The 107,782-nt window shown below is 59.4% G+C and carries 101 protein-coding genes, 2 tRNA genes, 4 pseudogenes and 1 riboswitch (1 of these 108 running past the window's edge); of the genes and pseudogenes, 48 read left to right on the top strand and 59 right to left on the bottom strand.

From position 1 onward, the window contains the following. The 4 genes from JBO08_RS25250 to uvrB form a co-directional block, all read right to left on the bottom strand. Positions 1–58: transfer RNA gene (locus JBO08_RS25250), tRNA-Glu, on the bottom strand. Positions 59–122: 64 nt separating this feature from the next. Next, positions 123–198, bottom strand: a tRNA-Ala gene (locus tag JBO08_RS25245). Between the two features lie 147 nt (positions 199–345). Continuing rightward, positions 346–1,827 carry a glutamate--tRNA ligase gene (gene gltX, locus JBO08_RS25240; RefSeq protein WP_065874127.1) on the bottom strand — a complete coding sequence of 494 codons (1,482 nt, stop codon included), beginning with the start codon at positions 1,825–1,827 and terminating at the stop codon, positions 346–348. Between the two features lie 206 nt (positions 1,828–2,033). After that, positions 2,034–4,049 (bottom strand): excinuclease ABC subunit UvrB, encoded by a 2,016-nt coding sequence (gene uvrB, locus JBO08_RS25235; protein WP_065880879.1) that lies wholly within the window; start codon positions 4,047–4,049, stop codon positions 2,034–2,036. Between the two features lie 342 nt (positions 4,050–4,391). Between uvrB and JBO08_RS25230 the strand changes: the two genes are divergently transcribed. Both JBO08_RS25230 and JBO08_RS25225 read left to right on the top strand, forming a co-directional pair. Next, positions 4,392–5,588 (top strand): amino acid aminotransferase, encoded by a 1,197-nt coding sequence (locus JBO08_RS25230; protein WP_065946357.1) that lies wholly within the window; start codon positions 4,392–4,394, stop codon positions 5,586–5,588. Between the two features lie 110 nt (positions 5,589–5,698). Continuing rightward, complete coding sequence (locus JBO08_RS25225) at positions 5,699–5,908, top strand: hypothetical protein (protein ID WP_038442076.1); 210 nt, start codon at positions 5,699–5,701, stop codon at positions 5,906–5,908. Between the two features lie 272 nt (positions 5,909–6,180). On the opposite strand, the gene JBO08_RS25220 is transcribed toward JBO08_RS25225, so the two are convergent. Continuing rightward, entirely contained in the window at positions 6,181–7,053 is an 873-nt protein-coding gene (locus tag JBO08_RS25220; RefSeq protein WP_065874131.1) for a putrescine utilization regulator PtrR, read from the bottom strand. 103 nt (positions 7,054–7,156) lie between these two features. Between JBO08_RS25220 and JBO08_RS25215 the strand changes: the two genes are divergently transcribed. Beyond that, on the top strand, positions 7,157–8,539 hold the full coding sequence (locus JBO08_RS25215) for an aldehyde dehydrogenase family protein (RefSeq protein WP_065880877.1): 1,383 nt from the start codon (positions 7,157–7,159) through the stop codon (positions 8,537–8,539). A gap of 65 nt (positions 8,540–8,604) precedes the next feature. On the opposite strand, the gene JBO08_RS25210 is transcribed toward JBO08_RS25215, so the two are convergent. Next, positions 8,605–8,910 (bottom strand): protealysin inhibitor emfourin, encoded by a 306-nt coding sequence (locus JBO08_RS25210; protein ID WP_065880876.1) that lies wholly within the window; start codon positions 8,908–8,910, stop codon positions 8,605–8,607. A 14-nt stretch (positions 8,911–8,924) separates the two neighbouring features. After that, positions 8,925–9,989 carry a M4 family metallopeptidase gene (locus JBO08_RS25205; RefSeq protein ID WP_065880875.1) on the bottom strand — a complete coding sequence of 355 codons (1,065 nt, stop codon included), beginning with the start codon at positions 9,987–9,989 and terminating at the stop codon, positions 8,925–8,927. A gap of 127 nt (positions 9,990–10,116) precedes the next feature. Here JBO08_RS25205 and JBO08_RS25200 point away from each other — a divergent pair, with 127 nt between their 5' ends. After that, on the top strand, positions 10,117–11,061 hold the full coding sequence (locus tag JBO08_RS25200) for a DNA/RNA non-specific endonuclease (protein ID WP_220075151.1): 945 nt from the start codon (positions 10,117–10,119) through the stop codon (positions 11,059–11,061). 341 nt (positions 11,062–11,402) lie between these two features. On the opposite strand, the gene JBO08_RS25195 is transcribed toward JBO08_RS25200, so the two are convergent. Then, positions 11,403–11,846 carry a hypothetical protein gene (locus tag JBO08_RS25195; protein WP_065890602.1) on the bottom strand — a complete coding sequence of 148 codons (444 nt, stop codon included), beginning with the start codon at positions 11,844–11,846 and terminating at the stop codon, positions 11,403–11,405. Positions 11,847–11,964: 118 nt separating this feature from the next. Further along, a riboswitch (cobalamin riboswitch) is annotated at positions 11,965–12,160 on the top strand. Positions 12,161–12,275: 115 nt separating this feature from the next. Between JBO08_RS25195 and JBO08_RS25190 the strand changes: the two genes are divergently transcribed. The 3 genes from JBO08_RS25190 to JBO08_RS25180 are packed head-to-tail and all read left to right on the top strand — an operon-like array spanning position 12,276 to position 15,060. Then, positions 12,276–13,286, top strand: a complete 1,011-nt coding sequence (locus tag JBO08_RS25190; RefSeq protein WP_065874138.1) for an ABC transporter substrate-binding protein — start codon at positions 12,276–12,278, stop codon at positions 13,284–13,286. Continuing rightward, a complete protein-coding gene (locus JBO08_RS25185) occupies positions 13,283–14,299 on the top strand; it encodes an iron ABC transporter permease (protein WP_065880872.1) in 1,017 nt (338 codons plus the stop codon). The genes JBO08_RS25190 and JBO08_RS25185 overlap by 4 nt, the downstream gene beginning before the upstream one ends. Continuing rightward, complete coding sequence (locus JBO08_RS25180; protein ID WP_065880871.1) at positions 14,296–15,060, top strand: ABC transporter ATP-binding protein; 765 nt, start codon at positions 14,296–14,298, stop codon at positions 15,058–15,060. Before JBO08_RS25185 ends, JBO08_RS25180 begins: the two co-directional genes overlap by 4 nt. A gap of 68 nt (positions 15,061–15,128) precedes the next feature. Here the strand turns inward: JBO08_RS25180 and JBO08_RS25175 are convergent, their stop codons facing one another. The 5 genes from JBO08_RS25175 to JBO08_RS25155 form a co-directional block, all read right to left on the bottom strand. Then, a complete protein-coding gene (locus JBO08_RS25175) occupies positions 15,129–15,626 on the bottom strand; it encodes a GNAT family N-acetyltransferase (protein WP_065880870.1) in 498 nt (165 codons plus the stop codon). After that, positions 15,623–15,847: a hypothetical protein gene (locus tag JBO08_RS25170; RefSeq protein ID WP_065874145.1), complete on the bottom strand. Its 225-nt coding sequence runs from the start codon at positions 15,845–15,847 to the stop codon at positions 15,623–15,625. Before JBO08_RS25170 ends, JBO08_RS25175 begins: the two co-directional genes overlap by 4 nt. 107 nt (positions 15,848–15,954) lie before the next feature. After that, positions 15,955–16,494, bottom strand: a complete 540-nt coding sequence (locus tag JBO08_RS25165) for a hypothetical protein (RefSeq protein WP_225930640.1) — start codon at positions 16,492–16,494, stop codon at positions 15,955–15,957. Positions 16,495–16,529: 35 nt separating this feature from the next. Beyond that, complete coding sequence (locus JBO08_RS25160; protein ID WP_065880869.1) at positions 16,530–17,474, bottom strand: alpha/beta hydrolase fold domain-containing protein; 945 nt, start codon at positions 17,472–17,474, stop codon at positions 16,530–16,532. Next, complete coding sequence (locus JBO08_RS25155) at positions 17,474–17,914, bottom strand: tryptophan-rich sensory protein TspO (RefSeq protein ID WP_065874148.1); 441 nt, start codon at positions 17,912–17,914, stop codon at positions 17,474–17,476. The genes JBO08_RS25160 and JBO08_RS25155 overlap by 1 nt, the downstream gene beginning before the upstream one ends. A gap of 163 nt (positions 17,915–18,077) precedes the next feature. Between JBO08_RS25155 and chrA the strand changes: the two genes are divergently transcribed. After that, positions 18,078–19,292 (top strand): chromate efflux transporter, encoded by a 1,215-nt coding sequence (chrA, locus tag JBO08_RS25150; protein WP_220075150.1) that lies wholly within the window; start codon positions 18,078–18,080, stop codon positions 19,290–19,292. Here the strand turns inward: chrA and JBO08_RS25145 are convergent. Further along, positions 19,281–19,853 (bottom strand): nucleotidyltransferase family protein, encoded by a 573-nt coding sequence (locus tag JBO08_RS25145; protein ID WP_065890598.1) that lies wholly within the window; start codon positions 19,851–19,853, stop codon positions 19,281–19,283. The two genes, chrA and JBO08_RS25145, sit on opposite strands and share 12 nt — an antisense overlap. Positions 19,854–20,086: 233 nt before the next feature. Between JBO08_RS25145 and JBO08_RS25140 the strand changes: the two genes are divergently transcribed. After that, positions 20,087–20,692: a hypothetical protein gene (locus JBO08_RS25140; RefSeq protein ID WP_065874154.1), complete on the top strand. Its 606-nt coding sequence runs from the start codon at positions 20,087–20,089 to the stop codon at positions 20,690–20,692. A gap of 57 nt (positions 20,693–20,749) precedes the next feature. Further along, a pseudogene (locus tag JBO08_RS25135) lies at positions 20,750–20,875 on the top strand (DUF6124 family protein); the annotation flags it as partial. Positions 20,876–20,878: 3 nt separating this feature from the next. Here JBO08_RS25135 and JBO08_RS25130 read toward each other — a convergent pair. The 6 genes from JBO08_RS25130 to JBO08_RS25105 all read right to left on the bottom strand — a co-directional run bounded on the left by JBO08_RS25130 (position 20,879) and on the right by JBO08_RS25105 (position 26,435). Next, entirely contained in the window at positions 20,879–21,112 is a 234-nt protein-coding gene (locus tag JBO08_RS25130) for a hypothetical protein (RefSeq protein WP_065874155.1), read from the bottom strand. 238 nt (positions 21,113–21,350) lie between these two features. Continuing rightward, a complete protein-coding gene (locus JBO08_RS25125; protein WP_065874158.1) occupies positions 21,351–22,667 on the bottom strand; it encodes an MFS transporter in 1,317 nt (438 codons plus the stop codon). 66 nt (positions 22,668–22,733) lie between these two features. Further along, entirely contained in the window at positions 22,734–23,258 is a 525-nt protein-coding gene (locus JBO08_RS25120) for a gamma carbonic anhydrase family protein (RefSeq protein ID WP_065890597.1), read from the bottom strand. Positions 23,259–23,270: 12 nt separating this feature from the next. Next, positions 23,271–24,461 carry a CaiB/BaiF CoA-transferase family protein gene (locus JBO08_RS25115; RefSeq protein WP_065874160.1) on the bottom strand — a complete coding sequence of 397 codons (1,191 nt, stop codon included), beginning with the start codon at positions 24,459–24,461 and terminating at the stop codon, positions 23,271–23,273. A 25-nt stretch (positions 24,462–24,486) separates the two neighbouring features. Next, the gene (locus JBO08_RS25110; RefSeq protein ID WP_065946354.1) at positions 24,487–25,416 is read right to left on the bottom strand and encodes a hydroxymethylglutaryl-CoA lyase; all 930 of its coding nucleotides are present in this window, start codon (positions 25,414–25,416) and stop codon (positions 24,487–24,489) included. 119 nt (positions 25,417–25,535) lie between these two features. Beyond that, positions 25,536–26,435, bottom strand: coding sequence for a LysR family transcriptional regulator (locus tag JBO08_RS25105; protein ID WP_065874163.1), 900 nt, complete (start codon positions 26,433–26,435; stop codon positions 25,536–25,538). 219 nt (positions 26,436–26,654) lie between these two features. On the opposite strand from JBO08_RS25105, the gene JBO08_RS25100 reads away from it, so the two are divergent. Together JBO08_RS25100 and JBO08_RS25095 are read left to right on the top strand one after the other, a co-directional pair. After that, a complete protein-coding gene (locus JBO08_RS25100) occupies positions 26,655–26,924 on the top strand; it encodes a hypothetical protein (protein WP_065946353.1) in 270 nt (89 codons plus the stop codon). Between the two features lie 218 nt (positions 26,925–27,142). Beyond that, on the top strand, positions 27,143–27,466 hold the full coding sequence (locus JBO08_RS25095) for a low molecular weight protein tyrosine phosphatase family protein (protein ID WP_220075149.1): 324 nt from the start codon (positions 27,143–27,145) through the stop codon (positions 27,464–27,466). Between the two features lie 228 nt (positions 27,467–27,694). On the opposite strand, the gene JBO08_RS25090 is transcribed toward JBO08_RS25095, so the two are convergent. Next, a complete protein-coding gene (locus JBO08_RS25090; RefSeq protein WP_065874166.1) occupies positions 27,695–28,150 on the bottom strand; it encodes a hypothetical protein in 456 nt (151 codons plus the stop codon). A gap of 406 nt (positions 28,151–28,556) precedes the next feature. On the opposite strand from JBO08_RS25090, the gene JBO08_RS28330 reads away from it, so the two are divergent. Next, complete coding sequence (locus tag JBO08_RS28330) at positions 28,557–29,186, top strand: DUF3885 domain-containing protein (protein ID WP_065874167.1); 630 nt, start codon at positions 28,557–28,559, stop codon at positions 29,184–29,186. An 88-nt stretch (positions 29,187–29,274) separates the two neighbouring features. On the opposite strand, the gene JBO08_RS25080 is transcribed toward JBO08_RS28330, so the two are convergent. From JBO08_RS25080 to serC, 6 genes are all read right to left on the bottom strand, one after another. After that, the gene (locus tag JBO08_RS25080; protein ID WP_225930641.1) at positions 29,275–29,736 is read right to left on the bottom strand and encodes a hypothetical protein; all 462 of its coding nucleotides are present in this window, start codon (positions 29,734–29,736) and stop codon (positions 29,275–29,277) included. Between the two features lie 63 nt (positions 29,737–29,799). Then, the gene (gene glyA, locus JBO08_RS25075; RefSeq protein ID WP_065874173.1) at positions 29,800–31,065 is read right to left on the bottom strand and encodes a serine hydroxymethyltransferase; all 1,266 of its coding nucleotides are present in this window, start codon (positions 31,063–31,065) and stop codon (positions 29,800–29,802) included. A 26-nt stretch (positions 31,066–31,091) separates the two neighbouring features. Next, positions 31,092–32,273, bottom strand: a complete 1,182-nt coding sequence (locus JBO08_RS25070; RefSeq protein ID WP_065874176.1) for an aspartate aminotransferase family protein — start codon at positions 32,271–32,273, stop codon at positions 31,092–31,094. A gap of 29 nt (positions 32,274–32,302) precedes the next feature. Further along, positions 32,303–33,142, bottom strand: coding sequence for a YggS family pyridoxal phosphate-dependent enzyme (locus JBO08_RS25065; RefSeq protein WP_065874177.1), 840 nt, complete (start codon positions 33,140–33,142; stop codon positions 32,303–32,305). Further along, entirely contained in the window at positions 33,142–34,374 is a 1,233-nt protein-coding gene (locus JBO08_RS25060; RefSeq protein WP_065874178.1) for a benzoate/H(+) symporter BenE family transporter, read from the bottom strand. The genes JBO08_RS25065 and JBO08_RS25060 overlap by 1 nt, the downstream gene beginning before the upstream one ends. A gap of 126 nt (positions 34,375–34,500) precedes the next feature. After that, positions 34,501–35,583 carry a 3-phosphoserine/phosphohydroxythreonine transaminase gene (serC, locus tag JBO08_RS25055; RefSeq protein WP_065880864.1) on the bottom strand — a complete coding sequence of 361 codons (1,083 nt, stop codon included), beginning with the start codon at positions 35,581–35,583 and terminating at the stop codon, positions 34,501–34,503. Between the two features lie 136 nt (positions 35,584–35,719). On the opposite strand from serC, the gene JBO08_RS25050 reads away from it, so the two are divergent. Continuing rightward, positions 35,720–37,216: a PLP-dependent aminotransferase family protein gene (locus tag JBO08_RS25050; RefSeq protein ID WP_220075148.1), complete on the top strand. Its 1,497-nt coding sequence runs from the start codon at positions 35,720–35,722 to the stop codon at positions 37,214–37,216. Between the two features lie 10 nt (positions 37,217–37,226). Here the strand turns inward: JBO08_RS25050 and JBO08_RS25045 are convergent, their stop codons facing one another. Beyond that, a complete protein-coding gene (locus tag JBO08_RS25045; RefSeq protein WP_065874184.1) occupies positions 37,227–38,525 on the bottom strand; it encodes a serine hydroxymethyltransferase in 1,299 nt (432 codons plus the stop codon). 240 nt (positions 38,526–38,765) lie between these two features. Between JBO08_RS25045 and JBO08_RS25040 the strand changes: the two genes are divergently transcribed. The 5 genes from JBO08_RS25040 to JBO08_RS25020 all read left to right on the top strand — a co-directional run bounded on the left by JBO08_RS25040 (position 38,766) and on the right by JBO08_RS25020 (position 43,315). Next, on the top strand, positions 38,766–39,983 hold the full coding sequence (locus JBO08_RS25040) for an MFS transporter (protein ID WP_065946212.1): 1,218 nt from the start codon (positions 38,766–38,768) through the stop codon (positions 39,981–39,983). Positions 39,984–40,137: 154 nt separating this feature from the next. Further along, the gene (locus tag JBO08_RS25035; protein ID WP_065890590.1) at positions 40,138–41,100 is read left to right on the top strand and encodes a diiron oxygenase; all 963 of its coding nucleotides are present in this window, start codon (positions 40,138–40,140) and stop codon (positions 41,098–41,100) included. Then, the gene (locus tag JBO08_RS25030) at positions 41,097–42,149 is read left to right on the top strand and encodes a 2Fe-2S iron-sulfur cluster-binding protein (protein ID WP_065946210.1); all 1,053 of its coding nucleotides are present in this window, start codon (positions 41,097–41,099) and stop codon (positions 42,147–42,149) included. Before JBO08_RS25035 ends, JBO08_RS25030 begins: the two co-directional genes overlap by 4 nt. 36 nt (positions 42,150–42,185) lie before the next feature. Continuing rightward, positions 42,186–42,887, top strand: coding sequence for a glutamine amidotransferase (locus JBO08_RS25025; RefSeq protein ID WP_220075147.1), 702 nt, complete (start codon positions 42,186–42,188; stop codon positions 42,885–42,887). A gap of 71 nt (positions 42,888–42,958) precedes the next feature. Beyond that, on the top strand, positions 42,959–43,315 hold the full coding sequence (locus tag JBO08_RS25020; protein ID WP_065880860.1) for an antibiotic biosynthesis monooxygenase: 357 nt from the start codon (positions 42,959–42,961) through the stop codon (positions 43,313–43,315). A 166-nt stretch (positions 43,316–43,481) separates the two neighbouring features. Here the strand turns inward: JBO08_RS25020 and JBO08_RS25015 are convergent, their stop codons facing one another. The 4 genes and pseudogenes from JBO08_RS25015 to JBO08_RS25005 form a co-directional block, all read right to left on the bottom strand. Further along, complete coding sequence (locus tag JBO08_RS25015) at positions 43,482–43,724, bottom strand: hypothetical protein (protein WP_065874196.1); 243 nt, start codon at positions 43,722–43,724, stop codon at positions 43,482–43,484. Positions 43,725–43,736: 12 nt separating this feature from the next. Beyond that, positions 43,737–44,216 carry a hypothetical protein gene (locus tag JBO08_RS25010; RefSeq protein WP_065880859.1) on the bottom strand — a complete coding sequence of 160 codons (480 nt, stop codon included), beginning with the start codon at positions 44,214–44,216 and terminating at the stop codon, positions 43,737–43,739. Positions 44,217–44,331: 115 nt separating this feature from the next. Continuing rightward, positions 44,332–44,516, bottom strand: a pseudogene (locus JBO08_RS28225) (GNAT family N-acetyltransferase); the annotation flags it as partial. A gap of 307 nt (positions 44,517–44,823) precedes the next feature. Beyond that, on the bottom strand, positions 44,824–45,603 hold the full coding sequence (locus JBO08_RS25005; RefSeq protein ID WP_225930642.1) for a helix-turn-helix domain-containing protein: 780 nt from the start codon (positions 45,601–45,603) through the stop codon (positions 44,824–44,826). An 87-nt stretch (positions 45,604–45,690) separates the two neighbouring features. On the opposite strand from JBO08_RS25005, the gene JBO08_RS25000 reads away from it, so the two are divergent. Next, complete coding sequence (locus JBO08_RS25000; protein ID WP_256530441.1) at positions 45,691–46,296, top strand: VOC family protein; 606 nt, start codon at positions 45,691–45,693, stop codon at positions 46,294–46,296. A 392-nt stretch (positions 46,297–46,688) separates the two neighbouring features. Here JBO08_RS25000 and JBO08_RS24995 read toward each other — a convergent pair whose 3' ends face one another. After that, positions 46,689–47,147, bottom strand: coding sequence for a GNAT family N-acetyltransferase (locus JBO08_RS24995; RefSeq protein ID WP_024074954.1), 459 nt, complete (start codon positions 47,145–47,147; stop codon positions 46,689–46,691). A 484-nt stretch (positions 47,148–47,631) separates the two neighbouring features. Between JBO08_RS24995 and JBO08_RS24990 the strand changes: the two genes are divergently transcribed. From JBO08_RS24990 to JBO08_RS24975, 4 genes are all read left to right on the top strand, one after another. Next, entirely contained in the window at positions 47,632–49,536 is a 1,905-nt protein-coding gene (locus JBO08_RS24990) for an AAA family ATPase (protein WP_175406745.1), read from the top strand. A 226-nt stretch (positions 49,537–49,762) separates the two neighbouring features. Further along, positions 49,763–50,977: an aldose 1-epimerase family protein gene (locus tag JBO08_RS24985; RefSeq protein ID WP_065874200.1), complete on the top strand. Its 1,215-nt coding sequence runs from the start codon at positions 49,763–49,765 to the stop codon at positions 50,975–50,977. Positions 50,978–51,448: 471 nt separating this feature from the next. Then, a complete protein-coding gene (locus JBO08_RS24980; RefSeq protein WP_220075146.1) occupies positions 51,449–51,703 on the top strand; it encodes a hypothetical protein in 255 nt (84 codons plus the stop codon). Between the two features lie 57 nt (positions 51,704–51,760). After that, positions 51,761–52,282 (top strand): hypothetical protein, encoded by a 522-nt coding sequence (locus tag JBO08_RS24975; protein WP_065874202.1) that lies wholly within the window; start codon positions 51,761–51,763, stop codon positions 52,280–52,282. Between the two features lie 199 nt (positions 52,283–52,481). On the opposite strand, the gene JBO08_RS24970 is transcribed toward JBO08_RS24975, so the two are convergent. Next, a complete protein-coding gene (locus JBO08_RS24970; RefSeq protein ID WP_220075153.1) occupies positions 52,482–53,090 on the bottom strand; it encodes a LysE family translocator in 609 nt (202 codons plus the stop codon). A 112-nt stretch (positions 53,091–53,202) separates the two neighbouring features. Here JBO08_RS24970 and JBO08_RS24965 point away from each other — a divergent pair, with 112 nt between their 5' ends. Then, complete coding sequence (locus tag JBO08_RS24965; RefSeq protein WP_220075145.1) at positions 53,203–54,066, top strand: LysR family transcriptional regulator; 864 nt, start codon at positions 53,203–53,205, stop codon at positions 54,064–54,066. 156 nt (positions 54,067–54,222) lie between these two features. Here JBO08_RS24965 and JBO08_RS24960 read toward each other — a convergent pair whose 3' ends face one another. Both JBO08_RS24960 and JBO08_RS24955 read right to left on the bottom strand, forming a co-directional pair. Beyond that, positions 54,223–54,957, bottom strand: coding sequence for a BPL-N domain-containing protein (locus tag JBO08_RS24960; RefSeq protein ID WP_065874206.1), 735 nt, complete (start codon positions 54,955–54,957; stop codon positions 54,223–54,225). Between the two features lie 315 nt (positions 54,958–55,272). Continuing rightward, positions 55,273–55,899 carry a glutathione S-transferase family protein gene (locus JBO08_RS24955; protein ID WP_065880855.1) on the bottom strand — a complete coding sequence of 209 codons (627 nt, stop codon included), beginning with the start codon at positions 55,897–55,899 and terminating at the stop codon, positions 55,273–55,275. A gap of 163 nt (positions 55,900–56,062) precedes the next feature. Here JBO08_RS24955 and JBO08_RS24950 point away from each other — a divergent pair. Next, a pseudogene (locus tag JBO08_RS24950) lies at positions 56,063–56,197 on the top strand (DUF4442 domain-containing protein); the annotation flags it as partial. Between the two features lie 38 nt (positions 56,198–56,235). Here the strand turns inward: JBO08_RS24950 and JBO08_RS24945 are convergent. The 4 genes from JBO08_RS24945 to JBO08_RS24930 form a co-directional block, all read right to left on the bottom strand. Then, positions 56,236–57,963 carry an OPT family oligopeptide transporter gene (locus JBO08_RS24945; RefSeq protein WP_220075144.1) on the bottom strand — a complete coding sequence of 576 codons (1,728 nt, stop codon included), beginning with the start codon at positions 57,961–57,963 and terminating at the stop codon, positions 56,236–56,238. Positions 57,964–58,199: 236 nt separating this feature from the next. Continuing rightward, positions 58,200–60,257 carry a methyl-accepting chemotaxis protein gene (locus JBO08_RS24940; protein ID WP_220075143.1) on the bottom strand — a complete coding sequence of 686 codons (2,058 nt, stop codon included), beginning with the start codon at positions 60,255–60,257 and terminating at the stop codon, positions 58,200–58,202. Between the two features lie 435 nt (positions 60,258–60,692). Next, a complete protein-coding gene (locus JBO08_RS24935; RefSeq protein WP_220075142.1) occupies positions 60,693–61,388 on the bottom strand; it encodes a tRNA (adenine(22)-N(1))-methyltransferase TrmK in 696 nt (231 codons plus the stop codon). Then, the gene (locus JBO08_RS24930; RefSeq protein ID WP_065880850.1) at positions 61,385–62,104 is read right to left on the bottom strand and encodes a FadR/GntR family transcriptional regulator; all 720 of its coding nucleotides are present in this window, start codon (positions 62,102–62,104) and stop codon (positions 61,385–61,387) included. Before JBO08_RS24930 ends, JBO08_RS24935 begins: the two co-directional genes overlap by 4 nt. 339 nt (positions 62,105–62,443) lie before the next feature. Between JBO08_RS24930 and JBO08_RS24925 the strand changes: the two genes are divergently transcribed. Both JBO08_RS24925 and gudD read left to right on the top strand, forming a co-directional pair. Next, positions 62,444–63,799 carry an MFS transporter gene (locus tag JBO08_RS24925; RefSeq protein ID WP_220075141.1) on the top strand — a complete coding sequence of 452 codons (1,356 nt, stop codon included), beginning with the start codon at positions 62,444–62,446 and terminating at the stop codon, positions 63,797–63,799. 19 nt (positions 63,800–63,818) lie between these two features. After that, positions 63,819–65,144 carry a glucarate dehydratase gene (gene gudD, locus JBO08_RS24920; protein ID WP_065874217.1) on the top strand — a complete coding sequence of 442 codons (1,326 nt, stop codon included), beginning with the start codon at positions 63,819–63,821 and terminating at the stop codon, positions 65,142–65,144. A 145-nt stretch (positions 65,145–65,289) separates the two neighbouring features. Here gudD and JBO08_RS28580 read toward each other — a convergent pair. Then, positions 65,290–65,451: pseudogene (locus JBO08_RS28580) on the bottom strand (DNA-binding protein); the annotation flags it as partial. Positions 65,452–65,511: 60 nt separating this feature from the next. Continuing rightward, positions 65,512–66,435: an ABC transporter substrate-binding protein gene (locus tag JBO08_RS24915; RefSeq protein WP_220075140.1), complete on the bottom strand. Its 924-nt coding sequence runs from the start codon at positions 66,433–66,435 to the stop codon at positions 65,512–65,514. Positions 66,436–66,675: 240 nt separating this feature from the next. On the opposite strand from JBO08_RS24915, the gene JBO08_RS24910 reads away from it, so the two are divergent. Then, positions 66,676–67,917: an acyl-CoA dehydrogenase family protein gene (locus JBO08_RS24910; protein ID WP_220075139.1), complete on the top strand. Its 1,242-nt coding sequence runs from the start codon at positions 66,676–66,678 to the stop codon at positions 67,915–67,917. Between the two features lie 149 nt (positions 67,918–68,066). Beyond that, positions 68,067–68,378: a hypothetical protein gene (locus tag JBO08_RS24905; RefSeq protein WP_065874220.1), complete on the top strand. Its 312-nt coding sequence runs from the start codon at positions 68,067–68,069 to the stop codon at positions 68,376–68,378. 137 nt (positions 68,379–68,515) lie between these two features. Here the strand turns inward: JBO08_RS24905 and msrA are convergent, their stop codons facing one another. Further along, on the bottom strand, positions 68,516–69,022 hold the full coding sequence (msrA, locus tag JBO08_RS24900) for a peptide-methionine (S)-S-oxide reductase MsrA (protein WP_065874221.1): 507 nt from the start codon (positions 69,020–69,022) through the stop codon (positions 68,516–68,518). 270 nt (positions 69,023–69,292) lie between these two features. On the opposite strand from msrA, the gene JBO08_RS28325 reads away from it, so the two are divergent. Continuing rightward, positions 69,293–71,314: a methyl-accepting chemotaxis protein gene (locus JBO08_RS28325; protein WP_220075138.1), complete on the top strand. Its 2,022-nt coding sequence runs from the start codon at positions 69,293–69,295 to the stop codon at positions 71,312–71,314. Between the two features lie 91 nt (positions 71,315–71,405). Here the strand turns inward: JBO08_RS28325 and JBO08_RS24890 are convergent, their stop codons facing one another. Next, positions 71,406–72,761: a hypothetical protein gene (locus JBO08_RS24890; RefSeq protein WP_220075137.1), complete on the bottom strand. Its 1,356-nt coding sequence runs from the start codon at positions 72,759–72,761 to the stop codon at positions 71,406–71,408. A gap of 113 nt (positions 72,762–72,874) precedes the next feature. Further along, entirely contained in the window at positions 72,875–73,381 is a 507-nt protein-coding gene (locus tag JBO08_RS24885) for a hypothetical protein (RefSeq protein WP_220075136.1), read from the bottom strand. A gap of 245 nt (positions 73,382–73,626) precedes the next feature. Between JBO08_RS24885 and JBO08_RS24880 the strand changes: the two genes are divergently transcribed. The 3 genes from JBO08_RS24880 to JBO08_RS24870 are packed head-to-tail and all read left to right on the top strand — an operon-like array spanning position 73,627 to position 76,661. Then, complete coding sequence (locus JBO08_RS24880) at positions 73,627–74,661, top strand: alpha/beta fold hydrolase (protein WP_065880843.1); 1,035 nt, start codon at positions 73,627–73,629, stop codon at positions 74,659–74,661. A gap of 32 nt (positions 74,662–74,693) precedes the next feature. Further along, on the top strand, positions 74,694–75,212 hold the full coding sequence (locus tag JBO08_RS24875; RefSeq protein ID WP_065880842.1) for a DUF2569 domain-containing protein: 519 nt from the start codon (positions 74,694–74,696) through the stop codon (positions 75,210–75,212). Between the two features lie 54 nt (positions 75,213–75,266). Beyond that, the gene (locus tag JBO08_RS24870; protein WP_065874227.1) at positions 75,267–76,661 is read left to right on the top strand and encodes a PLP-dependent aminotransferase family protein; all 1,395 of its coding nucleotides are present in this window, start codon (positions 75,267–75,269) and stop codon (positions 76,659–76,661) included. On the opposite strand, the gene panB is transcribed toward JBO08_RS24870, so the two are convergent. After that, positions 76,649–77,464 carry a 3-methyl-2-oxobutanoate hydroxymethyltransferase gene (gene panB / locus JBO08_RS24865; protein WP_065874228.1) on the bottom strand — a complete coding sequence of 272 codons (816 nt, stop codon included), beginning with the start codon at positions 77,462–77,464 and terminating at the stop codon, positions 76,649–76,651. The two genes, JBO08_RS24870 and panB, sit on opposite strands and share 13 nt — an antisense overlap. 150 nt (positions 77,465–77,614) lie before the next feature. On the opposite strand from panB, the gene JBO08_RS24860 reads away from it, so the two are divergent. Then, positions 77,615–77,776 (top strand): DUF2986 domain-containing protein, encoded by a 162-nt coding sequence (locus tag JBO08_RS24860; RefSeq protein WP_065874229.1) that lies wholly within the window; start codon positions 77,615–77,617, stop codon positions 77,774–77,776. 594 nt (positions 77,777–78,370) lie between these two features. Here the strand turns inward: JBO08_RS24860 and JBO08_RS24855 are convergent. The 5 genes from JBO08_RS24855 to JBO08_RS24835 form a co-directional block, all read right to left on the bottom strand. Further along, complete coding sequence (locus JBO08_RS24855) at positions 78,371–79,168, bottom strand: DNA/RNA non-specific endonuclease (RefSeq protein ID WP_220075135.1); 798 nt, start codon at positions 79,166–79,168, stop codon at positions 78,371–78,373. A gap of 133 nt (positions 79,169–79,301) precedes the next feature. Beyond that, the gene (locus JBO08_RS24850) at positions 79,302–80,321 is read right to left on the bottom strand and encodes a sensor histidine kinase KdpD (RefSeq protein WP_065874231.1); all 1,020 of its coding nucleotides are present in this window, start codon (positions 80,319–80,321) and stop codon (positions 79,302–79,304) included. A gap of 8 nt (positions 80,322–80,329) precedes the next feature. Continuing rightward, complete coding sequence (locus tag JBO08_RS24845) at positions 80,330–81,790, bottom strand: ATPase domain-containing protein (protein ID WP_065874232.1); 1,461 nt, start codon at positions 81,788–81,790, stop codon at positions 80,330–80,332. Continuing rightward, positions 81,787–82,107, bottom strand: coding sequence for a hypothetical protein (locus tag JBO08_RS24840; protein ID WP_220075134.1), 321 nt, complete (start codon positions 82,105–82,107; stop codon positions 81,787–81,789). The genes JBO08_RS24845 and JBO08_RS24840 overlap by 4 nt, the downstream gene beginning before the upstream one ends. A 176-nt stretch (positions 82,108–82,283) precedes the next feature. Beyond that, on the bottom strand, positions 82,284–83,495 hold the full coding sequence (locus JBO08_RS24835) for an MFS transporter (protein WP_065880839.1): 1,212 nt from the start codon (positions 83,493–83,495) through the stop codon (positions 82,284–82,286). Positions 83,496–83,616: 121 nt separating this feature from the next. Here JBO08_RS24835 and JBO08_RS24830 point away from each other — a divergent pair, with 121 nt between their 5' ends. From JBO08_RS24830 to JBO08_RS24815, 4 genes are all read left to right on the top strand, one after another. Then, a complete protein-coding gene (locus tag JBO08_RS24830) occupies positions 83,617–84,321 on the top strand; it encodes a TetR/AcrR family transcriptional regulator (protein ID WP_065874235.1) in 705 nt (234 codons plus the stop codon). A gap of 182 nt (positions 84,322–84,503) precedes the next feature. Beyond that, complete coding sequence (locus JBO08_RS24825; protein ID WP_065874236.1) at positions 84,504–85,025, top strand: sigma-70 family RNA polymerase sigma factor; 522 nt, start codon at positions 84,504–84,506, stop codon at positions 85,023–85,025. Next, positions 85,022–85,972 carry a FecR family protein gene (locus JBO08_RS24820; protein ID WP_220075133.1) on the top strand — a complete coding sequence of 317 codons (951 nt, stop codon included), beginning with the start codon at positions 85,022–85,024 and terminating at the stop codon, positions 85,970–85,972. The genes JBO08_RS24825 and JBO08_RS24820 overlap by 4 nt, the downstream gene beginning before the upstream one ends. A gap of 75 nt (positions 85,973–86,047) precedes the next feature. Continuing rightward, positions 86,048–88,453 carry a TonB-dependent siderophore receptor gene (locus JBO08_RS24815; RefSeq protein WP_065873284.1) on the top strand — a complete coding sequence of 802 codons (2,406 nt, stop codon included), beginning with the start codon at positions 86,048–86,050 and terminating at the stop codon, positions 88,451–88,453. 40 nt (positions 88,454–88,493) lie between these two features. Here the strand turns inward: JBO08_RS24815 and JBO08_RS24810 are convergent, their stop codons facing one another. Beyond that, on the bottom strand, positions 88,494–89,390 hold the full coding sequence (locus JBO08_RS24810) for a LysR family transcriptional regulator (RefSeq protein WP_065873285.1): 897 nt from the start codon (positions 89,388–89,390) through the stop codon (positions 88,494–88,496). A 123-nt stretch (positions 89,391–89,513) separates the two neighbouring features. Here JBO08_RS24810 and JBO08_RS24805 point away from each other — a divergent pair, with 123 nt between their 5' ends. From JBO08_RS24805 to JBO08_RS24795, 3 genes are all read left to right on the top strand, one after another. Further along, entirely contained in the window at positions 89,514–90,176 is a 663-nt protein-coding gene (locus JBO08_RS24805; RefSeq protein ID WP_065873286.1) for an RraA family protein, read from the top strand. 11 nt (positions 90,177–90,187) lie between these two features. Continuing rightward, complete coding sequence (locus tag JBO08_RS24800; RefSeq protein ID WP_220075132.1) at positions 90,188–91,396, top strand: pyridoxal phosphate-dependent aminotransferase; 1,209 nt, start codon at positions 90,188–90,190, stop codon at positions 91,394–91,396. A 94-nt stretch (positions 91,397–91,490) separates the two neighbouring features. After that, the gene (locus tag JBO08_RS24795; RefSeq protein WP_220075131.1) at positions 91,491–92,768 is read left to right on the top strand and encodes a cation:dicarboxylate symporter family transporter; all 1,278 of its coding nucleotides are present in this window, start codon (positions 91,491–91,493) and stop codon (positions 92,766–92,768) included. Positions 92,769–92,819: 51 nt separating this feature from the next. Here JBO08_RS24795 and JBO08_RS24790 read toward each other — a convergent pair whose 3' ends face one another. The 4 genes from JBO08_RS24790 to JBO08_RS24775 form a co-directional block, all read right to left on the bottom strand. Beyond that, on the bottom strand, positions 92,820–93,278 hold the full coding sequence (locus tag JBO08_RS24790) for an Hsp20 family protein (protein ID WP_049712265.1): 459 nt from the start codon (positions 93,276–93,278) through the stop codon (positions 92,820–92,822). A 210-nt stretch (positions 93,279–93,488) separates the two neighbouring features. Next, positions 93,489–94,856 carry a glutamine synthetase family protein gene (locus JBO08_RS24785; protein ID WP_220075130.1) on the bottom strand — a complete coding sequence of 456 codons (1,368 nt, stop codon included), beginning with the start codon at positions 94,854–94,856 and terminating at the stop codon, positions 93,489–93,491. A gap of 69 nt (positions 94,857–94,925) precedes the next feature. Continuing rightward, positions 94,926–96,326: an aspartate aminotransferase family protein gene (locus JBO08_RS24780; protein ID WP_220075129.1), complete on the bottom strand. Its 1,401-nt coding sequence runs from the start codon at positions 96,324–96,326 to the stop codon at positions 94,926–94,928. A gap of 237 nt (positions 96,327–96,563) precedes the next feature. Continuing rightward, positions 96,564–97,349: an SDR family NAD(P)-dependent oxidoreductase gene (locus JBO08_RS24775; protein ID WP_220075128.1), complete on the bottom strand. Its 786-nt coding sequence runs from the start codon at positions 97,347–97,349 to the stop codon at positions 96,564–96,566. Positions 97,350–97,445: 96 nt separating this feature from the next. On the opposite strand from JBO08_RS24775, the gene JBO08_RS24770 reads away from it, so the two are divergent. Further along, entirely contained in the window at positions 97,446–98,351 is a 906-nt protein-coding gene (locus JBO08_RS24770) for a LysR family transcriptional regulator (RefSeq protein WP_065873292.1), read from the top strand. 69 nt (positions 98,352–98,420) lie between these two features. Here the strand turns inward: JBO08_RS24770 and JBO08_RS24765 are convergent, their stop codons facing one another. Beyond that, positions 98,421–99,311: a LysR family transcriptional regulator gene (locus tag JBO08_RS24765; RefSeq protein ID WP_065873293.1), complete on the bottom strand. Its 891-nt coding sequence runs from the start codon at positions 99,309–99,311 to the stop codon at positions 98,421–98,423. A 165-nt stretch (positions 99,312–99,476) separates the two neighbouring features. Here JBO08_RS24765 and JBO08_RS24760 point away from each other — a divergent pair, with 165 nt between their 5' ends. The 4 genes from JBO08_RS24760 (at position 99,477) to JBO08_RS24745 (ending at position 104,689) form a co-directional block, all read left to right on the top strand. Then, positions 99,477–100,559, top strand: a complete 1,083-nt coding sequence (locus tag JBO08_RS24760) for a 4-oxalomesaconate tautomerase (RefSeq protein ID WP_065873294.1) — start codon at positions 99,477–99,479, stop codon at positions 100,557–100,559. A 43-nt stretch (positions 100,560–100,602) separates the two neighbouring features. Beyond that, positions 100,603–101,916, top strand: coding sequence for a dicarboxylate/amino acid:cation symporter (locus tag JBO08_RS24755; RefSeq protein ID WP_065873295.1), 1,314 nt, complete (start codon positions 100,603–100,605; stop codon positions 101,914–101,916). Positions 101,917–102,044: 128 nt separating this feature from the next. Further along, on the top strand, positions 102,045–103,349 hold the full coding sequence (locus JBO08_RS24750; RefSeq protein ID WP_065873296.1) for a CitMHS family transporter: 1,305 nt from the start codon (positions 102,045–102,047) through the stop codon (positions 103,347–103,349). A 95-nt stretch (positions 103,350–103,444) separates the two neighbouring features. After that, positions 103,445–104,689 carry an OprD family porin gene (locus JBO08_RS24745; RefSeq protein ID WP_371913950.1) on the top strand — a complete coding sequence of 415 codons (1,245 nt, stop codon included), beginning with the start codon at positions 103,445–103,447 and terminating at the stop codon, positions 104,687–104,689. A gap of 299 nt (positions 104,690–104,988) precedes the next feature. On the opposite strand, the gene JBO08_RS24740 is transcribed toward JBO08_RS24745, so the two are convergent. Then, positions 104,989–105,951: an alpha/beta fold hydrolase gene (locus JBO08_RS24740; protein ID WP_083207051.1), complete on the bottom strand. Its 963-nt coding sequence runs from the start codon at positions 105,949–105,951 to the stop codon at positions 104,989–104,991. 169 nt (positions 105,952–106,120) lie between these two features. Here JBO08_RS24740 and JBO08_RS24735 point away from each other — a divergent pair, with 169 nt between their 5' ends. Continuing rightward, positions 106,121–107,011, top strand: coding sequence for a LysR family transcriptional regulator (locus JBO08_RS24735; protein WP_065880832.1), 891 nt, complete (start codon positions 106,121–106,123; stop codon positions 107,009–107,011). Positions 107,012–107,598: 587 nt separating this feature from the next. On the opposite strand, the gene JBO08_RS24730 is transcribed toward JBO08_RS24735, so the two are convergent. After that, positions 107,599–107,782, bottom strand: the 3' portion of a protein-coding gene (locus JBO08_RS24730) for a LysR substrate-binding domain-containing protein (protein ID WP_065945322.1). The gene runs 704 nt beyond the window's last position; the window shows 184 of its 888 coding nt (coding positions 705–888); its start codon lies off the right edge, out of view; it ends in the stop codon at positions 107,599–107,601.

Raw genomic sequence — 107,782 nt, 5'->3', positions numbered from 1 at the left:
TAGGGGACTCGAACCCCTGTTACCGCCGTGAAAGGGCGGTGTCCTAGGCCACTAGACGAAGGGGACAAAACCTTCTGTACATCAACTCAAGGACGGTGTGGCCAGACCTTGAACCTGTAAATTGGTGGAGCTAAACGGGATCGAACCGTTGACCTCTTGCATGCCATGCAAGCGCTCTCCCAGCTGAGCTATAGCCCCTCATCGGTGAGGACGGGGCGAATCTTAATGGCGGTTTAGAAGTGTGTCAAATTTATTTTCAACAATTTCCAAAGTTTTTTGCCGGGATAACAATCACTTACCGGTGAAACCCCGGAAAACCGGGGTTTCACCGTTACAGCAGCCTGCTTAGGCGATAGCAGCCAGCAGTTTTTCCCACTCTTTGTTTTCTTTCTTCGACACACCACCAAGCAAATCAAGGGCTTGGCGTAGACGGAAACGCGTCAGGTCCGGGCCGAGAATTTCCATCGCATCGAGTACCGACACCGAACTGGCCTGCCCGGTGATCGCGGCAAACATCAAAGGCATGGCGTCGCGCAGCTTCAATTCCAGGGACTCCACCACCGCCTGGATGGTCGCGGTGATCGCATCCTTCTCCCATTGGCGCAGGCTTTCGAGCTTCCACAGGATTAATTGCATCAACTGGCGAACCTGATCACCGGAGAGTTTCTTGGACTCAAACAGCTTGGCATCCGGGTTCACGCCACCCGCGAAAAAGAAGCTGGCCAACGGTGCGACCTGGCTGAATGTTTCCACCCTGCCCTGCACCAGCGGCGCGATCTTCATCATGTACTCAGGGTTCAACGCCCACTGCTGCACGCGGCTGGCGAACTCTTCCACCGGCAAGTCACGCAGCCATTGGCCATTAAGCCACGACAGCTTCTCGATATCGAAGATCGGCCCGCCCAGAGACACGCGGGAAAGGTCGAAGTTGTCGACCATTTCCTGCAGCGAGAACTTCTCGCGCTCGTCCGGCATCGACCAGCCCATGCGACCCAAGTAGTTGAGCATGGCTTCCGGCATGAAGCCCATGCGCTCGTAGAAGGTCACCGAGGTCGGGTTCTTGCGCTTGGACAGCTTGCTCTTGTCCGGGTTACGCAGCAGCGGCATGTAGCACAGCTGCGGCTGTTCCCAGCCGAAGTACTCGTAGAGCAGGATCAGTTTCGGCGCCGACGGCAGCCATTCTTCACCGCGCAGCACGTGAGTGATGCCCATCAGGTGGTCGTCGACCACGTTTGCGAGGAAGTACGTCGGCAAGCCGTCGGTCTTCATCAGCACTTGCATGTCCATGCGGTCCCACGGGATTTCGACGTCACCGCGCAGCATGTCCGGCACCACGCACACGCCTTCGCTCGGCACTTTCATGCGGATAACGTGCGGTTCGCCAGCGGCCAGGCGGCGGGCGACTTCTTCTTTCGACAGCAGCAGCGCACGGCCGTCGTAGCGCGGGGTTTCGCCGCGGGCCTGTTGCTCGGCGCGCATCTGGTCCAGTTCTTCGGCGGTGCAGAAGCACGGGAACGCATGACCCATGTCGACCAATTGCTGGGTGTACTGCTTGTAGATGTCGCTGCGCTCGCTCTGGCGATACGGGCCATGGGGGCCACCAACGTCCGGGCCTTCCGCCCAGGTAATGCCCAACCAGCGCAGGGCATCGAAAATCTGCTGTTCCGACTCACGGGTAGAGCGCAGTTGATCGGTGTCTTCGATCCGCAGGATGAATTCACCGCCGTGCTGCTTGGCAAAGCAGTAGTTGAACAAGGCGATGTAAGCAGTGCCGACGTGGGGATCCCCAGTAGGCGATGGCGCAATGCGCGTGCGGACGGTGGTCATGGCAGGTCTCGAATGGGCGATAAAGCTGAAAATTGAAACAAGGGGGGAATGGTAACAGCCTGGGGTGGTTGGGCTCCAGCCTGGGTGAATCAGGGAGACCGAGGCGCGGCCATCGCAGGCAAGCCAGCTCCCACATTTGACTGTATTCACAAATCAAAATATGGGAGCTGGCTTGCCTGCGATGAGGCCAGTCCTGTCAGCGCAGATCAAACAGCCAAAAGACGCTCACGCAACTTACCAATCTCATCCCGCATCTGCGCCGCCGCCTCAAACTCCAGGTCCCGCGCCAACTGGTACATCTTCTCTTCCAATTGCCGAATGCGCTTGGTGATCTCACTCGGCGAGCGCAGTTCGTTCTCGTACTTGGCGCTTTCCTCGGCAGCCTTGGCCATGCCCTTGCGCTTCTTGCTGCGCGAGCCCGGTACCACGGCGCCTTCCATGATGTCGGCAACGTCCTTGAACACGCCCTTGGGCGTGATGCCATGCTCCAAGTTAAAAGCAATCTGTTTGTCGCGGCGGCGCTCGGTCTCGCCAATCGCCCGCTCCATGGAACCGGTAATGCGGTCCGCGTAGAGAATCGCCCGCCCATTGAGGTTACGTGCCGCGCGGCCGATGGTCTGGATCAGCGAGCGTTCGGAACGCAGGAAGCCCTCCTTGTCCGCATCGAGGATCGCCACCAGCGACACTTCCGGCATGTCCAGACCTTCACGCAGCAGGTTGATCCCCACCAGCACATCAAAGGTGCCCAGGCGCAGGTCGCGGATGATCTCCACGCGCTCCACCGTATCGATGTCCGAGTGCAGGTAACGCACGCGCACGCCGTGGTCAGCCAGGTAGTCGGTCAAGTCTTCAGACATGCGCTTGGTCAGCGTAGTGACCAGCACCCGCTCTTCCAGGGCCACGCGTTTGCCGATCTCCGAGAGCAAGTCATCGACCTGGGTCAGCGCCGGGCGGATTTCGATTTGCGGGTCGACGAGCCCCGTCGGGCGCACCAACTGCTCAACCACACGGCCCGCATGCTCGGCCTCGTAATTACCCGGCGTGGCCGAGACAAAAATCGTCTGCGGGCTGATGCTCTCAAACTCGTCAAAACGCATTGGCCGGTTATCCAGCGCCGACGGCAGACGGAAACCGTATTCCACCAAGGTTTCTTTACGCGAGCGGTCACCTTTGTACATCGCGCCGACCTGCGGCACGCTGACGTGCGACTCGTCGATCACCAACAGCGCGTCGTCCGGCAAGTAATCAAATAGTGTGGGCGGCGCCTGCCCGGAATCACGACCCGAGAGATAGCGCGAGTAGTTTTCGATACCATTGCAGTAGCCCAGCTCCAGGATCATCTCCAGGTCGAAGCGGGTGCGCTGCTCAAGACGCTGGGCTTCCACCAGCTTGTTATTGGAACGCAGGTACTCCAGGCGCTCGGCCAACTCGGTCTTGATGCCCTCGATGGCGCCCATCAGGGTTTCGCGCGGGGTCACGTAGTGGCTTTTCGGATAGAACGTGAAGCGCGGCAGCTTGCGGATTACCTCGCCGGTCAACGGATCGAAGGCCGACAGGCTCTCGACTTCATCGTCAAACAGTTCGATGCGGATCGCTTCCAGGTCGGATTCCGCCGGGTAAATATCGATCACATCGCCGCGCACGCGGAAGGTGGCACGGGCAAAGTCCATGTCGTTGCGCGTGTATTGCAGGCTCGTCAGGCGACGCAGCAACTCGCGCTGGTCGAGTTTGTCGCCGCGATCAACGTGCAACACCATCTTCAAATAGGTTTCCGGGCTGCCCAGGCCGTAGATGCACGACACCGTGGTGACGATGATCGCGTCTTTGCGCTCCAGCAGCGCCTTGGTCGCCGACAGCCGCATCTGCTCAATGTGGTCGTTGATCGACGCGTCCTTCTCGATAAAGGTATCGGAGGACGGCACATAGGCTTCGGGCTGGTAGTAGTCGTAGTAGGAAACGAAGTATTCCACCGCGTTATTCGGGAAGAACGCCTTGAACTCGCCATACAACTGCGCGGCCAGGGTCTTGTTGGGCGCCAGTACCAGGGTGGGCCGGTTGATCTGCGCGATCACGTTGGCGATGCTGAAGGTCTTGCCCGAACCTGTCACCCCGAGCAGCGTCTGGTGGGCCAGGCCGGCTTCGATGCCCTCGACCATCTGGCGGATGGCTTCCGGCTGATCGCCAGCGGGTTCAAAGCGGGTGACGAGTTGGAAATCCGACATAACATACCTCGTGTAGTCACCCCAGACTGTAAACCCGTCGAGGACGAAATAGACCACCACCCGCGAAGATTCAGAGCGGATAGTAGGAAAAAACCATGATAGCCATAGAAGTGGTGGCGAGTGCGCCGGGTTTCAAGGCAATCGTCCTACGCGACCCTTCCGATCCCTGTTGCAATAAGACTAACGGTCAGCAAATAAACCGAAAAACTTGGCCGAAAAGCCGTTTCGGCTGTCGCCCTCAGCCGTGATGGCCTCTATACTAGCTCCCCGTTTGTGCACCGCTCTAGTGCATTCGGCTGGAGCGCGACACGTCCCTCCCTTCCCCCATAGAGCTGCCGCAAAATGAGCCTGTTCTCCGCTGTCGAAATGGCACCACGCGATCCTATCCTGGGCCTCAACGAAGCATTCAACGCCGATACACGAACCACCAAGGTCAACCTTGGCGTGGGCGTTTACTGCAACGAAGAGGGGAAGATTCCACTCTTGCGTGCCGTTGCCGAAGCGGAAGCCATTCGCGTGGCGCAACACGCCGCCCGTGGCTACTTGCCGATCGACGGCATCGCGGCGTATGACAAGGCCGTGCAAACCCTGCTGTTTGGTGCTGAGTCGCCACTGCTGGCTGCGGGTCGCGTTGTGACCGTCCAGGCCGTTGGCGGCACCGGCGCCCTGAAAATTGGCGCCGACTTCCTCAAGCAACTGCTGCCAGACGCCGTTGTCGCCATCAGCGACCCAAGCTGGGAAAACCACCGCGCCCTGTTCGAAACCGCAGGTTTCCCGGTGCAGAACTACCGCTACTACGACGCCGCCACCCACGACGTAAACCGTGCCGGCCTGCTCGAAGACCTCAACGCCCTGCCGCCACAGTCCATCGTGGTGCTGCACGCCTGCTGCCACAACCCGACCGGCGTCGACCTGAGCCCGGCCGACTGGCAGAACGTGCTGGACGTGGTCAAGGCCAAGAACCTGGTGCCGTTCCTCGACATGGCCTACCAGGGCTTTGGCGACGGCATCCACGAAGACGCCGCTGCCGTACGTCTGTTCGCTGATTCGGGCCTGACCTTCTTTGTGTCCAGCTCGTTCTCCAAGTCGTTCTCGCTGTACGGCGAACGTGTGGGCGCGCTGTCCATCGTTGGCGACTCCAAGGAAGAAAGCGCGCGCATCCTGTCCCAGGTCAAGCGTGTGATCCGCACCAACTACTCCAACCCGCCGACCCACGGCGCGGCGATTGTTGCAGCGGTGCTGAACAACCCTGAGCTGCGCGCCCAGTGGGAAGCCGAACTGGCGGAAATGCGCCTGCGCATCCGTGGCATGCGCGAGCAGATGGTCGCCGAGCTGGCCAAGGCTGCTCCGGGCAAGGACTTCAGCTTTGTCGGCCGCCAGCGCGGGATGTTCTCCTACTCCGGCCTGACCGTTGAGCAAGTCACCCGCTTGCGCACCGAGTTTGGGATCTACGCACTGGATACCGGGCGTATCTGTGTGGCGGCGCTGAACCAGTCGAACATTGATGCGGTCACAACGGCGATTGTTCAGGTTCTATAACCTGGCGGCGCCGCAAGAAGGGAAGCTACGGCTTCCCTTTTTAATGCCTGTCAGAAAATGCCCTGCTCCCCTAGACTGAACCCTGATTGCCCCTTTGCTGTGAGAGCCTTATGAGAAACGATGACCTGGACCTGCGTGCCGACCGCGACGAGCTGGACCACTTCACCCCACGCGCGCCGCAAGCCAAGCGCCAGAAGAGCTTGGTGTTGCAGGTAGCGCTCGGCGTGTTCCTCGGAGGCCTGGCACTGTGGCTGGTGCAATTGGGTGCGACCGCGTTAATGGCAAAACTGGCGATGGGCACCCTGCAATTCGGCGGCTGATAGCGATCAAATGTGGGAGCTGGCTTGCCTGCGATGCCAGCACCTCGGTGTATCAGGCAAAACGAGTTGATGCTATCGCAGCATAAGTATCTACACATCTTGAGCGAGCCCTCTGCGTAGCAGCTGTCGAGCCCTGGCGAGGCTGCGTCAGCGGTGTGTCAGACAGACCGCAAACGCAGCCTCGCCAGGGCTCGACAGCTGCTACGCACTATCACATTGAAAATGTGTAGATATCTGTGGCTATCGCAGGCAAGCCAGCTCCCACATTCGATCTACTGCGTTACCAAAGCGCGTTCCTCCAGCAACTTCACAAAGCTGTTCAAACTCTGCGACACCGTGCCCCGGCGCCAGATCAGCCAGGTGTGCAAGATCCGGAAACTCTCCGTCAGCGGCCACACACTCACCGCCGCAAACCCCGGCATGCTTTCCAGCATGCTGCGCGGCATCAGCGCCACCCCGGCCCCGGCGCTGACGCAGGCAAGCATGCCGTGGTAGGACTCGATCTCAAAGATCTTGCCCGGTACCGCGCCGTCCTGTGAGAACCAGCGCTCAAAGTGGTGTCGGTACGAGCAGTTCGAGCGAAAGGTGTAGATGTTCTCGCCGTTCACCTCTTGCCCCCGGGTAATCGGCGCGTGATGCAGCGGCGCAATCACCACCATCTCTTCTTCAAATACCGCTACGCCCTCAAGGGTGCTGTGCAGCACCGGGCCATCAACAAACGCCGCCGTCAACCGTCCCGACAGCACGCCTTCAATCATCGTGCCCGATGGCCCGGTGCTCAGGTCCAACTCAACCTTGGTGTGCTTCTGGTTATACGCCGCCAGCAACGCCGGGATACGCACCGCCGCGGTGCTCTCCAGCGAGCCGAGGGCAAACGCGCCCTGGGGCTCCTCCCCCGCCACCGTCGCGCGGGCTTCCTGCACCAGGTCGAGGATGCGCCGCGTATAGCCGAGGAAATTCCAGCCGGCCGGCGACAGGCGCAAGCGGCTTTTCTCGCGGATAAACAATTCCACGCCCAGGTCCTGCTCCAGTTGCTTGATGCGCGTGGTCAGGTTCGACGGCACCCGATGAATCAACTGCGCGGCGGCGCTGATGCTGCCTTGCTCGGCAACGGCCTTGAAGATTTCCAGCTGCACCAGATCCACATCATTCTCCAATCGTGAACGTATTGCTTAATATTATTCAGTTTCCAGAAAAGAGATAGCCCCGTAGGCTGAACTCAACGTATTCATTCAGCAGGACGGCGCCATGAACGCAACCACCCATGCCCTCTCGATTAACCCGGCCAACGGCGAAACCGTTGGCAGCTATCCCTACGAAACCCATCAGCAACTGGACGCCGCCCTCGATCGGGCCACCAGCGCGTTCCGCACCTGGCGCCGCCAGCCAGTGAGCCAGCGCGCCGAGTTGCTGCTGAGCCTGGCCAACGCCCTGCGTGACCAAGCCGAAGAAATGGCCCAGACCATCACCCTGGAAATGGGCAAACCCATCGCCCAAGCCCGTGCCGAAATCGAAAAATGCGCGCAACTCAGCGAATGGTACGCCGCCCACGGTCCGGCCATGCTCGCCCCGGAACCGACGTTGGTGGACAACGGCAGCGCCCAGATCGAATACCGCCCGCTCGGCCCTATCCTGGCCGTCATGCCGTGGAACTTCCCCGTATGGCAAGTGCTGCGCGGCGCCGTGCCGACCATGCTTGCCGGCAACACCTACGTGCTCAAACACGCACCGAACGTAATGGGCAGCGCCTATCTGATCCAACAAGCGTTTAAAAAGGCTGGCTTCGCCGAAGGGCTGTTCGAAGTGATCAACGTGGCCAACGAAGGCGTGTCCAAAGCCATCGCCGACCCACGCATCGCAGCCGTTACCCTGACCGGCAGCGTGCGTGCCGGCATCGCCATTGGCTCCCAGGCCGGCGCTGCACTGAAAAAATGCGTGCTGGAACTCGGCGGCTCCGACCCGTTCATCGTACTCAACGACGCCGACCTCGACGCCGCCGTGCAAGCCGCCCTGATCGGCCGCTTCCAGAACAGCGGCCAAGTCTGCGCCGCCGCCAAGCGCCTGATCATCGAGGCCGGCGTGGTGGAAACATTCACCGTCAAATTCCTGGAGGCCAGCCGCGCCTTGGCGATGGGCGACCCCACCTCAGCCGCCACTTATATTGGCCCGATGGCCCGCTTTGACTTGCGCGACGAGCTGCACGGCCAGGTCCAGGCCACCCTGGAAGAAGGCGCAACCCTATTGCTGGGCGGTCACAAAGTACCCGGCGCCGGCAACTTCTACGAACCGACCGTACTGGCTGACGTCACCGACCAGATGACCTCGTTCAAGCAGGAACTGTTCGGCCCCGTGGCCTCGATCATCACCGCCCGCGACGCCGACCACGCCGTGGCCCTGGCCAATGACAGCGAGTTCGGCCTCACCGCCAGCATCTTCACCACCGACCCGGCGAAGGCACGCGATATCGCCAACCAGTTGGAAACCGGCGGGATCTTCGTCAACGCCTTCAGCGTTTCCGACCCTCGGGTGGCGTTCGGCGGCGTGAAAAAAAGTGGGTTCGGCCGCGAATTGTCGCACTTCGGCGTACGCGAATTCTGCAACGCGCAAACCGTGTGGCTGGACCGCAAATAAGCCGAGCACTCCCTGTGGCGAAGGCGCTTGCTCCCGCTGGACTGCGCAGCAGACCTAAAACGGCCTCAACACCGAATATGCCTGCGCACGCACTGCACCAGCCCGTCCAGTGCCTGGGACTTCACCGGCGCCAGCACGCACACCGTGTGCTCGCGCTGGCCCTCTGTCACGGTCAGGGTGTAATGCACCTGGCCTGGCTTCCCGGACTCCGGAACGGTGCTCTGCGGCAACTGAAAAAAGTCTGAAGCCGCGATCAGTTGCCGCAACTCCTGCTGATCCTGCTCAGGCAGAGCGTCCAGCTTTACCGTACGAGGCTGGGCCAAGCCGGGAAAAAACGCCGGTCCGCCGTTTTCCTTGATCGAAATCTGCATGGTTGTTCCTCACGTCAGACCGAAATGCCGACCGCTTTCCAACCTTCCTTGACCGCCTTCTGCTCATCCTTGTTCGCGCCGTAGAGTCGGCCGGCAATATCGTAGGTGATGCGCGCAAAGCGCAGAAACCCCGAGTTGGGCCGCAGCCGCGCATCGCGCAACGCGTCATACCAGATACGCCCGGCGCGCTCCCAGGCGAACCCGCCCAACTTCGTCGCCACTTGGTAGAACGCATGGTTGGGGATGCCGGAATTGATATGCACCCCACCATTGTCCTCGTAGGTCTGCACAAAATCATCCATGTGCCCAGGCTGAGGGTCCTTGCCCAGCAGTTCGTCGTCAAACGCGGTACCGGGGGCTTTCATCGAGCGCAGGGCGGTGCCTTTGATCTTTGGCGTAAACAGCCCCTTGCCGATCAGCCAGTCGGCGTCTTGTGCCGATTGCTGCAGTGCATATTGCTTGATCAGTGAGCCGAACACGTCCGACAGCGACTCGTTCAACGCGCCGGACTGATTGAAGTACATCAGCTTGGCCTCATCCTCGGTGACGCCATGGGCCAACTCATGGCCAATCACGTCGAGCGCCACTGTGAAGCGATTGAACAACTGCTCATCGCCATCACCAAACACCATCTGGGCCGAGTTCCAGAACGCATTGTTGTAGTTCTGGCCAAAATGAACGGTCGCGTCCAATGCCATGCCGGCATCATCGATGGAGTTGCGGTCGAAGACCTGCTCGAAAAAATCAAAGGTGGCGCCCAAGCCATCGTAGGCCTCGTCCACCGCCGCATCACCGCTGGCGGGCTGCCCTTCGCCACGGACCAGCGTTCCCGGCAGGCTGTCGGTGCCCTCGGCGCTGTAGATCGAACGCCGCTTGCCTGCGCCCATGGCCAGGGCCATGTGAGCGGGCCCTTTGGCGGGCACCGCGACCATACGCAGCGAGCGAAACGTGCTGTCTTTGGCGCGGGTGCGCAACGCGATTTCCCGCTGCGCTTTATCACCGTTGCGGGCGATCTGGTCGAGCATGTAGGGCGGGATCAGGCAGAAAATCGGATTGCGATGCTGCTGGCGAACACACATTGGCTGGCTCCATTTGGCATGTGACAACGTCCGGGTATCGACTCAGGATAGCCCCCTGGGATCAACGCGTGTCATCAATTGTCATTAACCTATGTTGCAGTCGTGTTTATCCAAGGAGGACTGACCGATGCCCGCACGCAAAACCAAAATCGACCTTTCGTACCGCCCACGGCTCGCCGACCTGCGCCCGCTGCTCGCGCCGAGCCCCACTCTGCTGGAGGCCAGGGCGGCGACGCCACGCGTCACTGCGGCCAAGGATTTCAAGGACCGGAGCGGCTACGCCGAGGATTTTCTCGGCAGCTTCGTGGTGCCCTGGCCCACCGTTGAGGACGCGATTGCGGATGATGTACAGACGCTGAAAGAGGGCGGCGACCGCCTGGACTACACGCACTTCTCGGTGACGATGTCACGCTCAAGGCGCCTCGCGCTGTACGTGGGCGCCAATATCGACGGGGGGCTGCATGTGGACGTTGCCCGTAGCAACGACATCTGGGCCTACGATGGCCGCCTGCCCATCGACGCGCAGGTGGGCGAAGACCTCTACGCCAGCAATGGCCTTGATCGCGGCCACCTGGTACGCCGACAGGACCCCAATTGGGGCGACGAGGCGAAAATCGCCAACTTCGACACATTCCACTTCACCAACTGCTCGCCGCAGATGAGTGGGTTCAACCAGAAGACCTGGCTGGAGCTCGAAGACTATATTCTCGATAACACCCAACGCTGGAAAGCCCGCGCCACCGTGTTTACCGGGCCGGTGTTTGCCGACGACGACCGAGTGTACCGGGGCGTTAAAATCCCCAAGGCCTTCTGGAAAGTCGTCGCCTACCTCGGTGACGACGGCAAGCCTCGCGCGAGTGCCTACATGATTGACCAGAACCGCGAATTGGGCCAGCTCGAGCTGGTGTTTGGCCAGCTCAGGACCTACCAACGCAGTGTGGTCCAGATAGAACGGCTGACCGGCCTCCGTTTTGCCAACCTCGCCGACTACGACGGCTTCAGCAACGAAGAACGCGCCACCGGCACGCGGATTGAAGCGCTGATACAAGGTCCGGAAGACATTCGTCTCTGACCGAACGGACGACGTACATCAAGTGTGGGAGCTGGCTTGCCTGCGAAGACGGCGGCACAGGTATCTACATATTTTCAATGTGAAAGTGCGTAGCAGCTGTCGAGCCCTGGCGAGGCTGCGTTTGCGGTCTGTCTGACACACCGCTGACGCAGCCTCGCCAGGGCTCGACAGCTGCTACGCAGAGCGCTCGCTCAAGATGTGTAGATACTTCTGGCTATCGCAGCGGTTCGACAAGCCAACACCCACATTTTGATCTGCGGTGATTGGCCGACTCCGTCCAACATCGGCCTAGACGCGGAACAACAGCGCCAGTTTGCCCAGACGGCTCTAAGTGCGAGTAGTCATTGCGCATTGATGTAATGAAATTGCGCCTGGGTCTTTTCAACGGCCGCACGCACTGTGTCTCTTTGTGCATCGGTGCCCGAGTAGTAAATCTGCATCCCGTTCAAATCCTGCCCTTCGACCGCTTTGCTGATCACAGCAACGTCAACTGGGCTGCCGGCGCCGATAATCAAAAAGAACACATCGCCCATGCGTTTTGCATTCAGCAATTCGCCCCTGAGGTGGGCGGCGTTCTGATCACTGGCCATGGCAATCGCCAGCGTATCGCCAAACAAACCGGTTTTGGGGATGCTCATCGTGTGCAAACGGAGCTTGTCCGAGCCGGCGGGCATCGACTTGACGTACGCGGTGGCGGCCTCGTCAAGAATCTGCTTTTCAGATTTGCCCTGCGTGGCGCAACCGGCGAGCGTGGCGATAAGGGCGAGGACGATTAATGATTTCACTGTGCTTTCCTTGTGTGAAGACTATCCATGGGATGCGCATCATAGGATGACGAACTCCGCGAGAGCTACCACCGTGTTCACGCCTCGAGTATTTGGAGCTCCCGCTAAGGTGCCTGATCGACTACCATACCGCGCCGGTTCCCAAACGGGACTAATAGGGAATCCGAAGCGCGCTACACCCGCGCCAATCGGAACTGCCCCCGCAACTGTAGGTGCTGAGCCTGCTCCTTAATGCCACTGGATCACGTCCGGGAAGGCTGGAGCGTGGCGACGACGCATCAGTCAGGAGACCTGCCGGCTTAAGCTCAATCACTAACCGGCGGGGTGTCCGGGAAGGACACGCTTGCCTGTCTCCACCACAGTGCCCAAGGGTGTGTTTCCGAACCGTACCTCCCCAGTTCCACGTACGGTTCACTCGGAGATTGCCCCATGCTGCCACGCGTCACCGCCCTGCTCGCCGGCGTCAGCTTCTGTGCCCTGGCCCAAGCCGCGCCCACCCACTACCCACTGACCGTGGAAAACTGCGGCAGCCGCCTGACCTTCCAGCAGGCTCCCGCGCGCAGCGTGACGATTGGCCAGGCGGCTACCGAGATGCTTTACGCGCTGGGCGTGGGCGATAAGGTGGTGGGCACTTCGTTGTGGTTCAACAGCGTATTGCCGCAGTTCAAGGCGCAGAACGACAGCATCGAGCGCCTGGCCAACAACGAGCCGAGCTTCGAAGCGGTGATCGCCAAGCGCCCGCAACTGGTAGCCGCCGAGCTGGAATGGGTGGTCGGGCCACAAGGCGTGGTCGGCACCCGCGAGCAATTCCATGAGCTGAAGATCCCTACCTACCTGCTGCCCTCCGACTGCGAAGGCAAAGACAACCTGGTGGGCGCAGATGGCACGCGGCTGGAGCCTTTCCGCATCGCGACGATCTATAAAAGCATCAGCCAACTGGCGCAGATTTTCGACGTACAGGACCGCGGCGAACAATTGAACGACGAACTCAAGGCGCGCCTGGCCAAGTCGGTCGCCACTGTGCAAAGCAAAGGCCTCAAGCACGCCAGCGCGTTGGTGTGGTTCTCCAGTTCCGAGATGGCCAGCGACCCGTACGTGGCCGGCCACAAAGGCATTCCCGAGTTCATGCTGCAAACCCTCGGCCTTTCCAACGTGGTGCAGTCCGATGAAGAGTGGCCCGCCGTCGGCTGGGAAACCATCGCCAAGGCCAACCCGACCTTTTTGGTCATCGCACGCATGGACCGGCGCCGTTACCCGGCTGACGACCATGAAAAGAAACTGGCCTTTTTGCGCAGCGACCCGGTCACGCGCAACATGGACGCGGTGAAAAACAACCGCATCATCATCCTCGACGCCATGGCGCTGCAGGCCAGCATTCGTACGTTCGACGGCCTTGAACAACTGGCGGCCGCCATCGACGGCTACGACCTGCACAAATGACTGCCAGCCTGATCCGGACCCTAGTTGCCCTGGCCTTGCTACTGATCGCCCTGCTCGCCGGCGTGGCCATCGGTGAAACCGCCATCTCGCCGCAGGTCGTGCTCCAGGTACTCGCCAACAAACTGTGGGCGGCCGGCTATGTGCTGGACCCGATCGATGAGGGCGTGGTGTGGAACTACCGCCTCACGCGCGCCCTGGTCGCTGCCGCGTGCGGGGCGGGGCTGGCAACGTGCGGGGTGATCCTGCAGTCGTTATTGCGCAACCCGTTGGCCGATCCGTACTTGCTCGGCATCAGCGCCGGCGCCTCGACTGGCGCGGTGCTGGTGGCGTTGATGGGCGTGGGCGGCGGGCTGATTTCGTTGTCGGCGGGTGCGTTTGTCGGCGCGGTGGCGGCGTTTGCCCTGGTGATTCTGCTGGCGCGCGCCAGCGGTTCGTCGAGCGGCACCGGCCAGATCATCCTCGCCGGCATTGCCGGATCGCAGCTGTTCAATGCGCTTACCGCGTTCCTGATCACCAAGTCGGCCAGCTCCGAACAGGCGCGCGGCATCATGTTCTGGCTGTTGGGCAACCTCAGCGGCGTGCGCTGGCCGTCGGTGTGGTTGGCGGTGCCGGTGGCGGTCGTGGGCTTGGCGGTGTGCCTGTGGCATCGTCGGGCGCTGGATGCGTTCACCTTTGGCAGTGACTCGGCGGCGTCACTCGGTATCCCCGTGCGCCGCGTGCAGTTTGTGTTGGTGGGCTGCGCGGCACTGGTGACGGCGGTGATGGTGTCGATTGTCGGCGCCATCGGCTTTGTCGGGCTGGTGATCCCCCACGCCGTGCGTCTGTTGCTCGGCACCGGGCACTCACGCTTGCTGCCGGCCAGCGCGCTCGGCGGCGCGCTGTTTTTGATTGCAGCGGATGTGCTGTCGCGCACGCTGATCAAAGGCCAGGTGATTCCGGTCGGCGTGGTCACGGCGCTGGTCGGTGCGCCGGTGTTTGCGCTGATCCTCATTGGCCGGAGGAACGCGCGATGAGCGTTTTAAGCTGCACGGGGTTGGGCTTCAAGGTACGTGAGGCTGAGTTATTACGCGATATTCACCTGGACGTGCAGCTGGGTGAAACCTTGGGGATTGTCGGGCCAAACGGTTCCGGTAAATCCACCTTGCTCAAACTGCTGGCAGGCTTGCGCGCGCCGGCATCTGGCGAAGTATTGTTGGGCGGCCAGCCTTTGGGCGACCTGTCCCGCCGCGCCATCGCACAGCAACTGGCCGTGGTTGAGCAACAGGCTGACACGGACGATGCCATCCGCGTGTTCGACGCCGTGGCGCTGGGCCGTACGCCTTGGTTGTCGGCGCTGAGCCCGTGGTCCAGCGAAGACGATGCCATCGTGAACCAGGCCTTGCATGACGTCGACGCCACTCACCTGAGCAAACGCGCCTGGCGCAGCCTCTCGGGCGGTGAACGCCAACGCGTGCACATCGCCCGCGCATTGGCGCAACGGCCACAGATATTACTACTGGATGAGCCGACCAATCATTTGGATATCCAGCACCAGTTGGCGATCTTGAAGGGGGTGCAAGGGCTGCCGGTGACCACATTGATTGCGCTGCATGACCTGAATCAAGCGCTGACCTGTGATCGGCTGGCGGTACTGGATCGTGGACAGTTGGTGGCGCTGGGCAAGCCGATGGAAGTGCTGACGCCGCAGCGCTTGCAGGAGACGTTTGGGGTGCAGGCGCACTACCTGACAGACCCGTTTGATGGCGTGCAGATACTGCGGTTGCGCCCGAACTAGAGGCTTCACACAATACACATGTGGGAGCTGGCTTGCCTGCTCCCACATTGATTTGCGGCGTTTCACGTCTACAACAGTCGCTGCATGTGCGTCGTCTGCCACACCGGGTCCGCGTCTACATCCACCACTTCAAACCCCTGCCGCACCCAAAAATCAATCGCCCCCGGCAAAAACGGGTGGGTATGCAGGTAAACCACCTCAACCCCCTCCGCTTTCGCCATTGCCTCCAGCGCCCCATACAACGCCCCCGCCAGACCAAAGCGGCGATAGGCAGGCAGCACAAACAGACGCACCACTTCCACCGTATTGCGGCCCTGGTAATTCAACTGCGCAAAACGCCCGTCGTAAGGCAAGTAACCAATGGCCGCAACAATCCGGCCCGCCTCCCGAGCGATTAGAAACTGCCCATCGCCCTGTAGATAGATCGCCTCGAATTGCGCCAGGTCCGCTGGCATTCCCGCCGCACTGAGCTTCGGGAACAGCTCGGCGCGGGCCTGCAGCACAAACCTCAGTACGTCAGGAATATCCGCAGTCGTGACCGCCTGAATCCGAGGGTTTTCGCTCATACAACCTCAATCTGCGTGATTCCCACCACCTGCGCCTGTTCCAGAATCTCCTCCGGCGTCGCATCCGCAGGCGGCAGGATCAAGCCATTCTCGGCATCGCCGAAATGCAATTGCAGCAAGTGCAACGCCGCCTCATGCACCGGCAATTCGGGCTGCTTGAATTCGAACACATGGGTGCGCAATTCTTCGTTGAATCGGTAGTTGAGTGTGTATTGGCGCATGGTGGAGTCCTCATGATGAGAGAAGAGCAGCTGATTAACCTGACTCATTGATCAAGTTTTTAGTTCAATGAATCAGCCTTTCAACGGCCTCACGTCACAGGTACCACTCACTGGCGCAACTCACAGACTGCACTGCCCTTCATCCCCGACGCATGCACGCTCACGTGGCGTACGGCAAACCCTGGTTTCTCGACAAGCTTCTTCTCTTCCCAGACACCGCCGTTTTCGACTTGATAGCCGATCGTGCCATCTGCTTGCCAAGTCAGCCGTAGGGTGTACACGCCGTTATGGTCGGGAGCTCGATGGAAGAAGGTATCGATGACTGGCTTTGCCTTGTTGAACGTGCGCAGCTCGAATAGCCGCTCGTCGCTGTCGGCGGGCGTATAGCTGGACAGGAACAGCGTATCGTCTTCCGCAGCATCCTCGGCGGCCGCAAGAATGACCGAAGGCACCCACTTTTCGCCACGGTCCTGGGTGTCGGTGGCGACCTTGCAGGTCAACTGGCCTTTGCCCGTGACGTCCTGGCGGAAGGCCGTCTCGTAGTAGCCGTAGGGCACGTCGAAGCGCAGTGTCTTCTCGGTGACTTGCTCACAGCCGGCCAGCAGATACAGCGCCGATAACCCGATGAATCCTTGAAGAACCTTCACGTGCTGTCCTTGGCTTGAATGGGGGGAGCGCAAGGTTACCCGGACGAAGAAAGATTGAGTACTCCCCCGTCCATTCTTTGACTGATCCACTGGCGGCTGTAGGCAAGCACGCCCGCCCCCATCACCACCGGAAAATGGATAAACCCATGGGCCGACTCCGGCAACAGATGCGCCTCAGCCCCCGGCCACTGCTCAGCGATCAACAAGGTGTCATCTTTCAACGGGTCCAACTCGCCCACAAACATCAACGCCGGCGGCAACCCGCCGAAGTCGCCATACAGCGGTGACAACGGCGCCTGCCGACGCTCGTCATCACTCAACCCCGGCGTCAGCATGCGCAGTGCCTCGACCATGCCAGGCCCATCCAGCAACAAGGTTTCGGGCCCCGCCGCGCGCACGCTGGGGGTGCCGGCCAAATCGTAAACGCCGTAGTACAACACCGCCCCGCTTACCCGTTTGAGCAAATCGGGCCACTGCTTCAACGCCAGTAGTGTCGCCGCCGCCAAGTGCCCGCCCGCCGATTCGCCGACGACGAACACCGGCAGGTCGGCAAACTCATCCGTGGCCAGCAACCATCGCGCGGCCGCGAGGCAGTCGTCCATTAGCCCCTCGACCGGTGTGTCGACCGCCAGCCGATAATCCACCGACACCACCGCCACGTCACACGCGTTGACCATACCCAGATTGAGGTCGTCATCCATCTGCGCATTGCCAATCACCCAGCCGCCGCCGTGGATATCCAGCACCACGCCTTTGGGTTTGCCGCTCGGCCGCAGGATGCGCACGGGCACTGAATCGACCACCTTGCACTCAGCATCCGGCCCTTTCCTGACCTTTTGGCTGACGCGCAACAGCACCTGAATCAGACGCGGTGTAACCCGATTGCGGATTTTAAAGCGCGGCATCCACGCGAGCTTTTGATTGAAACGGCGCATCTCGGCCAGTTCAGGCTCACTGGCGGGCCAGAGCGTATGGGCCATCAGCGGTTATTCCGCAGGATCGAGAAATTCAACGCCGCCGCGACACACAGCCACGCCAAGTAGGGGAACAGGATCAAGCCGGTGATCAAGTCCAGGCGCACCGCCAACACCACCATCGCCGCTACGGTGAGCCACAGCACGGTAATAATCACCATCCCGGCCAAGATGCGATGGGCGCCGAAGAACACCGGCGTCCACAACGTGTTCAACGCAATCTGCGCCGCCCACAGGGCCAACACCATTTCGCTGCCTGGGATCAGGCTGAGGCGGTAACCGGCCCAGGCCAGCAGCAGGTATATGATCGTCCACGCCACCGGGAACAACCAATTGGGCGGTGTGAAGCTGGGTTTCACGAGGGATTCGTACCAGGCGCCTGGTTTGAAAATGATGCCGGTGCTGGCAGCCGCCGCGCAGGCCAGCAGGAAAATAAAAAAGGTCATCGTCTGTCCTTGCTGTCGTCAGTATCAGTGATGGGAAGGCTTTCTCCGTGCATCTTTCAATGACTCAAATGCGCGCGCAAAAATTCCATCACGCGTTGCAATTGGCGTAAACAGAGGCCTCTTCTTCACGTCATCAAAATTCGCTAAGGTGGCGCAACCCCTCATGAGACCTAACCCCTTGGCCCATTCCTGTGCTGATCATCCCGGCAGCCCCTGGTCGGTATTCCTGATCTTCCTGCGCCTGGGCCTCACCTCGTTCGGCGGCCCGATTGCGCACCTGGGTTATTTTCGCGAGGAGTTCGTCACACGGCGACGCTGGCTGAGCGAGCGCAGTTACGCGGAATTGGTCGCGTTGTGCCAATTCCTCCCTGGCCCGGCCAGCAGCCAGGTCGGCATCGCGCTGGGCCTGTCCCGCGCCGGTTACCGTGGCGCCGCTGCTGCCTGGGCCGGGTTTACACTGCCGTCAGCCATCGCGCTGATCCTGTTCGCCCTGGGCCTGTCCCACGATGGCAGCGCCCTCCCCGACGGCGCGCTGCATGGCCTCAAAGTGGTCGCCGTGGCGGTGGTCGCCCAAGCCGTCTGGGGCATGGCGCGTTCCCTGTGCCAAGGCCTGGCGCGTGTGATACTGATGCTGATTGCGGCGTGTTTGGCGCTGCTGGAACCGTCCGCCTGGGCCCAGGTCGGGGTGATCTGCGCCGCAGGCGTGGCCGGCCTGCTGCTGTTCAAACGTGAGCCGAGTGCCGAGCCTGACGCGCTGCCGGTCGCCATCAGCCGCCGCGCGGGCGCCCTGTGGCTGGGGCTGTTCCTCGTGTTGCTGGCGGGCCTGCCGATTCTGGCCGGCTGGTTGCCCAATCCCACGCTGGCCTTGGTAGATGCCTTCTACCGCACCGGCTCGCTGGTCTTCGGCGGCGGCCATGTGGTGCTGCCGTTGCTGCAAGCCGAAGTGGTGCCACCGCACTGGGTGAACAATGACGTATTCCTCGCGGGCTACGGCGCCACGCAAGCCGTGCCCGGCCCGCTGTTCACCTTTGCCGCGTTCCTTGGCGCCTCGATGAACCATGCCCCGAACGGCTGGCTGGGTGGCGTGATTGCGCTGCTGGCTATATTTGCCCCGTCCTTTTTGCTGGTGATGGGTGCACTGCCGTTCTGGGCAACCCTGCGCCGCAGCCCACGCACCCAGGCCGCGCTGGCCGGAGTGAACGCGGCAGTGGTGGGGTTATTGCTGGCGGCGCTGTATCAGCCGGTGTGGACCAGCGCGATCTTCACTGCGCTGGACTTCAGCTTGGCACTGGCCGCCTTGGTGGCGCTGATGGTCTGGAAGCTGCCGCCCTGGTTGGTGGTGGCCGCCAGCGCCGTGCTGGGAGGGTTACTGGGGTGAACCCGGCGCCACAATCTTCAGCCACGGCCAACGCGCTTGATAACTCTTGGCCTTGTGCATGAACAACGCCGGCTCCGCATGCAGCGGGTTGATGCGCAGCACGCCGTGCTCCACGTCATCCAACCCATAGGGCGCGTACACCTCACCCGTCGCGATATCCAAGCCGATGCACGTACCTGCCACCAGGTAACGATCCACGCCCTGCTTGGCCGAGTGCAACTGCGGATAGGGCCGACCAAACCGCTCGCCGTACCAAAGGTGCACCCGCGCCTGGTTCTTCACCTCCACATTCACGCCCAGGTCCTGGAACAGCGCCTCGGCCGAACGAATCACCGCATCTTCCGCCTCGTAGGACATGTCTGTGTCGAAGTAAAAGACGTCGTAGTCTTTCACGCCCTGAGCGGCGGGAAGATTCGCTTGATGGTTCCACACTGCCTGGAACAGACAGCCGGCGGTGAGCATGCATTGGTCCACGCCGAGGTCGGGCAGGCGTGCGGTGATTTCGGCGTTGATGGGGTTGGCCATGGCCAGTTGGAGTAGGGTTTCGACAGTCAATGTCATGCTCAATCCTTCGTTGTGAGGCCTGTTCCAGGAGGCAATTCTATAGCGTATTGGAGGGCGGCTCTGGTCCTGAACGCGGGAAAAACGCCTCCCATTGCTCGCGCCTGATTCGTCATCCCCATGCCCAAGGTGGGCAGATGCAGGTCAAGGTAAGGCAAAGGCATCAGCCTGGAAACATCTGCTCGACGTTAATGTCTCAGTGCCACCCCCTCCCAATCGTCAAGGATAAAACGATGCGAATCAACGCCCTGGCCCTCGCCGCCACCAGCGCCCTGCTGCTCACCGCTTGCAGCGACAGCCCTTCGGACACCGACATCCACGCCGCACTGCAACCCCGGCTGGAAGGGGCTTCCTGCGTGACGGCAGCGATGTTCAAAAGCTTCCCGGTCACGCTGAGCTCAACCTTCAGCACCGGCGTCTCCAGCGGCAACGCGCCCGCCTTCGATGCGCTGACAGACGCCGGCCTGCTCGCCAAAAGCGACAAGACCTACAGCCTCACCGACCCTGGCCGCGCCGCCTACGTGGAACAAGCATCTGGCTTTTGTTACTCACAAGGCTATGAAATCGCCAAAATCAAGGACATCGCCCCCAACACCGGCCCAATGGGCGCCGCCGTGGATAAATCCTGGATCGTGACGGTGGACATCCGCCAGAAACCCATCGCCGCCTGGGCCAAAACCCCAGCGATAGAAAAACTGGCGCGCAACCCGGAAAACCTCTCCGACGTGCCGAAGACTTACCACGTGACCGTGGGCCGGGTGAAAGGTGAACAAGGCTTGAAACTGCTCGACCCGCGCTTCTCGATCATGCGCGGCGTGAGCGTGAGCCAAGGCTACTAACGCCCCTAACCCCTGTGGCGAGGGAGCTTGCTCCCGTTGGGCTGCGCAGCAGCCCAAAACACGCTGCTGCTCGACCTGTCCGGCAAACACCGCGACGTCGCCCTGGCGATCCACCAACTGAGCGAACTGGGCGTGTTGCTCACGGCCAAACTCCTTGACCGCGAAGCACCCTGCCCCGGCTGATGGTTAGCCCTTCAACTCACCCGCCCGGTTACTCGCCGCATCGTCGTAGGCCACATACAACGACTCGGCGATTTGGCTCTTGATGGCTTTGGTGGACTCAAGCCCCAACACAAACCCCTCAGCTTTGCCACCGGCGCGATTGAGCTCTTCATGGGTTGAAGCGCCAGTGATGGCTTCGAGGAGCTTGATGGCGTGAGGGCCTACGCCTTTGGGAAGGGAGATTTGGTCGATGGACATTGCGGTACCTTTTAAGAATGAGGTCGGTAGCGCGTGAACCACTGCCGGGGGTGGCATGGTAGACCGGTTGTGAAAGAAAGGGGGCGCTTTCGGCCGAAATAGACTTTGCCCTATGCGTCTGTAACGACGAACGCTCTCGGAATGGAAAGAGGCCCCCACGGGTGAAAGCGGTTCAAGAGCGCTTGCGCGATTCAAGCCCTTCAACAATCAGCAAGTCCGGTCATTCGTGAGAATTTCGTCAGGACCTGGGATTCTTGACGTAGCGCATGACGACGAAACAAGCGACTAGAATCAGCGGTGCAATGGAGAGCATGCCCATGTAGGTAGAGCCGGACAGATCGTTGATTTTGCCCACCATCACAGGTGCAACCATGCCGCTCAATTGGCCGATGGAGTTGATTGCTGCTGTCCCGGTAGCGATAGCCAGGCCGGAGAAGGTCGACTGCGGGATGGTCCAGAAAATCGGGATCGCAATAAAGGTGCCCGCAGTAGCGAGTACGAGTGCTGCCATCATCGCCCATGACGAGTCGGAGAACAGGCAGGCCAACACGTAGCCTACTGCCGCCGCCACCAGGCACCACACAAGGTAAGTCTTGCGTTCACCTGTACGATCAGAACGCCGGGTCAGCCATATCATGCCGATACAGGCCACGATGTAAGGCAACGCCGAAAGCATCCCTATCCAGAATAGACTCTGCACACCGGAGGATTTGATCAGGTGTGGCATCCAGAAGTTGAGGCCATAAGCAGCGGTCTTGATCACAAAGTAGATGAACGCCATGAGCGCCACTTCCCGGGTCAGCAACACACGCCACAACGATCCCAATACCGGCTTCTGGTTGACTTTGTCATGCGCCAGGTTGGCCGCCAGCAGGTCCTTCTCGCTACGGCTTAGCCATTTGGCCGATTCGATGTCTCGGTCCAGTTTCCACAACACCAGCAGGCCGAGTACCACACAGGGGAGTCCGGACATCAGGAACAGCCAGTGCCAACCTGCCAGCCCGAACACCCCGTCCATCGTGCCCAACAGGATCCCCGCCGCCGGCCCACCGACGGCGCCTGCCAGAGGTACCGCCAGGAACCAAAGGCCATTCATCTTTGCCAGGTGCTTCTTGGGAAACCAGCACGCCAGGTAGAACAGGATCGCCGGGCCAAAACCGGCTTCCATCACGCCGATCAGAAAACGCAGGAAGTACAGGGTGTATTGCGTGTAGGCGAACATCAAAGCCGCCGTCGCCAGTCCCCAGGAGATCATGATCCGACAGATCCAGGCCGGCGCCCCGTAGCGTTTGAGACCAAGACTGCTAGGCACTTCGAATAGCACGTAGCCGAAAAAAAACATGCTCGCGGCCAAACCGTATGCCGCGTCGCTCAGACCCAATTCATGCTGCATTTGGGTCTTGGCGAAGCTGATGTTGATCCGATCAAAATAGGAAAACAGAAAGCAGATAATGGCCAGCGGCATGATGCGCCAGGCCACGCGCCGATACAGCAGCAATTCGTTGATCGTTTCTTCGCTGCGCGCAAGGGCGATTTCGCCAGTCATGGCAACCATGATGTTTCTCCATTCTTGTAATTATTGGAGAGAGGCAAGTTCCTTCAGGAACTTTGCTCAACGGGTTTAGCTGATCAGGATCAGTTTTTCCTTGTAAACCTGACCCTTGACGACATAGTCCTCGGCGTTTCGGTGCATGCCGGCAATCGCTTCAGGCGTCAGTTCGCGCACGACTTTGGCAGGTGCGCCCAGGATCAGGGAGTTATCCGGGAACACCTTGCCTTCGGTGACAATCGCACCGGCGCCAACCAGGCAGTTCTTGCCGATGACCGCACCATTGAGGACAACCGCCTGAATCCCGATAAGCGCACCATCGCCAATGGTGCAGCCATGCAACATGGCCTGGTGGCCGATGGTGACGCCCTTGCCTACCGTCAGCGCAAATCCCGGATCGGCATGCAGCACCGCACCTTCCTGCACATTGCTGTGCTGACCGATGAGAATCGGCTCGTTGTCACCGCGCAGAACAGCATGTGGCCAGATACTGACGCCCTGCTGCAGCGTGACATTGCCGATGACGGTAGCGTCCTGCGCGACGAAGGTTTCGGCGTGGATGGCGGGGATAAGCGTGTCATATTGATAGATAGCCACGGCAGCTCCTCCTCAGGCCTGAGCATCAGTTTTCAGCACACCGGCAGCACACAGCTCGGCAATGTGTTCGTCGCTGTAGCCCAGTTCGCACATGACTTTGTGGGTGTGCTCGCCGATGCGTGGAATTGATCGACGGGGTTGAAGACGCTCGCCATCCAGGGACAACGGCAGCAGTGGCATGGCGGTGAACGATCCGTCTTCGAGTTCAAGATTTGCCAGTCCACCGCTTTTCAGCAGGTGAGGATCTTCAAACAACTCTTCCGGACGACGAATCGGCGCGAATGGAATGCCGTGGGCTTCGAGTTGTAGCGCCAGAGCCTGAGCATCCATGGTCGCGAAGACTTCAGCCAGATGGGCTAGCAGCCGTGGTCGTTGTAGAACGCGGTCGTTGTTGGTGGCAAGAGTCTGATCGTCGAGCAACACCGTCTGGCCCAGCAGCTGGCACAAGGCGTTCCACTGGCCTTCACCGGTGGCAGCAACGAACATCTGCTCACCGCCAGCGAACTCGAACACGTCATAGATGGCCCAGGCGCTGATGCGGTTCGGCATTGGCGCGGCTGCCTGCCCGGTCACCGCGTATTGCTGCATATGTTGGGCGGCGAGCAACACGCAGTTTTCGTAAAGCGCGCTTTGCACCTCACGACCGGCCCCAGTGACGTTGCGCTCGTTGAGCGCGGCAAGCACGCCGATGGCACCGAACATCCCGCCCATGATGTCGTTCACGGAACTGCCAGCACGTAGCGGTCTACCGACAGGGCCTGTCATGTAGGCCAGACCGGCCATCATCTGCACCACTTCATCCAGGGCCAGGCGATTGTCGTAAGGACCGTTCAGAAAGCCTTTGTGTGAGGCATAAATAATGCGCGGGTTACGCTCCCGAATCGCAGCGTAGCCAAAGCCGAGCGCTTGCATGCGGCCAGGTTTGAAGTTCTCGATGAATACGTCGGCGGTGTCGATAAGTTCCAGCACAGCGTCGCGCCCCTGAGGGGTGTTGACGTCAATGGCGATGCACTGTTTGTTGCGGTTGAAGGTGCGAAAAAAACCGGCACCCGCGCCCAGCAGGCGGCGCGTGCCGTCGCCCTGGATCGGCTCGATCTTGATCACCTCGGCACCGAGGTCACCCAGGATCATCCCGCAGGTCGGCCCCATCACCATATGAGAAATTTCGACGACACGAATGCCGTCCAATGGAAGTCTGGACATTAGCGTTTTCCTCGATCAAGCAGGCTCAAGCGCGGTTGGCGACTGGCGTGTAATTGAGTGGAAGGCCAGCGCGGGCAATGCAGCCGTAAAGCGTTTCGTCCGGTAAGGCGGCGCGCAGCAGATCCCTTGAAGCGATCAGTGCGGGCAGATCAACGCCGGTGTCATAGCCCATGCTTTGCAGCATGAACACCAGGTCTTCGGTCACGGTGTTGCCGGACGCGCCCGGCGCGAACGGGCAACCACCCAGCCCTGCCAGGGAAGAATCAAGCTCGGTGATGCCTTGCTGCACCGCCACCAGGCTGTTGGCCAGCGCCAGACCTCGGGTGTCATGAAAATGCGCAGCCCGGAGTTTGTCACCGGCAATAGCGCGAACCGCCTGCAACGTGGTCGCCACTTGGCCGGGATTGGCATAGCCGGTGGTGTCGCCAAGCGAAACCAGATCGCAGCCGGCTTCCAGCACCCGACCGGTCAATTCGCAGAGGTCGCTCAATGGCACATCGCCCTGGCGGGTGCAGCCAAATGCAACCGACATCCCGGCGATTATTTGAACGTTGTGCAAACCCATTTGGGTCCGTAGTTCGCACATCCGCGCCAGTTCCTCGACCATTTCCAGCGGCGTACGCCGCACATTGGCCAGGCTATGGGCAGCGCTGACGGAGACAGGCGCAATGATACGGTGAGCGCCGGACTCCAGCGCATCACGACAGCCGCGCAGGTTAGGCGCCAGGACCGTTACGACCAGATCTGGAAAACTCAAGGCGTGGGCGACGACTTCCTTTGCATCGGCCATCTGCGGCAGCAGTTTGGCGGGAACAAAGGACGCGACTTCCATATAACGCATGCCGGCAGCATAGGCGGCATCGATCCATTGTCGTTTGGCAGAGGTAGGCATTACGGTTTGAAGGCTTTGCAAACCATCACGCATGCCGACTTCATTGATTGTTATTGTTGTCATGAAAAAGCTCTCACAGGCTGAAGCGCAACTTCAGATTAAAGAGCCGCTGGCTTAGCAAAAAGACGTCATTTACGCGGTGATCCATCGTCAACCGCGATGGATTCAATCAGCCCCAAGGCTCAACCGGTGTTTGCGCGCAAAAGCAGATGATCCAGCAAGCGCCGTGCGGACAGCGACAGTGCATCCCGATCACGCACACAGATAACAAACTCACCCAGTGCCCAATCGTCGGTCAGCGGAATAATGCGCAAGTCAAACAACTGGGCATACCGCGCCACGGCCTCCAGTGGAAATACAGCAAGTCCCAAGCCGAATTGCACTAGGCGGAATGCGGCGTCGAACGACGAAACATAGGAGCGAAACCGCAACTCATGTCCGTCCTTAGTCGCTTCATTACGCATGAAGTTATTCAACGTGGCGAAAGCGGACAACCCCAAATGATCAAAGGCCAGGGTCTCTGCGAACGCAATACGGGGGCGATTGGCCAAGGAATGGTTCGAGCCTACGACGACGGCCAGATGATCCCGACGATAAGGTAGAAACTCCAGATCGCCCATGGCCATTGATCGTCGACAAATGCCCAAATCGGCATTGCCTTCAGCCACACCTCGTACCACATCGGGACTGAAACGTTCTTCGATGTCGGCCTGGATTCCAGGGTGCTTAAGCATGAAGTCAGACAGCTCTTCGGGTAGAAACTCCATAATTGACGAGATGTTTGCCAACACCCGTACATGCCCTCGGGCGCCTTCAGCGTATTCGCCAAGCTCGCTATCGAGCCGCTCCATCGCCCGTGTCAGAGACCGAGCATGCCGAAGCAGCGCCAACCCCGCCGGGGTCGGTTCAACCCCGCGTTTGCTGCGCTTTAGTAGCGCCGTACCAAATCGCGCCTCAATGTCGGAAATACGTTTGCTGACCGCCGAGGGCGCCATAAATGCTCGCTCACTGGCGCTTGCAATCGTGCCCTCTTCACAGACCAGAATGAACAAGTGCAAGGATAAGTGATCCAGGTGCTGCATTACGTCCGTCCATCAAATAGCAATGTGGCGCGAAGATACATTTCTCCGCGTTCAATCTACTGAGGTTTTCGCAAATATTCTGGATATACGCAATCGCCGCTGGAATGGCTTCGAGTTTTGCAGACGCATCGGAGGGCTGCTTCTGGCCGATTTCGCTATTCATCAATCTCCCGAGCGTGCGAAATTACCAGCTCTGCAATTTCTCTCAAAGGCAGCCTCATGACCTCTACCCTGGCAGTGTCGGATATTTTAGGTCCATGGAGTGGCGATACCCCCACAGGAATCATTCAGCGTTGCAGGGAGGCATGGGACACACCTTTAGAGAGTTTGAATGATCTTATGGTCGCTACTTTTTTGAATCAGAATATCGCGACGGAACACTTGCTGATTGAAGCGAAGCGCCACATGAAAGATCAGGAACGAGATGAAACCGAGTACTTCGACGGCCAGCTTCTCGAAGCTATCGAGCGCTTGCAATCCGGGGAGTAATTCATCCCGACAGTTTGTTGCGCTCGACGTGGACTATCTATATTGGATCGCTTTCTATCTCGCGCGACTGGCAGAGGACGTCGATAGCAGCCCTTGTTGTCAGGCAATAATCGGCCAGAACGGACACATTCCTTTATTCCCAGAAGCTACGCTCTGAGTATGTCAACGTGTCCGAACCTGAGCTTCGAATCTCCGGAACAGTTTGGAGCTAACCCACTTTGAATGCGTTGTTCATCTGCGGCAAAAACCGCCTACGTAGTCCGACCGCCGAGCAAATTTTTGCTGATTGGTCGGGAGTTGATACAGCATCGGCTGGTGTCAATAACGATGCGGATGTGCCTGTAAGCCAGGAGCTTCTAGGGTGGGCCGATCTCATTTTTGTTATGGAGCAAATCCATCGAAAGAAACTGACTGCTCGCTTCACCTCGGCATTGGCCAATAAACGTATCATCTGTCTGAATATTTCGGATGATTACGAATATATGGCACCTGCTTTGATCAAGCTGCTGGAAGCGAGAGTCGAGCGTTATTTATCCTCCTGATGTTATGTCCGCCTGTGGGCCGTCTCCACCTGATCAGTCGACTGACCGCTCTTGGCCGACTCTGCTGAAAAATCGTACTCGCTTAGCCAAGGTAACCGCTTGTGAAAATGGGATCAGACCACGATTAATAATAGTGGTCTGACCCCTGTTCTTCTGTGGTCTGACCCCTGTTCTTCTTCGAGAAAAGCCCCTTTGCGGGCCCTTTCGTACGCGGGGTAAAAGTGCTAATTACTTGTTCCGCAGTAGCACATACGCTTCACCGCCGTTGCGATCATGCTGAAGAATAAAGTTGTTGTTCTGGATGCGCACCTTCGATGGCACGCGATCTGCTACCGACGTTTGCGAGTAAGTCTGCGCGGCGCTCAGCAGTTGGCGGGTCAGACTGTCGTCGGGTTGCTTCGGAGTGGTAACGACGCATTCCTTTTCGGAAAGTTGCACGGAGAGGTTTTTGTCCGCGGTGAAGCCGATGCGCGTGAAACCCATGTCCTGGAGGTCGTTGATGCCGAAGCGCTTGGCCGCTTCAGCAGAACCGGCGAACGAGGGGGCGGTCTTCAGACAGATTTCGACGAAGGCTTCGATCGCCTTGGAGGTGACAGGCGTCGATACGCTTGGTGTTGCAGTGGAGCAGCTGGCGAGGACTAACAGGCTGGATAAGGCGAGTGTACGGAACAAAGTATTGGACATGAAGCGGGATCCTTCCATTGGAAATTCGGAGTGCAGACGTGGGCTGAGCGGCGCCGGAACGGAACGCCTGCGAATGGTAAATTAAAATGGAGTACGGGGTTTACGACTTTGCGAACCTCTACGCTTGCTGGCAGTGCGCTCGCGACGTGAACCTGTGTGTGCTCGGGCTAGCTTGACGACGGTCGGCAAATTCGCTTAGCAGCAGATTGCATAGCAGCGACAGGCAATAGCCGCTCGATTTCAGTAAATGCTAACCGGACGCTATGGGTCGTTTTCAACCAGTAGCCACAGGTAGAAAACGGCCAAAAGCGGACGCTCGCGGCTTAGCTCAGATCTTACGTATACAGTAATATCCGTCTGCACCGCCCAAACTATGGAGCCGGGCTATTAGCCATGAAGGGATCAAGTGAATCTACAACTTGAAATTGAGAGGATCTTTGGGGGTAAAGCATTTGACAGGCCACTTTTCTATTCCTATCCAGGAGGTCTGCGTTTTGAGCTCTCTGAAACTGGTGGAGTGATTGAGCAATTTCTATCAGCACTACGAAAATCAACAAAGATCTGCAGCGATATCTTTCTTGAGGACGCGACGCTTGTTGCTTGTCTGCGCATTCATTCTGGCAGCAACCGATTTGCTCATCGGCCCCTGATTCACGCCCTTCGATCTGCCGGCATTAACATACCCACGGAGTGCTCAGTCTGGAGTGAGGAAATAGATCCGGAGGAATGGTTTTGCGAAAGGGAGCCGGAATATTGGATCAACATCGCATTTGAAGCGCCTGCGACTCTGCTTCAAGCATTTCTTTGGTGTGCTTTGGCTAGGGACTTTGCCGCAATTCAGCCTAAACCCAACTGCGTTTTATACCTCTTCAATTTGAAGAGGCACGTTATGGTTTTTCCCTACGACGACAGAGGTATGGATGTGGTCGGCCCCAACAAAAATCTGCTTTCACAGTTGTATCGTCTGCATCATACATACCTGCTGGAATACGACCGACATACGATGGACACCACATTTGCAGGGGCTGCGCGCTAGCCTCATTGCTTACATTGGGGCTGAAATCGTGCCCACAGCCCACATGGCCACCGTCTCTTTTTGGCCGCTTACTGCCCGTCATTCCTGACTACTTTTTTGGGTGAGTACCACCCCTCCCCCGTAATAACCCATCCGCGAGCGAGACTTGGATATTCCTAATCCCATCTAAAGACAAACGCTCGGTGCACCAGACCTCAGCCTCTCCTTTGAAAAGCCTAAGCCACAGCCCATGTGAAACGAGGGTGCTACGCAGCTCCGGGATGCGGATCAAATTCTCAATATCACCACCGAAGTGCTTTAAGAGCAGTCCGTTACGAACGTGCACGATGTAACCCTGACCACCCGCCATTACGATCACATGAAAAGTTGATTCCACTTCCAACACGCAGTTGAAGCGGCAGGACCCGGTGAGCCAGCAAATCGAGATCATTTTTTGGGGCGTGCCCTGGGCTGTGACTTTCGGGCTCACCGGGATCAGTCTTCGGCAGATCATCACGACGCCCCCACGCCCCCAGATCGAACGCCTGATAACGCTGGAAGCAGGCTGCATGAGCGTCCTTTTCGGGTAAAGGCGTGAATCAGGGGCCGTCCACACGGCCCCCCCCAAACCCATTCAGCGATAAACCGGATAACGCCGGCACAGTGCGACAACCTGTTCGCGCACGTGGTGGCCGACCTTGTCACTGTCGCCATATTCCAGGGCGTCGAGTACGTCGCACAACCACCCTGCCACTTGCTCGCAGGCCTCGACACCGAAGCCCCGCGTCGTCACCGCCGGGCTGCCGATGCGCAGGCCGGAGGTCACGAAGGGTGAGCGTGGGTCATTCGGCACCGAGTTTTTATTCGCGGTGATGTAGGCGCTGCTCAATGCCGCATCGGCGTCCTTGCCGGTGTAGGGCTTGTCGGACAGGTCGATCAGCATCATGTGGTTGTCGGTTCCGCCCGAGACGATCTTGTAGCCGCGCTTTTGCAGCACCGCCGCCATGGCGCGGGCGTTGATCACCACTTGGGCCTGGTAGACGCGGAACTCGGGCGTCAGCGCTTCCTTGAACGCCACGGCCTTGGCTGCAATCTGGTGCATAAGCGGGCCGCCCTGCACGCCGGGAAACACTGCCGAATCGAGTTTTTTGTAGAAGGCTTCGTCCTGGCCCTTCGACAGAATCAAACCGCCCCGTGGGCCGCGCAGGGTTTTGTGCGTGGTGCTGGTGACCACATGCGCATGGGGCAGCGGGTCCGGGTATTCGCCGGCGGCGACCAACCCGGCGACGTGGGCCATGTCGACCCAGAATATGGCGCCGACCTTGTCGGCGATGGTGCGCATGCGTGCCCAGTCCTTGTAGCGCGAGTACGCCGAGAAACCGCCGATCAACATTTTCGGGCGCGTCTGCAGGGCAATTCGTTCCATCTCGTCGTAGTCGAGAAAACCGGTTTTCGGGTCCAGCCCGTAGGGCACGATCTTGTAATGCCGGCCCGAAAAGTTCGCCGGGTTACCGTGGGTCAGGTGGCCGCCCTGGGCCAGGTTCATGCCCATCACCGTGTCACCGGGGTTGATCAACGCGAGGAACACCGCCGCGTTGGCCTGCGCACCCGCGTGAGGCTGCACGTTGGCGTAGTCGCAGTTGAACAGGGTCTTGACCCGCTCAATCGCCAGCCGCTCGGCTACATCGACGTATTCACAACCACTGTAGTAGCGCTTGCCGGGATAGCCCTCGGCGTACTTGTTGGTGAGTACCGTGCTCTGGGTCTGCATGACCAGCGGGCTGGCGTAGTTCTCCGACGCGATCAGCTCAATGTGGTCTTCCTGGCGATGCGCTTCGTTATGAATCGCCTCACGCAGTTCAGGGTCGAAAGCATCCAGGGTGAGCGTTGAGTCATACATGGTGGGGGCGTCCTTGGTTAACAAATTCAAACAGCGGGCGACAGCAGGCGAATGACACGTGCGGCGATCTCGTCGATCTGTGTGTCATCGCAGATCAGTGCGGGCAACAGGCGCATGGTGGTGCCACGGGTGACGGTGATCAGCAGGCGTTGTTCTTCACGGGCGCGGTCGACCAGCTCGCCGCACGGGCGGTTGAGTTCGACGCCGACCATCAAGCCGATACCACGAATGGCCACCACCTCGGGATGGTTGCCCAGCGCCAGCTTGAGCGCGGCCAGCAGGCGTCGGCCGCTGGCGGCGGCGCGTTGTGGCAGGTGCTCACGCTGCATGATGTCCAGCACCGTGCACCCCACGCGGCAGGCCAGCGGGTTACCGCCAAACGTGGACGCATGGTGACCGGGGGAAAACAGCTCGGCGGCCTTGCCCCGCGCCAGGCATGCGCCTATCGGGTAGCCGTTGCCAAGTGCCTTGGCCAGGGTGATGACATCCGGCTCGATGCCCGCGTGTTGAAAGCCAAACCAGGCGCCGGTGCGGCCCATGCCGGTTTGCACTTCATCAATCATCATCAGCCAGTCGTGTTCATCGCACAGGGCGCGCAACCCTTGCAGGTAGCCCGCGAACGCCGCATGCACCCCACCCTCGCCCTGCACCGGTTCGACCAGTACGGCAACGATGTTGGGTGACTGCGCCGCAACCGCCCGAATCGCCTCGATGTCGTTGTACGGCACGCGCACAAAGCCGGGCATCAACGGTTCGAAACCGGCGTGCACCGCCGGGTTGCCGGTGGCCGCCAGCGTGGCGAGAGTGCGCCCGTGGAAGCTGTTGTCCATCACCAGCACCTGCGGCTGGGCCACGCCTCGAGCATGGGCGTGCAACCGCGCCAGTTTCAGCGCGGCTTCATTGGCCTCGGCGCCGGAGTTGCAGAAAAACGCGCGCTCCATGCCGGACAACAGGCACAACCGCTCGCCCAGTTGCTCCTGCCACGGGATGCGAAACATGTTGGTGGTGTGCAGCAACTGCGTGGACTGCTCGGCGATGGCGGCGGCAATTTCCGGGTTGGCGTGCCCCAGGCTCGTCACGGCCACGCCGGCGATGGCATCCAGGTATTCAACGCCGTCGGTGTCCCACAGGCGAGCGCCCAGGCCTCGGCTGAACGAGACCGGCTGACGGGACGAGGTGTGCATCAGGTAAGCGGGTGCTGCGGACATTGCAGGCCTCCTATAGAGATCAATCAACGTTAAGGGGCGAGCGCCGGCAACTCGTCGTCGTTGCGCGGTCTGGCGTCGGCCGTGGGCCAGTAATAGGCATCTGGCATGGCGCGGGCACCGAAGATGGCTTGGCCGACGCGTACCACGGTTGCACCCTCTTCAATGGCAATTTCAAAGTCGCCCGACATACCCATCGACAACTCCTGCAGCGACACGCCCTCGGGCACCTGCGCGAGCAAGCGGTCGCGCAATTCACGCAAGCGCACGAAGCAGGGGCGCACCCGCACCACGTCGGCGCAAAACAGCGCCAGGGTCATCAGCCCGCGAACCCGTAGCGCCGGGAATGCCGGCAGCGCCGCGATGAACGCCGCCACATCCTCGGGAGCCAGGCCGTACTTGCTGGCTTCGCCCGAGGTGTTGACCTGCACGAACACATCCATCTGCCGACCTTCGAGCTGCAGGCGATGGTTCAGCACTTCGGCCACGCGCAGGCTGTCGAGCGCCTGGAATTCGCTGGCAAAACGCGCAACCTGCTTGGCCTTGTTGGTTTGCAGGTGGCCGATGACTGACCATTGCAGGTCGTGCAGGTCGCTCATGGCTTGCGCCTTGCGCTGGGCCTCCTGCACCTTGTTTTCGCCGAGCAGGCGGCAACCGGCGGCATAGGCCAGGCGCAGATGGGCTTCGTCGAAGGTCTTGCTGACCGGCAGCAACCGCACGGTGGCCGGGTCACGCCCGACGCGGTGGCAGGCATCAATGATGCGTTGCTGCACAGCGGCAAGATTGCGACGAAAGTCCTCGACGCTGACCGCCTGCGGATAGCGACCATGGTCGGCGTGGAGCGTGGTGAGGTGTTCGGCTTGCCCAGTCATCAGCGGGTCGCTCCCTTGGTGGTCACCGCAGTGGTTTTTTCACGACGTGGCAGTTGCCCATTGAGTACCGCATACGCCGCGAGGCCGATGAGCAAGCCCCAGAACGCGCCGCCAATGCCAAGCAAGGTGATGTTGGCGGCGCACGCCAGAAAGGTGATCAGCGAGGCTTCACGGGATTTGACGTCCGCCATGGCATTGGCCAGGCTGCCGCCGATGGTGCCGAGCAGCGCCAGCCCGGCCAGGGTGGTAATGAACGTCGCCGGAAAGGCCATGAACACCGCCGCCAGGGTTACGCCAAAAATCCCCACCAGGATGTAGAACACCCCTGCCGCTACCCCGGCGATCCAGCGTTTGGAAGGGTCTTCGGACGCTTCCTTGCCGGTGCAGATCGCCGCCGTGATTGCCGCGATATTGAACGCATGGGAGCCGAACGGCGCCATCAGCAGCGAACCCAGCCCGGTCACGCTGAGAATCGGGTTGGCACTGGTCTTGAAGCCGTCATTGCGCAGCACCAGCATGCCCGGCATGTACTGCCCCGTGAGGGTAATCAAAAAAAGCGGCAACGCCACGCTCAGCAACGCATTGAGCGAGAACTCGGGCCGCGTGAATACCGGTGTGGCGAACGCCAGCGCCAGTCCGGAAAAATCCACTCGCCCCTGCATCAGCAAAAAGCCCAGCCCCAGTACCAGAATGCCGACCACCGCGTAGCGTGCGCTCAAGCGTTTGAACACGATGTAAGCGCCGATGAGCAGCCCCACCAACAGCGGGTCGACCGTCATGCTCGCGAATGCACCGATGCCGAACTGCAAGAGAATGCCGCCCAGCAGGCCCGCCGCAACGCCAGGCGGGATCAGGCGCACAGCCCTTTCAAAATAGCCGGATACCCCCAGCAGCACGAACGCCGCCGCTGAAATCAAATACGCACCAATCGCCTCGGCGTAGGGCGTGGTCGCCAGGGCAACGATCAAGAACGCCGCCGCCGGGGTCGACCAGGCGGTGATGATCGGCTCGCGGCTCACCCAACTGAGGAACAACCCTGTCACACCGACGCCAATCGACACCGACCAGACCCACGACGCCGTCAGCTCAGGGCTGAGGCCGGCAACCTTGGCGGCCTGGAACACTAGAATGAAGGTGCCGCCGTAATTGACGATCACCGAAATCAGCCCGGCAACCACCGGGTGCAGCACATCCCGCAGACGCAGGGACGACTGGGATTGAGTAGAGGGCATAAGTCTTGGCTCCTTGCTGGACAATGGATCAGGCCGTGGCCAGGCGGTCATTTATAGCCGTTGAATGGTGGGGTTTGCCCCTACGCTTGTGCGCAGCAGACCAGACCACTTTTCGCGCAGGAGCGGTTACCCATGTGCGCGTGCGAAGTCAGCCATAAAGTCAGTCAGCGCCTCGACTGCGGTTAACGAGACGGCGTTGTAGAGGCTGGCGCGCAGGCCGCCGACACTGGCGTGGCCTTTCAAGCCGTTAAGGCCGGCGGCTTCGGCGCGGCGCAAGAAGGTCTTCTCCAGCGTCGAATCCGCCAGCACGAACGGCACGTTGTTGATCGAGCGGTACGCCGGCTGCACCCGATTGCGGTAGAACCCGCCGCTCTCGTCGATGGCGCGATAGAGCCGGTGCGCCTTGGCCTGGTTACGCTCATGCAAGGCCGGCAGGCCGCCGTTGTGCTTGATCCACTTGAGCGTCAGGCCGGTGAGGTACCAGGGAAACGTCGCCGGGGTATTGAGCATCGACTGCGCATCGCTGATGTGGGCGTAGTTGAGAATGTCCGGAGTGAAGGCATGGGAGCGTTCCAGTAATGCGGGGTCGACGATGACCACCGTCAACCCGGCCACCCCCATGTTTTTCTGCGCGGCGGCATACACCAGGTCGTGCCGGGCGACGTCCATCGGCTTGGACAAAAGGCTTGAACAGGCATCACACACCAGCGGCGCGGCGCTGTCGGGCGGGGCGATGAATTGCACGCCGTGGACCGTCTCATTCTCGGTGTAATGCAGGTAGGCGGCGTCAGGATTGAGGTGCCAGCTCGCTGCGTCAGGCACGCGGTCGAAGCCGGTTGCGCGGGCACTGGCCGCGATTCGCACATCGCAATAACGCCGCGCCGCTTCAATCGCCTTACCCGACCAGAGGCCGGTGTGCAGGTAGTCCGCCGTGCCTTTGTCGCCCAACAGGTTCATCGGCACCTGGGCGAACTGCAGCGAGGCGCCGCCTTGCAAAAACAACACTTTGTATGCGTCCGGCACGCCGAGAATGTTGCGCAGGTCCTGCTCCGCCTGGCGGGCAACGTCCATGAACACGCGGGAGCGATGGCTGATCTCCATCACCGACATACCGGTGCCGGCAAAATCAAAAAATTCTTCGTGTGCCTGGGTGAGCACTTCCAGCGGCACCGCCGTGGGGCCGGCGCTGAAGTTGTGGGATCTGGCCATCGTCGCGTAACTCCTGTTCAAGAACACTCGCATCGTGCGGGCTTGCCACGCGCCGGGGCCGGGCTGGCGAGGGCTGGATTCTACGGATAGACTGGCCTGCCATTACAGGCCAATTCCAAAGGACGGAGCAGACCGCATGGCAAAAACCTTCGAGCTCGAAACCCTGAAAATGCGCCTCAACGACGTGGAGTTTCAGCTGCTGGACTTGCACCAGCGCATCCAGCGGGCGTTGCGCGCACTGATCCTCGACGGCGCCCTCGGCCCCGGCCTGAAACTGCCTGCCACACGGGTCTTGGCAACGTCACTGGGGTGCGCCCGCGACACCGTCGAGAACGCCTACGTGCAGTTGCATCGGGACGGGTTTATCGTACGCCGCGAGGGTGCTGGCAGTTACGTCTGCGACACGGTCGGCGTCGAATTGCGCGGCGCCACACGCCGGCGCATCAAGGCCCAGGAAGTGCGCAGCAACGCCGCCGCACCCGGCGCCGAGCTGAGCCAGCGAGGGCGGATGATCTTCGAAACGGGCGGCGTCAGCGACCAGCAAGTCATCAAGGCCTTCGCCACCGGTTTGCCGGAAACCCGCAGTTTCCCCACGGATGTCTGGGAACGCCTGCAACGCCAGGTGATGAAGGACTATCGCGCCAACGTGCTCTTGCACGGCGACCCGCAAGGCGCCGAGCCGCTGCGCAAGGCGATTGCCACCTACCTGAACCTAGAGCGCGGGGCCAAGTGTTCGCCCAATCAGGTGCTGGTGCTGAGCAGCACGCGCCAGGCCTTGTACCTCTGCGCGCAGCTGCTGGTGGATGCCGGCAAGCCGATCCTGCTGGAAAACCCTGGCTATTACGGCGCACGCAAAGCCTTCGAGATCGCTGAAGCCAAGGTGCTGCCCATCGATGTCGATGAACGCGGCATCCGCACCGACCTGCTGTACGCCGACCGCAGCGGCGCCAACTGCGTGTACGTCACACCGTCGCACCAATACCCCACCGGCGTGACGCTGCCGCTGGAACGGCGCCTTGAGTTGATCAACTGGGCGGCGGAAAAAGGCAAGTGGCTGATCGAGGACGACTACGACAGCGAGTTCCATTACGACGGACAACCCACCGCCTGCGTGCAGGGTCTGGACAAGTATCAGCGCACGCTCTACATCGGCACGTTCAGCAAGACGCTCTACCCCGGCTTGCGCATGGGCTACATGGTGCTGCCCCACGAACTGGTCAAGCCCTTTGCCTACGCACGCAGCATGATGGACGGGCATACGCCGCAAGTGCTGCAACTGACCCTGGCGCGGTTTATGGAAGACGGCCATTACAACGCCCACGTGCGGGCCATGCGCAAGCTCTATGCCGGGCGCCGCTCGATCATGCATGACGCCATTGGCAAGTACCTGGGCGAGGTCGTCACCGCCCAGTTGCCGCCGGGCGGGTTGCAGATTCCCTGTCTGCTGAAAGCGGGCTGGAGCGAAGAAAAAACCATCCGCCAGGCGGCCACCGCCGGCGTGCAATTGTCCGGACTCAGCAAGCTGTACGCAGGCGAACCGCAGCAATACGGCTGGCTGCTGGGCTACTCGTCGTTGACCGCGTATGAAATCGAAGCCGCCATGCTGCGCCTGGCCAATGCGCTGAAAATCTAGAGGCAGCCGCTCAGTAAGGCAGCTTGAAACGCTTGGTCAGTTCGCCGATGCCTTCGCGAATCGAGCGCTCGGTGCGACTGTCGAGGGCGCCGCTGCGCACGCCGCCGAGCATGGCGAGGATCATGTCGCCGATCTCGCGAAATTCATCCACGCCCATGCCCCGCGACGTGCAGGCCGCGCTGCCGATGCGAATGCCGGAGGTGACACTGGGTTTGACCTCGTCGCCCGGCACGATATTTTTGTTCACGGTAATCCCGATCGCTTCCAGCGCCTGTTCGGCGACATTGCCGACCAGGCCCCACGGCCGCAGGTCAATCACGCCAAGGTGACAGTCGGTGCCGCCCGAGACCACCGACAACCCGCCTTCGGCCAAACGCCCGCACAAGGCCTGGGCGTTCGCAATCACCGCATGCGCGTAGGTGCTGAACGCCGGTTGCAAGGCTTCGCCGAGCGCCACTGCCTTGGCCGCCAGCGTGTGCATCAGCGGCGCGCCTTGCAGGCCGGGAAACACCGCCGCATTGATTTTCTGCGCAATGCCCGGCTCGTTGCACAGGATCATCCCGCCGCGCGGCCCGCGCAGTGTGGTGTGGGTGCTGATGGTGGTGACGTGGGCGAACGGCACCGGCGACGGGTACGCACCGCCCGCTACCAGTCCGGCGACGTGGGCAATGTCGGCCATCAGGAAGGCCCCGACTTCGTCGGCAATTGCGCGAAAGCGCGCGAAGTCCAGCGCCCGTGAATAGGCCGAAGCGCCGACGATGATCAATCGCGGGCGTTCCTGGCGGGCCATCTGCTCGACCTGGTCCATGTCGACCCGATGGGTCAGCGGATGCACGCCATAACTGAGGGCCTGAAACCAGCGCCCGGACATATTGAACGCCGCACCGTGGGACAGGTGCCCGCCGGACTTGAGGTCCAGGCCGAGGATCTTGTCGCCCGGTGCCAGCAGCGCCAGAAACACCGCCTGATTGGCCTGGCTGCCCGAGTGGGGTTGCAGGTTGGCGTAGGCACAGTTGAACAACCGCCGGGCGCGCTCGTTGGCCAGCTCTTCTACCGCGTCGACGTTGCAGCAGCCGGCGTAATAACGGCGTCCCGGATACCCTTCGGCATGCTTGTTGGTGAGCACCGAGCCCTGGGCTTCAAGCACTGCACGGCTGACAAAATTCTCGGCAGCAATCAGCTCGATTGACTGCATCTGGCGCTGGCGCTCGGCGTCGATGGCACGCCACACATCCCCGTCCGCCTGGGCCAGTGCGACGCCACTGAGCACCGGCAGCGCGTGCCCGTCTCGATAAGCGAAATGCGGCATGGTCACTCCCTGTGAAAACGTCGATTGGCAAACGGCGTCTACCCTAGCGGCACACGGCCCGCGCCGGTATACCAGTTTGCGCCAGCGTTGCAGACCACTGCGCGGCGCGGCGCCACGGCGCGAGACCAGTAGCGCTGCAAAGTGGTCTGGTGAACCTTTGAACATTGGACTATCCCGCAAGACCAACGCCCCACTAAGCTCTGCGCCGGTTTTGTCACCCCCATTTCCACAGGTTCTGCCATGACGTCTTTTCGTATCGGACTGCTGCCGCAGGTCTCAGCCGCGCACTTTGTCAGTCATCTACACATCATGGTGCTGGCGGCGTTGTTTCCCCTCCTCGCGGCTTTTTTCGACGTCGATTACGTGCAGTTGGGCCTGGCCCTGAGCCTGTTCAACATCGTCACCGCGCTGGTGCAGGCGCCGATGGGATTTGCCGTGGACCGTTTCGGCGCACGGCGCCTTCTGTTAGCCGCGCTGGCAGTGGGCAGTAGCAGTTTCCTGTTGATTGCACTCGTGCCCAACTACCTTTGCTTGCTGATCGGCATGGCGCTGGCCGGCGTCGCCAACGCGGTTTACCACCCGGCCGACTATGCCCTGCTGTCCCGCCATATTGACCCTGCCCACATTGGCAAAGCATTCTCCGTGCACACCTTCGCCGGCTTCCTCGGCGCCGCCGTGGCCCCGGTGTTTTTGTTGAGCATCGCCGTGGCGAGCACGCCGGCCATGGCGTTTGCCGCCGCCGCAGGCGTAGGGTTTGTCGCGCTGGCGGTGTTGTCGATACCTGGCGCGGCACTGGCCCAAGTCAATTATGTGTCGCCAGCGGCCGACCCGGCGCCCCTCGACACGCGTCGGCGCTCGTTGCTGTCGCCCATGGTGCTGAGCCTGACGTTGTTATTCGTGCTGCTGAACCTGAGCACCGGCGCAATTGAAAAATTCTCGGTCGCGGCCCTTATGCAAGGCCAGGGCGTGGCCTTGACCTGGGCCAACTCGGCACTCACCGCGTTCCTGTTTGCCAGCGCCTTTGGCGTGCTGGCAGGCGGCGCACTGGCCGACCGCACCCGCCGCCATGGCGTGGTGGCCGCCAGCGCGTTTGCCCTGGCCTGCGGGTTGATACTGTTGGTCGCCACGGCGCACTTGAGCGAGCTGGCACTGCTGCTGGTACTCGGTGTAGCGGGATTCCTGACCGGGGTGATCGCGCCGTCCCGCGACATGCTGGTGCGCGCAGCGTCGCCGAAAGGCGCGGAAGGCAAGACCTTCGGCATTGTCTCCACCGGCTTCAATATCGGCGGCACCCTCGGCCCGGTCGGGTTCGCCTGGCTACTCGACCAAGGCCACCACAACTCGATTTTCTGGGCCAGTGCTGCCTTTATGGGCCTGACGGTCGCGCTGACCCTGATGCAGGAACGGCACTTGGCCAAAGCCCGGAAAATGCCCGCATTACACCCGCAATTCAACTGACCTGGAGCAATATCCCCCGCTTTTTTTGGCGCAAACTTGAAGGGCAACGTCCCGCATTTATTACGCGGCAACCCGCTTTTGCGGCCCCGTCATGTTTGCAAAGGACTGCACTCATAACCCGAACACCAATAGCTGTTTTCTTTGGAGTTAAAACATGGACCGTTTGAATTGTGGTACCGATGACGTGGTACAAAACATGCTCGCCAAGTTGTCCGGGCTCTGGAAAACCCGCGCTGCCGTGAACAATCCGCAACCGGATTACTGGGGCCTGGCCTTTGACCCGAAGAAGCAGGATTTCAGCCTGTCGCTGCTGCCGTTCCGTCATCACCAGGCCTGGCTCGAAGCACCGCAGGACCTGCAATCCAAGTGCCTGTCCTACGCGTGGGGCATCTACAACCTCAAGACGATCTACATCGAATGCGACGTGGTGGTGCCCGCCTGCGAGGACATCATCAAGACCCCGCCACACAGCCAGAACCGCGCCCTGCTGCAGGACGTGATGTCCCAGGCACTGCTGGACGAAGCCCTGCACACGCGCATGTCGATCATGGCCTGTAACTACATCTACGACATGCGCAAACTGACCCCGCTGGATTTCAGCGCGTTCAACCTGGTGACCTGGCGCGAAGCCCTGCTGGCCAACTGCACGGCCGAATGGGAGCGCCGCCTGACCCGTTTTGGTGTGGCGTGCGCGAGTGAAACGCTGATCACCGATTACCTCAAGACCATGGCCGAAGACACCAGCATCCAGGCGGTGTGCCACGAGGTCACACGCACCCACGCCATCGATGAATGGAGCCATTCCAGCGTGTTCAGTTTCGTCGCCTCCGACATCGTTCATGGCCTGAGCCGCACCGAGCGCGAGTACCTGCGCTCAATCATCCTGCGCACCGTGCAGATGTTCGCCAACAACGAAATGGGCGCATGGGCCAAGGTGTTCTCGATACTGCAGATGCCGCATGCCAGCGAGATCCTGCATGACGTGGGCGACAACAACGAAATCAGCGTATACACCGACTCGCTCCAGGCCCTGATCGACCGTATCGGCCTGACCGACAAAGGCCTGAGCAGCGCCGAACACGCCATCGAAACCTTGAGCGAGAAGGCCCGCGCATGAACGCCATGACCCCACTGCAGGCCCGTTGCGAACGCGTGACCATTGAAACCGCTGCGATCAACGTCTTCAGCCTGCGCGCCGTGGGCGCCCACGCCGAGTTCCTTGACCGCCTGGAACCCGGCAAGCACGTGGCGCTGCGCTTTCCGGACACTACGGGCACGCCGCAGCAACGGCTGTATTCGATCACTCGCAGGCAAGGCGCCGACGGGTTCGAGATTGCGGTCAAGCGCGAAGGCCATGGCGGGGTCTCGGACCAGTTGCACGCTACCTTGCAGGAGGGCTCGCAGGTCGCGGTGGAGTTTGTGGCCGGGGACATCAGCCTGGGGTCGATCATCGGCTGCAAGCACGTCGGCATGCTCGCTGGCGGCATCGGCATCACCTTGCCAATCGCCTTGCTGCGCGGCCTGCTGGAACGCGCACGACGCGGCCTGGCGGTGCCCGAGGTAAGCCTGCTGTTATGTGTGCCGACGGTGGCCGACATTCCCTTCCTGCATGAGTTGCTGGACCTGGAACTGAACACCCGCTGGTTTTCGCTGCAGGTCTTCATTACCCGCGAAGCGGTGCGCAGCAACGGCCATTTCAGGGCCGGCCGCCCCACCGCCGCCGACCTGAACCTGCTGGGTAACCCGGACACGGTGGTGATCTGCGGCAGTCACCGTTTCGCCCAAGGCTTGCGCGAGCAAACGCTGGCGCTGTTTCCGGACAGCCAATTGCTGATCGAATCCTTCACCCCGCCGGTCAGGGCCGCGCAGGCGCAACCTGCGACCAGCGCTGCGCTGCGCCTGCACATAAGCCACACCGACGAGTTGCTGGAACCGCCCGCCGGCAAGAGCCTGCTGGAGATGCTCGAATCCAGCGGCATTGCAGTGCGCAGCCTGTGCCGCGCCGGGATCTGCGGCCACTGTCGGATCAAATTGTCCGAGGGCGAATACACCCTCGAGCCCGACTTTTGCCTGACCGATAAGGACAAGGGCGAAGGCTTTGCGTTGGCCTGCTGCACCTTCCCGCAATCGGGGACGATCAAGGTCGACCTCAACCCCACTGCATAAACCGTCAGGCCCTTATTTCAACCGCTGAGTGTTTCCATGAAAACTGCTATTGCACTGCGCCACATTCATTTTGAAGACGTGGGCATCCTGGATGTGGTGCTGGCCGATGAAGGCTACACCCTGATTTACCTCGACCCCACCGTGGACACCATCTACAGGGAGCAGGTGCTGCAGGCCGACTTGCTGATTGTGCTCGGCGGCCCGATTGGCGCGTATGACGAGGACCTGTACCCGTTTCTGCACGACGAACTGGAGCTGGTGCGCCAGCGCGTGGCGTCCGGCAAACCGTTGTTGGGCATCTGCCTGGGCGCACAGCTGATCGCCCGCGCCATGCATGCCAAGGTCTACCCGATGGGCGTCAAGGAGATCGGTTTTTCCGCGTTGACCTTGACTCCGGCCGGCCAGGACTCACCGCTCGCCGCGCTGATGGACACGCCCGTGTTGCACTGGCACGGCGACCAGTTCGATGTGCCCGACGGTGCCGTATTGCTGGCCAGCACACCAGTGGGCGCCCACCAGGCGTTTGCCGTGGGCCGCACGATTCTGGGCCTGCAGTTTCATCTCGAAGCCAACACCCCCCACATCGAACAGTGGCTGGTTGGCCACGCCAGCGAACTCGCCCACGCCGGCATCGACGTCGTCGCACTGCGCGCCACGGCCGCTGGCCTGGGCGATCGCCTGACCCGCGCCGCTGGCAACGTGATGCGCGCCTGGCTGAACAACCTGGGCCCCCGTTAACCCACTGGCGGCGGGCAACCGCCGCCGTTTAAGACCACCTGAAAAAAACCGTCAAGGATGAGGAGTCAAATATGATCGTCGTGTTATTCGAATTGCAGGCACTGCCCGGTCAGGGCGAGACCTATGTGGACCTGGTCAATAAGCTGACCCCGTTGCTGGAACCCATGGACGGGTTTATCTCCGTCGAGTGTTTTCAGAGTACGCTGAACCCCAAGAAGGTGATGTCGGTGACCACCTGGCGCGATGAGGAAGCCGTGGTGCAGTGGCGCAACGTCACCGCGCACCTGTCTGCACAACGCGCCGGGCGCGACAAGATCTTCGACGATTACCGCGTTCGCGTGACTTCGGTCATTCGTGACTACGGCCTGCGGGATCGTGAGCAAGCGCCGTATAACGTCGTTGTGGATGGAGCACACGCCACGGCGTAACGCCATGCTGATCGTTCCCACGCGGTGCTTGGGAACGATCATGGGTTGGGCGCTGGAGGGCTGTCGCAGAGAGAGCGCTGCCGTAAGCATCACAACAAATGTTTGCGCCGCTGCTTCCTGTATGACAGGCATTGGAGCACTAAATCGCGGAGAACCCCTGCCACCTTCAACCCATCTGTTCGAACCGCCGCCGCTTTAGGAACAACCCCACCCCCAGTGCAACGGCAAAGATCGACAGCAACCCCAGGTCAAATCCAAGCAAGCGGATGTGGCTCGCCGCAACGCAGCCGACCGCCCCCATCGCCACCAGCAGTACCCCTAACCACTTGCGAAGCGGGTACGACTTAAGAAACCGATCGAGCAGAAAGAACAGCACCAGAGCAGCGACCAGTTGGGTAATGTCAGACATGGGTTTCTCCCGTCAGGTCTTGATGATCAGTGTCGAGGCGGTACGTTGCGGGCCGATACCGCCGTTCACCTGCGCCTCGATGCTCACCAGTATGTCGCCTGCATGATAGGTGGGCAGGGTTTCATTCACGTACATGCGCACACCGGCGCCGACGGGGGCCCCCACGTAGGGGGAGGCAACGTAAGAGGTGGCGCCCGCGAAGGCCGAGGCCGCCAGGTTGGTGATTCTGGTGCGCTGGGCGTTGAGCACATCGCCCTGCTGCCGGGTCAGCGGCTTGGAGATGCCGATCATCATCAGGCACGGCAGGTTCTTGGCCAGCATCTTGTCGTACACCTCGACGACCTTGCGGTTGACCTCGTAGTGCGCGCTCTTCGCCTCACCAAAATGCAGCTCGCGCAGCCGCCCGCGTTCGCTGTCAGTGAGCGTGATCTGCGAGACGTTGAACACGATCCCGTGATTGCCCATGTATTGGAAAGTCCCTTCGAACTTCATCGCACGCATCCTTTCGAGCCAAAGGCGGGGATTGTCTAGAAGGCGGGCGCTGGATTCAAATCATTTCACCTGGCTGGCAAGGTGCACAGCGCGGCGTAAGGTGCTGACGGTCATATTAACTGTCGAATTCACTGCTTTCGACGAACACGAAGCCATGGCGGATGTAAAACGGTTCGAGGCACTTTCTTTGAGGGCACCTACTGTGATCGGCAGTGCAGCTGCATCCGCTGCTTCGAAAATCTGTGCGAGTACAACCGAGCCGATCCCCGAACCCTGCGCGCTCGGCCTCACGTATAGGTGCTAGCCCCTAACAACGCATTAATTTTCGTATGAGCTATCCCGCTTTTCATCGCGAAATTTACCCTGCTTAGCGCTTATTTAAGGGACGTCGACTGGCGGCTCTTGGCCGATAGCTGCCCGTCACGAGCGGCAGTAATCGGCCAGAAGCGGACGTTTAGAACAGAGAAATAAATCTGTTCTCTTTTCCCAATGGACATCATTGCGGCGTACGCAAGGCTATCGCGTGGTGCGCGCAGCGCTCTCTACAAAAGCACCTTAGCACTTGGCGCCGCACAATTAGGCGAAGCATGGACTTCGCGTACACCCATCAACTTGATCTAGAAATTGCCTCTTTGCTAATCAGTGTCTGCGCTCGCACATATTGTCCTGGCGTAACACCCATTATCCGACGGAACATGGCAATGAAAGCACTAATATTTTCGTAGCCAAGCTCAATCGCCGTTGTCGTCACTGACATCCCCTCGACCAATAGTTGAATAGCGCGCAACGTGCGTGCACGTTGTCGCCATTCAGAAAAACTAAAACCGGTTTCAGCGACCAGACGCCGGGCAAGTGTTCTAGGTGCCATACCTGACCAAGCAGCCCAATCCTCAAGTGATCTATTGTCATCAAGCTGAGCAAGTATCGCATCGGTGATACGCCTCAAGCGCGGGTCATTGGGGTGCGTCAGACCGATGGGTTCAGCGGGTGAGGTAGCAATTTCATCCAAGATGACTGCTGCAACCCGCGACTCCATTTCGTTGCGGGGGGGTTGTCCCCACGACGCAGCGCGGCTTACCGCTTCGCGCAGCAAACTGCTGACCCTAAATGTGCATGGCATTTGATGCAGGATCCCGCACTCTTGCTCCGCGATATAGACCATCGCTCCTGCAAAAGCGCCATGTGACATCATCGCGTGTGCGACACGGGGAGGTATCCAAATGGCATGGGTAGCCGGCACTACCCATGAGCCGCCGTCAGTGCTGACGGAAAGCAGGCCGGCAAGGCTTGCGATTAGTTGGCCTGTCGTATGGGTGTGGGGCGCCGTTTCGCGGATAGCCCGGTCGCGTTGCTCTATCGCCAACAGTGGCATAAGCGCGCGGTTCATGGCTGGTTTACGTTATCCAATGTCATATCCGAGGTAGCCATATCCTGAATGCCTAATGGAGAATAAGACCGGTCAGAGGAATACTCAATGTCTAAAAATCGCAAATGTTGCTTCTCTTGGATTGGCCTGATTATGCGTACCTCTCACACATTTATTTTCTGTGTTTTGGCCGTAACAGCTGGATGCGCAAGCTCACCTCCCTATTTGGCCCGTGAACCTTTAAAGGATCATTTGATGAATTCTAACCACATGGTGCATGCCGTCGATCATATTGGCTTCGCAGTCAGTTCATTGGAAGAAGCCATTCGCTTCTGGACAATTGGACTTGGGTTCACTCTTGAGCGTCAGTCGGAAATGGGCGGATCATTCATTTTGCAAGTAACCGGCACCGCCGATCCGAGCGTGCGAACGGCGATAGTCAAAGGCCCGGATGGCAGCCGAGTAGAGTTGCTGGAATATTCGCAGGGTGACCGCCACGGTATCACCCCACCTACGGCATCAGCGATTGGTTCAGCGCATTTGGCATTGAGAGTGCAAGACATATACGCCGTACTCGAACGCATTGAGCAAGCAGGCTGGAAAGCAAGAGGCAAGCCTCAAGCGATTCCCGCAGGCCCACGCAAGGGAACTCTAGTTGTATATGTGACCGGGCCAGATCATATCACTCTGGAACTGATGCAGGCTAATGAGTAGCTTCCTGCCGAAGGCTGTTAAGCTTATTTCCCTAAAGCAATTACTTAAAGCGCTCTCCGTCGCGCATGACGTCTCATGGCAAACATAAAGATCATCACTTTCAAGTATACAGCTGGCGTAATCATACACTTCGCCGGCCACATAAAATTTGGATTTCCTTTCAGGCACGCTACTGCGCAAATCGAAAAGCTAAAGCCCTGTTAGTGCGCTAGAGCGCAGATCACTAACGCGTAAAGGCGCAAATCTTAAATTACCGCCATATAGGATCTATTAATAACTGCTTTTGGCGGCGGACATTCCTGAATTAGCAGCTTCTAGCCTTTCGTCCCTATTGCGAACATCCGCGCTCCCAAGCGTTTGCTCTCCATCTTATGCTGCAAACCTGAGCGAGTTCAAAGATCCCGCAGCATCAATCGCTGCTCCTTACCCCACGCCCGAAAAAACTCCTGCACCTGCCATCCACGCTTGGCGTAGTAGTCGCTGCGATCATAGGTGTGCAAGTACAACCGCGTGGTGCCGTTGGCCTTTGCGGCGTCGCAGATGCCTTCTATCAATTGTTCCGCCAACCCTCGCTTCCTTGCCTGCGGGGCGATAAAGACGCAGGCTAACCAGGGCCCCAGCTCCGGGCGTTCGGGCAAGTCGCTGGCGGCAAGTGCAGCGCCGCCAAGTAGCTGGTCATTCTCTAGGGCGATCAGACATTGCCAATCACCGTTGCCCTGGCCTTCCGCGAATTCGCGTTGCCAATCGGCCAATGGCTGCTCAACAAACTCGTATGCGAACTGCTGATGCAGCCACTGCGCCAGGGTGTCGCTGTGTTGCATATGGTCACGCAGCCAAACCAGGCGGGGCATGTGAGAGTCTTCCTTGTTTTTGGATCAGTACGCGTATGTGGCCGCAAGGAGGGAATAGGGTCAAGCGCAACGGTGAAAAGGTGACTGAAACGGTGACAGATTTATTTTTCTTCCGGAATGACCGCTTCTGGCCGATTACTGCTGTTCGTGACGGGCAGCTATCGGCCAAAAGCCGCCGTTCATGAAGGATCAATTCCGGTCCAAATCAGCCAGTCATGCTGCTTACAAAGCCAGAGGCAATTCACTCCGACTGGTGTTGCTTTTAGCTTTCAGGCAACCCAAACTGAAAATCCTATGCGTTAGCAAAACGGTGCTGATAATGTCGACGGAGAGAGACTCGCAGCCCAAGTTTCAGGCGGCATCTTAGATTAGTTTTGACTGCAGCTCCCCCAACTTTTTTAATACAGTCAGCGACTGCACCCTTACAATAAAGCAGCAAAATATAACATCAACCAAAATGTGCAATAACAGGAGAGTTTATCAAGTGAAACTGATTCGAGTCGAAATGGAAAACGTTCGAAGTTTTATTGATGAACAAAGCTTGAGTTTAGATGGATCTATATCAATAATAATAGGGCCGAACGGTGGGGGAAAGACAAACTTATTAGACACAATTGTGATTTCGATAAAGAGATATCTTCAATCAAATTATTACTTCAATCTGCAACCATCACCTGAAAATCCAAAGAAACACACAATTACACATAATGAGATGCTCACAAATATGGTGCTCGAAAAGCATTCCAATGCTCTTCAAAAGCCCCAGAAAATCACCATGACGATTGAGGTTACAGCGAGCGATATTAAAAACATGAGGCTCATGCAGGATGACTTTGCAGATTTCGATACAGAGCTTAAAGATTTTGAAGGTTACGACTGGAACTTACTGAAGTCTTGGGATTCAGTGGGATTACAGGTAGGAACAATTTTTACCTACACTATAATGAATGGTTCTATTCAGCCCCCTGAAACAAAAGGAGCAAAAGATTATTATGAATTCTTACATAATTTTGACAATATAAATTTCGTAAGGTCAAAAAATAAATTAGAACGACTATCCAGCCCCGTCTTATACTTGCCCGTCAACCGCTCTAGTGGAGGCCTTATTTCATCCGTGTCTCTAGCGGGCTATGATGATATTCAGCAGAAACGGCAGGCAGATGGCGCATACTCAAGACATCCCACATCGTTAATCTCGCTGGCTGTCAACAGACTCGCAGCCTCTTACAGAATAATGCAAGAAGATAATAATGTTGGGGTAGATGAACGTTTTTACGCGCAACCGCATCTGCGCCAGCTTCGTGAAACACTAGAAATGTTGGGATACACATGGAGATTGGAGTGTACCAACCCACTTAACAATCAATATGACCTTGTTCTAACCAAGCAAGGAGTCAGCTTTAATGCGACCGCTGCGTCATCAGGTGAGCGCGAACTTTTAAACTATGTATTCTCTATATATGTTTTAGATATACGAGATGCACTGGTCGTAGTAGATGAACCAGAGCTCCATCTCCACCCTCGCTGGCAAAAAATCTTACTGAGCCTATTTGAAAGACTTTCAAGTGAAACAGGCAATCAATTTTTACTGGCTACGCACTCACCCGCATTCGTTTCTCCGGAATCCATTCAGTACATCTCGCGAGTTTACTCGAAAGAGCAAAAAAGCCATATTGAACGGCTTAACAAGGCCGAGCTCCCGAACACCAAATTGCTCTTTAATATTGTGAACTCCCAAAACAACGAAAAAATATTTTTTGCTGATAAAGTTGTGTTGGTTGAAGGCATCAGTGACAGGATAGTCTTTTCCGAGCTACTAAAGAACTCACACAAAGATACAGGCATGGTCATTGAAGTAGTGAGCGTTGGCGGGAAGGGTTTTTTTGCACCGTATGAAAAACTTCTTGATGCATGTAAAATAGATTACTCTTTGATTGCTGATTTAGACTACATTGAACAGGTTGGAAGCGCCAAGCTTAAAACACTATTTAAATCTAATAGCTCCTCTATAAAGTCCGACATAATAGACAATGTAAAAAGCATGGACGGTGACACCCTCGTTAGCGCCATAGACCAGGCCTTTGCTTCGAATAGTTGGGCCGAAGCATCTGAGTTATGGCAGTACATAAAATCAAGACGAAAGACTTTGGTTCCTCAGCTTGATAAGCATCAGAAAGCCGAACTTAATGAAGAGATTAACACCTTTAGAGGTCGGAATATGTACATACTCAAGCAAGGGGCGATTGAGCAGTATTTACCTAGTAGCTTCTCAAGAAAAAACCTTGAGGGACTCATCGAGCTAGTGAGTGAAGGAAAGCTTCTGGAAACCTTTCTAGTGGAATTTAGGGGGGAGCTAGAGGAAATAACTGCGCTGATTACTGAGGCGTAGCTTAATTGAATTAAACATCGTACTGAATCGCTCCTCGTTTTGTAGACGACGGATGACCGCTTCTGGCCGATTGCCGCCTTTCGCGAAGAACATCTTGGGGTCGATTTTAGCCGGTCACAGAATGCAGAAATGGGCTATCCGCGACATCATCGTGTCGATCTTTTAGCTTGCTGAAACGTTTCATCCCATTTATAAAAATGGCACAACTCCAAGAAAGGCTGCCGCCATGACCCCGCTCAAACTTTTTGTTGCCATCAGCGCACTGTCCGCTGCCTCCCACGCCATGGCCTGGGATTACGTTCTGCTCGACACTGACAAAGCCGCGCAGGGCTGGCAGATCACCAGTCAGCAACTCGGAATAAAAACCGACAAACCCTTCAGCGTTACCTTGCGCACCTTGCACGGCGGTCGGCAGGAGGGCGTCAGCATCGTCGACATCGATAACGGCACGATGAAACTCTCGGTAGTGCCGACTCGCGGAATGAACGTCTTGCAGGCTTCAGTTGGCAATGTACGCATGGGCTGGGATTCGCCGGTCAAGGAAGTGGTCAATCCGTCTTTTATCGAACTCAATGGCCGCGGTGGTCTGGGCTGGTTGGAGGGTTTCAATGAGCTGGTCACCCGCTGTGGATACGAATGGGTCGGCCACCCCGGCGTCGACAACGGCGAACTGCTGACCCTGCACGGTCGAGCCGCCAACATTCCTGCGAATAAAGTCACGCTGCATATCGATGAAAAACCACCGTACGCCATTACCCTGCGCGGCGAGCTGAAAGAGCAGGCGTTCAAAAAGGTCGACTTCTCGGTCGCGACCGAACTGGTGACCGAACCCGGCAGCGTCGTGTTCGCCCTCAACGACACTCTGACCAACAACGGCGACTATCCGAAGGAATACCAAGCGCTGTATCACAGCAACTTCAGCACCCCGTTCCTGGAGCAGGGCGCTCGTTTCGCCGCGCCGGTGAAACAGGTGTCGCCCTTCAACGACAAGGCCAAGGACGATCTGCCCGACTGGCAAACCTACCGCGCACCGACCAGGGACTACGACGAAACGGTGTACAACGTGGTGCCGTATGCCGATGCCAAGGGCGATACGTTGACCGTGTTGCATAACAAGGCCGGCAGCCTGGGCGTTTCGGTCGGTTTCAATACCCAGACACTGCCCGTGTTTTCCCTGTGGAAAAACACCGACACCGAAGGCCAGGGCTACGTCACAGGGCTGGAGCCGGGGACAAGTTTTTCCTACAACCGCCGTTATCAGCGGCCACTGAATCTAGTACCGACAATTGGGCCCAAGGAACACAAGCAGTTCCGCATCAGCTATAGCTTGTTGGCGGATAAGGCGGCGGTGGATAGAGCCTTGAAGCAGGTTAGCGAGATTCAGGATGGGCGGGAGACTGAGGTGCGGCAGACGCCGTTGGTTGATCTTACCAAGGGGTGAAACGGGCTGGAGCATTGTTGGCCGATATTGCAGCCCCTCGGCCCTGTGTTCGCGTCTGATCCCGTCGGCTTGTTCAAGGTCCACCAGCGAGCGCGCGACCTTGAGCGGCGATGGGCTGCTCGCAACGATTCGGTCACTGTCCGCAGTTGGCCGAATCCTGCCAGCGCTAATAGTCCCATCAAGGCGATTGCACCCGATGAAATCCTGGAGAGAACTCTGCATCCCAACACGCGGTATCCTCGGCATTAGGTATTCTCCGCTGCGTGAAACAAGATCCTGGCCTGCGACGAACGACCGCCCGTCACAGCCCTTCGAGCAATCTTAAAAGCAGTGCATACGGAGACCTGCATGTTGATCGGCCATCGCTTCGAGCGCACCGCGCTGATCTGTGAGTAGAAACCAGAACACATGCGCACCCATCCCCACACGTTTACACTGGCGCTTTTACCCAAATCATCAGGGAAGAAATCGATGCCTACCGATCCGCTATGCCTGGTCTTCGTGCCCGCCCTCGTGGTCTTGCTCACCGCCGCCGAGAACAAAAAGGGTCTGCCGCTTACGGAGCTTGAGGTGTGTAACATCCGCGACCAAGCCACCTGTGTCGCGCTCACCTTCAGCACCGCGCTGGAGATGGAAGAACAGCGCGGTTATCCGGATATCGTTGCCGAAGACTGCTGGAATGAGTGGCAACGGGTGCGCCTCGAGATTCAAACAAGCCCGCTTTAAAGCGTCGCCGCGAGCGAATCCGCGCGACTCGCGCCCTCTACGAATGGAATCGATACCATGAACAAAACCTTCTTATTGATGCTGCTATCAATCCCACTCTTTTCCGGATGCTCTACGGTCACAGGGCTTAAGTCCTATACCACCGCGTATAACGAACCACAGCCCGCCACGTCCAGCAGGCTAAGGGTCATCACTGATCAAACCGTCAGGCTGGTTCCCAACAGCCAATGCATTGACTGGCACTTACCCGACTCAGGAATAGTCAATTCAAGGTCCTTGGCGCCGTTGAACAATCACAAATTCAACGACAGGAGCCTTGGCATTCCAGGGGGCGGCGGCGTGCAAAATAGCGCCGAAGTTTATGTAAGCCCGAACATACCGATCACCCTGGTGTATGCAGGTGCTACGCGGAAATATCAGTGCGTCACCGGTCTCTATTTTGTGCCTGAGCCCGGCGCAGACTATGAATCCAGTTCAGAGCCGTGCGGGATTTGGATCAGCAAAATCGTCAAGAACGGCACAACGGGAGCTGTAAGCCGTGAACCTGTTACCAGCTACACCGCGAAGGCATGCCGTTAGTGATCGCCGCGTAGTTTCCAAAATCAGAAGCCGCCATCGGCATGGAGCGGCCTCTTGAAAATCGAGACTGGGGAATGGGCGCTCTCTTATGATTTTTACTAAGGCTTCGCGAGCGCTCAGTGACTGACTATCTAGGCCTGAAAGCTGTTTGCGAAGACCGCAAAAAATAACGCGGGGGCCCTCGCAAGCGAGCTTACGTTCAGCTATGAATGGGTAATGCCAACCCAAACAGTACAAAAAAACCGCCGCAGATTTTATTGAACCGCCGCCCGGTTCGCGCCAACCACGGCCGGACCCGGTGCGCTGCGCTGGCCACCATGTATTCAACGAAAAACTCCACGACGGCGTAGGTCAGCGCGATGGCGGCCGTCTGCGCGATGAGGCTCCTGTGCGGGTCCAGGAACGGTGGAATAAACGCGGTGAACAGCAGCAATGCCTTAGGGTTTGATAGGGCCGATACCAGCCCTTGGCGGAACAGCGACCAGCGTCGCAGGACTGTTTTACCGGGTGTATCAAGGCTGACGGGGGCTGAGCGCCATAGGCCGAACCCCAACCAGATCAGATAGAGCCCGCCGGCAATCTTCAACGCCATGAACCAGGTGGCCGAGGCCTGGATCAGTGCCCCCAGGCCCAACGCGCACAGTGTCAGCACCAGGGCAAAACCAAGCACGCCACCGCTGATGGTGAACAGTGTTCTGCGGCTGCCGTGGATCGCGCCATGGGTCAGTGCCAATAGCGCGTTCGGGCCTGGCACTACGGCAATGCCGCAGCAGGTAATCAGGTAGAGCAACCAGGTCTCGAATGGCATGATCAGGTCCGCAATGGCTGGGTTCAAGCCAGCATCTTGCGAATGAACTCGCTTCGTTAAAAGCGCATAATTCACGTCGCAGTCATTCGATTAACGAATAAAGGTACGTGCAATGTCCTCCAGCGATTTGCAGATCGATTGGCTCAAGTGCTTTGTGGCGGTGGTGGACGCCGGTTCGCTGTCGGGCGCGGCCCATGAGGTGAACCGATCGCAGTCCGCCGTGAGCATGCAGATGAAGAAACTCGAGGCCGCGCTGGGACGCCCCCTGTTGAACCGAGGCCCGCGGCACCTGCAACTCACGGATGACGGCCAGACGCTGCTGAGCTACGCCCGTCGCATGCTGGCGCTTCACGCCGAGACTCAGGCGGCTTTTCATGGTGAAGCGTTGACTGGCCGCATCCGGCTGGGTGTCGCGGAGGATTACGCGGCAAGGTACCTCACGCCGGTTCTGAAACGTTTTGCACCGCGTTACGCGGGGGTGGACATAGAACTGACCTGTGAACAGTCGACCGCACTGATCCCACGCTTGCGCAACGGCGACCTTGATCTGGCGCTGGTGTCCAGGGACTCGCCGCACAGCGGCACCTTTTTGTTCAAGGAGCCGATGGTGTGGGTGGGGTCGCCCCAGTTCGAGTTGTGGCGGCGCGACCCGGTGCCTATCGCCGTCTACGAAAGCGAGAGCCTAGCGCGACGGTATGCGGTGAATTCACTGGCGCAGCAGGGTCGCCAATTCAAGGTGGTGTACAACAGCTCCAGCTTGGCGGGCCAAGTGGCTGCCGTTGAAGGCGGACTCGCGATTGCCGCGATTACGCAGTGCACTGTGCAGCCGTCACTTCAGGTCTTGAGTAGCGAGCACGGCTTGGGGAATATCGAACCGATGGAGGTTTCGATTCTACGTAGCCGAGCGTCTCGTGGGTCCAAGGCGGTTAATAGTCTGCATGCGTTTATCATCAGTGCGCTTAGAGTTCAGGCGTAGGTTCTGGTAGACGGCCGTCAAAAAGGAGGTTCAGATCCTAATAGCGGGCTGGGGAGCGGGAGCGATACAGACGCTGCGGTTTACTGGGGGACCGAAGTGATACCTTCGTAACCCAGCGCGGGGCAAGCCCGCTCACTACAGAGGACGGCGTGGGCTTCAGAAGCTGCGTATCAACGAGCCGAACAGATCGCCTCGGGGCATTTTGCTCAACGGGATCTCGGCATTCTCGAACCATTCGCGCCCGGCCTCGGGATGCGGTCCGCTCAGCACCACCACGCCCTTCTCATAGGTATACCGCGCCGCCGCCACGTCGCCGTTGCGGTAGGTCGCAATGACCTCGTAGGGCGCGGACGTATGGGCGCTGGGGAAGTAAGGACCGTCCTGGTAGAAAACATGGTCGACATTGCCCTTCCACGTGACCTGCACGGCGGCGTCGGCGATGCCGGACACTTCAAAGCCGGGGCGGCCAGCTTCGGAGTCGAGATCCAGGGGGATCAGGCCGAAGTTGCTGTCATCCGCCAGGTAGGCCCCCATGCACAAACCCAGGTAACGCCCACCGCCGGCGACGTAGCCACGGATGGCATCGATGCGCGCATCACCCAGGCTGCGGAGCGCGCCGGGAATATCCTGACCACCGCCGGGTTGCACATAGAGGTCATAGCGCGCCAGGGTTTGCGGTGTGATATCGACCTGCTCATCGGCACCGACAAAGTCGATGTGATAACTGGGGTTGAGGCGGTGCAGGGCCTTTGCCACGTTTTCAGAGCAGTCATCGCAGCCTGCCGGGCCACGGTAGATGGCGACATGGGTGATGGGCGTCGCAGCCTCGGCCGGTGGCGCCAGCAAAAAGGCAAATGCAAACAATGTGGCGACGAGGGCGTGCTGATTCATGGCTGGGGGCTCTTATGGATACCCATAGCCTATAGCGGACGCGTCATCCAATCCGTAAACAGTTGTAAACAATGTTCAGCGGAGGATAACGCGCAGCCGTGCCCTTCAAGCGAGCGGCCGCTATTCCTCTTCTGAAGCCTGGGACCAAAGGGTTCGTTGCAACAGCGATAAAGCTACTTTTTTACTGCCATCAGCACGTCAAACAGCAACTGTGCCACTGGCGATAGCGACGGTGTTGCTGGTCGGGATGATTGACCGAGACCTCTGGGCCGGACCACGTCGATGATAGACGTGGCCTGCCTCGTTTATTTCAATTTACTTGGCAAACGCATACTCCCCGCCCTGCTCCACCGCTTTGCGATAAGCAGGCCGCGCCTGGAATTTTTCCACCCACGCGGTCAGGTTCGGGTAGGCCTGCAACTTGCCCTGGGCCCCGGCAACTTCGCCGATAAAGCTCATCTGGATATCCGCGCCGCTCAATTCATTGCCGACCAGATAAGGCGTCTGCCCCAGCACGTCGTTCAAGTAACCCAAATAATTGGCCACTTCCGATTCGATACGCGGGTGCAACGGCGCGCCTGCGTCGCCGAGGCGGCCGACATAGAGGTTGAGCATCAACGGCAGCATGGCCGAGCCTTCGGCGAAGTGCAGCCATTGCACGTAGCTGTCGTAGGTGGCGCTGGCCGGATCCGGTTGCAGGCGGCCCTGGCCGTGGTGGCGGATCAGGTAGTCAATGATGGCGGCAGATTCGATCAGTACCTGGCCACCGTCTTCGATTACCGGGGATTTGCCCAGCGGATGGATGGCCTTGAGCTCAGGCGGCGCGAGGTTGGTTTTGGGGTCGCGCTGGTAGCGCTTGATTTCGTAGGGCAGGCCGAGCTCTTCGAGCAGCCACAGGATGCGTTGCGAGCGTGAGTTATTGAGGTGGTGGACGATGATCATTGAATGCTCCGCTGGGCGACAGGGTGTCTTGGAAACAGACTACGCCAGCGCCCGGGAGTGCCGACAATTAAATTTCTGGGTGTCGAGGTGGCGTGTGGCTGTGCGGGCCGTTGGCCACGGCAAAACGGCTCTGGAACACAAAGCGCGCCCACTCGGGTTGCGCATCCACGCACTGGCGGATGGCAGCGGCGTTGATTGGTCAACCGCTGGGGACAAGATCGTGCCGGTGGATATTTTCGATGAGGGCGACGTAAAGGTGTTCACCGCGAAGATCACCATGAATGTGAAGATCGCCTGAGGCCATGGCGGCAGGCTCGGCCTTTGTCGAGCCACACGTCAGTTCACCATCGACCACAGTGAAGCTCCCACGCCGGTGATGCTCTCCCCCGCAATCAGGCCGGCGGCGACGGTGATCGCAAAGCGCTCGGTGAGGCTCGGCCAGCGGCAGCTCACCAGCCAGGTCAGTATGGCGCCCAGGGCCATCATCAGCGAAACCGAGGCCGGCAGTACAAAGGCCAGGCCCAGGGCGGCCGCACTCGGGAGGAAACGGGCGCGATGAGCAGGCAACGTGCTGTCCAGCACACCGAGCACCACGCCGACCAAGCCGCCAATGACAATCGCCCAGCGGATGCTGGTGGACAGTGAACCCAGCCCATGGGTGAGGGTTTGCGCCACGGCTTTCCAGGTGGCGACCGCCGGTGCAGGCCATTCTTCGGTGAGCAGCATGGTCTGTGGATCAGGGATCAACGCCAGGTAGGCGAATACGCCGACGATGCTGCCGATGAAAATTCCCAGGATCTGCGCGATCACTTGCTTATGCGGTGTGGCGCCAATGGCCTTGCCCACCTTGAAATCATTCATCAAGTCCGTGCATTGCCCGGCCGAACCGCCGGCTGTGTTGGCGCTCATCAGGTTGATCGGCACCTGCCCCGGCGCGATGATGCCGAAGCTCAGTTGGGAGAGTTGCCCGATAGCGCCGATAGGTGGAATGCCCGTTGCGCCCACCACGCGCGCGGCGACGGCGGCCAGGCAGATCGCCAGGGGGATAGTGAGCAATGCCATGCCCAGATGGATGCCGAACAGCAGCGCCTGCAGGCTCACCACCAGCGCAATCGCCAGCGCAAAACCGGCGGCCGGACCTGGCTTGGGCACCGTCCAGGTCGAACCGCAGCTGGACCGCGTAGACCTGTACAACGCCCACAAACGAATCGCCAGCGACGCCAGGGTGGAACACACCATCAGGCTCACACCCGGCCACAACAACCACTCCACCAACGCGGCGAACTGCGGCCCGCTGCTGCCCGCAGGCAAGGCCACCAAGTGTTGAGCCAACAGCCACGGGCCCAGGCCGCCCCAGGCGATCAGCGCACCGAGCAACAGGGTCAGGCCCACGCGAATACCAATAATGCCGCCGAAGCCCACCAGCAACAGCGAAGGGTCGGCGGTGAAGGTCAGACGCTCCAGCTGTACGCTCGGCGACCAGCGCGGGAAGGCCCACGCAAAGGTGTCCACCCACTTGACCAGCCCGGAGAGCAACGCGGCGCTGAGTAATACCTTCAAGCGCGTAGCGGCTTCACGACCGTGGTTGTAGATGTGCAGCAGGGTTTCCAGAGTGGCCATGCCTTCGGGGAATTTCAGCGCCTTGTCATTGAGCAGTGAGGGCCGTAGATACCAGGCGATCCAGATGCCCAGGAAACTCACCGAGAACACCCAGGCGATCATCGGGACGGCGTCCAACTGGTTGCCCGTCAGCAATGTGTAGGCCGGGATCGGCGCCACCAATCCACCGGAAATGATCGAAGCGGCGGCCGATGCGACGGTCTGGTTGATGTTGCTTTCGTGCAAGGTCCACGGCAGGTGGTCGGTGGAACGCTTGGCCACGCCCTGAAAGATGGCGTAGCCGATCAACAGCGCGATGATCGACATGTTGAACGACCAGCCGATCTTCAGCCCGGCATACACGTTAGAAGGCGTCAACAAGATGCCGAGCACGCTGCCGATGATAACGGCGCGCAGGCTGAGTTCTCGGGTAACGGGGCCGTGCGGGAAGGTCGTTGCAGGCATGCGGATTCCTTTCGGCAGGGGAACAGGGCGACTTAGTAAGTGAGCGCTGTAGCGGCCGAAGGTTCAGGTGGAGGGCCTGATTGGCTACCGAAAACACCGGAAATCAAATGTGTGCGGGCTTGCTCGCGAATGCGGTGGATCAGTCAATCCATCTGGTGACTGATAAACCGCATTCGCGAGCAAGCCCGCTCCCACAGGGGGGGTGCGTCAGCCTGTAAAAATGATGGGGTATCAGCTCAGCCCAGGCGAAACCGCGCGGTGTTGTCGCTCAGCGCCTGGCTGCCCTTGCTCAGGGTGTCGGCCGCTCGGTTGACTGCCCTTGCGCCGTCGAGCAAGCGCCCGGCGGCCTGGTCGACCTGCTGGATATTGCCGCTCACTTCATCCGCCGTCGTGGCCTGCTCCTCCACTGCCGTGGCGATTTGCGCCAAGGTGTCAGTAACGTTCTGCACCGCACCGGCAATCTCGCCCAATCGAACGCCAAGCCCGGTGACCGATTGCGCATCCGTCAGCGCTTGTTCGCAGGCGACGCCCATCAGCGTGACTGCCTGACTGACCGTCGCGCGCAAGCTGTCGACAGTGCCGGCGATCTGTGCGGTCGAGGCCTGGGTGCGCTGTGACAGACTGCGCACTTCATCAGCGACCACGGCAAACCCCCGGCCCTGCTCGCCGGCACGGGCGGCTTCGATGGCGGCGTTAAGTGCCAGCAGATTGGTCTGTTCGGCGATGCCACGAATGGTATCGACCACCGATTGAATCTGCTGGCCCTGCTGGTTGACTTGCTCCAGCGCATTGGCGGTGTCAGTCAGGCGTTGATTGAGCTGCTGGATGCTGGCCGTGGTGCGTTGGCTGTCGCGACTACTGTCCTCGGCAATGCGCCGGGTTTGTTGGGCGCTGCTCGAGGCTTGTTCGCAACTGCGGGCAACGCCCATGGAGGTGGCGGCCAATTGGGTAGCAGCGGCGGCAATCTGGCTGATCTGGTGTTGCTGGTCTTCGACCTCGTTAAGGGTACTGCCCGATTGCGCGTTGAGGGTCTGTACCGCCGAGCCAAGCTGCTGGGTTTCGTGATTGACGCCTAGCAGACTGGTGCGCAATTGCACCACTGCAACGTTCAAGGCCGCGCTGATCGCGGCGAGTTCGTCGCGCCCCTCAACGGCCACTTCCACACACAGATTGCCGTCGCGCAAGGATTCGGCCAGGGTGGTGATGCCACTGGCGCTACGGCGAATCGAGGCCTGCAGGCAAATGAACAGATACAACGCTGCCAACGCCAGCAGGCTGAAGGTCGCCGCCACCGGGATAAACTGCTGGATGGAACGCGTGTGGTAATGGCCCAAGCGCGCATCCAGCGAGGTCAGCGACTGCTTACGCAGTGCGGCCAAACCGTCGAGCATGCCGTCGACACCGGTTTCGAAGGCCGCCGTATCGAGCTTGATGGTGCCTCCGAACACGCCGTCGTCGAGCACTTTGAGTTCGTTGTCCAGCCGTTGCAGGCTGTTGTCGTACTGCGTGGTCCAGGGCTCCAGACCCGCGTATTGCTTGGCTCTAAGGGAGGCGGCGGCCTTGACCAACTGGTCCCGCGCATCGCTGATGCGGCTCCGCAAGTCACGCATCTGCAAACGGCTTTGCAGGGTGAACTGCCCCGAGGCGATGGATGACTGACCCACACTGGCCATGCGGCCGATCCGCTCAATCAGGTCAGGCGTGTGCTGGGTGGAAATCTGCATCAACAGGTAGGTCTCCAACCACGGGTCGAGGATCAAGCCGGCATCCTGGGTGATCTGCTCGCGAAGGGTTTGCATCGCGGTCAGGGCCGAGGTGAAACGGTCGTAGCCGTCCGGCCACCAGCCCACGGTGCGCAGGGATTGGGAATCCATGCCCTTGACCGTGGCCTGCAACGCTTCGAAGCGGGCCAGGATATCGGCGCTGGCGTTCTGCGATTTAAGTGAATCGCCCAACGCTTGCAGGCTTTGCAGGATCACGGGGAAATTCGCGTCCACCTTGTCCATCGCCGCCTTCGCTGCCGGCGTCGGAGCGTGCAGGATGTCTGCCGCTTTCCACCGCGCGGCCAGGTTGCGCTGGGCCGTCAATTGGCCATCCAACGAGTCCAAGGCTAGTAATTGCCGAACGCCGGACTGCTCGCTCGAGATCACGGTTAATTTGTCGCGATAGTCCGAGCCAATCATCCATAGGCTACCCGCCAGGGGCAGCATGAACAGGAAGAACAGGATCTGGAACTTGCGCGCAAAGCCGAAACGACCCAGCAGGCGGATACCCGGTGATAAAAGGCTGTGCATGTCCGACCACTCTCCAAAAACGACCCACGCGGTGCACCGCTGGGTGAAGCCTTGAAATGACTAACGGCAAAATGCCATGTCATTGATTGGGAAGGCACAAGCAAAAAATGGGCCTGTGGAGGAACGCCCCGAAATAGGCGGGCTCGCACCAAATAAACAACGAGAAACGCACGGAAATGGGGCAGAAACACTCATCCCAGAGCTGCCCCTGTAACTAATGGCGCAAATTCCCCAAACAACACCATCCCCTGTAGGAGCTGGCTTGCCTGCGAAAGCGGCGTACCCGACACACATGCGCCAACTGACCCACCGCCATCGCAGGCAAGCCAGCTCCCACATTTTTGGCCTCACTCCGCCCCTCAACCCCGCGACCTCCCGGCTGAAAGGTTTGATCGTAAAGCGTGCCCCAGGTCATCAGGTTTGAATAAAGGCGTATCAAGCCAGTAGCGCAGCGATCCACCTGGCCTGCTGGGAAATCTCCTGCCGCGTCTCTTCAGGCACCGCCTGCCGCGCGCGCTCCAGGCTGGCCAAGGTCTTTTGCTTTTGATGCAAGATGCGCTGCCACTTGGCCAGGAACGCCGGACTGCGCGCCTGCATCTGCAGCGGGCCGAAGTACAGCTGTTCGGCGCTATAAGCCACCGGCCCAGCGCGCTCGGCGACGATGATTTCGTAGAAGAAGCGGTTCTCCCACAGCAGCTCTTCACTGAGGATGGAATAACCGTTATCCATCAGCCATTGACGCAAGGGTTGCTCGCCGCCGTTGGGTTGCAGGATCAACCGCTCCTGGCCACTCAGGTGTGGCTTGCCGTTTTCGAGAATGTCGCGAATCGTCTCGCCACCCATGCCGCAAACGCTGATCGCGGTGATGCCGTCGCGGGGTTCGATGGCGGCCAAGCCATCGGCCAGGCGCACCGTAATCTGCTGCTCCAGGCCATTGTCACGCACGGTGCGCTGCGCCGCATGGAATGGCGTAGCAGCCACCTCCCCCGCTACCGCCGCCACAATCAAGCCACGGCGCATCAACGCCACCGGCAAATAGCCGTGGTCGGAGCCAATATCGGCCAGGCGCGCGCCAGTAGGTACGTTCGCCCCCACGCGCTCCAGGCGCATGGATAACGTGTGTTCGTTCAACGGCCCTGCTCCCCCGAAAAACGGTCCCGACTGTTGGTCAAGTGCAGCACCATGGCGGCGCGTGCGGCGTCCGGGTCCCGGCGTTTGATCGCGTTGAAGATCGCCTCGTGCTCCAGGTTCGCCAGTTGCCCCAATTGGGCAAAGTCGGCACCGCCACGCTCGTCCCCCTTGAGCTGGGTGCGCGGGATCATCGCGTTCCCCAAATGCAGCATGATCTCGGTAAAAAACGTGTTGCCGGTGGCCTCGGCGATCAGTTGGTGAAAGCGTTTGTCTTCTTCCACGCAATTGTCGTTGTTCGCCAGGGACGCCTGGTAATCGTCAAGCGCCTGGCGCATGTGGGCCAATTGAGCGTCGGTTCGACGCACCGCTGCCAGCGCTACGGCCTGTACCTCCAGGCCCAGACGCAACTCGAGCATATTGCGCACGCTGGCCACCGTGTCCACATGCAGGCGCAAACCCTGCTGGGCGTGCAGCGCCAATACAAAGGTGCCGATGCCGTGACGGGTTTCCACCAGGCCAGACGCCTGCAGCTTCGAGAGCGCTTCGCGCACGACGGTTCGGCTCACGCCATGCTCAAGCACGATGGTGGATTCCGATGGCAGTTTCTCACCGGGCTTCAATTGGCCAAGCAGGATGCGCTGGGTCAGCGCATCGACCACGCCTTGGGCGAGGTTGGTGGAGCGTCTACGGAGGGGGGGTCCACTTTCAATGGGCATTGCTACAAGTCCACGGGGTTGAGCTGGAGGGAGCTTAACACCCCACTCGGAGAGGGACCCAGGTTGATTCAAAAAACCCCTAACTTGTATGACAACCAATCATAGCGTTCACATTGTGCACTCGAGCCATTGCGACTCTTTCAAAAATCACGACCGCTCTAAAAACCGCATAAAACCCAACAAAACCTATACAAATAACCAAAACACTTGATCTACGCAGCGCTTTAGAAGAACAAAAACACCGACCAGTGCATTGCGATTTCAAGAAACCTACTTGTATGATGTCTATCAACAAAACACGCAAACCCGCATAAAAATAATCAGGGGGAGTTTTGAATTGTGAACAATTCAAGCCATGCATCTGCCGCACCAGAAAGTGATTCGGTCCTCGCGCGCGCCGTGAGCAAAGTGAAGGGCCATGTGCTCCCACTGTTCGTGATCATGTTCATCCTCAACTACATCGACCGGGTCAATATCGGCTTTGTGCGCACGCACATGGAGCATGACCTGGGCATTGGCGCCGCAGCCTATGGATTCGGCGCCGGGCTGTTCTTCATCGGCTACGCCCTGTTCGAAGTGCCCTCCAATATGCTGCTGCAGAAGGTCGGGGCGCGAATCTGGCTGACCCGCATCATGTTCACCTGGGGCATCGTCGCGACGATGATGGCGTTCATCCAGAACGAAACCCACTTCTACATCCTGCGTTTCCTGCTGGGCGTGGCCGAAGCCGGCTTCTTCCCTGGGGTGATCTACTACTTCACCCGCTGGCTGCCCGGCGTGGAGCGTGGTAAAGCCATCGCGATTTTCCTCAGCGGCTCGGCGGTCGCCTCACTGATTTCCGGCCCCCTCTCAGGCGCACTGTTGCAGATCGAAGGGTTTGGCTTCCACGGCTGGCAGTGGATGTTTGCCATTGAAGGCCTGGCCTCGGTGGCGCTGGGGTTCTTTGTGTGGTTCTGGCTGGACTCCAAACCCCACGACGCCAAATGGATGACCCGCGAAGAACAGGACGCATTGGTCAATGCCATCGACCAGGAACAGCGCGAACGTGAAGCCCTCACCACCGTCAAACCGACCATCGGCAAGTTGCTGAAAGACCGCCAGATCCTGCTGTTTTGCGCGCTGTATTTCTGCATCCAACTGACGATCTACGCGGCGACATTCTGGCTGCCGAGCATCATCAAAAAGATGGGCGACTTGAGTGATATACAGGTCGGCTTCTTCAACTCGATCCCGTGGCTGATCTCGATCATCGCCATGTACACCTTCGCCTCGCTGTCGGGCAAGTTCAAGTTCCAGCAGGCCTGGGTGGCGGCGGCGCTGTTGATTGCCGCCGCAGGCATGTTCATGTCCACCACCGGCGGGCCGATCTTTGCCTTTGTGGCGATCTGCTTTGCGGCCATCGGCTTCAAGTCGGCGTCGTCGCTGTTCTGGCCCATTCCCCAGGGTTACCTGGATGCGCGCATCGCCGCCGCGGTGATCGCGCTGATCAACTCGATCGGCAACCTGGGCGGTTTCGTTGCACCGACCACCTTTGGCTTTCTGGAACAGACCACCGGTTCGATCCAGGGCGGCCTCTATGGCCTGGCCGGCACCTCAGTGCTCGCTGCGATCCTGGTGTTTTTTGCCAAGACGTCGCCCTCAGCCGCGCTGGCGCCAACTGTGCCTACGGGCGCCGCCCTCAGCAAACCTCTTTGAGCCCATTTAGGAACTTGCCATGAACACTCCCGTTATTACTCACTTCCAGGTCATCCCCGTCGCCGGCCACGACAGCATGCTGCTCAACCTCAGCGGCGCCCATGGGCCTTACTTCACGCGCAATATCGTCATTCTCAAAGACAGCTCCGGCAACACCGGCGTGGGCGAAGTACCCGGTGGCGAGCGCATCCGCGAAACCCTGGAAGACGCCCGCAGCCTGGTGATCGGCCAACCCATTGGCCAGTACCAGCGCGTGCTCAACCAGATGCGCAGCACCTTTGCTTCCCGCGACGCTGCCGGGCGCGGCCAGCAGACGTTTGACCTGCGCATTACGATCCACGCCGTCACCGCCATGGAAGCCGCGCTGCTCGACCTGCTGGGTCAATTCCTCGACGTCCCGGTGGCCGCCTTGCTCGGCGAAGGGCAGCAGCGCGATGCCGTGAAAATGCTCGGTTACCTGTTCTACGTCGGCGACCGCAGCGCTACCAACCTCGCTTACCGCAACGAGGCCGACAGCGACGATGAATGGTTCCGCCTGCGCCACGAAAAAGCCCTGACGGCCGACGCCGTAGTGCGCCTCGCTGAAGCCGCCAAAGCCAAATACGGCTTCAACGACTTCAAGCTCAAAGGCGGCGTGCTCAGTGGCGATGCCGAAATCGAAGCCGTCACCGCCCTGGCCGAACGCTTCCCGGATGCCCGCATCACCCTCGACCCAAATGGCGCCTGGTCATTGAAAGAAGCCATCCGCCTGTGCCGCGACCAGCACCACGTGCTCGCCTATGCCGAAGACCCCTGCGGTGCCGAAAACGGCTACTCGGGCCGCGAAGTCATGGCCGAATTCCGTCGGGCCACCGGGCTGAAAACCGCCACGAATATGATCGCCACCGACTGGCGCGAAATGGGCCACGCCATCCAGCTGCAATCCGTCGATATTCCTCTTGCCGATCCACACTTCTGGACAATGCAGGGCTCAGTACGCGTCGCGCAAATGTGCCATGAATGGGGCCTGACTTGGGGCTCGCACTCCAACAACCACTTCGATATTTCCCTGGCGATGTTCACCCAAGTCGCCGCCGCCGCGCCGGGCGACATTACCGCCATCGACACCCACTGGATCTGGCAGGACGGTCAACGCCTGACCAAGGCGCCACTGAAAATCGAAGGCGGCTACGTGAAAGTGCCGAGCAAGCCAGGCCTGGGTGTGGAGATCGATATGGACGCCGTGGCCAAGGCCCATGACGTGTACAAAGGCATGGGCCTCGGGGCCCGGGATGACAGCGTGGCGATGCAATTCCTGATTCCGGGATGGCGCTTCAACAACAAGCAGCCGTGCCTGGTGCGGTAAGGCAAAAACACGCAAACAACTGTAGGAGCTGGCTTGCCTGCGATGGCGGACTGTCAGCCGGTACACCTTTAGCTGATCCACCGCGATCGCAGGCAAGCCAGCTCCCACACTCGAACTGCTTCGTGCTTAAGTGCGCGTTTTCGTACTAAGGTTTGCGGACGACTGCCGGTGTTTTTTGGATCGCAATCGGCTGCACAGTCAGCTCAACCCCTAACGCCATCATCAGCTTCTGAATCGTCTCATAGCGCGTTTTTGATCCGCCCTTCAGCGTTTTGTAAAGACTCTCGCGATTAACCCCCGCCGCCTCTACGGATTCTTTGTTTCAGGAAGGCTGGGGACACCTACTCCAGACTCGGCACTCCGCGTTTTAAAGCACCCGATCAAACAACGGCGCCACGTCATACCGCTGCTTCAACATCTGCGCATCCACCAAAAAATCCGCCGTGGCCTGGGCCTCGCTGACGATCGTCGGCGAGATCGGCAGCACCTGGATCGCATCGCGCTTGAACCACACTTTGGCGATGTCCGGCGCCGACTGGTTGGCCTTGGACCACGCCTCGGCGTACTCATCAACGTGCGTGCTGCTCCACGCCCGAGCGCGGGTGAGGCGCGCAATGAAGTCTTTGATGATCGCGCTTTTTTGCGCCAGGGCCGGCTCGTACGCCACGATGTAGGTCGGCGCGCTCATCAGGCCCTTGGCATTGCGGATCAAGGTGCTGCCCTCTTTTTCCTGCAACGACACGTAGGGTTCCCAGGTACCGAAGGCGTCGATGTCACCCTGGGTCAGCGCCAGGCTCGCCTCTGCCGGCAACAGGTACTTGAAGTTGACGCTGCTGCGCGGCACACCCGCCTCATCCAGCGCCTTGTACGCCAGTTGTTGGCTCCACGAACCATTCCAGATAGCGACGGTCTTGCCTTTAAGGTCGGCCACCGACTTAATCCCCTTGCGCGCCACGATGCCCACGCCGTCGAGGCTGGTCTGGGTGCTGGCGACCACTTTGACCGGCGCGCCATTGGCGGCCAGGCTGATCACCGGGGTATCGCCGACGATGCCTACATCCAGCGCGCCACTCGCCACGGCGGAGGCCACCGGGGAGCCGGTATTGAAGCGCTTGAAATCGATGGTGTAGGGCAAGTCTTTCAGCTCGCCCGACAACTCCAGCACGATGCGGTTGGAGAAGAACTGGTCGCCCACGGTGAGGGTCAGCGGTCCGGCTGCCCCTGCCGATGGGCCATAACATGCAAGAGAGGCCAAGCCCAGCAAGGACAGCAGTGTGCGACGGCTGATCATAAGAAATCCCACAGGAATAGATGGCTGTTGAACCATCTGTGGGCATGCAGTCTGGTCGTTTGCCGTAGAAACTATCGCAATAAAAGCCCGACGCTTAATACTGTTGGGCACTATCGATAGAACCGTCTCACAGCTCGCTAGCTAATTTTCGTATTAAAAACTTCGCCACCCTTGGGTTAGGGTGACGTCACCAGACCACTGGACCCCAGCACCTGAACCACTTTCAGCAAGGTCCATTGCATGCCAATTCCCGCTTTGAATATCTGGGGCACACCGCCCACTGCCCGCTACGAACAACTGGCCGCGCCGTTTCGGCCGCTCTTCGCGCAGATTCTCGCCCAGGCAGCCGTGGCTGATCAGACCCGCGGCAGCCTCGCCACAGTGATCCAGCAACTGAACGCATTGGGCTTGCCGCGCTGGCGCCTGCCAGCCAGCTATGGCGGCCAGGATGCAACGCTGGTCGAGCTGCTGGCGCTGCTCACGGAATTATCCGCCGCCGACTCCAACATCACACAAGCCCTGCGCGGGCACTTCGGTTTTTGCGAAGACGTGCTCAGCGCCAAGGACCACGACTGGCGCGCCAAATGGCTGGACCGCCTCGGCCAGGGCGCCCTGCTGTCCCCGGGCAGCACCGAAGTCGGCAACCAGACGCGCGGTGATTTCGAAACCCGCCTACACCGTGACGAAGCAGGCGCGTTGCGCATCAGCGGCAAAAAGTTCTACACCACCGGCGCGCTCTACAGCGACTTGATCAACACCATCGCCACCGGCGAAGACGGCACGATCTACAGCGTGGTCGTCGACCTGAAAGCCCCCGGCGTGCAGATCGTCGACGACTGGAACGGCTTCGGCCAACGCCTCACCGCCAGCGGCACCTGCCTCTTCGATAACGCGCCCGTGGTGGACGACGATGTGCGCCCCACTCAACAGCGTTTTGGCCATGGGCAATCGTTCTTCCAGCTCTACCACCTCAGCACCCTCGCCGGCATCGCCCGCCGCGCGGCCCTCAGTGGCGCCGAAGAGCTGAGCAGACGCGCCCGAACCTTCACCACCGGCAATGCCGACACGGCAGGCCAGGATGTGCAACTGCTGCAAGTGATCGGCGAAGTCGCCAGCCAGGCCTACGCCGCGCGAGCCATCGCCCAGCAGGCCGCGCAGCGCCTGGAGCACACGGCGCAGTACGTGATCGCCCACGATCAGCCGTTGCACGATGACGACCCGCACGTCGCATTGGCGGAGCTGGAAGTGTGCCTGGCCGTGAACCCGGTGGTGGATGCGACGCTGGCAGCAACCACCGCACTGTTCGATGCCCTGGGCGCCAGTGCCACCGCCAGCAACAAGGCGCTGGACCGCCTGTGGCGCAACGCGCGAACCCTGGCAAACCACAACCCGCGCGTGTACAAGTCGCGGATTGTGGGCAATTACCTGGTCAATGGAATCCTGCCACCTGCGCAATGGCGTGTAGGCGTAGCAAAGGGATAGCAACGGTCACCAAGCCTGTGGCGAGGGAGCTTGCTCCCGCTGGGACTGCGCAGCAGTCCTCCAGGCACAAACGCAAATCCGAGAGGCTGTAGTACAGGAGGGTTTACCGTAGAATGCGCCCCCTTGAACAACCTCAAAGGAATGAACCTGTGTCAACGAACAGCACCATCACCTGCCCGCACTGCATGAACAACGTCCCATGGGGCGCCCGCGTATGTCGCGGCTGCCATGCAGAAATCTCCTACGGCACCCCTCTCGCAAGCGTGATCTTTTTTATCGTGCTCTCAGTCGGGGCAAGCTGGTATGTCACCAAGCTGGCCCACGACCACCTGTTTACCAACGCCACGCTGTTGTGGTGCGTATTTGCAGCCGTGCTGACTCCCTGCGCCATTCTTTCCAGAAAAGCCTGCAAGCGCCTGTATGACGGCAAAACCGAGTTTCGACGCCATTACCGCAAGTGATTCGTCGTTTATCTACAGGTGAAAGCATCGCGCCAGCACTGCTGGCGTGAGACGCAAGGAACAGTCAATAATTTCACTGGGAGATGAATCACGACCACGCGATTTAAGGCCTAATCATCTTCCTCTGCCGCCCCCTCTCAACCCCGCTTCGGCAGCTTCCAATTCGGCCGCACGAAGTGGCAGGTATACCCATTCGGTATCCGCTCCAGATAATCCTGATGCTCAGGCTCCGCCTCCCAAAATGGCCCCGCCGGCTCAATTTCAGTCACCACACGCCCCGGCCATAACTTAGAAGCATCAACGTCTGCTGCCGTATCTTCGGCAATGTCCCTTTGCTGTTCGCTCAGGTAATAAATCGCCGAACGATAGCTGGGCCCAAGGTCATTCCCCTGCCGATTAGGCGTGCTCGGGTCATGTATCTGGAAAAAGAACTCAAGAATCTGCCGGTAAGTGATTACAGCCGGGTCAAAGACGATCTCAATCGCTTCGGCGTGGTTACCGTGGTTGCGATAAGTAGCATTCGGCACATCACCGCCGGTATAGCCGACACGGGTGTGCAGCACGCCGGGATAGCGTCGGAGCAGGTCTTGCATGCCCCAGAAGCAGCCGCCGGCGAGGATGGCGGTTTCGGTTTGGTTGGTCATGGTCTGCCCCTTGTGTTCAATGGATACAGGGTAGTTATGGGGTTGTATTGACCAATACCAAGGTTGAGCGGCAGATTGTCCCGGATTTAAACCACTACTCTCTAAGGTCACGCACTAATTGCAGGACCCGCGGCTTCACATAGTTCTCACTGCCAAGTGCGGCCATCCGTCGCATCCCCCCAACCTCCCCTCCTGTCCTCCCCCCTCCCGCCGATAACCTTACTAACCGCATGCCTACACCCTGCGCCCCCTCCCGATCGAGCCCCCACCATGAACCCACTCGCCCTTCTCAAAAAAGCCCGGCCCGACCGTCAAGGCACCACTACGCTCACCTGCACCGCCAACGAACTGGAGCCGTCCTTAGCCCTCCTGCGCATCAGCCCTACGCTCATCACCGGCTTCATCTCCCCGCACCTGGACATCGACCCAATCGCCGCCAAGCTCAAACGGCGCTTTCCCCAAAGCACCATCAGCCTGTGCACCACGTCCGGCGAGTTGTGCAACGCAGCCAATTCGCTCTACTGCGCCACTGGCGAACGCTGGGACCGGATTGTGTTGCAGCTGTTCGACGACAGCGTGATCGCTTGCGCCGAGGTGGTGATGGTGCCGTTGGAGTGTGAGGACATTCGCAGTGGCGGCAAGCGCCTGGGGATGCAGGAGCGGATTGCCAAGTTGGTGAGCAATATCAAGCGGGTGCAGGTGCGTACGCAGATCGATCATCGCGATACCTTGGCTTACGTGGTGTTCGACGGGCTGTCGGCGTCGGAGTCGTTTTTCATGGAGGCACTGTATGAGTCCGGGCGTTTTCCGTGTTTATTCGTGGGCGGGTCGGCCGGGGGCAAGTCGGACTTCCAGAAGACGCTGATCCACGACGGCCAGCGCAGTTATCAGAACCATGCGCAGATTGTGTTCCTGAAGACGGCAGCCCAGGTGCGGTTTGGCGTGTTCAAGAGCCAGAATTTCAAGCCGGCGGATTTGACCTTCAGCGTGCTGACCGCGTCGGTAGAGGACCGCACGATTGACCAGGTGATCGACAGCAGCGGCAACATCAAGAGCATGGTGCAAGCGCTGTGCGATGCGTTCAACTGCACGCCCCAGGCGCTGGAATCGAAACTGGCGGACTACTCGTTTGCCATCCGCGTGGGCAGTGAATTGTTCGTGCGCTCCATCGCGCGCATCGACTATGAGCAGCAGATCGTGCAGCTGTTTTGCGACGTGGCGCCCGGTGAAGAGTTGGTGATGGTGCGGCGTACGCCGTTGCGTGAGGCAACGCGTTTGGACTACGAGCAATTTTTGCGCGGCAAGGGTGGCCAGCCGGTGGCGGGTATCCTAAATGACTGCATTTTGCGCCGGCTGAACAACGGCGCCGAACTGGGCAGCATGGCCGGCACGTTTGGGGATGTGCCGCTGGCGGGGTTTTCGACCTTTGGTGAAATCCTGGGGCTGAACCTGAACCAGACGCTGACGGCGATTTTCTTCTTTCGGGTGGCCAAAGGCGCCAGTTTCAATGACGAGTACGTCGACAATTTCATCGCCCATTACGGCGAGTTCAAGGCGTTTTTCCTGCGCCGGCAGGTGAAGAAACTGGCGGGATTGAACCATGTGGTGGTCAAGCAGATTAACGCGTTCAAGAACAAAGACTTTACCGACACCCTGAATACCCGTGGGCTGGACCGCAATATCCTGCCGGTGTTCGAAGGCCTGGCAGACTTGGGCCAAGTGTTGGCGCAAGCCGAGCGGCAGCAGGAGGACATTGCTTCGCAGCTCAAGCATTACTCGGGTGAGTTGCATGCGTCGATGGATGATTTGGTGGGCACCATTGATCGGCAGAACAGCGTGTCTGCCCAGGCTGGAGCGACGGTGGAGGGGCTGTCGAACCAGGCAGATGTCGCAGTGGAAGGCGCACGCACCCTGGCGGGTTCAAGTTTGCGTATCCAGTCGATTGTGCAGGTGATCCAGCAAATCGCCGGGCAGACCAACCTGCTGGCGCTCAACGCCGCCATCGAGGCGGCGCGCGCGGGCGACCTGGGCCGGGGCTTTGCAGTGGTGGCGGACGAAGTGCGCAAACTGGCAGAGATCACGCGTAAGAATGCGGCGGAGATTGGTGTGGATATCGACCTGCTGTCGAGCGAGATCCAGCGTGTTGCCCAGCAGATTGAGGACCAGTCCACTGGGGTGGGCGCGCTGCGCGAAATGCTCGATGCACTGGAGGCGTCAAGCCGTGCGACTGAGGGGACAGCGCAACGCACGAAGACCATTGCGGATACGTTGACGGGGCTTACGCACGCGTAGGCTTTAACGGGGAGGCGCGGGTGCCTGAGGCGGCTGGGCTGCAATGCGCATCAGCAAAATGCGCTTGCAGTGCCTGGCAGACAGTCGCGCTTCAGGGTTTGAAGTTTTTCATCAGTTTGAACAGATGGCCGGGCCAGATCCATCGTGTTGTTGGCTGCTCGCGGGTGTCTGCGAGAGCGTCGAGCAGGGTGTTGTTGGGCGCTTCGCCGGCAGGAATATTCAAGGGCGAGCGCTGTTGCACTTGATCGCTTAGAGGATCACTGGGCTTGTACAGCCTACCGGTGGACTTATCCATCAAATAGCCAGCGGTCTTGCCGTGCTCGGTGAGGTGCCAGACACCATTCACGGTTTCGGTAAGTGCTTTGAAAGACGGGAGCCTTATGTTTTTGTCCGTGGTTTGAACGACATGGTCTTCGCGCTTGGCTCTTTTGAAGGTGGCGAACTCGCTGCCCAGTGGAGGTTGATCAGCGCCTTCACTGGAGAATTTTTTTACCATCCGCTCCAGGAAGGGTATGCCCCCAATATTGGAGAACGTTCCCTGGCTCGGACTCAGGATATATCGTAAAAAGCCTTGGTCGAGACGGGTGCTGTTGATCGCCGAACCCTCCAGGATTCCTGAAGCGTTTGTGGCGTCCTCTGGCTTGTAGTAGAACGTCACCTGGAACCCGTCCCAGTTATAGCGAACGTTGCTCCCCGCGAGTTGAAGGCCGTCACTGTAATGACGGTAGGTGCCGAGTTCTATGGCCACTCGATCTACGAAATACAGGTCCGCACCTTCCGCTTTTGCATAGGCGTACATATCCGAGATCAAGGCACGGTCATCACGGTTGAGGAAGTCGGCGTGGTTTTGAGTGCCGTTGTAGATAGTGGCAGGTGGCTTGGCGACGGGGGGGTCATTGCCGTTGTACAAGCGCGAAATCATGAGGTCGCGGCCGTTAACGGAAGCTGGGGCCGACTGGGTGGCGACCTTGGGCGCCGTTGATACCAGCGCTTCCCACGCTGCACGTCGTTCATTGACGGTGAAGGAGCCATCGTCATCCCCGGCAATCAGGCTGAGCTGATTGCGCGCGAGTTCTTTAAACGGGTTGCTGTCCGTACCGTTGACGAAACCAGTGGCTTGCCGCGCCCGTGCCAGGAGCTCCGGGTTTTCGGTGCTGGGCGTTTCCGTATCGTGCTGGGCTTTATTGGCGAGGTAATTGTCACCCATTATCGAATGGAGTGGGTTGGCGCTCATCTGGCCGGCTCGGGTTTCAGCCCGGGTTGCGGCTTCGCTCAGTTGACGAGCCAGGATTGAGACCGTGCTGCTAGTAACGTCACGGATCGTAGCTGAAGCCACAGCCGTCTTATCGTTAGCGTGTGGAACCGTAGACAACGGCGCGGCACTGACGGAACTACTTGTTGTCATGCGCCCGTAGGATGCGGATGCCTGAGGTTGAACAGTGATCATGGATGTTCTCCCAGCCCAGGAGGAAACCGAAGCTACCCGGCATTAAATATACGTTGGTTATCTATTTAAAAATAAACACGAAAGCCACTTAATCCCAAGCAGTTTCCATTTAGTTAGTAACTGTATTTAAATACCACTGAGTCTGCACCCGCAGGCCGAGTGTAGCGGGGCGTCCCCCCGTATACATCATGATAGATTCTGACACGCGAGCCATTACCGAAAGATTGAACATTGAAGTCCGACAGTATTCCAGAAGAGTTTGGAAGAATTTTCCTGCAGTCCTCTTGAGAACTGAAGGGGCGCGAGTAGCACAACTTCACATCCTCCATGATGCTTTCAGGATAGTAAGTCGCATTCCATTGCACTTCCACTAACTGCTTGGGATCAGCGAGGGTCCCGGGTGGAAAATCAGAGTTCACAACACTGAAACTTGCGAACCCTACACCTTGACTGGTATCGGAATTAGATAACACGAGCACGGGGCCGGGCGCCTCAGACTTAGGAATAGACCTTTCCTGCGCCTGCACTACTTCGTTAATGAAAATCACCAAAGCAGCAACCAATGCGAGCAGATATTTGCGTGGGACTGAACTACGAACAAACACAATCGCGCCTTCCATAATCATCACCATAGCGTCAGGAGTAAACACATAAGGCTCAAATCAATCCAACTGTAAGATTCACGCCCCCACCATTGCACGATTAATTAACCGAATAAAGCCACCCACGTCCTAAAATAACGAAGGACAACGCCGTCATACTTAAAAGTAGGAATACGTCAGCAACTTCCTAGTCCCGCCTCCCCTCTATTAAAACGTTCTGTTTCAAGGCATGATGCGGCCCTCACATCAAGGACGATAAAACTGTGAAAAGCACCCTCACCGCACTGCTGCTGATTATCATGGCGGCGCCGGTATTCGCCGATACCACAGCTATCGGCTTCAAAAACATCACCGTCCTTGATAAGCAGCGCCCGTTGCAAATGGTCGTCTGGTACCCCACCGCCACCACCACCGCACCCGAGCTGATTCGTGACGACGCAGTGTCCTTCGGTGCCCTCGCGGTGCCCGACGCGCCTGCGCAAAGCGGCGAACACCCGCTGGTGGTGCTCTCCCATGGTTACGGCGGTAACTGGGGCAATCAGGTGTGGCTGGCCAGCGCCTTGGCCCATCGAGGTTACATCGTGGCGGCGGTCAACCATCCCGGCACCACCAGCAAGGACCGCAGCCCGCAGGCTGCCGCGAAGTTATGGCAACGCCCCAAAGACCTGAGCCGGGCCATCGATGCGGTGATCGCCCAGCCGAAGCAGTTCGGCGCAGTGGCGGAAAACCGGATCGCCGTGGTGGGTCACTCCATTGGGGGATGGACGGCCATGGAAATCGCCGGTGCCCGCTTCGACCCGGACCTCTTCGCCCAGGACTGCACTGCACACCCGAAGTTGGGTGGCTGCATCGGCTACCAGCAGATCAAACCCGCCGAGACACCGGCTGCGAAGGCCCAACTGGCCGCTGCACTACGCGACCCACGCGTCGGCGCCGTGGTGACATTGGACCTGGGCCTGTCGCGCGGCTTCACCGACGCCAGCCTGGCCGCACTGCCGGTGCCGGCACTGGTGATTGCGGGGGGCGTGCCAACGGAGGATATGGACCCCAACCTGGAGTCCGCCGACATGGCCAAGCGGTTGCCTAAAGCATCGACGCACTACGTAGAGATCGCCGACGCCACTCACTTCAGCTTTATGTCGACCTGCAAGCCGGGCGGCATGGCGTTGATCGAAGAGGACTCGCCAGGCGATGGCATGATTTGCCGCGATGGTGAAGGGGCCCGACCCAGAGTAGAGATCCAACAACAGGTGGTAGGACTGATTACTACGTTTCTGCGGCAATCGTTCAGCAAATGAATTCGAACCCTTACTCACCCACGGAGTGCAACATGCAAGAGAGCAACGATTTGAAAGGATTACGAGGCTGGCTCGTGCTCGTTGGAATAGGCCTGTTTATATCGGTTATCCGCCTAAGCTATAACGTTCTCGCCGTGTATTACCCCATCTTCGCAAATGGCACTTTTACGGCTGTGAGCACGCAGGGATCGTCCTTGTATAACCCGCTATGGGCGCCGATTCTGATTTCAGAAACAGTCATCAGCGTACTACTGGCTGCTACCTATGCTTATTTGGTCTACCTGTTCCTCAGGAAGCATTACTTGTTCCCCAAGGTGTATATCGCCACGGTCATTTTCTCGGTGATTTTCATTCCTCTCGATGCCTGGGTCTGCTCGTTTGTCCTGGTGAATCAGCCCCTGTTCGATTACAACACACTAAAAGAAATGGTCCGGGCATTGTTTGGCTTGTTTATCTGGGTGCCTTACATGCTGGTATCCAAGCGGGTACAGGCAACGTTTGTAGAGCATAGGCCTGAGAGCGCTGACACTCGCACCGTCGTCAACCTTTAACAGAGCACCCTGCCCGTGTCCCCTGCAATGGCAAGTCATGCGGCGCAAAGGGTTATGGATACACCTAAAGGCGCCCCGTTCGCCTATCAAGCGGTGTACCGCTACCTCGTCGAGTTGATCGAGGCAAGCCCTTCGCAAGGCGACCACAAGTTGCCGTCGCTGCGCCAGTTGGCGCAGCGCCTCGGCGTATCGGTGTCGACCACCAAGTACGCCTACGCGCTCCTTGAGGATGAAGGACGGGTATACGCCAGGGCCAAGTTCGGTTACTTCACTTGTTTGATGCAGGCGCCTTTATTGACTGAGCGCGCACCCTGCCTGCTCGATCAGGTCTTTGCCAGCGCCCGCCAGCCGGGCATGCTGGCCCTGAGCAGCGACGCGCCGGCCATGCTGATGTCGCTGGAAAACCCACTGTTGATGATTGAGCGGGAGATGGCCCGCCAATACCCGCGCTCACTGGCACCGTTGTACCTGCCCTTTGGCGAACCGGAGCTGCGCGCTGCATTGGCCGAGCGCTACACCTGCGCCACTGACAACTACTGGCAGGCCGATCAGGTCTACGTCGGCGCGGACCTGCACAGCGTGCTGGAGTTGTCGCTGAACGCCTTGGGCTTGGCGGGCACAGTGGCGTTGGTGGAGTCACCGTGCTCGTGGGCGATCTTGCGCCAGCTCAAAGCCGCGAACATCCGCGTGATCGAACTGCACCTCGACGCCGACGGGCGCTTCGACCTGCCTGCGCTCAATCACCTGCTCAAGCACGCGCCCATTCGCCTGGCGGTGCTGTCGTCCACCGTGAACATCCCCCACGGCAGCCGCATGCCGGCTGAGGATAAACAGCAGATCTGCCAATGGCTGGCGGAGCGGGATATCTGGTTGTTCGAAAACGACACCTACGGCGAGTTGTATTTCACACCCCGGCCGGCCCGCTATCGCGACGTTGCCGACCCGCAGAAACTGCTGGTGTTCTCGACTTTCGACAAGGTGATCGGCTCGGAGGCACCCTACGGCTATGTGCTGTGCCGTGGGTTTGGGGCGCAGTTGCAGCAGGCGTTCCTGGCGCGGGCATTTCGTCTGTCGCCGATCCGCCAGAAGGCGATTGCCAAGCTATTCACCTCCAAGCGCATCGACGCGCATCTGCACACACTACGGGCCTTGTTGCAGGACTGTATGACCCGGATGAAAGGCCTGCTGGACGAACACGGCAAGGGTGCCTTTGAGGTGCAGATCCCGCAGGGCGGCGCGTGCTTTTGGCTTGAAGCCACGCACCCGGTCGACATGCACCGCGTGTTCGATCGCCTGCTGGCAGAACGCATCGTCATCGCCCCCGGCGAACTGTTCAGCCAGCAAGGTGCCTGGAAGCAGCATGTGCGCCTGAGCTTTACCCTCGATTGGAGCAAGGACATCGCCCAGGCCGTGGAGCAACTGGCCCGGGCAATCCGTCAAAGCCCGTAACAGTGCCGCGCCTCAGGGAAACGACCGTGACGCACGTCGTCGGCAAACCGCTCGCAGGCATCGCGGATCACCGCGCCCACGTCCGCGTATTGTTTGACGAAGCGTGGCATCTGCTCGCCGCCCAGGCCCAGCACATCTTCAGTCACCAGGACCTGGCCGTCGCAGGCCGGTGAAGCACCGATGCCGATCGTGGGCATTGCCGAATCGAGGGTAATCTGCCGGGCCACGCCCTCTGCCACCCCTTCGAGCAACAGGCTGAACGCACCCGCCTGCAGATTGGCTCGTGCATCCTCGGCAATCCGAGCACCGGTTTCGGCGGTGAGCCCCTGAGCCTTGAAGCCGCCCATCACGTTGACGAACTGCGGCATCAGCCCCACATGCGCCATCACCGGAATACCGCGCGCCACCAGAAACTCGACGGTGCCGGCTAACGCCTGGTTGGCTTCCAGCTTGACGGCGTCGCAGCCGGTGCGCGCCAGCACCTGGGCGCAATTGCGAAAGGCCTGTTCATTGGATTCCTGATAACTGCCAAACGGCATGTCGGCAATCACACAGGCCAGGCGCGTGCTATCGACCACGGCCCGGGTGTGGCCGATGATTTCTTCAAGTTGCATGCTCAAGGTCGAGGGACGGCCATACCCGACCATGGCCGTGGAATCACCGACCAGGATGAAATCGACCAAAGGATCGATCAGCTTGGCGATGGCGCTGGAGTAAGCCGTCAGGGAGACGATTTTCTGCTGGCTCTTCATGGCGACCAGTTGCGGGACGGTCATGCGTTGGGTGCGGCTGTGGATGCTCATCAGTGTCGTCCGTTGTGCGCTGGAGGACCCGATTATTGGCAAAAGTGAGGGCGATTCAATGCACAGATTGGTGCTAAAAAGCGACTCAGGGAATGGCGTCGGTTTTTAAGCTGGTATCATCCCGAGCCTGTACAGCCCGGGTAGAAAGACATGAACCGCCAGAAAAAACTGAAGCAGCTCTTCAAGGCCAAGGCCAAAAAGGCCAGCGCCAAATTGGCGCCGAAGAAAAAGGATACGTACGTCAGCAAGGCAGACCGGGAAAAGCTGGCGGCTGAAGCGGTTCAAGAGCCAGGCGTGTCCCCGGAAAGCTGATTCAGCCACCGCTCAACACCTCAGCCAAGACCGAAATCCAACCAACACCGCCAATCCCCTGTGGGAGCTGTCGAGCTTTAGCGAGGCTGCGAAAGCGGTGGGTCAGGCGAGGAAGATGTTGGCAATGCCGCCGCCTTCTCAGCCTCGCTGGGGCTCGACAGCTCCCACATTTGATCTTTGTCGCTGCTGAAATTGCGCTCGCGGCCAAAACCGAAATCCAACCTACACCGCCAATCCCCTGTGGGAGCTGTCAAGCTTTAGCGAGGCTGCGAAAGCGGTGTGTCAGGCGATGGAGATGTTGGCAGTGCCGCCGCCTTCGCAGCCTCGCTGGGGCTCGACAGCTCCCACATTTGATCTTTATCGCTGCTGAAATTGCGCTCGCGGCCAAAACCGAAATCCAACCAACACCGCCAATCCCCTGTGGGAGCTGTCGAGCTTTAGAGAGGCTGCGAAAGCGGTGGGTCAGGCGAGGAAGATGTTGGCAATGCCGCCGCCTTCGCAGCCTCGCCTGGGCTCGACAGCTCCCACATTTGATCTCTGCTGCGGTTGGGTGCTGCGCCCGCCGTGCCGGTCAGGAGAGTGGAGATGCGTCGGTCAACCCCTCCCCACCGACCCTGACACCGGAAGATTCCCCAGCAACTTGAGGCCGGTGCTCTTCACAAAGGTGTCGTAGTCCATCGGCTTCTGGATGCGCGTCTCAGCGTTGGGTAGCACATACGCCCAGGCTCGCTTGCTTGAGGCGTCGTACACTAATTTAAACAGCCGCGTCGGCACCCAGACGTGGTTGTCGCCAATGGTGCCGTGGCCCGGGTCGAACAGCGGACCGGTGAATACATACACATCGCCGCCAGCACGCTTGGCAAACTTGCGCACGTCGGCCTCGACCTTGCTCCAGATCTTGCGGTTGTTGGTGGGGTCTTGCGGCACCATGTTCGACAGTGCGAAGGATTGGGCCATCGCGTGGGCATCCGGTGCGTCGGCGGCCGGGGCCTGGTGGCCGCGGTCCACAGCCGGGTGCTGGCTGCGGTAGTCACTCAACTCAGCACGCCCAGCCTTGGGGATGCGTGGGTCGGGGTAGAACTGGTTGGTACGCTCCTCGCCTTTCGCCTCTTTCAACTGCGCAGCATTCAGGCGTTCGACCACCACCAGCGGCGTCTTGCTGGTTTGCGAGTACAGCACTGCAAACGTGTCGGAACACAGCGCCAGAGGTGTCATCGACGCAGGGATGGTGGCGGTTTTGATCGGCGTATTGGCAGGGAAAAGGTCAGCGCAACCCTCAAATGAAGCGCGTTGCTCGGTGGGGGTGTAGGGGTTTGCCAGGTTGCGGGCTTCTACAGCGGTAGAGAGCAAAACAAGGGCCGACAGCCCGACTGCAATGTTGCGTAGGTACATGCTTTAGATCTTATGCTGAGGGTAAAACGGACGACAGGTTCCGAGGCTCGGAACCTACAGGCGCACGACCACAGACAATCGTGCGGGGTTTATGGACCCTCATAAGTCACTTTGGTGCCGCGCGTTCGCCCCGTTACGCCGACAGGGGCAGCATCACCACAAATTCGCTGCCCTTGCCATGCCCGTCACTCTTGCCCGAGACCGTGCCGCCGTGGGCTTCGACCAGTTCGCGCACGACGGTCAAGCCAATGCCCAGGCCGGCGCTGTTGAACCCGATGGCGTGGGCGTCTTGCACATAAGGATCAAAAATGAACGGCAGGGCATTGGCGGTCACGCCGATGCCATTATCGGAAATGCAGATCCTCAGTTGCTCGGCCTCCACAGTGACCACCATCGAGACGGTGCCACCGGTCTGGGTGTACTTGGCCGCATTGCCCAGCAGGTTGTGCAGGATCTGCGCGAGCCGCACGGGGTCACCGCTCATGATCAGGCTAGCGTCGGGAAGCGCCACGTCGAACTGCTGATTTCGCGCGATCATCACCGGGCTGCACGCGTCGACCGCGGCATTCAAGATGCGCAGCATGTCCACCTCGCGACACTGGATGCGCAGCTTACCGGTGCTGGCGCGTGAGACATCCAGCAGGTCGTCGACCAGTTGGGAAATATGCTGGACCTGGCCTTCGATCAACTCACGCATGCGCGGCAGTTGGTCGCTGGGCAGCCTGACCATGCGCTCGGCAATCAGGCTGATAGGCGTCAGCGGGTTACGCAGTTCATGGGCGACCATCGCCAGGATGCTTTTCTGCTGGCCCAGTGCAAGCTCGGCCGTGGCCTGAAGGTCCTGGGCGCTGAGTGCGGCGATCACCAATTGCGCATTCGCCTCGCGCAGCTCCTGGAACAGCAGCAGCTCCTCGACCTGAGGCGCCGCGATTGCGTCGGATTGCGTCAGGAGTATTGCCAGCACCAGTTGCTGATTGGCTTCGATCAGTTGCTCGACGTGCTGGGCGTCTTCCAGACGATTATTCGCGTCACTCAGCTGATCCTGCAGCGCAGCCAATACCGCGCGGGCTTCAACGGTTTTGCGGCCAAGCAGGAAGAGTTCGTGGGCAGCATTGGCTACCTTACGCTCCTCCTCTCCAGCACGGTCACTCATGAGTCAGCTCAAACATTGTCACTCCCTGTGTTCCGGGTAGTCGGGCGACCGCCGAGCAGTCCTTCCTGATCGGGAAGCATCTCGCCGATCTGCAGGCCATCGTCAGTGATGCGGTATTGGCGCAACTCATCGCAGTGGGCACTGGCACGCACTTTGACCACCGCCATGATGCGCAACAGGCGGCTACGCACTTCAATGTAGCGCTGCACGATGATCGCGTCGGTCAGGAACGCCGTGCCGTAGGGGCTGAAGCGCAGGTCGGTGTAGCGGTCTTCCAGTTCCGAGGTCATCAACACGCTGACGCCGACGCGGGTCAACGCCGTGACCATGCGCGACAACGACTCACGAAAGTCCGCCCGGAAGGTCGGCGCCAAGGCCAGCTCAAAGCCCGACAGTGAATCGATGACCACCCGCGTGGCGTTCAAGCGCCTGATTTCACTGAGCAACTGCTGGACGATTTCGTCAATCGACAGGTCCGGCGCCCGGCTGTCCACCAGGCTGACGTTGCCACAAGTGATCAGGTCGGCCAGTGTGGCGTTTTGCGAGCGGTTGGGCCGTTGCTCAAAGACCGCAATCACGCCGGTTTCGCCATTACGCGCACCCTCGGCCAGGAACGTCGCCGCCAGGATGCTTTTGCCCGACCCCGAAGGCCCCGCGACCAACAGTGAGTAGCCCCGTGGCAGGCCGCCTCCGAGCATCTCGTCAAGGCGTGGCACGCCCATTTTGAGGCGTTGGATAGGCCGCGGCATCGGTGTCTCGACCGGGTCGATGGCCGCGGGCGCGAAGACCTTGATGCCGGAGCTCTCGATACGGAAGGTGTGCAGCCCCGGCAAGGTCGGCTGGCCGCGCATCTTCATGATTTCCATCTTGCGCACCATCGAATTGCGCTCGACGCTCTGGCGCAACCAGATCAGCCCATCGGCCACGGTGAAAATCGGGTTGGTGTCGGTTTCGGTGAAATACTCGCCGATCAGAAAGGTGGTCGCCTGCCAGGTAGTCATCAACATGCCCAGTTGCTGAACGAACTGCGGCAGGTTGTTATTGGGGTTGGTCTGCGTCTGGCTGGCCAGCACCACGGAGCGGAAGGAATCGACAAACACCAGTGACGGCGAATGTGTCTCCACTTCGCTGACAATTCGCCGCAACACCTCATCCAGATTACCGGCCAGGGTGTCATCGGCCAGGTTGATATAGCGGATCGACTGGTTGATCGCTTCATTATCGAAAAAGTCGAACTGCTGCTGATAACGCAGCATCTTCAGCGGCGGCTCGCCCAACACGGTGAAAAACAGCGCGGGGCGTTCAGGGGTCGCGAGGGCAAACATCATTTGATGCGCCAGCGTGGTCTTGCCGCAGCCAGGTGGGCCGGCGATCAGGTTGAACGAAAATTCCGGCAATCCTCCGCCCAGCACCTCGTCCAGACCTGGCACACCGGTAGCCAGGCGGTTGATAGTTACTTTGGAGCTCATGGCGAATTTTCCTGCGAAGGGGTGTCGCTCAAAGAAGGTTCCCACACGTTGCGCAGTAACCGGGCCGTCAGCGACCGCCCGACCAGCGAGGTCAGCAACGTATAAAAAGTGGTCAGCAGCACCTCACCGAAAAACAGCGCATCGGCTTCGCTTTGCTCGATCAATACGGTTTTGAGGCCGATCAGATCCGGCGTGACCTGTACACGTTCGTACGTGCCAGCCAGCCGGGAGTGCTTCGAGGCACTGAGGAGCAGGCTGCGGCGCAAGAGCGCCACAACCCCTTGCTGCCCGATGATGGGCGTGAGTGCTGCGTCCATGTCCTGCAATATCGAAATGATCGCCTCGGCGATGCCTGCGATATCAGCGGTGGGACCAACACGGTGCGCCAGAGACGCTACGATCTGGCGGCTCTCTTCGCTTAGCGTGGACGTGACAGGCTAATATCTGATGAATTGAGGTACCAGCCTACACCCTATGGCGGTCGACCGAAGGTTTAATGAGCCATGGCCTCTATATGGGTCCGTCGCCCTGGCTTAAAACCATGATCACGTGCCGCCCACGCGATCACCAGCGCCACGCCGATCAATACCAGCATTGCCCATGGAAACGCCGCTACGCCCCAGTGGTCCAGCAATACCCCGCCCATCACGCCGCTCGCGGCAATCGCGCTGTTCCACGCCACCACATTCAGCGACAACGCCACATCCGCGCCATCACCCGCCGCATCCGCGAGGGCCGTTTGCAGCAAGGTGGCGGCACCGCCGAAACTCAAGCCCCACACGGCGACACCGACGTAGACCACGCCAGGCACCTCGCCCAACACGCCAAACACCAGCGAGATCACCGCAAATACCACCAGGCTGACCAGCACTGTCTTGCGTAATAACGGCTCGACCAGCTTGGCCGTCAACCAAATCCCCGCCAATGCGGCAATGCCGAATACCAGCAACACCACGTCCACCCGCCCAGCCAGCCCCGCCCGTGCGACGAACGGGGCGATGTAGGTGTACAGAATGTTGTGCGCCAGCATCCAACTGATGACCACCGCCAGCACCGGCCACACGCCCGGCGTCGTCAGCACCTTGCCCAACGACACGCGTTGATGCGCGGGTTGGGGCGCGTAGTCCGGGACTTTCACCAGCACCCACACAATCAACACCAGGCTAACCGCCGACATCAGACCGAACGTGGTGCGCCACCCCAGCAGCCCACCCAGCCACGTGCCCAGCGGCACACCCAACGACAAGGCAATCGGCGTGCCGACCATCGCCAACGCCAGCGCCCTGCCCTGTTGATGCGGCGCAACCATGCGCCGGGCGTAACCGGCCAGCAGGCTCCAGGCCAACCCTGCCGCCACACCGGCGAAGAAGCGCGCCACCAGGGTCACGCCATAGTGAGACGACAGCGCGGTGATGGAGTTGAACAATAAAAAACCGACGATGGTCAGCAGCAACACATTGCGTCGGCGCCAGCCACGGGTAGCAATCGTCATGGGAATCACCGCCAACAACGAACCCAGTGCATAGGCGGTGACCATCTGCCCGGCCATAGAGGGCGAAATCGCCAAGCCGTCGCTGATCAACGGCAAGAGGCCGGCGGGCAAGGTTTCGGTGACGATGCAGATAAAGCCGGTCATGGCCAGGGCGAGCAAGGCGCCGATGGGCAGGCGGTCGGATGACCTAGATAACGTCAGTGAGGGTGTCACGGTAAACTCCTTGAGTGAGACTTAGATACTGATCGATATAGATGTTGCCGGCGACTGCAACACGTTGTCAACGACTTATGTATCGACTAGTATTTATATCGCTTTCCACCGGAGACCTGACATGGCGCAAATGGGCCGCCCCCGTACCTTCGATCGCGAACACGCTGTGGAACAGGCCATGCACCTGTTCTGGCAGCACGGCTACGACGCCACTTCCCTCGCCCAACTCAAGGCCGGCCTGGGTGGCGGAATCTCCGCGCCGAGTTTTTACGCGGCGTTCGGTTCCAAAGAGGCGTTATTTGACGAATGCGTGCAGCGCTACCTGGCGACCTACGCCCAGGTCACCGAATGCCTGTGGGACGAAAGCCTGATACCGCGCCAGGCCGTTGAGACAGCGCTGCGTCAGTCGGCGCGCATGCAGTGTGAAGACGGGCATCCCAAAGGCTGCATGGTGGCACTGGGGGTGATGAGCGCGCCAAGCCCGGAAAACGCGCGGGTGGCGACTGGGTTAACGCAGTCGCGGCTGCGCACGCGCGCTGGGATTGTGGCCTGCGTGGAACGGGCGATACGCCTGGGGCAGTTACCGCAGACGCTCAACCCGGCCGTGATGGCGACGGTGTTTGACAGCTTCCTGCAGGGCATTTCGATCCTGGCACGGGACAATGTGCCCCATGCCACTCTCGACGCGGCGATCAGCCAACTGCTGCTCACCTGGGATATCGCCGCCTCTGCTGTACCGCCCCTTCGTCCCGACGTTGCCTCAGGAAATCCACAATCGCCCGCACTCGATGCGGCCCATACCGCCCATGGGCATACAGCAAGGTAAACGGCCGCGAGCGTCCGTGATAAGGCAGCAACACCTCCACCAAACTGCCACCGACCCTTACTCGGCGGTGAGGCTGCTGGGGCTGCCCAGCTGCAAATCTTCGAAATAGCGCTTCACGCTTGCTTTCGCTGATGACACACCGCTAATCTTGCGAATAATTCTTATCCGCAGACTTAGCCTCCATGTCGGCCAGCAATCTTCCCTTGAACCAGGCGGTCCAGGCGCTCTACACCGAGCACCATGGCTGGTTGTTCGGCTGGCTGCGGAAAAAGCTCGGCTGCCCGTATAACGCGGCGGATCTCTCCCACGACACGTTCCTGCGTATCCTCGCCTCCCGCGACGCGCTGGGAGCGATGCGTGAACCGCGGGCGTTCCTCACGACCACGGCGCGTCACTTGATTATCGACCGCGCTCGCCGTCGCCAGCTGGAAGACGCGTATCTGCGGGAACTGGCGCTGACCATCGAGATGATGGAGCAGTGCCAGCAATCGCCGGAGCAAATCCTGGTCACCCTTGAAGCATTGGAACAGATCGCCTTCGTGCTCGACGGCCTGGCGCTGAATGCGCGGCGGGCGTTCCTGCTGTACTTCCTCGAAGGCCTGCGCCAAAGCGAAATCGCCAGCCGCCTGGGCATTTCCGAGCGCATGGTGCGCAAGCATCTGATGAATGCCTTGATGCATTGCAACCACGCGTTGGACGTATGAGCGACGACCTCGACCAGCAGGCCGCCAACTGGGTGATTCGCCATAACGAAGGCCACCTCAGCGAGCGCGAACAACAGCACTTCGAACGATGGAAAGCCGCCGACCCACGGCACGGTGCAGCCTTTGAGCGTTTGCAAGGCTTTGTCGGACGCTTGCAGGCAATGCGCCCGCAACAGGCGCCGGTGCAGGCTGCGCTGGAGGCCGCGCGGGTGCGTCGGCGCAACCCGGCGGGCCGCGTGCTGCTGGGACTGTTGGTGGCCTTGCCGGTGGCCCTCGCGTTGCGGGCTTACCCTCCCAGCTATCTGCTGGCAGACCAGCGCACCGCCCCGGCGCAATGGCAACGCGTCAACCTGGAAGACGGTTCGCAACTGACCCTCATCGGCAACAGCGCCGTGGACCTGACCTTCAATGGCGAGCAACGCCAGGTGCGTTTGCTGCGCGGTGAAATCCTGGTGCAGGTTGCCCATGATGCGACACGGCCGTTTACCGTGGTCACCGATGACGGCCAAATGCGCGCCCTTGGCACGCGCTTTACGGTAAAGCGCGAGACGCCGGGCACCCTGCTCAGCCTGCTTGAATCCAAAGTCGCGGCGACTGGCGCCAGCCAGCATGACGCCGTACACGTCAGCGCTGGCGAGCAAGCGCGCATCACGCCGAACGCTGTCACGCTGCTCGGCAAGATCGACCCACGCACCACCGACGATGCCTGGCAGCGCCATCAACTGGTGGTGCAGGACCGGCCATTGCCGGAGGTGCTCGACGAACTGGCGCGCCAATTTGGCGGCCATGTGCAGTTCAATCGCGAGCAACTGGCCGACCTGCGTGTTTCCGCCGTATTGCCGCTGGATAACCCACGCCGCGCCCTGCAGTTGATTGCCGATGGTCTGCCGGTGCGTATCCGCGCGTTCAGCCCGCTGTGGTTGCAGATTGAGCGTCACGAAAAATAGTCTTGCGGGCCGGGTTCCGCTTTTCACGACTGCTGCGTCAAGGAAGAAAGCACCTCAATCACAGGAATTTCTTCCATGCCCCGCCACTTCAAGCGTTCTGCGTTGCCCCTCGCCCTGGCGATCAACCTGGCCAGCCTGGCTGCGCTGACCCTGGCCATCAGCAGCCCGGTGGCGGCGCAAGAAACCGTGCGTTATGCCATCGCCGCCGGCGCCTTGGGCCCGGCGTTGAACCTGTTTGCCCAGCAGGCGCATGTGGCGCTGCTGTTCGACAGCAAGACCGTCGCTGGCCTGAACACCGCCGGTTTGCAAGGCGATTACCCGGTGGCGCAGGGCTTCGCCCAGTTGCTGCGCGGCAGCGGTTTGCAGGCGGTGCAAGGCACCAACGGTTACGTACTGGTGCCACTCACGACCAGCGGCTCGCTGGAGCTGGGCCCCACCGCCATCACCGGCCTCAGCGAAGAACGCAGCACTGACCACGTCAAAGGTTACGTCGCCACGCGCAACCTCAGCGCCACCAAGACCGACACCCCGATCATCGAAACCCCGCAATCGCTGTCGGTGGTCACCAATGACGAAATCCGTGACCGCCAATCCGAAACGCTCTCGCAAACCCTCGACCTCACGCCGGGCTTCACCAGCCAGCCCACCAGTTTCAACCGCACCTCGGACCGCTTCCGTATTCGCGGTTTCGACGTGGAATCCGCCACGGGTGGCTCCCTGCGCGATGGACTGCGCCTGCAAAACAACTCCTACGACGGCGTGCAGGAACCCTATGGGCTGGAACGCGCCGAGGTGATTCGCGGCGCGGCGTCGGTGCTGTACGGCCAACTGTCGCCGGGCGGCTTGATCAACACCGTGAGCAAGCGCCCAAGCCAAACGCCCTACCACGAGATCAACCTGCAAGCCGGGCAGAACGATCGCAAGCAACTGTCCGCCGACTTCACGGGCCCGGTGGGCGACAGTGACACCTTGAGCTACCGCCTGACCCTGCTCGACCGCAAGAGCGACACCGCTGCCGATCACATCCAGAACGACAAGGTCTACGTCGCCCCGGCCCTGACCTGGCAACCGGATGACGATACGTCGCTGACCCTGCTGTCGTTCTATCAGAAGACCGAGACGGGCTTCTCCGCGCCCCTGCCCTATCAGTTGACCAAGGGCGTGGGCAGCGGCGGTTTCCAGATCGGCCGCCACGACTTTATCGGCGAGCCGGACTACGACGAAATGAATGGCGAGATGTCTGCGCTGGGCTATGAATTCGAACACCGCTTCGATGAGCACACGCGCATCAGCAACAAGCTGCGCTACTACCAGTCGGATGTGACGTGGCGGTACCTGCAAGTCAACACCGCCGGCATCGCCGCCGCGCAGACCACCGGCATCCTGCGCCGCCAATACAGCGACCGCCAAGAGCGCTCGCGGGGCCTGGCCAGCGACACCAACATCGAAAGCAAATGGCAATTCGGCGACTGGCAGCACACCTTCCTGCTGGGCTTCGACGGCTATGACACCAGCTACGACTCGCATAACTTCCGTGGCACTGCACCGTCACTGAACCTGGCAACCTACAACTACGGCCAGCCGGTGGTGGTGAACCGCAACCCGGCAACCGACCGCGGTTCGCAGATCGATACCCTGCAAAAAGGCCTCTATTTCCAGGACCAGATCAAGTTCGATGAGCGTTGGATTCTGCTGTTGGGCGCACGCCATGACTGGGCCGACCAAGACACCGAACTGTTCCGCAATTCCGCCAAGAGCAGCCAGAGCGATGAAGCCACCACCTGGCGCGCGGGCCTGGTGTACAAGGCCGACAATGGCCTGGCGCCCTATATCAGCTACAGCGAGTCGTTCTTCCCGGTGGCCGGCACCAACAAGGCGGGGCAAAGCTTTGTCCCCACCGAGGGCAAGCAGTATGAAGTCGGTATCCGCTATCAGCCCGAAGGCAGCGCCACGCTGCTGAGTGCAGCGGTGTACCAGTTGGAACAGCGCAACGTGCTGAGCCAGGACCGCACCGATCTCAACTTCTCGGTGCAGGTCGGCGAAGTGCGCTCGCGAGGCTTCGAGCTGGAAGCCAAGACCGAAGTCACCCCCAACCTCAGCCTGATCTCGTCCTACGCCTATATCGATGCACGCATTACCAAAAGCGATATCGCCAGCGAAATCGGCCAACGCAGTGAAGACACGCCTTACCACCAGGCCGCCCTCTGGGCCGACTACCGCCTGGCGGCATTGGGTATCCCGCAACTGCGCATCGGCGGCGGCGCCCGCTACAAAGGCACGACCCAAGCCTCCGGCGTACCGTCATCAATGCCCGCCTACACCCTGTACGACGCGCGCGCCAGCTACGAAATCGATCCGCATTGGGAAGTCGCGCTTAACGCCAACAACGTCACCAACAAACGCTACACCTACTGCGAATTCGCGATTTGCCGCTATGGCGATGAGCGGCAGTTGGTCAGTTCATTGACGTATCGCTGGTAGCGCTAAGAGCAGGCTGACGCGGGAAATGGCAAAAAATGACCTAGAACAGCAGCCGCGAAAAGTCGCAGCAGGCTTGGGCCAGCGTTGCGACGTCCTGGTTCAGGCCAAATTGTCGGTCCACGCGATGCAACGCCACATATTGGATATCCGGTAGCGCAGGCTGCGTGACCAACGCGCGCAAGGTGCCTTGCTCGATCAGATGGGACAGGCACACCACCGGCAGGTAGCTCACACCCACCCCCGACAACGCCAACCCGGCCTGCACCAACAGGTTATGGCTGGTCAGGGTGCGCGGCAGTTGCACATTGTTTGCCGCCAGCCAGCGTTCGTAGATCATCCCGGTACCCGACTGCGAACCCTGGGTGAGCACGGTGTAGCTGGCGAGCGTTTCCAGGCTGATGGGATCGGCGTCCGGGATCAGGCCTGGGGAGCACATCCAGGCGTTTTCCACGCATTGCAGCACGGTACTGTGGAAGCGCGGATCGCTGTAGACGTCCGGCACAATCACCAGGTCCAGTTGGTCGCTTTCCAATTTGCGAAACAGCTCGCTGCTCAGCTCTACCGACGGTTCGATCTGCACCTTGGGGTAGGCCTGGCGCAGCGCTTCGACCAGCGCCGGCAACCAGGTCAGCGCCGTCAGCTCGGTGACCCCGAGGCGAAACCGGCGCACCAGCACTTCGCGGGCACTGACGCGCTCGAGCAATTGGTCGCGGCTTTTGAGCAGGTCACGGGCGTAATCAAGCAGTTCACCGCCTTTTTCCGTCAGCCGGGCGTTGCGTTTGCTGCGGTCGAATACCTCGACGTCGAAGGTGTCTTCCAGCTCCTGTATACGCTTGGAGATGGCCGACTGAGACATGTTCAGCTTGTTGGCCGCGGCTTCGAAACTGCCCAGCTCGGCGATCCAGTACAGCGCGTCGATTTGCTTGAACGTGATCATGGTGTGCCAGTCATGAAAAAAATCGATGCTAACACATCATAAAATATCGCTAAAACTCTCCGTTCATCGCTCCTAAGATCCGGCCATAGCCCATCGCTATCCAAACGACTCTGGAGATTTGCCATGTCCTTGCCCGGTTCTCGCATCCTTCCCAACGCGCCCATGGCCTCGGCCGAATTGGTCGAGGCATTTGCCCACGTAGTCACGCCGCACATCAGCGACAACCTGGCCCGGCACATCGGCGCCCGTGGGCTCACGCGCTACAACCGCAGCGGGAAGCTGGTAGGCACGGCGATCACCGTCAAGACGCGCCCCGGTGACAACCTGCTGATCTACAAGGCCATGAGCATGCTGCAACCCGGCCATGTGCTGGTGGTGGACGGCCAGGGCGACACCAACAACGCGGTGATCGGCGAGCTGGTCAAGCTCTACGCCCAGCAACGCGGTTGCGTAGGGTTTGTGATCGACGGCGCGATTCGTGATGTCGCCAGCTTCGAGGACACCCCCTGCTATGCCCGCGCCGTGGTGCATACCGGCCCGTACAAAACCGGGCCCGGCGAAGTGAACGTGCCAGTGTCCATCGGCGGCATGATCATCAACCCGGGCGACCTGCTGGTAGGCGATGAAGATGGCCTGGTCGCGTTCTCCCAGGCAGACGCTGGCGAAGTGCTGCGCCGCGCCGCCCAGCACGCCGACCATGAAGAAACGGTCAAGGCCGAAATTGCCAGCGGCGCGGTGCGCCAGAGCTGGATCGACAAAGTCCTGCACAACGCAGGCCTGGCGTGAAGGAATCCGTGATGAGTCATGCATTTTTGTCGGACCGCATCCTGGGCATTGCGCCCTCCCCGAGTATCGCCGCCAATGCTTTGGTGAGCGAGTTGCGTGCCCAGGGCCGCGATATCGTTAACTTCACCGTGGGCGAGCCGGATTTCGACACGCCTGCGCATATTCTGGAGGCCGCCAGCCAGGCGATGCACAGCGGCGACACCCACTACACCGCCACCACTGGCACCCTTGCGCTGCGCCAGGCGATTTGCCTCAAGCTGGCGCGCGACAACGACTTGGCTTATGGCCTGGACGAAGTGGTCGCCGGTTGTGGCGGCAAGCACATCATTTATCACGCGCTGGCGGCGACGCTCAATCGCGGCGATGAAGTCATCGTGCACACGCCGTACTGGGTGTCGTATCCGGATATAGCGCGGCTCAACGATGCCACCCCGGTGATCATCCCCGGTGATGAAAGCCTGGGTTTCAAGTTGTCGCCCGAGGCCCTTGAACAGGCGATCACTGCGCGCACCAAATGGGTGATCCTCAACAGCCCGAACAACCCCAGTGGCGCGGTGTACAACGAGGCTGAACTGCTCGCGCTGGCGCAGGTGCTACGCCGCCATCCCCATGTGCTGATCATGGCTGACGAGATCTACGAACACTTCGTCTACGGCGAGGCCCGGCACGTGCCGTTGACGCGCCTGGCGCCCGACCTCAAGGCGCGTACCCTGATCATCAACGGCGCGTCCAAGGGCTATGCGATGACTGGCTGGCGCCTGGGCTTTGGTGCGGGCCCCGCCTGGCTGATCGCAGCCATCGCCAAATTGCTGTCGCAAACCACCACCTGCCCCAGCTCGTTGAGCCAGGCCGCTGCGGTGGCCGCGTTTGCCGGCGAGCAGGCGCCCATTGGCGCGATGCGTGAGGAATACCGGCGACGCCGCGCATTGATGCTGGAGCGGTTGGAGGGCATTCCCGGCGTGAGCTGTACCCCGCCGGACGGTGCGTTCTATGTGTTCGCCAATGTGAGCGGACTGATGGGTAAACGCACCCCACAGGGTCATCGCCTCGAGAGCGATAGCCAACTGGTCGACTACCTGCTGCGCGACTACGGCCTGGCCACGGTCGGCGGCGCGGCGTACGGCATGTCGCCGTATGTGCGCTTGTCTTTTGCCAGCTCGCCGCAAGTGATCGAAGAAGGTTGCCGCCGACTCAAAGACGCATGCCACGACCTGCGCTGACAGCTGCCTGCCACACCCTGCGGCCAACGGACGGCTGCTTATTGACTGCCTAGAACAACAACTCAAAATCATTGATCTCAAATGAGGCATTCCCATGCACACGCCCCGTATCGCGCTGGTCTGGCAAATCATGATCGGCTTGCTCGCCGGTATCGCCATTGGTGCCCTGCTGCACCACTTTCCCGAATCCCGGCCGTGGCTAGTGGACAACCTACTGCAACCGGCGGGCGATATCTTTATCAAGCTGATGAAGATGATCGTCGTGCCTATCGTATTTTCCTGCATGGTGGTGGGCATTGCCGGCCATGGTGACGGCAAATCCCTGGGCCGAATCGGCGTGAAATCCCTGAGCTATTTCTTTTGCATCACCACCCTGGCCATCATTATCGGCCTGGTCATGGGCAACCTGCTCAAGCCCGGCGCCGGCACTGAACTGTCCAGCCTGCATGCCGCCAACATCACCCTGCCCACCAGCAACGGCGCCGGTCATAGCCTGGGGCAGATTATCGTCGGCATCATCCCCGACAACGTGATCAACGCCATGGCCCAGGGCAGCCTGTTGTCTGTATTGTTTTTTGCGGTGATGTTCGGCCTTGGCGTGGCACGCCTGCCGGCCGAGCGCAAAGACCCCGTGATTGCGCTGCTGCGCGGCGTTGCCGATGCAATGTTCAAAGTGACCTCGATGATCATGGCCTACTCGCCCATCGGCGTATTCGGCATGATCGCAGTGACCGTCGCCAACTTCGGTTTCAGCTCATTGCTGCCGCTGGCCAAGCTGATCATGGTCAGTTACGTGGCTATTGGCTTTTTTGTGCTGGTGGTGCTCAACCTGGTAGCGCGAGTGTGCGGGATCAACCTGTTCGCGCTGATGCGCCATATCAAGGATGAACTGGTGCTGGCCTTCTCCACCGCCAGCTCGGCGGCGGTGATGCCCCAACTGATGAAAAAACTCGAGACCTACGGCGTGCCGCCTTCGCTGGTGAGCTTCGTGGTGCCGGTCGGCTACTCGTTCAATCTCGACGGTGCCTCGCTGTTCCTCGGCATCGGCACCTTGTTCGTCGCGCAGCTGTACGGCATAGAGTTGAGCCTGGGCGATCAGGCCTTGTTGGTGGTGACCATGGTGCTCACCTCCAAAGGCGCTGCCGGGGTGCCAGGGTTTATGTTTGTGATCCTGTCGGCGACGCTCGCCAGTGCCGGTTTGCCGTTGGAAGGGATCGCGTTTATCGCCGGGGTGTATCGGTTGATGGAAATGCCGACTACCGCGCTGAATGTGTTGGGTAATGCGCTGGCACCGCTGGTGATTGCGAAGTGGGAGGGCCATGATGCCAAAGCGGCACATGAACCGAGCACTCGGAATATGCCTGCAGGCTAACGTGTACCTACGAATAAAGGCGCTCCGTGGAGCGCCTTTATTCTATTCACGTTACTGCTCGCTGATGGATTTCACATCAGCCTTGGCAGCACCACCAATCGCGATGCGCTTAGGCTTGGCTTCCTCCGGTACAACCCTGAGCAAATCAATGCTCAGCAAACCATTGGCGAGCTGTGCGCCCTGCACTTCAATGTGGTCGACCAGGCGGAACGACAAGCGGAACGCGCGCTGGGCGATACCCTGGTGCAGGTAGGTGATGCCTTCATTGTGTTCGCGCTTGCCGCCAGCGACGGTCAACACGCCTTTTTCCACCTGAATCTCCAGGTCATCCTCCACTAAGCCTGCGGCCGCGATGACGATCCGGTAATGGTCATCACCGTGCTTTTCGACGTTGTGGGGTGGGTAGGTGGTACCGGCCTCGCTGCGAAGCGCCGATTCAAAAAGGTCGTTGAAACGGTCAAAACCGACAGAGTGGCGGAACAGTGGGGCCAAAGAAAGAGTAGTAGCCATTGCAAAATCTCCTGAGTTTTCTCCAAGTGATTTGATACGCGACCCGGATTCGGCATCGCGTAAAGCCTAAGTAGGTTCAGGAGGAAAAATTTCAAGCGTCGCCCATAAAATTTTTTTAACGGCCCCATCAGAACAGTCCCCGTCATCCGTCACGAAGCAAAAACGCGGCAAGCTGGATGAGCATTTCCAGGCAGGCTGAGGGGCCAACATTCATGCGTGAGTGAGGTACCAGCGCCAGTCCTGCTCTCCGACTTCAGCATTGAATTGACGGAACTCGCGCCACTTGATCGCCAGAAACACTTTCAGGAATTCAGCTCCCAGCGCCTCGTGTGCCCACGTTGAACGTTGCAATGCGTGCAACGCGGTAAGCCAGTCGGTGGGTAGAAAATCGGTCGTCTGTTCATAGCCATTGCCCTCAATCGCCGCGCCAGGGTCGCTTTGATGCGTGATGCCGTAGTGAATGCCCGCGAGTACGGCGGCCGCGGCGAGATAGGGGTTGGCATCGGCACCGCAAATGCGGTGTTCGATGTGCCGACTTATCGCAGGGCCGCCAGGCACGCGCAGCGACACAGTACGATTGTTGACGCCCCAACTTTTCGCCAGCGGCGCGTAACTGCCGGTCTGGAACCTGCGATATGAGTTGGCATGGGGGCAAAATATTGCCAGCGAGTCAAACAAGGTTGCCATCATCCCTCCAATGGAGTGACGCAACAGCGGTGTGCCCTGTGGGTCTTCGCTCGCGTACAGATTGTGACCCTGCTCGTCGGCCAGGCTGACGTGCAAATGCATACCGCTGCCCGCCTGATCGCTGAACGGCTTGGCCATGAAGCACGCTTGCAGCCCATGTTGGTTGGCAACGCCTTTGACCAAGCGTTTGTAACGTACGCCTTCATCAATGGCCTGGAGTGCGTCGAAACGATGCTCCAGCGTCAACTCGACCTGGCCCGGAGCGTACTCGGAGATCGCCGTACGCACGGGTAACCCCTGTAGCGCGCAAGCCGCGTAAAGGTCATCAAGAAACGGTTGAAGCTGCTCGAGTTCGTATACGCCATAAACCTGAGGTGCAACTGGGCGTACGCCATTGGTCTGCAACGCCGGCTGCGGTCGACCGTTGACGTCGCGCTGTTGGTCCAGCAGGTAAAACTCCAATTCAACGGCCATTACCGGATGGAATCCATCGGCTTTCAGCCGTTCGATGGTGTTCACCAGTACATGGCGCGGGTCGGCGGGCGCGGCGGGAATGCCTTGGGTCGGGTGCATGCTGACCTGCACTTGACCGGTGGGACGGCTGCGCCAGGGTTGCAGGGTCAGGCTTCCTGGTAAGGGATAGGTCCAGCAATCAGCGTCAGCGACATCCCAGACCAAGCCTGTGTCTTCTACGTCCTCGCCCTGCACGGTCAAGGCGAGAATGGAACTTGGCAGCGGCCGACCATTTTCGTAGATCGCCAGTAATTCATCACGGTGCAACAGTTTGCCCCGTGGAACACCATTCGCGTCGATAAGGAACAACTCGATGCTCAGCACTTCAGGGTGAGCGGCCAGATAATCCTCGGCCTCTTTTTTATCAGCAAATTGCATGTCAAACCTCTTAGCGCTCATTCAAGCGACTTGGCGGTAGTTGAGAAAAACGGGGTGTCACACAGCTATTTATGAAGGGATGACCCGAGCCCCTGGTAGGGCAAGCAGCGTGGTCAGCGCGCTATCCAACTCACTGATCAGCCTGTCGATATCCGCATCACTTGTCTGCGGACAGCACAGGGTCATGTTGTGAAAAGGTGTGATCAGGATTCCGCGATTGATCAGATAGAGATGCAGAGCCATTTGAAGGCTGTCATGAAAAGCCGCTTCGGCTTGCGCACCCGTTCTGGGCGGGGTGGCACAGAATTGAAACTCACAACGCGCGCCCAACTCCGTGACTGACCAGTTCAGTTGGTGCCGTTTGAACAACGCCCGAAAGCCCTGCGCCAGTCTTGAGGCCAGGGGCAGCATGTGCTGGTACGCAGACGCTGTCATGACCTCTTCGAGGCTGACTCGCATGCAACGCATCGCCAGTGCATTGGCGGACAGCGTCGTTCCCATCCCACTGTGGCCGTGCCCGCTGCTCTCTTCGCTAACGCTCCTCTGCGCGTCTTGCATGGCCAAGGCGACGTGCTCACTGACGCCAAACACCGCGCAAGGCACGCCACCTGCGATGGGCTTACCCACCACGAAAAAGTCGGGTTTCAAATCCCATAGGCGAGTGCATCCACCGATGCCGGTGGAAATGGTGTGGGTTTCGTCAATGACCAACAGGCTGCCATATTTGCGGGTCAACGCTCGGCACTTTTGCATGAAACCCGCATCTGGCAGGACCATGCCTATGTTCGTCATCGCCGGCTCGCACATCAGCGCACACACGTCCCCCTGGGCTAAAGCAGCCTCAAGTGCGGCAACATCGTTGAAGGGAATAGATCGACTGTATTGGGTCAAGTCGTAGGCTTGGCCCACAAGGCCTGCACGGTGCACCGTTTTGCCGTCGCGGTACCGCACCATCACGTCATCCACCGTCCCGTGATAGCAGCCGTCGAACACCAGCAAGACATTGCGCTTGGTAATAGCGCGCGCCCAGCGCAGAACATAACGATTGGCGTCAGTAGCCGTGGCAGTGACCTGCCAATATGGCAACTCAAATCGCTGAGCCAACAACTCGCCGCAGACCACAGCGTCTTCGCCAGGCAACATCGTCGTTAAGCCGTTATTCGCCTGTTCTGCGATAGCACGGGCGATAGGATCAGGTGAATGGCCAAACATGGCGCCCGTGTCGCCCAGGCAAAAGTCAACGTACTCATGATTATCGACATCTACGAAGCGTGCACCCTTGGCATGCTGAACGAAGAGCGGCGAAGGCATCGACCAATCGCTCATCCAGTGCATGGGAACACCGTTGAAAAGATTCGCCTTGGCACGCTTGGCCAGTGCCATTGACGTTGGGTTGTTTTTTATAAAACGGGCACGCTCGGAGGCAGTAAAAACAGCAATCGCTGATTCACAAATTCCACTGTTCGACATGGTCAAAACCCTAAGTTAATTATTAAACGTTTATTCCTGAATGACGGCCGAATACCGCTCAGTGAATTCACCTACTCTTTGATAAATCGCACTTTTATATATCGCAGTGACAGCCGCGCTCCCACCCGGGATCATTGATTGATCGCGCGGGAGCGTCAGACTTAATAGCCGGCTTGAAGCGTTAAAATGCGCTGTTTACTTCTGGATAAAACAGAACGTAACGTTCGCGTCCTGAACTCAGGTTTGAGGGGCTTTGTTCTCGACCAGACAGTTTCCGCCATCCACCACGAGGACTTCACCCGTGATGTAACTGGCGTCAGGCGACGCCAGAAATGCAACTGCCGCCGCCACTTCGCGAGGCGTGCCTGCCCGCCCTATTGGGGTAAAACATCCCGCCTCTGCTTCAACGGGCGTGGTTGACGCGGTGGTGATCCACCCGGGAGCCACGCTGTTGACGGTAATCCCCTGCTTGGCGACTTCAAGTGCAAGTCCCATATTCATGCCAACCATTGCGGCCTTGGCGGCGCTATAAGCGGCTTCGCCCGGATTGCTTCCTCTGGTTCCCGTGGTGGAACTCATATTGACAATGCGCCCGTAACGTCGCGCCCGCATACCCGGTAAAACGGCCCGAGTCAGAAGAAAAGCTGTCGTTAAGTTTCTTGCCAGTGAAAGATTCCAGTCACACAGTTCCATTGTTACTAATTCCGAGAGAACCTCAGGGCTTCCTTGCATGGTCATGCCGGCGTTATTTACCAGAATATCGATCCGTCCCCAGACTGTTTCTGCCCATAGGCTGAATTCAAGCACCTGACGTTCATCGGTGAGGTCAGTGGGCCGACCTTCAACTTCAAACCCTTCAAGGCGTAACTCTTTAACCCGATCCGCGATGCGGTTGCTGCTAGCAGTGATGATCAACTTCGCCCCGGCTGCACCTAGCCGTCGAGCAACAGCCATACCGATCCCGGATTCACTCCCGGCACCACTGACAAGTGCCACATGCCCCCTCAATTCCGTACCCAACATGGTGTGCCCCACGTATTTAATTCGAAAGAGAGTAGAAATTAGGCCAGTAGACCTGATAAATAAAGACGATCATCATCAGAAAATCTGACAACCACCATGGCGTTTACCAGTGAGTCACTTAAAGTTTTCCTTGCGGTTGTCGACAGTGGATCCTTTTCTGCCGCCGCACGGAAATTGGGCCGGGTACCCTCGGCCATCAACATGGCTGTGTCACAGCTTGAAGCAGAGCTTGATTTATTGCTTTTTGACCGATCAACCCGCAAAGCTGTCCCTACGGCAGCCGCCAAAGCACTTGAGCCCCAGGCACGACAGGTGGCGAGCCAGATAAACCTGCTGGACGCGCATGCCCTGCAGCTTCATCAGGGGTTGGAGCGGCGCTTGATACTGGCGATGGCGCCGGAGTTGCAAACAGGCGTATGGAGTCGTCCATTGTCCATTATTGCCAAAGAGTTCCCCACGCTTGAGATCGAGATTCGCTCGGCTTCCCACCCGGAGGCGATTCGCATGCTCCATGAAGGGCGTGTGCAATTAGCACTTGGATTTGAACGGCCCGGGCTCGACGAGCGGGAGACGTTTCTTGAGGCGGGAAGCCAGTTGTTAGTGGCGGTTGCCTCTCCAGATCATCCTGCGGCTGCCGGCAAAAAAAGCCCTTTAAGCGAAGAGCAACTGGTGGATATTCGGCAGATCATAGTGGCTACTGGAGGGCCTACAGACTCTGACCCACGCGTTGTGCTGTCGCGGCGAATTTGGCTCAGCGACAGTTATCTGGCAACGCTGGATCTGGTGCAGCAAGGATTGGGCTGGGCTTATCTTCCCCAACCCCTGGTGCAACCTCTCATCACTTCGGGCGCATTGACGGAGGTGGTGTTTGACTACATGCCGAGTCAGATGCGGTTGTGGGTCGATATTATCTGGGTGAAGAATCGACCTCTGGGGCTTGCAGCCAGTCGCTACCTGAGCTTGATGCGCAAAATTGTCGAAGGTGAGCCTCGTCGTGTTTGAGGAATCACAAATACTGGCCATTCTTCGTGGTCGCCAGCGGTTTGGCGCGCACGGATAGCGCGATATACCTCATTGCGGCCATTGTTCAAGCAGTATTGAAACAAACTTTTCTGCCGCGGGAGAGAGTGATGCGCCGCGGCGGTAAACCAGACCCAGGGAGCGGTTCACTATCGGCTCAATCAACGGCACGCTGACCAAGGTGGGGTGATCATGCGCCGGCATGGCCAGGCTCGGCATCGCCGACACCCCCAGCCCGGCTTCCACCAGACCCAGCGAGGTAGAAAGGTGCTGTACCTCGTAGAACCATTGTGGACGCCAACTCAAGCCTGACAACGCGTGATCAAGCAACATGCGATTCCCGCTCAGGCGGCCCACCCCGATAAGACGGTAATCACTGAGCTCAGACCATGTGACAGCGCTGCGTCCAGCGAGCTCATGATCACGCCGGCAGGCCAAAACAAACGGCTCTATGACAAGGGGCACGAACTCGATATCAGGATGCTGCCCACTCATCATGTTGATACCGAAATCAGCCTCCCCTCGCAACACCGCTTCAAGCCCCTCGTTTGCGCTCAAGTCCAGCAGGCGGATGCGAATTTGCGGATAGCGCTCGTTGTACAGGCGGATCACCGACGGCAGGAAATAGAATGCGGCCGTCGGGATGCACGCCAGGGTGACTCGGCCAATCTGGCGCTGGGCAAGTTCGCGGATATTGAGAATCGACTCATCGAAATCATCCAGCAATCGGCGCGCCTTGGGCAGGAAGTCCCGGCCGACGCTCGTGAGGCTGACCTTGCGCGTGGTGCGATCCAGCAACGCGGTGCCCAGCCCCTCTTCGAGTTTTTTAATGCGACGACTGAGTGCAGGCTGAGACAGGTGAAGCGCATCGGCAGCTTCGTGAAAGCTGCCAAGTTCGGCGATCTTCACGAAAGATCGGATATCGTTAAGCTCATAATCCATGTCTTGCCTCACCAACATAAGAAGTCGACCCGTAATTTAAAGCAAATCCATCATTCGTCAAACGCAATAATTTCGTCAATATTTGCATTGGAAACATTTTTGAAACCTTGAGACTCTTGCTCCAAGAGCATCAATTACGTCGATTGATCAACAAGAGTCAGAGTCATGCAAAGAATTCCCTGTGTGCTGATGCGCGGTGGTACCTCCAAGGGGCCGGTGTTTCTCGACTGGGATCTGCCGGCTGTCATCGCGGAACGCGACGAGCTGCTGCTCAACGTGATGGGCTCCGGCCATGAGCTGGAGATCGATGGTATTGGCGGTGGCAGCCCGCAAACCAGCAAGGTCGCGATTGTCAGCCCTTCCCTGCACCCGGACGCGGACGTCGATTACCTGTTCGTCCAGGTGATGGTTTCGCAGCGCCGGGTCGACAGCGCCCCCAACTGCGGCAACATGCTGTGTGCCGTCGGCCCGTTCGCCATCGAGCAGGGCTTGGTCAAAGGTACGCCGGGGCGCACTCGCGTGCGCATTCGCAATGTGAACACCGGGACCTTTATCCATTCCGAGGTATGCACACCGGATGGCAAAGTCAGTTACGAGGGCGACACCGCGATCGACGGTGTGCCGGGTACTGCGGCGCCGGTGCAACTGACGTTCCTTGATGCAGCCGGCAGCAAGACCGGCAAACTCCTCCCCACTGGCAACACGCAAGATGTGATCGATGGAATTGCGGTCACGTGCATCGACATGGCAATGCCCATGGTGCTGATCGAAGCCAGCCAACTGGGCAAGCGTGGCGATGAAAGCCCGGCAGAACTGGACGCCGACAAAGACTTCCTGCGGCGCCTAGAGTCATTGCGACTTCAGGCAGGCCTGGCGATGGGCCTGGGTGATGTCAGCGACAAAGTGATTCCAAAGCCGGTGCTGGTCTCGCCCGCCAACGCTGGCGGTACGCTCCAGGTTCGTTATTTCATGCCACACAACTGCCACCGCGCGCTGGCCATTACCGGCTCGATCGGGTTGGCCACCGCGTGTGTGATCGACGGCAGCATCGTCGCGCAAATGCTCGGCGGCATCAGTACGCCGCGCCTTGAAGCGGTGCGCATCGAGCACCCAAGCGGTGGGATTGATGTCGTATTGTCCTACACGGGTGTTAACGGTGAGACAATTCAGGCTTCCGTCGTTCGCACAGCGCGCAGGCTTTTTTCCGGCTTCGTTTATGCCACGGACTCTCAACGCCTCGCCGGATAATTCCGGTGATCGTTGGCATTTTTGCATCCGCACAATTCTAAAAATGGGTGATGCCATGAAAGTTGTTAAATCGCTCTACTTCCAGATTCTCTGCGCCGTGGTGCTGGGTATCGTCGTCGGACACTTCTGGGCCCAGCAGGCCATCGCGCTCAAGCCGTTGGGTGATGCATTCATCAAACTCATCAAGATGATGATCGCTCCAGTGGTGTTCTGCACCATCGTCACTGGCATCGCCGGAATGAGCGACAAACGCTCGCTTGGGCGCCTGCTCAGCAAAACCATGCTGCTGTTCTTCGTATTGACGGTGATCAGCCTGGTGATTGGCCTGGTGGCGGTGTATGTGTTCCAGCCGGGCGCTGGCATGAACATCGATCCCAGCCAACTGAGCACCAAGGGACTGACCCAGTACACGGAGTCGGCCGCGAAACTTGGGGTTGTAGAGTTTTTCATGCACATCATCCCCGAAACCTTTATCGGTGCCTTCAGTAAAGGTGAAGTGCTGCCGGTTCTGTTTATCGCGGTGTTGTCCGGCTTTGCCTTGTCGTCGCTGGGCGAGCGTGGCAAGCCGGTACTCGACGTACTCGAGTCCGCCTCGCACATGGTCTTCAAGATTTTCGCTTACCTGATGCGCTTTGCACCGATCGGCGCTTTTGGGGCCCTGGCGTTCACCGTCGGCCAGTACGGCATCACCTCGCTGGGTTCGCTGGCAAAGCTGATCATGACCCTGTACATCGCCTGCGGTTTCTTTGTCTTCGCGGTACTGGGCAGCATTTGCCGTGCGAACGGCTTCAGCCTGTGGAAATTGCTGCGCTACTTTCGCGAAGAATTCCTGGTGGTACTCGGGACCTCCTCCACGGAACCTGTCATGCCGCGCATGCTGGAAAAACTCGAAGCACTGGGTTGCAAGAAAGGCGTCGTGGGCCTGGTACTGCCCACCGGCTACTCGTTCAACCTGGACGGCACGGCCATCTACCTGTCGTTGGCGGCGATTTTCATTGCCCAGGCCTGCAACATTGACCTGAGCCTGACGCAAATCATCACCATGCTGGCAATCATGCTCCTGTCCTCCAAAGGCGCCGCTGGCGTTACCGGCAGCGGGTTCGTGGCACTGGCCTCGACCCTGACAGTCATTCACGACATCCCGTTGGCCGGCCTGGCGTTGCTGATCGGCGTTGACCGATTCATGTCTGAAGCGCGGGCCCTGACCAGCCTGGCCAGCAACGCGGTTGCGACAGTGGTGATTTCGATGTCTGAAAACGCCTGCCACCGCGAAACGCTGAACCGGATGCTCGACGGCAAATCTTCTGCGGCACAGGGACAAGCCTGGGAAGACCTGACGGTCGCCAAACGCATCTAGCGAAAACCGAATAACACCTACTCCTGACTGCCCCCCTTCCCGCCAGGCGCCGTTGTGCCGCCCGGCGGGTCAGGGCTCGTGCGCCTCGGCGTCAGCCATTTTTACGATAACAACAAGAGAATCGTCCTATGCTCGCTTTCCTTGGCCTGGCCATGGTGGTCGTATTCACCTTCCTCATCATGACGAAGCGCCTGTCGCCGATCGTCGCGCTCACCGTCGTACCTATCGTCTTCGCCGTGATTGGCGGCTTCGGCGGCACCACGGGCAAGATGATGCTTGACGGCCTGAAAATGGTCGCGCCGTCTGCCGCATTGCTGTTGTTCGCGATCCTGTTCTTTGGCCTGATGATCGATGCGGGCCTGTTCGACCCGCTGATCCGCAAGATCCTCAAGCGCGTCAATGGCGACCCGATGAAGATCGCGGTGGGTACCGCCTTGCTGTCCCTGGTGGTCGCGCTCGACGGCGACGGCACCACCACCTACATGATTACCTGCGCGGCGATGCTGCCGCTGTACAAACGCATCGGCATGAACCCGATGATCCTGGCGACTATCTCCATGCTGTCCCTGAGCATCATGAGCGGCATGACACCCTGGGGCGGCCCCGCGACACGGGCCATCGCAGCGCTGGGCCTGGATGCCGGCGCATACTTCGTGCCGTTACTGCCGACCATGATCGGCGGTGCCATGTGGGTGGTCTTTGTGGCTTTCGTACTGGGGCGAGCCGAGCGCAAGCGTATTGGCAACGTGCAACTGCAAAGCGGTGGCGGCGATTGCTACATCAACGCGATTCTTGAGGACACGCCCCACAAGCGTCCCAAACTGGCCTACGTCAACCTGGTCCTGGTGATTGCGGTGATGGTGGCCCTGGTGATGGGGCTGATGCACTCCGCGATCCTGTTCCTGATCGGCTTTGTGCTCGCACTGATGATCAACTACCCGCAATTGGATATTCAGAAAGAACGCATCCTGGCGCACTCGGGCAACGCTATGACGGTCGTGTTGCTGGTGTTCGCCGCAGGGATTTTTGCCGGGATTTTTTCCGGCACCAAGATGGTGGATGCCCTGGCCCAGACGCTGGTCGACTGGATCCCTCCGTCCTGGGGCCACCTGTTTCCATTGGTGGTTGCGATCACCAGCATGCCGCTGACCTTCGTGCTGTCCAATGACGCCTACTATTTTGGTGTAGTGCCGATCCTTGCCAATGCGGCCGCCGCTTACGGCATAGACCCGGTAGAAATCGCGCGTGCCTCGATCCTCGGGCAACCCGTGCATCTGATGAGTCCGCTGGTCGCATCGACGCTGTTGCTGGTGGGGATGGTCGACCGTGACATTGGTGACTTCCAGAAAGCCACTGTCAAGTGGGCGGTGTTGACCTCCTTGGTCGTCACCGCGCTGGCCTTGTTGACTGGGGCCATCAGCCTGTTTACCTGATTCATCTCTCTGCTGCCTTGCAACGCGCCTCGCTCACGGGGTGCGTGTCGCCCTGCACGCCAAATAACAACAATGAGACGTTTGCCATGAACCCTATGTATACCCGTCAGGCCCTTTTTTGTGCATTGGGTCTGGTGCCGATCGCCGGTGCCAATGCCGAAGGCTTTATTGATGACAGCAAGCTCAAGCTGCAACTGCGCAATGTGTATTTCAACGAGAACTTTCGCGATGAGCACGGCATGAGTGCACGTGCCGCGAGAACGGCAAAAAGCGAACGTACCGAATGGGCCCAGGGATTCTTGCTGGACTATCAGTCCGGATTCACTGCGGGTACTCTCGGCTTCGGCGTTGATGCCCTGGGGCTCTACGGCGTAAAGCTCGACTCAGGACGCGGTCGCAGCGGTACCGGGCTCATGCCGATTCATGACGACGGCCGCGCAGCGGGCGAATTTGCCAGCGCCGGCGCCACCGCGAAAGCCCGGTTCGCCAAAACCACCGTCAAGTACGGCACCCTGCTGCCCAAGACCCCGGTGCTGATTTACAACGACGCACGTCTGTTGCCCCAGACCTATCAGGGCACTCAGGTCAGCAGTAACGACATCGAGAACCTGACGGTCACCGGCGGGCACCTGGACCGTTTCAAATTACGCGACTCCACCGACAGCGTGCCGATTGTGCCGGATGGCTACAGCGGCGAAAAGTCAGGCGACTTCAACTACGCCGGCGCCGAATACAAATGGGGGAAAAACACCCGCTTGAGTTATTTCTACGGCGAACTGGAAAACTTTTACCGCCAGAACTTCGCCGGTATCCAGCACGACCTGCCGCTGGCCGGTGGCGTGCTGACTGGCGACCTGCGGTACTTCAACAGCGCTGATAGCGGCTCTGCCTACGCAGGCAAAATCGATAACGACATGTTCAGCGGGCAATTGTCCTACGCGATCGCTGGCCATACCGTTGGCGGGGGCTACCAGAGCCTGCGCGGCGATGCCGGTTTGCCCTACATCAGTGGCGCAACCGTGTACTCGTTCAGTAACGCCGGCATTGGCAAGTTCATCGAGGAAGACGAAAAGACCTGGATGCTCAACTACGGCTACAACTTCGCCGCCGTCGGCGTCCCCGGCCTGACTTTCTCTGCGCGCTACTTGAGCGGCAATGACGGCAAGTCCACCACCACGGTCAAGGAATGGGAGCGCGATACCGAACTGGCCTACGTTGTACAGGCCGGCACGCTCAAGGGCCTGGGTGTGCGCATGCGCAACTATGTGTACCGCTCGGAGTTCTCCCGAGGGCGCGACAGCAACCGCCTCTACCTCACCTACGACATCGCCCTCTGGTAAGTCGACGATTGCGGCCCATGCGGCCGCTTTCCTACAGGTTAAGGCAAGGCCCCCTCAACATGCTGGCACTCAATGCCGCTGTCGAGGCGGCGCGAGCCGGGGATGCAGTACGAAAGCCGCGCCCTTTTGCTCGCTTTGGCGAAAGTTGAGGCCCAACGCTTCCAAGGCAATAGGGACCTTGACGCTGTTGGGGGGAGCAATGCCGTGACCGCCACGCAACATGCAAGACGCTAACGAGCGAGTAGAGAGGACCCGCAACAGCGGGCGCATGACCCGCTGTTGCAGACGTGCGACAGGACTTATTTTTGCGGCACCACATTCCGGTCCAGGAAGCGGTGGATTTCACCACTGATCTCGTTCAAGTGTGTTTCCAGTGCGAAGTGCCCGGTGTCGTAGAGATGTACCTCAGCTTTGGGAATATCACGCTTGAATGCGTTCGCGCCTGCCGGGAGAAAAAACGGATCGTTCTTTCCCCAGACGGCCAACATCGGCGGCTGATATTTGCGGAAATACGCCTGGAACTCGGGGTAGCGCTTCACGTTGGTGGCATAGTCTGCGAACAGGTCCAGCTGGATTTCATCGTTACCGGGACGCGACACGAACGCGTAATCCAAGGTGTATGTTTCAGGTGCGATACTGTCAGGGTCCGCTACGCCATGCGTGTATTGCCACTTGATTGATTCTGGTTTGAGCAGCTCGCGCAATGCGTTGCGGTTCTGGGCAGTGGGCGCGTTCCAGTAACGTTGAATCGGGTTCCAGCCCTCGCTGAGGCCTTCAACGTAAGCATTCCCGTTTTGGCTAATGATTGCGCTGATTCTATCGGGGTGTGCGACGGCCATCCGCCAGCCTACAGGCGCACCGTAGTCGAAGACTTGAAGAGCGTAGCGATTCAGCGCAAGCGCTTCAGTAAATCCATCCATGGTTTTGGCGATGTTGTCGAACGTGTATGAGTACTTCGCCCGATCAGGGCTGTCCGAGAATCCAAAACCTGGGAAGTCAGGGGCAATCACGTGGTAACGGTCCGCTAGTTTCGAAATCAAGTCGCGATACATGAATGATGAGGTAGGAAATCCATGAAGCAACACGATGGTTGGCGCCGATGGGTCGCCCGCTTCCCGATAAAAGATGCGGACCCCTTTTACCTCTACAAAATGGTGTTGGACGTCGCTTGCCCTTTGGTGGCTAATGTCGGCTGCTTCCACTCCCGCGCTGGCGAGCGCTGCACTGAGGGCAGTGGCGGCTAACAACGTTTTAATGCTCATGCAAACTCCTTGGACACTGAATGAAAAAGATAAGTGGTCTATCAGGCGGTGAGTTCATGGCTTGTCGAGCGTCAGGCGCACCCACTTGATAGGGCTATATTGCCTGTTTCAATAAACCAACATAATCTGAGAATATTGGTAATCTCCCTACCAAATATTGGAACATTCCATGGACAGATTTGAGGCAATGAAGCTGCTCGTGGCTGCGATTGATGCTGGCAGCCTGACGGCAGCCGGACGGCTAGCCGATATCCCTCTTCCCACCATCAGCAGGAAAATTTCTGACCTGGAGATGCTGATAGGTAGCCGCTTATTGATTCGAACCACGCGTAGGCTCTCGTTGACCGATGCAGGGGTGGCTTATGTGGCTGCTGCACGCCGAATATTGGAGCAGTTGGAGGTTGCCGAACGCGAAGCTGCCGGAGAATTCATTGCCCCCAAAGGCGAACTGGTCCTGACCGCGCCCATCATGTTCGGCCGGCTGCAGGTGCTGCCGATCGTCAACGCGTTTTTAGGGGAGTTTTCCGAAATCAACATCCGGCTCCTGCTTTCTGATCGCAACGCTCACCTCGTTGACGACCACGTGGACATGGCAGTGCGCATTGGAACACTCGCTGATAGCGGCATGATCGCCACTCAGGTGGGGGCCATGAGAACTGTAATTTGCGCGAGTCCTAGGCTGCTGGAAGCGTATGGAAGACCTGAATGTCCCGCAGACCTGCAGAACTTGCCAACCGTGCGACTTGACGCCCCTATGCCTTTTCAACACTCAAAACATGGCGTGGCAGAATCAACGAGGCGGATGCCCCCGCGCTTATCGGTGACGACCGCTGACGCAGCAGCGCAGGCCGCCATTGATGGCGTTGGAGTCGTTCAGTTATTGCACTACCAAGTCGCGGAGGCGATCAGCGAGGGACTGCTGGAGATTGTGCTGGATAACTATGAGCCTCCGTCGGCGCCTATCAACCTGATCCACATGTCACCTGGGCATATGCCCCTGAAAATGAGGCGATTTCTGGATTTCGCGATTCCTCGGTTTCGTCAGCGCCTGGATCAGTAAACTCAGCAATGGCGTGCGAACCTCACTCAGTTTGCTCCGACAGTTTAGGAATTATTCATGGCATTCATTGTTACCTGCGTTGTGTCCCTATTTTTTTGGACTGTTGTTTCAGTAATCACAGGGGCTGAGGAGCCGTGGGACCTGGCCAGTTACTGGACGATCATCTATCCCGCCGCGCTAGCGCTGTCGGTAATCCTCGGGGCAGTACTAAGAAGCTCACAGTGGTCCGCAGGTGGCGTCGTAATGCTCTCCCAGATCCCAGTGGTTTTAGCGATTTCTGGTGCATCCCCGTTGCTAGGCGTCGGTATCATCTATGCGGCCCTTCTCTCAATTCCGGCGATAGCCCTGTCATGGCTCGCTGGCAAATTGCGCTCAGGTAATAACGGACGATGGACATCTACGAAGAAATGAAGGCTCCGTTCCGGGAACAACCGAGACGCGTACTGATTACACAATAAAGATTGAGCCAGGCAAAAAAATACGGCGGCCGGACAGTACGACGTAACCCCCTGTTCGCCCAAATACGATTGATAGATGCCCTTTGCGCAGATCCCCCCGCAAAGCCAAGACAGAGTGTGCTCAAGTTATCAATTTTGTTGGGCTCGCTGCGCTACGTCGCAAAGCCATCGGCGCAACAGTTGGGCTGCCTCACCCAACACCACATCGTTGGCCTGCACCACGTAATAGCCTTTACCTGTCCTTAGGACAGCGTCAAAGACCGGTACGAGCAGGCCTCGCTGTACGTCCTCCTCAACCAGCCAAGGGCTGGTG

This window comes from Pseudomonas sp. LAP_36 (assembly GCF_019456785.1).
Classification (GTDB): domain Bacteria; phylum Pseudomonadota; class Gammaproteobacteria; order Pseudomonadales; family Pseudomonadaceae; genus Aquipseudomonas; species Aquipseudomonas tritici.
The sequence above is the reverse complement of the archived record's forward strand: the minus strand, read 5'-3'. Positions and strand labels throughout refer to the sequence as shown.

Coding starts and splice junctions, on each gene's coding strand:
- JBO08_RS25065 (WP_065874177.1), bottom strand. CDS start 33,142: ATGACTGGGCAAGCCGAACACCTCACCACGCTCCACGCCGACCATGGT.
- JBO08_RS25060 (WP_065874178.1), bottom strand. CDS start 34,374: ATGCCCTCTACTCAATCCCAGTCGTCCCTGCGTCTGCGGGATGTGCTG.
- JBO08_RS25015 (WP_065874196.1), bottom strand. CDS start 43,724: ATGTCTGACATTACCCAACTGGTCGCTGCTCTGGTGCTGTTCTTTCTG.
- gudD (WP_065874217.1), top strand. CDS start 63,819: ATGAACACTCCCGTTATTACTCACTTCCAGGTCATCCCCGTCGCCGGC.
- JBO08_RS24875 (WP_065880842.1), top strand. CDS start 74,694: ATGCAAGAGAGCAACGATTTGAAAGGATTACGAGGCTGGCTCGTGCTC.
- JBO08_RS24795 (WP_220075131.1), top strand. CDS start 91,491: ATGCACACGCCCCGTATCGCGCTGGTCTGGCAAATCATGATCGGCTTG.
- JBO08_RS24825 (WP_065874236.1), top strand. CDS start 84,504: ATGTCGGCCAGCAATCTTCCCTTGAACCAGGCGGTCCAGGCGCTCTAC.
- JBO08_RS25010 (WP_065880859.1), bottom strand. CDS start 44,216: ATGAAGTTCGAAGGGACTTTCCAATACATGGGCAATCACGGGATCGTG.
- JBO08_RS25125 (WP_065874158.1), bottom strand. CDS start 22,667: ATGGTTGCCATGACTGGCGAAATCGCCCTTGCGCGCAGCGAAGAAACG.
- JBO08_RS25170 (WP_065874145.1), bottom strand. CDS start 15,847: ATGCGCCAATACACACTCAACTACCGATTCAACGAAGAATTGCGCACC.
- JBO08_RS24735 (WP_065880832.1), top strand. CDS start 106,121: ATGGACAGATTTGAGGCAATGAAGCTGCTCGTGGCTGCGATTGATGCT.
- JBO08_RS25180 (WP_065880871.1), top strand. CDS start 14,296: ATGAGCGTTTTAAGCTGCACGGGGTTGGGCTTCAAGGTACGTGAGGCT.
- JBO08_RS24770 (WP_065873292.1), top strand. CDS start 97,446: ATGGCGTTTACCAGTGAGTCACTTAAAGTTTTCCTTGCGGTTGTCGAC.
- JBO08_RS25020 (WP_065880860.1), top strand. CDS start 42,959: ATGATCGTCGTGTTATTCGAATTGCAGGCACTGCCCGGTCAGGGCGAG.
- gltX (WP_065874127.1), bottom strand. CDS start 1,827: ATGACCACCGTCCGCACGCGCATTGCGCCATCGCCTACTGGGGATCCC.
- JBO08_RS24820 (WP_220075133.1), top strand. CDS start 85,022: ATGAGCGACGACCTCGACCAGCAGGCCGCCAACTGGGTGATTCGCCAT.
- JBO08_RS24765 (WP_065873293.1), bottom strand. CDS start 99,311: ATGGATTATGAGCTTAACGATATCCGATCTTTCGTGAAGATCGCCGAA.
- JBO08_RS24970 (WP_220075153.1), bottom strand. CDS start 53,090: ATGCCATTCGAGACCTGGTTGCTCTACCTGATTACCTGCTGCGGCATT.
- JBO08_RS24815 (WP_065873284.1), top strand. CDS start 86,048: ATGCCCCGCCACTTCAAGCGTTCTGCGTTGCCCCTCGCCCTGGCGATC.
- JBO08_RS25050 (WP_220075148.1), top strand. CDS start 35,720: ATGGCAAAAACCTTCGAGCTCGAAACCCTGAAAATGCGCCTCAACGAC.
- JBO08_RS25215 (WP_065880877.1), top strand. CDS start 7,157: ATGAACGCAACCACCCATGCCCTCTCGATTAACCCGGCCAACGGCGAA.
- JBO08_RS25130 (WP_065874155.1), bottom strand. CDS start 21,112: ATGTCCATCGACCAAATCTCCCTTCCCAAAGGCGTAGGCCCTCACGCC.
- msrA (WP_065874221.1), bottom strand. CDS start 69,022: ATGACCAACCAAACCGAAACCGCCATCCTCGCCGGCGGCTGCTTCTGG.
- JBO08_RS24945 (WP_220075144.1), bottom strand. CDS start 57,963: ATGCCTGCAACGACCTTCCCGCACGGCCCCGTTACCCGAGAACTCAGC.
- JBO08_RS25030 (WP_065946210.1), top strand. CDS start 41,097: ATGAACGCCATGACCCCACTGCAGGCCCGTTGCGAACGCGTGACCATT.
- JBO08_RS24890 (WP_220075137.1), bottom strand. CDS start 72,761: ATGATCACTGTTCAACCTCAGGCATCCGCATCCTACGGGCGCATGACA.
- JBO08_RS24975 (WP_065874202.1), top strand. CDS start 51,761: ATGAACAAAACCTTCTTATTGATGCTGCTATCAATCCCACTCTTTTCC.
- JBO08_RS24915 (WP_220075140.1), bottom strand. CDS start 66,435: ATGATCAGCCGTCGCACACTGCTGTCCTTGCTGGGCTTGGCCTCTCTT.
- JBO08_RS25005 (WP_225930642.1), bottom strand. CDS start 45,603: ATGAACCGCGCGCTTATGCCACTGTTGGCGATAGAGCAACGCGACCGG.
- JBO08_RS25115 (WP_065874160.1), bottom strand. CDS start 24,461: ATGTCCAGACTTCCATTGGACGGCATTCGTGTCGTCGAAATTTCTCAT.
- JBO08_RS24840 (WP_220075134.1), bottom strand. CDS start 82,107: ATGGACGCAGCACTCACGCCCATCATCGGGCAGCAAGGGGTTGTGGCG.
- JBO08_RS25175 (WP_065880870.1), bottom strand. CDS start 15,626: ATGAGCGAAAACCCTCGGATTCAGGCGGTCACGACTGCGGATATTCCT.
- JBO08_RS24785 (WP_220075130.1), bottom strand. CDS start 94,856: ATGCAATTTGCTGATAAAAAAGAGGCCGAGGATTATCTGGCCGCTCAC.
- JBO08_RS24980 (WP_220075146.1), top strand. CDS start 51,449: ATGCCTACCGATCCGCTATGCCTGGTCTTCGTGCCCGCCCTCGTGGTC.
- JBO08_RS24810 (WP_065873285.1), bottom strand. CDS start 89,390: ATGATCACGTTCAAGCAAATCGACGCGCTGTACTGGATCGCCGAGCTG.
- JBO08_RS24870 (WP_065874227.1), top strand. CDS start 75,267: ATGGATACACCTAAAGGCGCCCCGTTCGCCTATCAAGCGGTGTACCGC.
- JBO08_RS25140 (WP_065874154.1), top strand. CDS start 20,087: ATGCGAATCAACGCCCTGGCCCTCGCCGCCACCAGCGCCCTGCTGCTC.
- JBO08_RS24885 (WP_220075136.1), bottom strand. CDS start 73,381: ATGGAAGGCGCGATTGTGTTTGTTCGTAGTTCAGTCCCACGCAAATAT.
- JBO08_RS24760 (WP_065873294.1), top strand. CDS start 99,477: ATGCAAAGAATTCCCTGTGTGCTGATGCGCGGTGGTACCTCCAAGGGG.
- JBO08_RS28325 (WP_220075138.1), top strand. CDS start 69,293: ATGAACCCACTCGCCCTTCTCAAAAAAGCCCGGCCCGACCGTCAAGGC.
- JBO08_RS25190 (WP_065874138.1), top strand. CDS start 12,276: ATGCTGCCACGCGTCACCGCCCTGCTCGCCGGCGTCAGCTTCTGTGCC.
- JBO08_RS24995 (WP_024074954.1), bottom strand. CDS start 47,147: ATGCCCCGCCTGGTTTGGCTGCGTGACCATATGCAACACAGCGACACC.
- JBO08_RS25070 (WP_065874176.1), bottom strand. CDS start 32,273: ATGTCCGCAGCACCCGCTTACCTGATGCACACCTCGTCCCGTCAGCCG.
- JBO08_RS24775 (WP_220075128.1), bottom strand. CDS start 97,349: ATGTTGGGTACGGAATTGAGGGGGCATGTGGCACTTGTCAGTGGTGCC.
- JBO08_RS24960 (WP_065874206.1), bottom strand. CDS start 54,957: ATGAATCAGCACGCCCTCGTCGCCACATTGTTTGCATTTGCCTTTTTG.
- JBO08_RS24860 (WP_065874229.1), top strand. CDS start 77,615: ATGAACCGCCAGAAAAAACTGAAGCAGCTCTTCAAGGCCAAGGCCAAA.
- JBO08_RS24750 (WP_065873296.1), top strand. CDS start 102,045: ATGCTCGCTTTCCTTGGCCTGGCCATGGTGGTCGTATTCACCTTCCTC.
- JBO08_RS24845 (WP_065874232.1), bottom strand. CDS start 81,790: ATGAGCTCCAAAGTAACTATCAACCGCCTGGCTACCGGTGTGCCAGGT.
- JBO08_RS25155 (WP_065874148.1), bottom strand. CDS start 17,914: ATGACCTTTTTTATTTTCCTGCTGGCCTGCGCGGCGGCTGCCAGCACC.
- JBO08_RS25160 (WP_065880869.1), bottom strand. CDS start 17,474: ATGGCCCATACGCTCTGGCCCGCCAGTGAGCCTGAACTGGCCGAGATG.
- JBO08_RS24740 (WP_083207051.1), bottom strand. CDS start 105,951: ATGAGCATTAAAACGTTGTTAGCCGCCACTGCCCTCAGTGCAGCGCTC.
- JBO08_RS24910 (WP_220075139.1), top strand. CDS start 66,676: ATGCCAATTCCCGCTTTGAATATCTGGGGCACACCGCCCACTGCCCGC.
- JBO08_RS24930 (WP_065880850.1), bottom strand. CDS start 62,104: ATGCCCATTGAAAGTGGACCCCCCCTCCGTAGACGCTCCACCAACCTC.
- JBO08_RS25145 (WP_065890598.1), bottom strand. CDS start 19,853: ATGACATTGACTGTCGAAACCCTACTCCAACTGGCCATGGCCAACCCC.
- JBO08_RS24745 (WP_371913950.1), top strand. CDS start 103,445: ATGTATACCCGTCAGGCCCTTTTTTGTGCATTGGGTCTGGTGCCGATC.
- chrA (WP_220075150.1), top strand. CDS start 18,078: ATGAGACCTAACCCCTTGGCCCATTCCTGTGCTGATCATCCCGGCAGC.
- JBO08_RS25225 (WP_038442076.1), top strand. CDS start 5,699: ATGAGAAACGATGACCTGGACCTGCGTGCCGACCGCGACGAGCTGGAC.
- JBO08_RS25080 (WP_225930641.1), bottom strand. CDS start 29,736: ATGCAGCCTGCTTCCAGCGTTATCAGGCGTTCGATCTGGGGGCGTGGG.
- JBO08_RS25105 (WP_065874163.1), bottom strand. CDS start 26,435: ATGCAGCACCTGGATCACTTATCCTTGCACTTGTTCATTCTGGTCTGT.
- JBO08_RS25040 (WP_065946212.1), top strand. CDS start 38,766: ATGACGTCTTTTCGTATCGGACTGCTGCCGCAGGTCTCAGCCGCGCAC.
- glyA (WP_065874173.1), bottom strand. CDS start 31,065: ATGTATGACTCAACGCTCACCCTGGATGCTTTCGACCCTGAACTGCGT.
- JBO08_RS24985 (WP_065874200.1), top strand. CDS start 49,763: ATGACCCCGCTCAAACTTTTTGTTGCCATCAGCGCACTGTCCGCTGCC.
- JBO08_RS25045 (WP_065874184.1), bottom strand. CDS start 38,525: ATGCCGCATTTCGCTTATCGAGACGGGCACGCGCTGCCGGTGCTCAGT.
- JBO08_RS25000 (WP_256530441.1), top strand. CDS start 45,691: ATGTCTAAAAATCGCAAATGTTGCTTCTCTTGGATTGGCCTGATTATG.
- JBO08_RS25100 (WP_065946353.1), top strand. CDS start 26,655: ATGACCTCTACCCTGGCAGTGTCGGATATTTTAGGTCCATGGAGTGGC.
- JBO08_RS25205 (WP_065880875.1), bottom strand. CDS start 9,989: ATGTGTGTTCGCCAGCAGCATCGCAATCCGATTTTCTGCCTGATCCCG.
- JBO08_RS24755 (WP_065873295.1), top strand. CDS start 100,603: ATGGGTGATGCCATGAAAGTTGTTAAATCGCTCTACTTCCAGATTCTC.
- JBO08_RS24855 (WP_220075135.1), bottom strand. CDS start 79,168: ATGTACCTACGCAACATTGCAGTCGGGCTGTCGGCCCTTGTTTTGCTC.
- JBO08_RS25025 (WP_220075147.1), top strand. CDS start 42,186: ATGAAAACTGCTATTGCACTGCGCCACATTCATTTTGAAGACGTGGGC.
- JBO08_RS25185 (WP_065880872.1), top strand. CDS start 13,283: ATGACTGCCAGCCTGATCCGGACCCTAGTTGCCCTGGCCTTGCTACTG.
- JBO08_RS24955 (WP_065880855.1), bottom strand. CDS start 55,899: ATGATCATCGTCCACCACCTCAATAACTCACGCTCGCAACGCATCCTG.
- JBO08_RS24965 (WP_220075145.1), top strand. CDS start 53,203: ATGTCCTCCAGCGATTTGCAGATCGATTGGCTCAAGTGCTTTGTGGCG.
- JBO08_RS24805 (WP_065873286.1), top strand. CDS start 89,514: ATGTCCTTGCCCGGTTCTCGCATCCTTCCCAACGCGCCCATGGCCTCG.
- JBO08_RS25035 (WP_065890590.1), top strand. CDS start 40,138: ATGGACCGTTTGAATTGTGGTACCGATGACGTGGTACAAAACATGCTC.
- serC (WP_065880864.1), bottom strand. CDS start 35,583: ATGGCCAGATCCCACAACTTCAGCGCCGGCCCCACGGCGGTGCCGCTG.
- JBO08_RS24780 (WP_220075129.1), bottom strand. CDS start 96,326: ATGTCGAACAGTGGAATTTGTGAATCAGCGATTGCTGTTTTTACTGCC.
- JBO08_RS24940 (WP_220075143.1), bottom strand. CDS start 60,257: ATGCACAGCCTTTTATCACCGGGTATCCGCCTGCTGGGTCGTTTCGGC.
- JBO08_RS25200 (WP_220075151.1), top strand. CDS start 10,117: ATGCCCGCACGCAAAACCAAAATCGACCTTTCGTACCGCCCACGGCTC.
- JBO08_RS24790 (WP_049712265.1), bottom strand. CDS start 93,278: ATGGCTACTACTCTTTCTTTGGCCCCACTGTTCCGCCACTCTGTCGGT.
- uvrB (WP_065880879.1), bottom strand. CDS start 4,049: ATGTCGGATTTCCAACTCGTCACCCGCTTTGAACCCGCTGGCGATCAG.
- JBO08_RS24830 (WP_065874235.1), top strand. CDS start 83,617: ATGGCGCAAATGGGCCGCCCCCGTACCTTCGATCGCGAACACGCTGTG.
- JBO08_RS25230 (WP_065946357.1), top strand. CDS start 4,392: ATGAGCCTGTTCTCCGCTGTCGAAATGGCACCACGCGATCCTATCCTG.
- JBO08_RS25110 (WP_065946354.1), bottom strand. CDS start 25,416: ATGACAACAATAACAATCAATGAAGTCGGCATGCGTGATGGTTTGCAA.
- JBO08_RS24800 (WP_220075132.1), top strand. CDS start 90,188: ATGAGTCATGCATTTTTGTCGGACCGCATCCTGGGCATTGCGCCCTCC.
- JBO08_RS25210 (WP_065880876.1), bottom strand. CDS start 8,910: ATGCAGATTTCGATCAAGGAAAACGGCGGACCGGCGTTTTTTCCCGGC.
- panB (WP_065874228.1), bottom strand. CDS start 77,464: ATGAGCATCCACAGCCGCACCCAACGCATGACCGTCCCGCAACTGGTC.
- JBO08_RS25090 (WP_065874166.1), bottom strand. CDS start 28,150: ATGTCCAATACTTTGTTCCGTACACTCGCCTTATCCAGCCTGTTAGTC.
- JBO08_RS24850 (WP_065874231.1), bottom strand. CDS start 80,321: ATGAGTGACCGTGCTGGAGAGGAGGAGCGTAAGGTAGCCAATGCTGCC.